The sequence below is a fragment of the Flavobacterium anhuiense genome (assembly GCF_900101855.1).
GTDB classification, from domain to species: domain Bacteria; phylum Bacteroidota; class Bacteroidia; order Flavobacteriales; family Flavobacteriaceae; genus Flavobacterium; species Flavobacterium anhuiense.
This window is the reverse complement of sequence record NZ_FMVC01000001.1, coordinates 701,308-816,650: the sequence shown is the minus strand read 5'-3', so window position 1 is coordinate 816,650 and position 115,343 is coordinate 701,308. Positions and strand designations below refer to the sequence as shown.

At 34.4% G+C, this 115,343-nt stretch carries 88 protein-coding genes and 1 tRNA gene (2 of these 89 only partly in view); 39 read left to right on the top strand and 50 right to left on the bottom strand.

From position 1 onward, the window contains the following. The 3 genes in view from BLP44_RS03495 to BLP44_RS03485 are tightly spaced (at most 18 nt apart) and all read left to right on the top strand, a layout consistent with a single transcriptional unit that may run on beyond the window. Positions 1-521: the end of an efflux RND transporter periplasmic adaptor subunit gene (locus BLP44_RS03495; protein WP_091129370.1), read on the top strand. 625 nt of this gene lie to the left of the window's left edge; only the last 521 of its 1,146 coding nucleotides appear in the window; the start codon falls outside the window, past its left edge; its stop codon occupies positions 519-521. Positions 522-539: 18 nt separating this feature from the next. Then, complete coding sequence (locus tag BLP44_RS03490; protein ID WP_091129366.1) at positions 540-3,713, top strand: efflux RND transporter permease subunit; 3,174 nt, start codon at positions 540-542, stop codon at positions 3,711-3,713. Continuing rightward, a complete protein-coding gene (locus BLP44_RS03485) occupies positions 3,706-5,073 on the top strand; it encodes an efflux transporter outer membrane subunit (RefSeq protein WP_091129363.1) in 1,368 nt (455 codons plus the stop codon). Before BLP44_RS03490 ends, BLP44_RS03485 begins: the two co-directional genes overlap by 8 nt. Before the next feature lie 159 nt (positions 5,074-5,232). Here the strand turns inward: BLP44_RS03485 and BLP44_RS03480 are convergent, their stop codons facing one another. From BLP44_RS03480 to BLP44_RS03450, 7 genes are all read right to left on the bottom strand, one after another. Continuing rightward, positions 5,233-5,643 carry a BrxA/BrxB family bacilliredoxin gene (locus tag BLP44_RS03480; RefSeq protein ID WP_008465639.1) on the bottom strand — a complete coding sequence of 137 codons (411 nt, stop codon included), beginning with the start codon at positions 5,641-5,643 and terminating at the stop codon, positions 5,233-5,235. 102 nt (positions 5,644-5,745) lie between these two features. Further along, positions 5,746-6,540: a tetratricopeptide repeat protein gene (locus tag BLP44_RS03475; protein WP_091129360.1), complete on the bottom strand. Its 795-nt coding sequence runs from the start codon at positions 6,538-6,540 to the stop codon at positions 5,746-5,748. A gap of 11 nt (positions 6,541-6,551) precedes the next feature. After that, a complete protein-coding gene (locus tag BLP44_RS03470) occupies positions 6,552-7,727 on the bottom strand; it encodes a lycopene cyclase family protein (protein WP_091129357.1) in 1,176 nt (391 codons plus the stop codon). A gap of 18 nt (positions 7,728-7,745) precedes the next feature. Next, complete coding sequence (locus BLP44_RS03465) at positions 7,746-8,210, bottom strand: thioredoxin family protein (protein ID WP_091129794.1); 465 nt, start codon at positions 8,208-8,210, stop codon at positions 7,746-7,748. A 171-nt stretch (positions 8,211-8,381) separates the two neighbouring features. Then, positions 8,382-10,634, bottom strand: coding sequence for a TonB-dependent receptor (locus tag BLP44_RS03460; RefSeq protein ID WP_091129353.1), 2,253 nt, complete (start codon positions 10,632-10,634; stop codon positions 8,382-8,384). Between the two features lie 178 nt (positions 10,635-10,812). After that, positions 10,813-11,718, bottom strand: coding sequence for an NAD(P)/FAD-dependent oxidoreductase (locus BLP44_RS03455; RefSeq protein ID WP_091129349.1), 906 nt, complete (start codon positions 11,716-11,718; stop codon positions 10,813-10,815). Positions 11,719-11,728: 10 nt separating this feature from the next. Further along, positions 11,729-12,082 carry a MerC domain-containing protein gene (locus BLP44_RS03450; RefSeq protein WP_008465648.1) on the bottom strand — a complete coding sequence of 118 codons (354 nt, stop codon included), beginning with the start codon at positions 12,080-12,082 and terminating at the stop codon, positions 11,729-11,731. A 93-nt stretch (positions 12,083-12,175) separates the two neighbouring features. On the opposite strand from BLP44_RS03450, the gene BLP44_RS03445 reads away from it, so the two are divergent. From BLP44_RS03445 to BLP44_RS03430, 4 genes are all read left to right on the top strand, one after another. Then, positions 12,176-12,568, top strand: coding sequence for a Fur family transcriptional regulator (locus tag BLP44_RS03445; RefSeq protein WP_091129346.1), 393 nt, complete (start codon positions 12,176-12,178; stop codon positions 12,566-12,568). Positions 12,569-12,642: 74 nt separating this feature from the next. Further along, positions 12,643-14,511, top strand: coding sequence for an Nramp family divalent metal transporter (locus BLP44_RS03440; protein WP_066033244.1), 1,869 nt, complete (start codon positions 12,643-12,645; stop codon positions 14,509-14,511). 89 nt (positions 14,512-14,600) lie between these two features. Then, positions 14,601-15,254: a metal-dependent transcriptional regulator gene (locus tag BLP44_RS03435; RefSeq protein WP_091129343.1), complete on the top strand. Its 654-nt coding sequence runs from the start codon at positions 14,601-14,603 to the stop codon at positions 15,252-15,254. 29 nt (positions 15,255-15,283) lie between these two features. After that, on the top strand, positions 15,284-15,613 hold the full coding sequence (locus BLP44_RS03430; protein WP_091129339.1) for a hypothetical protein: 330 nt from the start codon (positions 15,284-15,286) through the stop codon (positions 15,611-15,613). A gap of 95 nt (positions 15,614-15,708) precedes the next feature. Here BLP44_RS03430 and BLP44_RS03425 read toward each other — a convergent pair whose 3' ends face one another. The 7 genes from BLP44_RS03425 to BLP44_RS03395 form a co-directional block, all read right to left on the bottom strand. Further along, entirely contained in the window at positions 15,709-16,107 is a 399-nt protein-coding gene (locus BLP44_RS03425) for a hypothetical protein (protein ID WP_091129336.1), read from the bottom strand. Positions 16,108-16,299: 192 nt separating this feature from the next. Then, complete coding sequence (locus tag BLP44_RS03420) at positions 16,300-17,082, bottom strand: enoyl-CoA hydratase/isomerase family protein (RefSeq protein ID WP_091129332.1); 783 nt, start codon at positions 17,080-17,082, stop codon at positions 16,300-16,302. Positions 17,083-17,093: 11 nt separating this feature from the next. Continuing rightward, positions 17,094-18,509, bottom strand: a complete 1,416-nt coding sequence (locus BLP44_RS03415; RefSeq protein ID WP_091129329.1) for a sensor histidine kinase — start codon at positions 18,507-18,509, stop codon at positions 17,094-17,096. Between the two features lie 124 nt (positions 18,510-18,633). Continuing rightward, on the bottom strand, positions 18,634-19,182 hold the full coding sequence (locus tag BLP44_RS03410; RefSeq protein ID WP_008465657.1) for a CopD family protein: 549 nt from the start codon (positions 19,180-19,182) through the stop codon (positions 18,634-18,636). Next, positions 19,183-19,749 (bottom strand): hypothetical protein, encoded by a 567-nt coding sequence (locus BLP44_RS03405; RefSeq protein WP_066033240.1) that lies wholly within the window; start codon positions 19,747-19,749, stop codon positions 19,183-19,185. 7 nt (positions 19,750-19,756) lie between these two features. Further along, positions 19,757-20,770, bottom strand: a complete 1,014-nt coding sequence (gene hemH / locus BLP44_RS03400; protein ID WP_091129326.1) for a ferrochelatase — start codon at positions 20,768-20,770, stop codon at positions 19,757-19,759. Between the two features lie 183 nt (positions 20,771-20,953). Next, positions 20,954-21,820, bottom strand: coding sequence for an AraC family transcriptional regulator (locus tag BLP44_RS03395; protein WP_008465659.1), 867 nt, complete (start codon positions 21,818-21,820; stop codon positions 20,954-20,956). 358 nt (positions 21,821-22,178) lie between these two features. Here BLP44_RS03395 and BLP44_RS03390 point away from each other — a divergent pair, with 358 nt between their 5' ends. The 11 genes from BLP44_RS03390 (at position 22,179) to BLP44_RS03340 (ending at position 31,577) form a co-directional block, all read left to right on the top strand. Then, positions 22,179-22,613 carry a hypothetical protein gene (locus tag BLP44_RS03390; RefSeq protein WP_091129323.1) on the top strand — a complete coding sequence of 145 codons (435 nt, stop codon included), beginning with the start codon at positions 22,179-22,181 and terminating at the stop codon, positions 22,611-22,613. Between the two features lie 16 nt (positions 22,614-22,629). Beyond that, the gene (locus tag BLP44_RS03385) at positions 22,630-23,217 is read left to right on the top strand and encodes a globin family protein (RefSeq protein WP_066033237.1); all 588 of its coding nucleotides are present in this window, start codon (positions 22,630-22,632) and stop codon (positions 23,215-23,217) included. Between the two features lie 357 nt (positions 23,218-23,574). Next, positions 23,575-24,825: a glutamyl-tRNA reductase gene (hemA, locus tag BLP44_RS03380; RefSeq protein WP_091129320.1), complete on the top strand. Its 1,251-nt coding sequence runs from the start codon at positions 23,575-23,577 to the stop codon at positions 24,823-24,825. 121 nt (positions 24,826-24,946) lie between these two features. Next, entirely contained in the window at positions 24,947-25,870 is a 924-nt protein-coding gene (gene hemC, locus BLP44_RS03375; RefSeq protein WP_091129316.1) for a hydroxymethylbilane synthase, read from the top strand. Beyond that, the gene (locus BLP44_RS03370; protein ID WP_091129312.1) at positions 25,870-26,535 is read left to right on the top strand and encodes a uroporphyrinogen-III synthase; all 666 of its coding nucleotides are present in this window, start codon (positions 25,870-25,872) and stop codon (positions 26,533-26,535) included. Before hemC ends, BLP44_RS03370 begins: the two co-directional genes overlap by 1 nt. Positions 26,536-26,584: 49 nt before the next feature. Further along, positions 26,585-27,610: a uroporphyrinogen decarboxylase gene (gene hemE / locus BLP44_RS03365; protein ID WP_091129308.1), complete on the top strand. Its 1,026-nt coding sequence runs from the start codon at positions 26,585-26,587 to the stop codon at positions 27,608-27,610. Between the two features lie 81 nt (positions 27,611-27,691). Next, positions 27,692-28,069: a hypothetical protein gene (locus BLP44_RS03360; RefSeq protein WP_066033233.1), complete on the top strand. Its 378-nt coding sequence runs from the start codon at positions 27,692-27,694 to the stop codon at positions 28,067-28,069. A gap of 2 nt (positions 28,070-28,071) precedes the next feature. Beyond that, positions 28,072-28,617 carry a GNAT family N-acetyltransferase gene (locus BLP44_RS03355; protein WP_066033232.1) on the top strand — a complete coding sequence of 182 codons (546 nt, stop codon included), beginning with the start codon at positions 28,072-28,074 and terminating at the stop codon, positions 28,615-28,617. Further along, positions 28,614-29,519 carry an oxygen-dependent coproporphyrinogen oxidase gene (hemF, locus tag BLP44_RS03350; RefSeq protein WP_091129307.1) on the top strand — a complete coding sequence of 302 codons (906 nt, stop codon included), beginning with the start codon at positions 28,614-28,616 and terminating at the stop codon, positions 29,517-29,519. Before BLP44_RS03355 ends, hemF begins: the two co-directional genes overlap by 4 nt. Before the next feature lie 143 nt (positions 29,520-29,662). Beyond that, positions 29,663-30,592, top strand: coding sequence for a DUF4421 family protein (locus BLP44_RS03345; RefSeq protein WP_091129303.1), 930 nt, complete (start codon positions 29,663-29,665; stop codon positions 30,590-30,592). A 97-nt stretch (positions 30,593-30,689) separates the two neighbouring features. Further along, positions 30,690-31,577, top strand: a complete 888-nt coding sequence (locus BLP44_RS03340) for a fructose bisphosphate aldolase (protein ID WP_091129790.1) — start codon at positions 30,690-30,692, stop codon at positions 31,575-31,577. Positions 31,578-31,722: 145 nt separating this feature from the next. Here BLP44_RS03340 and BLP44_RS03335 read toward each other — a convergent pair whose 3' ends face one another. Beyond that, positions 31,723-33,597 (bottom strand): hypothetical protein, encoded by a 1,875-nt coding sequence (locus BLP44_RS03335; protein ID WP_091129300.1) that lies wholly within the window; start codon positions 33,595-33,597, stop codon positions 31,723-31,725. Between the two features lie 5 nt (positions 33,598-33,602). Continuing rightward, positions 33,603-34,235 carry a hypothetical protein gene (locus BLP44_RS03330; protein WP_091129297.1) on the bottom strand — a complete coding sequence of 211 codons (633 nt, stop codon included), beginning with the start codon at positions 34,233-34,235 and terminating at the stop codon, positions 33,603-33,605. 263 nt (positions 34,236-34,498) lie between these two features. Between BLP44_RS03330 and hemB the strand changes: the two genes are divergently transcribed. Both hemB and BLP44_RS03320 read left to right on the top strand, forming a co-directional pair. Beyond that, positions 34,499-35,494: a porphobilinogen synthase gene (hemB, locus tag BLP44_RS03325; protein WP_066033227.1), complete on the top strand. Its 996-nt coding sequence runs from the start codon at positions 34,499-34,501 to the stop codon at positions 35,492-35,494. A gap of 1 nt (position 35,495) precedes the next feature. After that, positions 35,496-35,894: a c-type cytochrome gene (locus BLP44_RS03320; RefSeq protein WP_091129294.1), complete on the top strand. Its 399-nt coding sequence runs from the start codon at positions 35,496-35,498 to the stop codon at positions 35,892-35,894. A gap of 282 nt (positions 35,895-36,176) precedes the next feature. On the opposite strand, the gene BLP44_RS03315 is transcribed toward BLP44_RS03320, so the two are convergent. Continuing rightward, positions 36,177-38,231, bottom strand: coding sequence for a M13 family metallopeptidase (locus BLP44_RS03315; protein ID WP_091129291.1), 2,055 nt, complete (start codon positions 38,229-38,231; stop codon positions 36,177-36,179). Positions 38,232-38,460: 229 nt separating this feature from the next. On the opposite strand from BLP44_RS03315, the gene BLP44_RS03310 reads away from it, so the two are divergent. From BLP44_RS03310 to BLP44_RS03290, 5 genes are all read left to right on the top strand, one after another. Beyond that, complete coding sequence (locus BLP44_RS03310; RefSeq protein WP_091129286.1) at positions 38,461-39,126, top strand: SCO family protein; 666 nt, start codon at positions 38,461-38,463, stop codon at positions 39,124-39,126. A 103-nt stretch (positions 39,127-39,229) separates the two neighbouring features. Next, a complete protein-coding gene (locus BLP44_RS03305) occupies positions 39,230-39,469 on the top strand; it encodes a FeoA family protein (protein ID WP_008465698.1) in 240 nt (79 codons plus the stop codon). Continuing rightward, complete coding sequence (gene feoB / locus BLP44_RS03300; RefSeq protein WP_091129282.1) at positions 39,469-41,568, top strand: ferrous iron transport protein B; 2,100 nt, start codon at positions 39,469-39,471, stop codon at positions 41,566-41,568. The genes BLP44_RS03305 and feoB overlap by 1 nt, the downstream gene beginning before the upstream one ends. 6 nt (positions 41,569-41,574) lie before the next feature. Further along, on the top strand, positions 41,575-41,700 hold the full coding sequence (locus tag BLP44_RS03295) for a FeoB-associated Cys-rich membrane protein (RefSeq protein ID WP_085949274.1): 126 nt from the start codon (positions 41,575-41,577) through the stop codon (positions 41,698-41,700). 350 nt (positions 41,701-42,050) lie between these two features. Then, positions 42,051-42,977 (top strand): alpha/beta fold hydrolase, encoded by a 927-nt coding sequence (locus tag BLP44_RS03290; RefSeq protein WP_091129279.1) that lies wholly within the window; start codon positions 42,051-42,053, stop codon positions 42,975-42,977. Positions 42,978-43,343: 366 nt separating this feature from the next. Here BLP44_RS03290 and BLP44_RS03285 read toward each other — a convergent pair whose 3' ends face one another. The 3 genes from BLP44_RS03285 to BLP44_RS03275 form a co-directional block, all read right to left on the bottom strand. After that, positions 43,344-43,997 carry an HD domain-containing protein gene (locus tag BLP44_RS03285; RefSeq protein ID WP_091129276.1) on the bottom strand — a complete coding sequence of 218 codons (654 nt, stop codon included), beginning with the start codon at positions 43,995-43,997 and terminating at the stop codon, positions 43,344-43,346. A gap of 163 nt (positions 43,998-44,160) precedes the next feature. Continuing rightward, the gene (locus BLP44_RS03280) at positions 44,161-45,156 is read right to left on the bottom strand and encodes an acyl-ACP desaturase (protein WP_066033221.1); all 996 of its coding nucleotides are present in this window, start codon (positions 45,154-45,156) and stop codon (positions 44,161-44,163) included. Between the two features lie 45 nt (positions 45,157-45,201). After that, the gene (locus BLP44_RS03275) at positions 45,202-45,948 is read right to left on the bottom strand and encodes a lysophospholipid acyltransferase family protein (protein WP_091129274.1); all 747 of its coding nucleotides are present in this window, start codon (positions 45,946-45,948) and stop codon (positions 45,202-45,204) included. A 125-nt stretch (positions 45,949-46,073) separates the two neighbouring features. Between BLP44_RS03275 and rnpA the strand changes: the two genes are divergently transcribed. The 4 genes from rnpA (at position 46,074) to BLP44_RS03255 (ending at position 49,832) form a co-directional block, all read left to right on the top strand. Further along, on the top strand, positions 46,074-46,478 hold the full coding sequence (rnpA, locus tag BLP44_RS03270; protein ID WP_091129270.1) for a ribonuclease P protein component: 405 nt from the start codon (positions 46,074-46,076) through the stop codon (positions 46,476-46,478). 70 nt (positions 46,479-46,548) lie between these two features. Then, positions 46,549-47,385, top strand: a complete 837-nt coding sequence (locus tag BLP44_RS03265) for a DUF4349 domain-containing protein (protein ID WP_091129266.1) — start codon at positions 46,549-46,551, stop codon at positions 47,383-47,385. Between the two features lie 2 nt (positions 47,386-47,387). Then, positions 47,388-49,025: a S41 family peptidase gene (locus BLP44_RS03260; RefSeq protein WP_091129264.1), complete on the top strand. Its 1,638-nt coding sequence runs from the start codon at positions 47,388-47,390 to the stop codon at positions 49,023-49,025. A gap of 3 nt (positions 49,026-49,028) precedes the next feature. After that, entirely contained in the window at positions 49,029-49,832 is an 804-nt protein-coding gene (locus BLP44_RS03255; RefSeq protein WP_066033216.1) for an OmpA family protein, read from the top strand. A gap of 98 nt (positions 49,833-49,930) precedes the next feature. Here BLP44_RS03255 and BLP44_RS03250 read toward each other — a convergent pair whose 3' ends face one another. From BLP44_RS03250 to BLP44_RS03195, 12 genes are all read right to left on the bottom strand, one after another. Then, complete coding sequence (locus tag BLP44_RS03250) at positions 49,931-50,377, bottom strand: GNAT family N-acetyltransferase (RefSeq protein WP_066033215.1); 447 nt, start codon at positions 50,375-50,377, stop codon at positions 49,931-49,933. 163 nt (positions 50,378-50,540) lie between these two features. After that, the gene (locus tag BLP44_RS03245; RefSeq protein ID WP_091129261.1) at positions 50,541-51,182 is read right to left on the bottom strand and encodes a DUF1579 domain-containing protein; all 642 of its coding nucleotides are present in this window, start codon (positions 51,180-51,182) and stop codon (positions 50,541-50,543) included. A 242-nt stretch (positions 51,183-51,424) separates the two neighbouring features. Then, positions 51,425-52,393, bottom strand: a complete 969-nt coding sequence (locus BLP44_RS03240) for a DUF4837 family protein (protein ID WP_091129258.1) — start codon at positions 52,391-52,393, stop codon at positions 51,425-51,427. Between the two features lie 46 nt (positions 52,394-52,439). After that, a complete protein-coding gene (locus tag BLP44_RS03235) occupies positions 52,440-54,251 on the bottom strand; it encodes a LysM peptidoglycan-binding domain-containing protein (protein ID WP_091129255.1) in 1,812 nt (603 codons plus the stop codon). 110 nt (positions 54,252-54,361) lie between these two features. Then, positions 54,362-55,549, bottom strand: a complete 1,188-nt coding sequence (locus tag BLP44_RS03230) for a phosphoglycerate kinase (protein ID WP_091129252.1) — start codon at positions 55,547-55,549, stop codon at positions 54,362-54,364. 158 nt (positions 55,550-55,707) lie between these two features. Continuing rightward, entirely contained in the window at positions 55,708-56,688 is a 981-nt protein-coding gene (locus BLP44_RS03225) for a PorP/SprF family type IX secretion system membrane protein (protein WP_035691536.1), read from the bottom strand. Between the two features lie 43 nt (positions 56,689-56,731). Further along, the gene (locus tag BLP44_RS03220; RefSeq protein WP_091129249.1) at positions 56,732-74,206 is read right to left on the bottom strand and encodes a T9SS type B sorting domain-containing protein; all 17,475 of its coding nucleotides are present in this window, start codon (positions 74,204-74,206) and stop codon (positions 56,732-56,734) included. A gap of 127 nt (positions 74,207-74,333) precedes the next feature. Continuing rightward, complete coding sequence (locus tag BLP44_RS23215) at positions 74,334-79,073, bottom strand: PorP/SprF family type IX secretion system membrane protein (RefSeq protein WP_091129246.1); 4,740 nt, start codon at positions 79,071-79,073, stop codon at positions 74,334-74,336. 1 nt (position 79,074) lies between these two features. Then, the gene (gene sprC, locus BLP44_RS03210; protein ID WP_091129243.1) at positions 79,075-80,508 is read right to left on the bottom strand and encodes a gliding motility protein SprC; all 1,434 of its coding nucleotides are present in this window, start codon (positions 80,506-80,508) and stop codon (positions 79,075-79,077) included. Continuing rightward, the gene (locus tag BLP44_RS03205; RefSeq protein WP_244511657.1) at positions 80,505-80,915 is read right to left on the bottom strand and encodes a hypothetical protein; all 411 of its coding nucleotides are present in this window, start codon (positions 80,913-80,915) and stop codon (positions 80,505-80,507) included. Before BLP44_RS03205 ends, sprC begins: the two co-directional genes overlap by 4 nt. 100 nt (positions 80,916-81,015) lie before the next feature. Further along, the gene (locus tag BLP44_RS03200; protein ID WP_008465730.1) at positions 81,016-82,308 is read right to left on the bottom strand and encodes a hypothetical protein; all 1,293 of its coding nucleotides are present in this window, start codon (positions 82,306-82,308) and stop codon (positions 81,016-81,018) included. A gap of 174 nt (positions 82,309-82,482) precedes the next feature. Further along, entirely contained in the window at positions 82,483-82,935 is a 453-nt protein-coding gene (locus BLP44_RS03195) for a hypothetical protein (protein ID WP_008465732.1), read from the bottom strand. Positions 82,936-83,382: 447 nt separating this feature from the next. On the opposite strand from BLP44_RS03195, the gene BLP44_RS03190 reads away from it, so the two are divergent. The 4 genes from BLP44_RS03190 to recA all read left to right on the top strand — a co-directional run bounded on the left by BLP44_RS03190 (position 83,383) and on the right by recA (position 86,690). Next, the gene (locus BLP44_RS03190) at positions 83,383-84,531 is read left to right on the top strand and encodes a DNA polymerase III subunit (protein ID WP_066033206.1); all 1,149 of its coding nucleotides are present in this window, start codon (positions 83,383-83,385) and stop codon (positions 84,529-84,531) included. Positions 84,532-84,537: 6 nt separating this feature from the next. Further along, entirely contained in the window at positions 84,538-84,921 is a 384-nt protein-coding gene (locus BLP44_RS03185; protein ID WP_091129235.1) for a DoxX family protein, read from the top strand. A gap of 109 nt (positions 84,922-85,030) precedes the next feature. Continuing rightward, positions 85,031-85,540: an acyl-CoA thioesterase gene (locus BLP44_RS03180; protein ID WP_008465736.1), complete on the top strand. Its 510-nt coding sequence runs from the start codon at positions 85,031-85,033 to the stop codon at positions 85,538-85,540. A 142-nt stretch (positions 85,541-85,682) separates the two neighbouring features. Further along, positions 85,683-86,690 (top strand): recombinase RecA, encoded by a 1,008-nt coding sequence (gene recA / locus BLP44_RS03170; protein ID WP_008465737.1) that lies wholly within the window; start codon positions 85,683-85,685, stop codon positions 86,688-86,690. A gap of 563 nt (positions 86,691-87,253) precedes the next feature. Here recA and BLP44_RS03165 read toward each other — a convergent pair. Then, positions 87,254-87,994 (bottom strand): lysophospholipid acyltransferase family protein, encoded by a 741-nt coding sequence (locus BLP44_RS03165; protein WP_091129232.1) that lies wholly within the window; start codon positions 87,992-87,994, stop codon positions 87,254-87,256. A gap of 154 nt (positions 87,995-88,148) precedes the next feature. Next, complete coding sequence (locus BLP44_RS03160; RefSeq protein ID WP_091129228.1) at positions 88,149-88,526, bottom strand: GxxExxY protein; 378 nt, start codon at positions 88,524-88,526, stop codon at positions 88,149-88,151. Positions 88,527-88,794: 268 nt separating this feature from the next. On the opposite strand from BLP44_RS03160, the gene trpS reads away from it, so the two are divergent. Then, positions 88,795-89,769, top strand: a complete 975-nt coding sequence (gene trpS / locus BLP44_RS03155) for a tryptophan--tRNA ligase (protein WP_035691448.1) — start codon at positions 88,795-88,797, stop codon at positions 89,767-89,769. 260 nt (positions 89,770-90,029) lie between these two features. Here the strand turns inward: trpS and dprA are convergent, their stop codons facing one another. Then, positions 90,030-91,130 (bottom strand): DNA-processing protein DprA, encoded by a 1,101-nt coding sequence (gene dprA, locus BLP44_RS03150; RefSeq protein WP_091129224.1) that lies wholly within the window; start codon positions 91,128-91,130, stop codon positions 90,030-90,032. Between the two features lie 236 nt (positions 91,131-91,366). Here dprA and BLP44_RS03145 point away from each other — a divergent pair, with 236 nt between their 5' ends. Then, positions 91,367-92,338, top strand: a complete 972-nt coding sequence (locus BLP44_RS03145) for an HU domain-containing protein (RefSeq protein ID WP_066033202.1) — start codon at positions 91,367-91,369, stop codon at positions 92,336-92,338. A 61-nt stretch (positions 92,339-92,399) separates the two neighbouring features. Here BLP44_RS03145 and BLP44_RS03140 read toward each other — a convergent pair whose 3' ends face one another. From BLP44_RS03140 to BLP44_RS03110, 7 genes are all read right to left on the bottom strand, one after another. Then, positions 92,400-93,161 carry a hypothetical protein gene (locus BLP44_RS03140; protein WP_091129220.1) on the bottom strand — a complete coding sequence of 254 codons (762 nt, stop codon included), beginning with the start codon at positions 93,159-93,161 and terminating at the stop codon, positions 92,400-92,402. A gap of 79 nt (positions 93,162-93,240) precedes the next feature. Then, entirely contained in the window at positions 93,241-95,520 is a 2,280-nt protein-coding gene (locus BLP44_RS03135; protein ID WP_091129217.1) for a helix-turn-helix domain-containing protein, read from the bottom strand. Positions 95,521-95,622: 102 nt separating this feature from the next. Next, positions 95,623-96,207: an OmpH/Skp family outer membrane protein gene (locus tag BLP44_RS03130; protein ID WP_066033199.1), complete on the bottom strand. Its 585-nt coding sequence runs from the start codon at positions 96,205-96,207 to the stop codon at positions 95,623-95,625. Between the two features lie 235 nt (positions 96,208-96,442). Then, a complete protein-coding gene (locus BLP44_RS03125; RefSeq protein ID WP_091129213.1) occupies positions 96,443-97,291 on the bottom strand; it encodes a class I SAM-dependent methyltransferase in 849 nt (282 codons plus the stop codon). A 423-nt stretch (positions 97,292-97,714) separates the two neighbouring features. Then, positions 97,715-99,586 (bottom strand): tRNA uridine-5-carboxymethylaminomethyl(34) synthesis enzyme MnmG, encoded by a 1,872-nt coding sequence (mnmG, locus tag BLP44_RS03120; protein ID WP_091129209.1) that lies wholly within the window; start codon positions 99,584-99,586, stop codon positions 97,715-97,717. Between the two features lie 626 nt (positions 99,587-100,212). After that, complete coding sequence (gene ybeY / locus BLP44_RS03115; protein ID WP_091129207.1) at positions 100,213-100,632, bottom strand: rRNA maturation RNase YbeY; 420 nt, start codon at positions 100,630-100,632, stop codon at positions 100,213-100,215. Further along, positions 100,629-104,030 (bottom strand): collagen-like domain-containing protein, encoded by a 3,402-nt coding sequence (locus tag BLP44_RS03110; protein WP_091129204.1) that lies wholly within the window; start codon positions 104,028-104,030, stop codon positions 100,629-100,631. Before BLP44_RS03110 ends, ybeY begins: the two co-directional genes overlap by 4 nt. A 164-nt stretch (positions 104,031-104,194) precedes the next feature. Here BLP44_RS03110 and gltX point away from each other — a divergent pair, with 164 nt between their 5' ends. Both gltX and BLP44_RS03100 read left to right on the top strand, forming a co-directional pair. Continuing rightward, positions 104,195-105,700, top strand: coding sequence for a glutamate--tRNA ligase (gene gltX / locus BLP44_RS03105; RefSeq protein ID WP_091129200.1), 1,506 nt, complete (start codon positions 104,195-104,197; stop codon positions 105,698-105,700). Between the two features lie 254 nt (positions 105,701-105,954). Further along, a complete protein-coding gene (locus BLP44_RS03100; protein WP_008465767.1) occupies positions 105,955-106,938 on the top strand; it encodes an SPFH domain-containing protein in 984 nt (327 codons plus the stop codon). A gap of 19 nt (positions 106,939-106,957) precedes the next feature. On the opposite strand, the gene BLP44_RS03095 is transcribed toward BLP44_RS03100, so the two are convergent. From BLP44_RS03095 to BLP44_RS03075, 5 genes are all read right to left on the bottom strand, one after another. After that, the gene (locus tag BLP44_RS03095) at positions 106,958-107,212 is read right to left on the bottom strand and encodes a DUF6327 family protein (protein WP_008465770.1); all 255 of its coding nucleotides are present in this window, start codon (positions 107,210-107,212) and stop codon (positions 106,958-106,960) included. 2 nt (positions 107,213-107,214) lie between these two features. Continuing rightward, complete coding sequence (locus BLP44_RS03090; protein WP_091129197.1) at positions 107,215-107,565, bottom strand: competence protein; 351 nt, start codon at positions 107,563-107,565, stop codon at positions 107,215-107,217. Between the two features lie 76 nt (positions 107,566-107,641). Next, complete coding sequence (locus BLP44_RS03085) at positions 107,642-107,968, bottom strand: YtxH domain-containing protein (protein ID WP_008465774.1); 327 nt, start codon at positions 107,966-107,968, stop codon at positions 107,642-107,644. A gap of 93 nt (positions 107,969-108,061) precedes the next feature. Beyond that, positions 108,062-108,541, bottom strand: coding sequence for a hypothetical protein (locus tag BLP44_RS03080; RefSeq protein ID WP_091129193.1), 480 nt, complete (start codon positions 108,539-108,541; stop codon positions 108,062-108,064). 1,203 nt (positions 108,542-109,744) lie between these two features. Next, positions 109,745-111,862: a glutamine--tRNA ligase/YqeY domain fusion protein gene (locus BLP44_RS03075; protein WP_091129191.1), complete on the bottom strand. Its 2,118-nt coding sequence runs from the start codon at positions 111,860-111,862 to the stop codon at positions 109,745-109,747. A gap of 107 nt (positions 111,863-111,969) precedes the next feature. On the opposite strand from BLP44_RS03075, the gene folB reads away from it, so the two are divergent. Together folB and BLP44_RS22900 are read left to right on the top strand one after the other, a co-directional pair. Further along, a complete protein-coding gene (gene folB, locus BLP44_RS03070; RefSeq protein WP_057115457.1) occupies positions 111,970-112,329 on the top strand; it encodes a dihydroneopterin aldolase in 360 nt (119 codons plus the stop codon). A gap of 94 nt (positions 112,330-112,423) precedes the next feature. Further along, a tRNA-Cys gene (locus BLP44_RS22900) sits at positions 112,424-112,494 on the top strand. A 367-nt stretch (positions 112,495-112,861) separates the two neighbouring features. Here BLP44_RS22900 and BLP44_RS03065 read toward each other — a convergent pair. The 3 genes in view from BLP44_RS03065 to rnr are tightly spaced (at most 22 nt apart) and all read right to left on the bottom strand, a layout consistent with a single transcriptional unit that may run on beyond the window. Further along, positions 112,862-113,542 carry a LysE family translocator gene (locus BLP44_RS03065; protein ID WP_008465780.1) on the bottom strand — a complete coding sequence of 227 codons (681 nt, stop codon included), beginning with the start codon at positions 113,540-113,542 and terminating at the stop codon, positions 112,862-112,864. 13 nt (positions 113,543-113,555) lie between these two features. Beyond that, a complete protein-coding gene (locus BLP44_RS03060) occupies positions 113,556-114,224 on the bottom strand; it encodes a head GIN domain-containing protein (RefSeq protein WP_066033187.1) in 669 nt (222 codons plus the stop codon). Between the two features lie 22 nt (positions 114,225-114,246). After that, a protein-coding gene (gene rnr / locus BLP44_RS03055; protein WP_091129188.1) for a ribonuclease R crosses the window boundary here: on the bottom strand, positions 114,247-115,343 show its 3' portion. 1,087 nt of this gene lie beyond the right edge of the window; 1,097 of the gene's 2,184 nt are visible here — the last part of the coding sequence; the start codon falls outside the window, past its right edge — the gene reads right to left on this strand; it ends in the stop codon at positions 114,247-114,249.

The window sequence follows — 115,343 nt, the reverse complement described above, 5'->3', positions numbered from 1 at the left end:
TTAGCGAACAAGAATTTCTGCGTCTTTTTAGAGAGTTCAACAAACCTAATTCGGCCTTAAAAGGCTCGGGAGCAACTGTAACTATAAAATTATCTGACGGTTCTACTTATCCAGAAACAGGAAAAGTAAGTTTTGCCGACAGACAGATTGATCCTTCTACTGGAGCAATCACATTTGAAGCAACGTTTCCTAATCCAGATAAATTGCTTCGTCCTGGACAATATGTAAAAGTCGCGCTTCTTACAGACATTCGTAAGGAAGCAATCGTAATTCCGCAGCGTGCTGTTATCGAAGTCCAAGGAATCTACCAAGTTTATGTAGTCGGTAATGATAATAAAGTTCAGATGCAGATTGTTAAACCTGGTCCAGCCGTTAAAAATGGATACATTATTGAAGAAGGGTTAAAACCAGGCGATAAGATAGCCATGGGAGGTACTTCTTTATTAAAGAATGGAAGTGTTATTACTCCAAAAAACGTTCAATGGCAATTGGGCGATCCAGAAACCGTAGCTGCAAAGTAATCTAAATCACATATTATTATGGGAGAATTTTTCGTTCGAAGACCGATTGTTGCCATTGTAATTAGTATTATTATTGTGATACTTGGATTACTGGCATTACAAAAAACACCTATTTCGCAATATCCGGATATTAACCCGCCTGTTGTAAAAATTACCACCTCTTTTACTGGAGCAAATGCGCTGAATGTGGAACAGGCAGTGGCAACTCCTATTGAGCAAAAAGTAAATGGTGTTGAAAATATGCTGTATATGAAATCGATCAACACTTCTGATGGTGCTTGTACTATTGAAGTTACTTTCGATGTGGGAACTAATCTGGATAATGCCAATATGCTTACGCAAAACAGACAAAACCAGTCCGCTCCATTTATGCCTTCTAGTGTTAAACAACAGGGAGTCGTAGTAAAAAAGTCCCTATCATTCCCGATGATGTTGTTTACCATTACGTCTAACAATCCAAAATATGACGCCAAGTTTTTAAATAACTACGCCAGTATAAATGTCGTTGACCAGCTGGCTCGTATAAAAGGAGTTGGAGAAGTTGCTCTCTTTGGAGGAAGCGATTACTCCATGCGTATTTGGTTAAAGGCAGATATGATGAGTAAGCTCGGCGTGACTGTTGAAGATGTCAAAAATGCACTGAATGCACAAAACATGATTAGTCCAGGAGGAAAATTTGGGGCTGAACCAGCACCTCCTAATACTGAATTTACATACGGTGTAACACTTCAAGACCGATTGGTTACTGAAAAAGAATTTGGAAATATCGTAGTTCGAAGCAAAGAAGATGGAGCACAAGTTTTATTGGGCGATATTGCCCGCATCGAATTAGGAACTGAAAATTACAGTTCAACAGCCAGAAGAAACAGCTCTCCAAGTGCCGTTGTAGCTTTATACCAAATGCCTGGAAGTAATGCGCTTGATGTGGCAGAAACTGCAAAATCCACTATGAAGCAATTGTCTGAAAGATTTCCGCAAGACGTTGTATACCAAGAATCCTTAGATACTACACTGGCCATTACCGCTGGGGTTGATGATATTGTTCATACTCTTTTTGAAGCTATTATATTGGTTATTCTAGTGGTATTTATATTCCTGCAAAACTGGCGCGCTACTTTAATTCCATTAATTACAGTTCCTGTTTCGCTGATTGGTACCATTGCGGTTTTCCCAATGTTAGGATTTTCGATTAATACCCTTTCGCTTTTAGGATTAGTATTGGCGATTGGTATCGTAGTCGATGATGCGATTGTGGTTGTAGAAGCCGTAATACATCATATCGAACATGGAAAAAACCCTAGAGAGGCTACTATTCAAGCTATGAAAGAAGTTTCTGGACCAGTAATTGCGATTGCATTGATTTTGTGTGCCGTTTTTATCCCAGTAGCGATGACACCTGGAATTACGGGGCGCTTTTATCAGCAATTTGCCATAACCATTGCCGTCTCGGTTGCCTTTTCAGCATTTAGTGCTTTATCTTTAAGTCCCGCACTCTGTGCCATGCTTTTAAAACCGACAAAACCTCTTGACCAGCAAAAAGGATGGCTTGCTAAATTCTTTTCTTGGTTTAATAGAGTTTTCGAAAATGTTACAGGAAAATATATTGGCGGAGCAACCTTTTTTGCTAAAAAAGCAATGCGAATTATTGTTTTACTAGCCGTGATACTTGCTTCGATTGTTCTTTTAGGCAAAAAAATTCCGCTAGGATTTATTCCCGAGGAAGATCAAGGTTATGTTTTAGTAAATATTGCTTTGCCTCCTGCGTCATCTTTACAGCGTACCGATGAAATATCGAAAAAAGTAGACAGCTTCCTTAAAGAAGAAAAATCAATTTTATCATATACAACGATAAACGGATTTAGTATGCTTACTAATTCTTATCAGCCAAATAACGCTTTCATCTTCATTTCGTTAAAACCTTGGGAAGAAAGAGCTGAAACGGCTAAACAGTTTGTAGATCGATTCAATAAAAAACTGGCCACTCAAATTACAACGGCAACCTGTTTTTCATTTGGTCCGCCCGCAATTCAAGGTTTAGGTGCTTCTGCTGGATTTAGCTTAATGCTGCAAGACCGCGGAGGTAATACACCGCAATATTTAGCAGAACAAACACAAAAATTTATTGCCGCAGCACAGCAGCGTCCTGAAATAAAACGAATTTACACCACTTTTAATGCTGGTACACCGCAAATTAAGTTGGATATCGATAACGACAAGGCAATGAAATTGGGAATACCCGTTTCTAAAGTCACCGAGGCGCTTGGAGCATTTTTGGGAGGAAGTTATGTCAATGACTTTAACCGTTTCGGGCGTCAATATAAAGTTTACGTACAGGGAGAAGCTATCAATCGTGTTAAACCCGAAGATCTAAACATGATTTATGTAAAGAACAATAAAGGCGATATGCTTCCAGTTTCGACATTGGTTACAGCAACTAAAGTTTCGGGGCCCGATTTTACGAATCGTTTAAATTTATTCCGATCTGCTGAAATTGGAGGAAGTCCAAACGACGGTTATAGTAGTGCGCAAGCTTTAACTGCATTGGAAGAAGTGGCCAAAGAGACTCTGCCTGCAGATATGAGTTACGATTATATTAACTTATCGTATCAAGAAAAACATTCTCCTGGAGGATCATCAGTGTTTATTATGGCATTGGTTTTCGTGTTCTTAATCTTAGCTGCGCAATACGAAAGCTGGAAGTTGCCATTTAGTGTACTTCTTGGAGCTCCTTTTGCAGTATTTGGAGCATTTTTAGGGCTTCTTTTAGCAAGATTTGGAAGTGACGCTTATGTCAATAACGTTTTTGCGCAAATCGGACTTGTTTTACTTATCGGATTGGTAGCGAAAAATGCCATTCTTATAGTTGAGTTTGCCAAAGAAGAATATGAAAAAGGAAAACCCCTTTACGAATCGGCAATGTACGCGGCAAGACTTCGTTTTCGCCCGATTCTGATGACCGCTTTTGCATTCATTCTTGGAGTTGTTCCGTTATTGACTGCTACAGGTGCAGGTTCTCAAGCCCGTATTGTAATGGGAATGGCTGTATTTAGCGGCATGTTGATCGCCACCGTTTTAGGTGTATTAATTGTACCGGGTCTATTTGTTATGATTGAAAAAATTGGACACAAGAAAGAAGAAACAATCGCAACAGGAGAAAACAATGTAGAATCAAATACTACAGACCATGAGTAAGAAATATAAAATAATCGTTATTGTATTGGTTCTTTCCTTATTTCCGGTGGGATGTATGGTTGGTCCAAAATATAAAAAACCTGAGCAGTTAAAATCAGATTCTTATAGAAACGAAAGAAATTTAGACAGTCTCGCTTCCGTAACCAATTTAAAATGGTTCGATCTGTTTAATGATGATGTCTTAAAAGGTCTTATTCAAAAAGGTCTTGAGAATAACTATGATCTAAAAATTGCGGTTTCAAGAATTGAGCAGTTTCGTGCCCAATTAGGTTATACCAAAGCCGATTTATTTCCGTCTTTTCAGTATGGAGCTACTATAAACAGCAACGAGAAATACATTACTCCATCAACTGCTGGCGCAACTATGTCTTGGGAACTTGACTTCTGGGGAAAATTTCGCCATGAAAATAATGCTGTCAAAAATGAACTTCTAGCCACAGAAGAAGCTCGTAAAGTAGTATTGTCCGATATCGTTGCCAATATTGCAATAGCCTATTTTCAGATGCGAAACTTTGATGATCAGCTGGAAATAACAAAGCATACGCTTGAAACAAGACAAAAATATTATGAAATTATAAGCGAAAGATTTGCGAAAGGCTATATCTCTGAAGTTGACAAAGTGCAGATTGAACAGCAGGTTGCCATTGCCGAAGCAGCAATTCCTAACATTGAAAGACAGATAACGTATCAGGAAAATGCCATTGCACTGCTTACAGGGCAGCTTCCTACTGAAATTCCGAGAGGGAAAAGCAATACTGAGTTGCAGATTGTCAGTAAAATCCCGTTGTCAATTCCGTCTGCATTATTAGAAAATAGACCCGACGTAAAAGCTGCCGAATTAAGATATGCGGCTGCCAATGAAAGAATTGGCGTAGCTCAGGCAATGCGATTTCCGTCTATCAATCTAGCTGCAATTGCCGGATTCGCCAGCGCCGATTTGAGCAATCTGTTTCTAGGAAGCTCGTATTTGCAAAATGCTTCTGGAGGAATTGCTGGACCAATATTCGCTTTCGGAAAAAACAAAAGAAGAGTTGAGATAAACAGACAACAGGCAGAACAATACAAATTCCTTTATCAGAAAACGTATATCGATGCTGTTTCAGAAGTAGAACAATCCATACAAAATGTCAGAACTTATCAAGAAGAATGGAAAGCACGCAACAGACAGGTTCAGGCCGCTTTAATAAACTACAAACTATCTCACGAAAGATATGACAGCGGTTACGTTTCTTACTTAGAAGTTTTAGATGTAGAAACCAATCTTTTTAACGCACAATTAAGCTTAGCACAATTATCTGAAAGACAATTAAGTTCCATGATTGAGTTATACAAAGCGCTTGGCGGGGGATGGAATTTATAAGGTACTGAGATTCTAAGTTGCTAAGGTTCTAAGTTTTTTGAACTAAACATATATAAAAACAAAAAGCACTATTTTCATAGTGCTTTTTGTTTTTAAATCTTTATCGCTTCAATCCTAAACTTAGTATCTCAGAACCTTAGCAACTTAGTATCTTTAAAATTAACAAAACTCGTTAAACGCATCTTGCAAATTCTCAGCAATTAATTCAGCTGGGCGTCCTTCGATGTGGTGACGCTCTAACATGTGAACCAATTCTCCGTTTTTAAACAAAGCCATAGATGGCGAAGATGGAGGAAATGGGAACATATGTTGTCTTGCAGCATCAACAGCTTCTTTGTCAACACCTGCAAAAACAGTAATTAAATGATCTGGTTTTTTAGCTCCTTCCAAACTCATTTTTGCTCCTGGACGTGCATTTCTTGCAGCGCACCCGCAAACAGAGTTTACAACAACTAAAGTGGTACCTTCAGCTTTGATAGCATTCTCAACAGCTTCAGCACTATGTAAATCTTGAAAACCAGCAGCTGTCAATTCAGCTTCCATTGGTTTTACCATTTCTAGTGGATACATATTCTTGTTTTTTTAAATTGTACTTTTTGAACTGCAAAGTTACAAAGTTTACTCGCAACTAGTTACTAAGAAGTATAAAGTTTTGTTATAGTTTGATTGTTATTATCTTAATTTCTTTTGATACGGATAAGTTTCATAAACTGTATTGTCTTCATTAACTGAAAATCCTTTTTTAGCATCTTGTTTTCCCTCTTCAATCAAAGCCATTATTTCCTCTTTTGGTTTACCTTTTTTATACCAACAGATTGCTTTATAATATTTTACATCTGAAAATTGAGGATATATTTTTAATGCTTTGTCAAAAATTACAATAGCCTCATCTAACTTTTGAAGTTCATACTTTGCAATTCCTTGATAAAAATATGCCGTAGGATGTTCTAATTGATTTCTATTTTTGTAAATGTCATTCACATAATCATCAAAAAGCTTTTCTGCTTTTTCGTATTCATTTAATTGCAAGTAGCATAGTCCAATGTAAAAACGATATGTATGATCCATAACATAGCTGTTTCCATACAATTTAATGCATTCTTCAAAATCTGTTATGGCACTTTTATATGTTTTGGCAAAAATACATTTTATAAACCCTCGATACGGGAGCCATTCCTGTTTATTGTACAGAACTGCTTTATCCAAATAAAGCATTCCAACTTCGTATTTTTTACATTTAAAATACGGCATGGCTTTTAACTGCCAGAGTTGAGCAATTGTGCTGTCTTTTTTTAAACCTTCGTCAAGGCATGCCTGCCATTTGGCCATTTCAATATTGTAGTCATGTTTTTCCGCACAATCGGTTACAGATTCTTTCAAAATTGCGTCCTGAGCTTTATCAAAAGAAACTTGCGAAAAAGATAAAAGAGTAAAAAAGAAACTAAATAATAGAGTAATGTTTTTCAATTGTTACGTTTTTAGTTAGATTTATTTGAAAGAAAAATCACTCTAAATAACGCTTTAATAAATGGAATTTTGGGACACTTTAAAATAACTTTAACATCTTCAGAAAAAGTCGTTTCTTCATCTAAAAATTTGAAAATCAATTCAGGATTTCCTTTTTTAAACAAAGAAGAAAAGATAGAACTTCCCAATTCATTTTTTCTATAGAGAATATCTAAAAGCAGTAAATCATAAAACCAAAACTTAGATTTTTTATGAAAGTCTTTCATTTGGAAATCTTTTTGCTGAATAAACTCAACTAAGGCTGATGATTTTTTGTCAGAACTCTTAAACGTATAACCCGTACTCGCTTTTGTCCAGCCTCCTGCCGTGCCAATATTCAAAACACGTTTGGTATTTCTTTCCCAAAAAGGATAACAGGTCATTGGAATGCTTCCCTCCTCTTTTTCGAGAATTTGATATTGGCTTGCGCCGAGTTTCTTCAGATAAATTTGAATTTCATTTTCGTACTCTTCTTTAGGAAGCAATTTTTCCGAAAACAAAGTATATTCAACCAAAGCCTCTGTTTTTGAAGTTGGCAGAACATACATAAATCTTGTATTTCCTTTTTGCTCAACCGAAAAATCCATGAAAGTTACTTCTTCGGGATTAAAAACTTCTTCTTTCGTTTTCACAAACCAACCCACAAAATGCTGCTGTAGAACAGGATATTTATTTTGCCTTTCGGCGAAAGCCTTAGTATAAATACTATTGAAAAGATACTGACAAGTGTATCGGTTTTGTTCTGTTCCAACAAAAACGTGGGTTTCAAGTTCGTTGATATCAGTTACTTTTTCGTTTAAAAAAGTAATGTTAGACTGATTTAAAATAGCTCCGAAAACGAAATTATAAAAATCTAAACCGTTGATTTTATTATACGAATATGGTTTTAGATCCAAATCGCGTCTGAAATTTTCATTGGCAAAAAATGCTAAATCCCATTTTTTTGAAACCACCGAATTCCAAATACTTTCCTCCTTTTCCCAAAAACACCAAGTTCTATCATTGATTTTCTTCACATCTTGATCTAATAATAAAATGGATTTATCAGAGAACTTCCCAGACAAAATCATTTTATAAATCGTCATCAAGGATGCGAGTCCAGTTCCTGTAAAAATGTAATCGAAATGTGGAATTTGTGAAGAGTTCATTTTCAAAAATAAGAAAATTTATTTTTCCAATTTTTCCAAAAGAATTTTAAACTCTTTTGTGCTCAAATAAATATTATACTGAAAAATAATTTCGTTTTTCTCATTCAAAACGCACAAAGTCGGATAGGCAATTTGATTATTAATTGTTCCCAGCTGCAATGCCAGTTCATGAACTCCAACATTATTCCCTGAAGGCAGGTATTTGAAAGTGTGATTATTGAATTTAATATCTCTTTTTTCCTCTGCATTAAAATCAATAAAATAAAAATCGGAGTTTAGTTTTTCTATAATTTCTTGATTTTTAAAAGTTGTGGCTTTCATTCGTTGGCAAAACTGACACCAATCGGTATGGATGAAAACAATGGTTTTCCGTTTTTGGATTTGCTGTAAGCTGTCTACTTCTTCAAAAGTGCTACTTTTTAATTGGCAGAATCCTGTTGAAGTTATTCCGAAGAAGAAAATAAGTAGAACTAGCTTTTTCATTTTTTTTTGTTTTTTAGCCACGAATTCACGAATTATTTCAAAAATTATCTGTAATGCAAAACAACAGAAAGAAAAATTACACAAATTAATTTTGATAAATTCGTGTAATTTTATTTGGTTGAATCTCAATAAAATAATTCGTGAATTCGTGGCTAATAATCGCTATTAAAATTACCTAAAAGTATATCGTAATCCCAAAAATCCTCGAATAGTTTGGTTTTGTCCATAAACATAAGTCGTGTCAAATGTCAAACCGTACGGATTATCAGGCGTAACTAGAACTTTTCCATTAGAATCATATTGCACATTTTTATCAAAAGGATCATTAGTTCTCGAAATCAAAAACGGATTATTTTGCTTCGGAGTAAAGTTCAGCAGATTTTTGATTCCGCCATAAACTTCAAAATCTTTCCATCCCGAATACGTAAACTGAATATTCTGAATGCTATACCAAGGAGAATTAGGACTTCTCGGATCGGTCTCGCTAAGCAGAGGCAATTTCATCGGACTATAAACATTTCCTGTGTAATCCATTGATAAATTCCAAGGCTGAATTTTATACGAAATGCTCCATGTTCCCGTAAAATTCTCAGTTAGATAAGGTCTTTCAGAAATTCCATTTTCGACGTTTTTATTATCCAAAACCGTTGCTCCGACAATAAATTTTAATCCCGACGGAAAATTAAGATCGATATTTGTACTGATTCCTTGACTTAAAGCGTAACCATCAATATTGTCGTAGATAATTTCGTTTGGGTTGGTCTCATAATCTGAAATGATCTTATTGCTGAATCTTGTATAGAAAGCTGTGGTTTCGATTCCCATAAAGGTCCCGTTTCCGAAATTAATTTTCTGAATATAATTCAAATTCACATTTAGAGATTGTTCTGGTTTCAAATCGTTTTTAATAATAACATCTCTTGAACCTGTTAACGCCGCGTGATCTTCGGTAAACAAATTCACAACTCTAAATCCAGTTCCGGCATTTAATCTAATAATCGTGTTTTCGTTTGCCTTAAACCTGTACGCAAATCGCGGTGTGAAAATAGATCCATGAATAGAATTGTAATCATAGCGCATTCCTAGCAAAACTTGGCTTTTTGGAGAAAATGTAATTTCGTCCTGAACAAAAATACCAGGAAGCCAAGTGTTTTCAGCCTCTTTTGTTGCAGGCGTATTATCGTCATAGTATGTGTATCGGTTTGCAATTCCCGCCAGCAAATCGTTACGTCCAATTTTTTTATCCCAAGTCAGCTGTAAAAATCCAATTTTCTGATTGGCAATATAAGATGTCGTACCATAACGGCTGTCTTGATAATGCACATTTCCAGAAAAAGAAAACATTAGTTTTTCTTCAAAAGGCAATTGATAACTTCCAATCAACTCAGCTCTTTTGGTATAAATGCTTTCACCATAAATTTCATCTCCGCCACGATATTTTTTCTCCCAACGAATATCTCCACCCCAACGATCTTCATACATTCCGCGTGCAGCGATCGTAAAAAGGCGATTATGGTTTCGTCGAAAACTCCATTTATTAAAAAGCGAAATTCGTTCAGAAAGCGTAACATCTGTAAAATTGTCGTGATCCTTATCAATAACTTGATCGTAATTGAAATAATTAATTCCGATAAGAGAAATTGCTTTTTTCCCAACATTGAACTTCATTCCCAAATCAAGATTACTTTCAAAATAAGAAGTCGTAAAATAATCGGCAGAAAAAACGGGTGCATTAGTCGGGTTTTTAGTAATGATATTGATTAAACCTCCAACCGCTTCACTTCCGTAAAGAGACGAAGCCGGACCTTTTACAATTTCGATTCGTTCTACCAGAGAATTCGGAATTCCAGACAAGCCATAAACAGTAGAAAGACTGCTCACAATCGGCATTCCGTCAATCATTACTAAAGTATACGGCCCTTCGAGACCATTTATGTGAATATCTCCCGTATTACAAACACCACAATTGAGCTGCGGACGAACTCCATTTATATTCTGAAGTGCATCATAAATACTTGGCGTTGGATTTTTCTTGAAGAAAACTGGCGAATAAACCTCAACCGGAACGGCGCTTTCTAATCGTTTTACAGGTTTTAAGGTTCCAGAAACTACCACTTCGTTCAATTCATTCTGATCTTCTTCTAATTCAAAATCAAGATTCAAATTTTCATTTTCTAAAACAGAAATTCTTTGAGTTACTGGTTTGAATCCCGTCGAGGTTACATTTATTTTATAGTTCCCTTTCGGAATATTTTCTAGTTTATAAAATCCTAGAGAATCGGTTTGGGTTTTAAAGTTTGTATTTAATAAACTAACATTAATTTCCTGACCTACAGGAATTGATGATTCCACTTTTCCTGAGATATTTTGGGAGTGTAGGCTTATAGCTGAAAGTATTAATATTGTCAAAAATAAATATTTCATTCTTTTAAAATTAAATTTAGACAAAACTAAAAATTAAATTTGACAAACAATTATTCTAAATCAAAATTTTTCAAACTGATTGAATTCTAGATGTTATATTTTTTTAAAACCATTTAAGTTTAAGTTTGTGCTAAATGAACTTATATAACTTAAATGGTTTAACCGCTCTTTCTATTAACTAAAAATCTTCGTCAATAAGTTCTTTATTAATTACCGCTCCAGCGAAAGAACCAGTAGAAACAGCAATCGCCACAGATCGCATTGGAGTTGTACAATCGCCACTTGCGAAAACGCCTGGAATATTTGTTTTCTGCATCGCATCTACTTTCAGCAATCCTTGTTCGTTACTATCACATCCCAAAGTTTCAGGAATTGAACAATGTTGTTCAAAGGGCGGTCTTGCGTAAATTGCTTTTACCTCAACTTTTTCTCCGTTCTTAAAAATGATATTTTTAATATATCCATCCTTATGATCAAAAGAATCTATTTCATCTTCTAGAATCAAAACACCATGATTTTTAAGCGTTTGTGTTTGTTCTAAAGTTAATTCCGATTTTCCGTTGGTGCATAATCTCAAGTCCTTTGTCCAATTGGAAATCAGTTTTGCATATTCATAGCCCATTTCACCATTGGCTATAATGGCCGTTTTTTCATTTTTAACTTCATAGCCATGACAATATGGACAATGCAAAACCGAAATCCCCCAGCAGGCAGCAAAACCTTCAATTTCTGGTAGCAAGTCTTTAACTCCGGTGGCAAACAAAACTTTCCTTGAAGTAAAAACAACTCCTGATTCCGTTTCAATTTCGAAACCACTTTCTGTTTTAAGTGCTTTTACCGCAAGTCCGTTATAAAATTGAACTGTTTTATAAATGTCTACTTGCAATTTGGCTTTCGCCGAAATAACCGCTGGCTTTTCGCCATCTTGTGTAATAAAATTATGCGAGTGCGGTGTTTGCCTGTTACAAGGCAGACCGCTGTCAATGACTAAAACCTGACGTAAAGAACGTCCTAAGCTCATTGCTGCAGACAATCCGCTGTAGCTGCCTCCAATGATAATCACTTCAAAATGCTTCTGTTCCATATTTCTATTTTTAATGATTTTGATTTCTATGTAATTTGTAGTTGATCAAATGCCCGATAATCATTCCGATTCCTCCGAAATAAATCAAATCGAGATGGATGTCTAATAAAAGTTCTGTCAAAACACTAATCCATATAAGCGCCATTGAAACAACTAAAATAGACGATACCAAAAGAGACGATTTTTTTATAATTTTGAGAATTGCAAATAAACCAATCGAGGCAAATAGTAAATCTATAAAAGGGTTGTGACTCAGTCCTAAAGGCAGAATCGTTAAAAGAGGAAAAATCAAACAATGAACCAGACAGATGGTTGCGCTAGAAATTCCTAAAATATCGTAAAAGGATGTGCTTATTTTCTTCATTTCGTGTACATTTGCTTAATGCAATTTTGTTGCAAATATATACAATTTTATCAATTGCAACATTGTTGCGTTTAATTTTTAACTTCATAAAAAATGAAAACCACACGTAATACCGCAGCAAAAATGGCTGTTTTAGAGGTGTTTGAGAAATCTAAAACGGCTCTTTCGCACACCGAAATTCACAAACAATTAAATGATTTGTGCGATCGCGTTACCATTTATAGAATTTTGGATCGTTTGATTAATGAAGATGTTATTCATAAAATTTCAAATCTAGATGGAACAGTAAAGTATGCCAAATGCAATCATTCGCATCAGCGCGTACACATTCATAATCATGCGCATTTTAGCTGTGAGAATTGTCATGAGATCACTTGTCTTGAAAATGTAAAACCGAGTTACATTATGCCGCACAATTACAAAGTCAACGAAATCAACTTTACATTGTCAGGATTATGCCCGAATTGTTTAAATTCTAACATTTAAGTTTTAGACTCGTCTAAAAATATTGTTTCGCGAATATAATTTTTCTCTATATTTGTGAAAACAATACTTTTACAATGACCAAATCTTTAGAAGAAGTCCACGAATCAGTTTCTACACAAAATAAAAAAAAGGGTTTTAGAAAAATTTTAGCCTTTCTAGGCCCAGCTTATTTGGTAAGCGTTGGCTACATGGATCCAGGAAACTGGGCAACCGATATTGCCGGCGGAAGTCAATTCGGATACACTTTAGTCTGGGTTTTATTGATGAGCAACTTAATGGCTTTGCTTTTGCAAAGTTTAAGCGCGCGCCTCGGAATCGTAACACAGCGCGATCTTGCGCAGGCCTCTCGAGAAACCTATTCCAAATACATCAACTACATTTTATATTTCTTAGCCGAAATTGCCATTGCAGCCTGCGATTTGGCAGAAGTTCTCGGAATGGCAATCGGAATTAATCTGCTTTTCGGAATTCCGTTACTCGAAGCTGTTCTAATTACCGTTTTAGATACCTTTTTACTGCTTTTCCTGATCAATAAAGGAATTCGTAAGATGGAAGCCTTCATTATTGCTTTAGTGGCGATAATTGGGTTCTCTTTTATTTTCGAAATGATTTTTGCAGAACCTGAAGTGCACAAAGTTTTAGCTGGGCTTATTCCTTCGATTCCAAACTCTGCAGCTTTATATATCGCAATCGGAATTATCGGAGCAACTGTAATGCCTCACAATTTGTATTTGCATTCGTCTTTAGTACAGACCAGAAAATTTGATAGAACGCCTGCTGGAATCAAACAAGCTTTAAAATACAATTTAATCGATTCGACGATTGCTTTAAATCTAGCTTTCTTCGTAAATGCCGCCATTTTAATTCTTGCCGCCGCTACTTTCCATAAAAATGGGATGTTTGAAGTTGCTGAAATTCAAGATGCGCACCAATTTCTAGAACCGCTTTTAGGAACGAAATGGGCACCGATCTTATTTGCTGTCGCCTTAATCGCTGCGGGCCAAAGTTCAACGGTAACAGGAACACTTGCCGGGCAGATTGTAATGGAAGGTTACCTTCATTTCAGAATTCAGCCTTGGGTTCGTAGAATTATAACCCGTTTGATTGCCATTATTCCCGCTGTAATCGTAATTTTAATTTATGGCGAAAGCGTAACGGGGAAATTGCTAATTCTAAGTCAGGTTATTTTGAGTTTACAATTAGGATTTGCCATTATTCCGCTGATTCACTTTGTGAGTGACAAATCTAAAATGAAAGGTTTTCATATTTCGAGAACCACTCAGGTCGTTTCTTGGATTATTGCCTCCATAATTGTTTCTCTAAATGCCAAATTGGTTTATGACGAAATCACTTCTTGGCTAGCCAGCTCAAATCATCCAATGGTGCTTTGGTTTACGGTTGTGCCGCTAGCTTTCGGATTCTTAGCTTTATTGTTATACATCGTTTTCAAACCATTTATTGCCAAATTCAAATCAAAAGCTATAAATCATTCGCCTCATAACCTAAAACTGAAGTTTTCGCCAAGAGAAAGCAAGAGCATAAAAAACATTGCTGTCTCTGTAGATTTTTCAAGTGCCGACGAAGCGGCGCTGAATAAAGCCTTCGAATTGGGTGGCATTGACACGGAATATACCCTCATTCACATCGTAGAAACGGTCGGTGCGTTAATGTATGGAGTGCATATACATGATTACGAAACTACGATCGATGAGAAATTATTGCTGAAATACAAAGACATGCTTTCAGAAAAAGGATTCAAGATCAAAACAGAACTTGGTTTTGGAAAACCAGACAAAATAATTCCGAAAATCATAAACGATGGACAATTCGACATTCTCGTTATGGGAACCCACGGCCACACTGGACTAAAAGATATACTTTTCGGTACAACAGTAGATAAATTGAGACATAAAATTTCGATACCTTTGTTGATTGTTAAATGAAGATGCAAAGTTTCAGAGTGACAAAGTAACAAAGTTTTTAGCTTTGTCCCTTTGCAACTTTGTCTCTTTGTTACTCAAAAAGAAAAAAAATGACTTTTTCAGAAGAAAACTACCTTAAATCAATCTATCATCTGACTGCTGCATTAGAAACAGAAGTCAGCACGAATGCAATTGCAGAAATTATGGAAACGAAAGCTTCCTCTGTAACCGATATGCTTAAAAAACTGGCAGAGAAAGATTTGGTGAATTATAAAAAATATCAAGGAGTTTCTTTGACTGAAAATGGAAAACTGGCTGCCAAAATGATTGTGAGAAAACATCGTTTATGGGAAGTATTCTTGGTTGAAAAATTGAATTTCAGCTGGGATGAAGTGCACGATATTGCAGAACAATTAGAACATATTAAATCGGAACAACTGATTAATCGTTTGGATGATTTTCTTGGAAATCCTACGGAAGATCCTCATGGCGACCCGATTCCCGATGCAAACGGACGAATTATTAAAATCGAAAAACAGCTTTTATCTGAACTAGAAGAAAATCAAATTGGGATTTGTGTTGGTGTAAAAGACACTTCATCGGAGTTTTTGAAATATCTCGATAAACAAGGAATTGCTTTGGGTTCTAAAATTGAATTCCTTTCTAAAGAATCTTTCGATTTGTCAGTTAAAATTAAAGTGAATGATAGAGAATTGTCTATTTCAAACAAAATTGCTTCTAATTTGTTTGTAAAGTTGGTTTAAGTCATTCTAAAAAGTAAAACTGAACAAATATGGATGATTTTGAAATCAATTCAGAAAAGGAAATAAAAAATCTTGAAGCACAATTAAAAAAACTCCCAAAAGAAAAGTGGAAAATTTGGAGATTAATTGTCGTTGGAATTATTACACCTTTTGTTGGCCCATATATTCCTCTAAGAAAGGGAATGCTAGCTGATAGAATGGGCTATCACAATTCTGTTTTACTGTTTGCTTTAATTTTTCTGTTTGCAGTCCCAGCAGGTTGTTATATGCATTTCCAAAAAATCAATAATGAAATATTTGATATTGAATGCCAAATTGAAAATTTAAAACGACAAAACAAACAAAAAATTGAGGGTTAAATTTTAGAATAAATTCTTAGAAACCAAAAACCATTTTTTTTTCTAAAAACGCATCAATGATTTTCTTTACTTCAAAGATTAACTAAAAAAATTATTTAAACAATCCCCTTTTCAATCATTTCCAACATAACTGGCGAAGCATTTTTAAAAGTCGGCGCTTGCTCGATAATACTTCCTGCGTTCTTTTTATTTACTTTGAAAGTAACATCATCATTTGTTGTAAACAAAAGTGCTGTGAGAAAAGGATTTTTGATGTGTGAACCTAAAATTAACAAAGCTTCATCTAAAGAATGAATACTCTCGATTTCTTCTGTTTTGTATCGAAAAGTCAACGAAATTGAGAATGTATTATCTTCGTTGAGAACCAATCTGAAATAGACGTTTTTAAGTTCTGTATCGCCCATGGTTTTGGCTAAAGTCAATTTAGCGAAAGTTCCAGATCGGATGCTTTCCTTAACTCGTTCACAAAAAAGGGCAAATATTGGTTCGTACATTTTTTTTTTAAGTTTCTAAGGTTCTGAGATGCTATCCCGATAGCTATCGGGACTAAGTTTTTACAATCTTTGTCTTTTAACCGCAAAGGTCGCGAAGATTTACGCAATCCCGATAGCTATCGGGAGCTAAGTTTTTTTATTTTCTTTGTGTGCTTTGCGTAATCCCTTGCGAACTTTGCGGTTAAGAAAAAACTATTTTCCTGTAAATTCAGCTTTACGTTTTTCTAAGAATGCTGTTGTTCCTTCTTTGAAATCTTGAGTTCCGAAACATTCTCCAAATGATTTTATTTCAGTATCAAAACCATTTTTGCCATCTTTAAAATTAGCATTGATCGCTTTTATCGCTTTTCCAATAGCAAATGGAGCATTTTTAATGATCTTCTGAGCAATTACATTCGTAAATGACAAAAGCTCTTCTTGAGGCACAACGTGATTTACTAAACCATAATCTTTTGCTTGTTCAGCAGTAATCATTGCGGCAGTCATAATCAATTCCATTGCACGGCCTTTTCCAATTAATTGTGGTAAACGTTGCGTTCCTCCGTAACCTGGAATCAATCCTAAAGTAACTTCTGGAAGTCCCATTTTTGCATTATCAGAAGCAATTCTAAAATGACAAGCCATTGCCAATTCTAGTCCGCCGCCAAGAGCAAAACCATTCACGGCAGCAATTACCGGTTTTTTTAGATTTTCAATAAAGTCAAATAAAGATTCCTGACCTTCAGCTGCTAATTGTGCGCCTTCGACGACAGTATAATTGGCGAATTCCGAAATATCTGCACCAGCTACAAAAGCTTTTTCTCCGCTTCCGGTTAAAACAACAACACGAACATCATCATTTTTAGCTAATGCTTGAATGGCATTACTCAGATCACTAATTGTTGCTTTATTTAAGGCATTCAATTTTGTAGGTCTGTTAATTGTAATTGTAGCAACTTTTTCTTGGATTGAAATTAAGATATTTTCGTAATTCATGACGCTATATTTTATGAGTTGGTGATAGGTAGAGAAACTGTAAACGTAGTTCCTTTTCCGTAAGTTGATTCAAAGGTAATTGTTCCTTTGTAATTTTCGATAATGTTTTTGATAATTCCGAGTCCCAGTCCCATACCACTGGTTTTGGTTGTGAATTTGGGTTCGAAAATTCTTCCTATATCTTGTTTCTGGATTCCAATTCCGTTGTCTTTTACTGCGATTTCAACATTGTTCTCTCTTCTCTTTACAGATACGACAATTGATTTCTGAAACTGACTTTCTGGAAAGGCCTGTGTTGCATTTTTAACCAAATTGGTAATGACACGAATCAACTGTGTACGATCCATTTTAGAAATGATTTCTTCTTCTTCTTTTTCAAAAGAAATATAATCTTCGTTAAAAATATCTAAAGCCAATTCGACAACCTCAACCACATTCAAAGTTTCATTTTGCTGAGCAGGCATCGAAGCAAAGTTAGAAAATGCCGAAGCCACAGCTGTCATAGTATCTATCTGCTGAATTAAAGTTTCGGAGTAATCATTCATTTTTTGTTTTACGTCAGGCGCGGAAGGATCAAATTTTCGCTGGAAACTCTGAACGGTCAAACGCATCGGCGTAAGCGGATTTTTGATTTCGTGTGCCACTTGTTTTGCCATTTCGCGCCAAGCTTCTTCACGTTCGCTTTGCGCCAGTTTGATGGCACTTTTCTCTAGTTTATCCACCATTCCGTTATAAGCTTTGATCAAGAAATTAACTTCTTTACTGTTGGCTTCCAGAACAATTTTTTCGTTTTTCTGATCTAGATTGGTTTCTTCCAAACGATCGGAAATCGTTTTTAATGATTTTGTGATATACGTTGAAAGAAAATAAGCCAAAGCAAAAGCCACAATCAGCATAAAAGAATACACCTGACTCAAACGAATCAAGAAAGTATTCAATTCGTTATCATAATAACCGTCGTCTTCCAAATACGGAAGATTTAAAATTCCGAGCGGTTTGAATTTTTCGTCTTTAATTAAACTGTACGAAGACCTGTTTTTAACTCCGTCAATCGTTTTGATATCTACAAATCGCTTTTCAATCGAAGAGCGAACTAATTTCAAAATATATTCCGGAATTGGTGGTGGCGCTTTATCAACAGCGAAAGATTCCTTCGAAGATTTTAGTAATTTTCCGTCAAGACTATAAATATTGATTTCAATTTTGTGAATCTGAGCCAGTTCATGGATTTTATCTTTAAAGATTAAATCTAAATTCTGGGTTTTGAGCGGATAAGTAGTAGTTGCAAGCACATAATTGATGTGCTCTTTTACCGCATTTTCTTTTCGTTCTAAACGTTCCTGATGGTATTCTTTGGCTTCAGTCTTAAATTGAATAATCGAAATCGAAGCCAATAAAAAAGATGCTACAACAATCAATACAATCATCGACAGGAATATCCTGGTACGAAGCGAAAGCATTGACATTTTGAAGTTTAGCATTTTTTTAGTATTCAGTCTTAGTCTCAGTCTCAGTCTCAGCAAAACTGAAAACTGTCACTGAGACTGAAAACTATTTCTTTTCTCTAATTCTTTTATAAAACCTGAACCCCAGCATAATTAAAACCGAGAATAAAATAATTCCGATTACGCCGAAAATCCAGTTGATGGCACTTTTTAAAACTACTAAAAACACAACTGCAAATAGAATAATCGTAGCGCCTTCATTCCACAAACGCATAAAATTATTGGAATATTTTACCTCATCTCTTTGTAATTGTTTAAAAATCTGATGACATTTTCCGTGATATAAATATAAAAGGAAAACGAAACATAATTTTACGTGCATCCAAGATTGTATAAGCCAAACGTGTCCTGCATTTGTAAAAAACAGCATCCAAAAAGCAAAGATACTCGCCAAAACTGCCGACGGCCATGTAATAATGTACCACAAACGATAGGCCATAATTTTGTATTGCGCCTGCAGAATCTCTTTTTCAGGAGATGGTTTTTCACTAGCTTCAATTTGGTACACAAACAAACGCACAATATAAAACAAACCCGCAAACCAGGTTATTACAAAAATAAGATGCAGTGATTTTAAGTAATTGTAGTATTCCATTTATTTTTTAAATGTAGATTTTTTAAAAAGATCAATCATTTCTTTACCATCATCTTCATCTTCATAAACAATCGAATTGACAAAGATCTTATCATTAAAACCTCGAGAAAAAATCACTAGCGTTACTATTTTTTTTCCTTCCTCAGTGATCTCTATTTTAGCTTTTCTAAATGGTAAGCCTGAAATATTTTCAGTACTTACTGAGTAATCTCCCATTTTGCCTTTTGGATAAATTTTACCAATATCCTTTAAAAGAAGAAAATCTTTTAATTTCATATTCAGATCAAGTGATCGAACATCATTTCCAAAAAAATCATTATAATTTACAGAAAAATAATTGGCTTCATCTTTCTTAAAAACCACAATTGAATGTTTCTTTTTCGCTAAGGCCGTATCTCCTTTAATATTTGCTTTCTCCTTTAAATTTACTTTTTCATAATCATTGGGAACAGAAATCTGCCAATTGAATGTTTTATCGTAAAAATCTACGACAGAGTTGCTTTTTTTACAACTTGCAAACGTTATCAAAACAAAAAATATAACGAAAATACTTTTTAATTTATTCATTTAATATTTATTTAGCCCAATCATTAATCCAGTTAGCAACCGTCTGGCACCATTCCTCGTCATCATTTAAACATGGAATTGCTAAGAATTCTTCTCCTCCATTTGCTTCAAAATCTTCTTTGGCACGCATGGCGATTTCCTCTAAAGTTTCTAAACAATCTGAAACGAAAGCTGGTGTTACAACTGCTAATTTCTTGATTCCTTTTGCTGGCATGTTATCGATTTCAACATCTGTGTAAGGTTCTAACCATTTATCGCCAGCTAAACGAGATTGGAAAGTTAAACTGTATTTATCTTCTGGAAGACCTAATAACTTAACGACTTGTCTTGTAGTTTCATAACATTGGTGACGATAACAGAATTCATGTGCCGGCGATGGAGTGTTACAGCATGAACCGTCAATTTTACAATGAGATTTTGTCACATCGGTTTTACGAATGTGGCGCTCTGGGATTCCGTGATATGAAAACAATAAATGATCGTATTCAAATCCAACTAAATGTTTCTGAATAGAATCTGCTAAGTTTTTGATGTAGTCTGGTTTGTTGTAAAATGCCGGAACATCAGTGAATTTCATATGAGAGAATTTCTTCTTGCGAATTTCTTCTGCTTTAACCAAAATAGTCAAAGTTGAAGCCATTGCATATTGCGGATATAATGGAAAAAGCAGTACATCTGTCACTCCTTTATCACTCAATTCTTGAAGTCCTTTTTCGATTGTCATACTTCCGTAACGCATTGCAAGCGACACCGGGACATTTACTAAAGGCTGTACTTTTTGCTGCATTCTTTCTGAAAGAACCACCAATGGAGATCCTTCTTCCCACCAGATTTTTGAATAAGCATGCGCCGATTCTTCTGGCCTTTTTCTTAAAATAATCCCGCGAACTAATAATGCTCTTAATAAATACGGAACATCAATCACATATTTATCCATTAAAAATTCATCTAAGTACGGTTTTACATCTTTTGGAGTTGGACTGTCTGGAGATCCTAAGTTTACTAATAATACGCCTTTCATTATGTTTTTTTGCTTTTAAGCTTTTATTTGTTTTTAAAATTTCAGCAAAAGTAAACGCTGTACTTTATTCGAAATATGATATTTATTACTTTTTAATTATTGTAGAATATCTAAAATCAATTTCTCTCGCAGATTCGGGAGATATATCAGATTTTAATTTGTGCTAATTCGTGAAATTCGTGTTTAAACATTCGCATTAATCGACATCAAATATTTTTTTGGTGTTGTTCCGAATTTCTTTTTAAATGCGGCAATAAAGTGGCTTCCAGTGCTGTAACCAATTTTCAATCCAACTTCATTTACGTTATAAGAACCGCTATCTAAAAGTTTTCTAGCGAAATCCATTTTGTAATCAAAAAGAAAACCATAAACCGTATCGCCGTAAATTTGTTTGAAACCCATTTTTAGTTTTTTCAAATTCAGACCAATTTCGTCAGCCAATTCTTGTAACCCTGGTGGCTCTGCCATATTAGCAATTACGATTTCTTTGGCTTTTCGGATTTTCAGAACGTTTTCTTCATCAATCAAAAACGGACATTGTTCTGCATTTGGATCTTCAGTTCTGTTGAAATACAAACTCAGCAACTCGTATCCTTTTCCTTTATAATAAAGGTTTTTTATGGACGGATGAAGATTGTAATGAAACAGCTGACTCAAAACTATCGCCATCGACGGACTGATATTTCCTTCGTTATAATATTTTTTATCCTTATTATCTGGACTTAAAAACGTAATATAATCGGCTTCGGCAGAAAATAAGGCATGAAATTTCTTGATGGAAACAATTACCGAAATCACCCAAGAATTTGGAGCCAATTCTAAATTCAGCGGTAATTCTTTCTGAGGATTGTACAAAAGAAGTGATTTTTCTTCTTTTAGTTCCAAAGCATAATTGCCTTGATTGAATAAGAATTTAGCATTTCCTTTTATTCCGAAGTGAAACTGAATGAGTCCCGTACCTATTTCATGTTGCGCATAAAAAGGCTCTGAACTATCGTTCTGAAACCTAATTAGCGTAAAGTCATCTTCAATTTTTATTTCTTCCTCCATTTTGATTACTTATTCATGATTTTACTGAAACGATAATTTGCGTTTCCAAAATTAAATCTTTTTGATGGGTTTATCGTTTACTTGCTTCCAAATTTATAATTTCTTTATTCTTTCAAAGTCTTTTCCTTCATTTTGTGTTCAATTTTCTTCACAGGCTCCCAACATCGAAATTTGGTTTTTAAAATGGTAATTTACTGATTTTCAACTTACTTCTTATTAAAACTAAACATAAATTATTTCTTACAGTATTTATAACTGTTCTAAATTGAAGATTTGTTACTGTTTGATAAAACCAATTATAAAAACCTCCCGTAAATGATTCTTAAAAAACTAAATCAACAAATAAATAAGAGCTTTTATGAAAATTAATAAAATAGTAAAAAAGGGACTTTGGGCAGTTGCAATAACAGGCGTGTTGTTTTTTGCCATTTTAATCTTCCACATTATTACAGCAAAACCAGCCGTTTACGAAAGTCCAAATCTTCAGGTAAGCAGAATTGATTTTAAAGAAAACATAGATCCTGCCTACGCGAAAAAGATTTGCGCAGATTTAAGATCCATAAAAGGATTAACCTCTGACTCGATTATCGTAAAAAGAAATGTAGTGGTATACTTTCACAACAATAAAATTACTAATTCAAAAAAAGTATATGACGAATTAATGAGCAAAGGAAATTACGATGCCCAACGTTACATTTTGCCTGCTGGCTTAGCAAACAAGGAAATTTGTCCCGTAGATCAAAATAGCTACAGCTACAAATTGTCAAAAAAAATTAATCAATTTTTTAATTAACCTTTAAATATTTATTATGAGAAATTTTTCTAAAATTACACTTGGCGCATTAATTATTGCATTGGCCTCATTAACTTCCTGCAGCAACGACGATGATAAAACTCCCGCAGAAAAACCAACTATCTATGAGAGATTAGGAGGTTCTGTTATGGTTTCTGATCCAGATAATTCAGGGCAGATGATCGAAAAGGGGCGTTTAAGCTTTCGTAAAGTTGTAAATTCTACCATAGGATTAATTGTAGCAGATATCCAGTCTAATGCTTCAGGTAATTTACAGGCTCATTTTGCTCCTCTTCTGGCAGAAACAGGAAGCACACAAGCTACCAATATTGCTAAGTTATCGGATAATCTTACTGATTTCTTCTCTTTTAATACAGGAGGAAAAAATACTGTAAATACTTATTCAGGTTTAAGCATGTCGGCTGCACACGATCCTGCAAGAAACCCTAGAATGGGAACTAAATCTAGCAATGCAGATTATACAAAGTTTGTAGGCTATGTTGGTGCTGCGGCAAATGCAAACGGAGTTGCTTCTAATACAGAACTTTATACAGACATCGTAGCTGTTTTGGAGTCATTAAGAACTCCAATTGTTCAAAAATAATTTCCTTCCCAAAAAGCGCTATGTTAAATTTAATATAGCGCTTTTTATTCAATCCTATTTTACTACGAAAATAACGCCATTCAGATCGTCAAGAATTTGAAAAAATTCGTGCATCAGTTTTTGAACCCTTAGCGATATTTTTTTTCAAGCAAATTTTATCCATTTGCCTACATTTATTTAGAATGACTCTAAACAAAACATTTCAAACGACTTGATTTTGCTATAAAAGTGCTGATTTCTAAATAAAAAGACAAGTTTAGAATCAAAAAAACATACAGCGACATAAAAAGTACTTTTAGCGTTATTTTTATCGATGGTATAGTAATAATTTTGTTGCACTTTTATGAAAGTGAATTTATGGAAAACAATAACGTACCGAAACACCTTTATTTTTACTCAGTTGGTCTGAGTTATAAAAAAGCTGATGCTGAGGTTAGAGGTCAATTTAGTTTGGATTCCGTTGCAAAGACGCGATTGCTGGAACAAGCTAAAAACGAAGGAATAGAAAGTTTAATAGTTACTTCAACTTGCAACAGAACCGAAATCTACGGTTTTGCTGAACATCCATTTCAATTAATAAAACTTATCTGCGACAACAGCAATGGTTCTGTTGATGCTTTTCAAAAAGTAGGTTTCGTTTATAAAAATCAAGAAGCGATTAATCATATCTTTCGTGTTGGAACTGGTTTAGACAGCCAGATTTTAGGCGATTTTGAAATTATATCACAAATAAAAACCAGTTTTACGCATTCAAAATCAATGGGATTGGCTAATGCTTTTATGGAAAGGCTGGTTAATGCAGTTATTCAGGCGAGTAAAAGAATTAAAACCGAAACAGAAATTAGCTCTGGCGCTACTTCCGTATCTTTTGCTTCTGTACAATATATTTTAAAGAATGTTGAAGATATCAGCAATAAAAACATTTTACTTTTCGGAACTGGAAAAATTGGAAGAAATACTTGCGAGAATTTAGTAAAACATACTAAAAATGAGCACATCACTTTAATTAACAGAACGAAAGATAAAGCAGAGAAATTAGCAGGAAAATTAAATTTGATTGTTAAAGATTACTCTGAGTTACATTTAGAACTTCAAAAAGCCGATGTTGTCGTTGTTGCAACAGGCGCTCAAAATCCAACGGTTGACAAAGCCATTCTGAATCTTAAAAAACCTTTATTGATTTTGGATTTGTCTATTCCAAAAAACGTGAATGAAAACGTAGAAGAATTAGAAGGCGTTACTTTGATCCATATGGATTATTTGTCTCAATTGACAGATGAAACTCTAGAAAACAGAAAATTACACATTCCGGCGGCTGAAGCGATCATCGAAGAAATCAAAGAAGAATTTGTTACTTGGATGAAAGGAAGAAAATTTGCTCCAACAATTAATGCATTAAAAGAAAAATTAAATGCGATTAAAGTTTCTGAATTGGATTTTCAAAGCAAAAAAATCGCAGATTTTAATGAGGCGCAAGCCGAAATCATCAGTAATAGAATCATTCAGAAAATCACTACTCATTTTGCAAATCATTTAAAAGACGACGACACCATGGTCGATGAAAGCATCGAATGGATCGAAAAAGTCTTCAAAATAAAAGCATCTTAAAACAAAATTTTAAACCTTATAAGCTAATATAAGCTCATTTAATTGCAACTCTTAATTGTTGTCTTTAAGTTCAAACTGCTTAAATTGTCTTATATAACTTATATGGTTCAAAAAACAAAACATGGCAGAAAAAACAATCAGAATAGGAACGCGTGACAGCGAATTAGCACTTTGGCAAGCGCACACTGTAGAAAAAAAACTAAACGATTTAGGTTATAAAACCTCAATTGTTGCGGTAAAATCTCAGGGAGATATTATTCTTGATAAGCCACTTTACGAATTAGGAATCACTGGAATTTTCACTAAAACCTTAGACATTGCCATGATCAATGGCGATATTGACATTGCAGTGCATTCTATGAAAGATGTCCCGACGGCTTTGCCTAAAGGAATTGTTCAGGGAGCAGTTTTGCCAAGAGCCAATGTCTTAGATATTTTAGTTCATAAAGGAAATCCTGATTTTGCAAATCCAAGTACTATTGCGACTGGAAGTTTACGTCGTCAGGCACAATGGTTCAATAAGTATCCAAATCATACAGTAGTTGATTTACGCGGGAACGTGAATACGCGCATGCAAAAACTACAAGATAATAATTGGGATGGAGCTGTCTTTGCCGCTGCAGGTTTGGAGCGCATCAACTTAAAACCTGAAAATTACATCAATCTAGATTGGATGATTCCGGCGCCAGCTCAAGGCGCAATGCTAGTTGTGGCAATGGAAAATGACAATTATACATTGGATGCGCTATCGCAATTAAATGACATAGAAACTGAAATCTGTACTCATATCGAACGTCAGTTTTTAAGAACACTTGAAGGCGGGTGTACTGCGCCAATTGGGGCGTTAGTAAAATATAATGAAGATGAAGATACACTACATTTTCAAGGTGTTTTACTTTCTATTGATGGAAAACAGAAAATTGAAATCGACAAAACGGTAGATATTTCAGAATGGAAAAAACTAGGTTTCAATTCAGCTCAGGAGATTTTGAATAATGGAGGAACGGAATTAATGCAACAAATCAAAGAATCTCTAAAGAAATAATGGCAAATACAATTCAGATACTATCTACTAAAATATTATCTCCTCTTTATAAACAAGAGCTCATGAAATATGGCGTCGAGTTAGTCGAAGCCGATTTCATCAAAACCGAAAACAAACCTTTCGAATTAAAAGACCTCAACGAGAGCCTTATTTTTACAAGCCAAAACGCCGTTCACAGCGTTTTATCAAATCCAAAATCTGAAGAATTAAAAAAGAAAAATGTTTACTGCGTTGGACTAAAAACCAAAAGTCTTTTAGAAGAAAACGGCTTTAATGTTATTGCCTACACAGGTTATGCTTCCGATTTAGCAGAAATTATCACTTTGATTTACGGAAATGAGAGTTATACCTTTTTCAGTGGCAATTTAAGAAGAGACACTTTGCCAGAAGCTTTAAAAGAAAACGGAATTAAATTCAATGAAATTCAGGTTTACGAAACAACGCTTCAACCTCAGAAAATAAAAGCAAATCCTGAAGCGATTTTGTTTTTTAGTCCGTCTGGAGTTAAAAGTTATCTGAAACACAATACAATAAATAAGCAAATCTGTTTCTGCATCGGTGATACGACTGCAGAAGCTTTATCAAAAATCACTAAAAATATTATCATCGCAGATCAGCCAACAATCGAGGACGTGATCGAAGATGTAATTCACGAATACAAATAAAAACTTTGCAACTTTGTCACTTTGCGACTTTGCACCTAAAATAAAAAACATGTTAAAAAACGACCTATTTTTAAGAGCATTAAAAGGAGAAACAGTTCAACGCCCACCAGTATGGATGATGCGTCAAGCAGGAAGATATCTGCCAGAATTTAGAGAACTTCGTGATAAATATGACTTTTTTACACGTTGCGAAACTCCTGAATTAGCTGCTGAAATTACAGTGCAGCCAATTCGTCGAATTGCTCCAGATGCTGCTATTTTATTTTCGGATATTTTGGTAGTGCCACGCGCAATGGGAATTCATGTTGAATTGAAAGATAATTTGGGTCCGATTATTCCAAATCCAATTCGTACAATGGAACAAGTAAATCAGGTTTTTGTTCCAGATGTAAATGAAACTTTAGGATATGTTTTTGACGCTGTAAAATTGACTAAAGAAATGCTGAACGACGAAGTGCCATTAATTGGTTTCGCAGGTTCGCCTTGGACTATTTTCTGCTATGCTGTTGAAGGAAAAGGTTCTAAAAGTTTTGATGCTGCAAAAGGATTCTGTTTTTCAAACCCAGTTGCTGCGCATACTTTATTACAAAAAATTACCGATACAACTATTTTATACTTAAAAGAAAAAGTAAAATCGGGTGTAAATGCCGTTCAGATTTTTGATTCTTGGGGAGGAATGCTTTCTCCTGTTGATTATCAGGAATTTTCATGGAAATATATCAACCAGATTGTTGATGCTTTAGCAGATATTACTCCGGTAATCGTTTTCGGAAAAGGTTGTTGGTTCGCTCTTGCCGAAATGGGTAAAAGTAAAGCTTCTGCATTAGGAGTTGACTGGACTTGTACGGCAAGAAATGCTCGTTATTTGTCTGGCGGAAACATTACTTTGCAAGGAAACTTCGATCCATCAAGATTACTTTCTCCAATTCCGACTATCAAAAAAATGGTTCATGAAATGATCGACGAGTTCGGAAAAGATAAATACATTGTAAATTTAGGTCACGGAATTTTACCAAATATCCCTGTAGATCACGCAAAAGCGTTTATTGACGCGGTTAAGGAATACGGAAATTAATTTAGTTGATGGTTTTTGGTTGATGGTTGATGGAACGTTCCAAACTATCAACCAAAAACCAACAACCAACAACTTAAAACCATGCTCAACAAAGGTTTAAGAGATGAAGAGAAAATCAGAATTGATAACGTTCTTAAAACGTTACGAACTCTTGTTTATGTTCCTTATCCTTTAAACAATTTGGAAAAAGCTAACATTGAAGATCAGTTAAAAGAAATTGGGCTAAACCTCGAAACTTTATCCAGTCAAACAAATGAAGATCTGATTACATTATTAATACGTCTTCATTTTGATTGGGAACATTTAGAGCAATTCGGGGATATTTTAATAGAATTCTCTAAAAAAGAAAATTATAATTTCACTGACAAAGCTTTAGCTATTTATCAATATATTCAGGCAGAAAGCAAAGTTTTTTCGTTTGGAATTAATGCTAAAATCGCTTCTTTAAAAAACAAATAGCAATGAGTTTTACAGATTGGAAAACAGACCGAATTGAAGATATTCTTCCTGAAGAATTTTATAAACTGATTGATAAGAATAAAAATCACATTGCAAAAACTTTCCCTGTAACCCTGGCTAATTCTGATTCGCTAGAAAAAACACAAAATTTTATATCAGTTAATAAAGACAAAGAAAGAAATGGTGAAGGATATTATTTCTTCGCTCGCGATATAAAAACAACTAATCTAATTGGTTATTTATGTGTAAAAACAATTGATTACCACATTTCAAAATGCGAATTAGGTTATTTTATTGACGAAGATTACCAAGGAAAAGGAATTACATCCAAAATGGTTTCTGATGCACTCGACTTCTGTTTCAATGAATTAAAAATGAATAAAGTTTTCATCTGTACATCAGAAATTAATCTTGCAAGTCAGAGAATTGCATTAAAACACAATTTTAAACAAGAAGGAATTTTAAGGGATGAATTTAGAAACGGCGACGGCACTTTGCAAAACTCCGTTTACTTCGGACTACTTAAATCAGAATATATTAAATCATGAAAGATAAATTTTACGCCTACATACAAAATTTACAAGACCAAATCTGCGCTGGATTAGAAGCTGTTGACGGAACGACAAAATTCCGTGAAGATCTATGGAAACGTCCAGAAGGTGGTGGCGGAAGAACACGTGTTATTGAAAACGGTGCGGTTTTCGAAAAAGGCGGTGTAAACATTTCGGCAGTTCATGGAAAACTTCCGGAAACAATGCAAAAAATGTTCAACGTTGGCGAAGCCGATTTTTTTGCGTGCGGATTAAGTTTGGTTTTACATCCAAAAAACCCAATGACACCAACGGTTCACGCAAACTGGCGTTATTTTGAAATGTATGACGAATCTGGAAAAATAATCGAACAATGGTTTGGTGGCGGACAGGATTTAACACCCTACTATTTGTTTGAAGAAGATGCAAAACACTTTCACCAAACTTGTAAAACGGCTTGCGATAAACACAATCCAGAATTTTATCCGAAATATAAAAAACAATGCGATGCCTATTTCTGGAATGCGCATAGAAATGAAGCACGTGGACTTGGCGGTTTGTTTTTTGATTATTGCAAAGCAAATGAGCAAATGTCAATGGAAAACTGGTACGATTTCGTAACCGAAGTGGGAAATAGTTTCCTTGAAGCTTATGTGCCAATTGTAGAAAGAAGAAAAAAACTTTCTTATACTCCTGAACAAAGAACCTGGCAAGAAATTCGTCGTGGCCGTTATGTTGAATTCAATTTGGTTCATGATAAAGGCACTTTATTCGGATTAAAAACCAATGGAAGAATCGAGAGTATTTTAATGAGTTTGCCTCCGCATGTACAATGGGTTTACGATCATCATCCAGAAACAGGAAGCGAAGAAGAGAAATTGATCAATGTGTTGGCAAATCCGCGCGAGTGGATTTCGTAACCTAAAATTTAATTAACACATAGAAACATAGATTTAAAGACCTATCTTAGAGGTGATTTTAGAAAATTGTATTTTTTCACATAGCTAGATGTGTGGATTATTTAAATTAAACGTCTTTTCAAATTATCTAAAACTATGTTTCTATGCGTTTAGCACTAATTTACGCCACATTCTTTATCAGCATTTTTGAATGTTTCGCCCAAAATGACTCATTGCGAAATCCCTATTTCAAATCATACCATGATAAAATTACTGCCAGCGTTTATTATTTAGACACTTCCAATAGTTTTCAGATTGCTTCAGACAATACAGATCCAAAAATATACGTTAATCTAATTCCGAATCGTAGAGAACAGATTGGCTTCAACCTAAACTATAAAATTATAGACATTGGTTTTGGTTTTGCACCCAAATTCCTAAGTCAGAATAAAGGCGATTCCCATTCTAAGCACTTTAATTTCAATACCCGTTTTTACTTAAAAAAATGGATGCAGTCGTTTACTTTTATCAACCAAAAAGGATTTTACATTAGCGATGATAACATTACGGCTCAGTTGCCTAATATGCGCACTACAAAAATTGGCGGATCGACCTCTTATGTTTTCAATGATAAATTCTCTTTTAAAACGTTAGTAAGCCAAAACGAATGGCAGACGAAAAGTTCTGGCAGTTTCATCCCGTCTTTTTCTTTCTATTATACCAATCTTGATTTAAATACTCCAGACTCATCTCATAGCGATATCTATGTATTTACATTGGCTCCTTCCTATTTTTACAATTTTGTAATCAGCAATCGGGTTCTAATTGGAGCTGGACTTGCTTTGGGTGCTGGAATAAATGATATTGATGGCGATACCTCAGCTTTGTACCAAGCCGATTTCAATTTAAAACTGGCCTATAATAATGATCGTTTCTTTGGTTTTGCGAGTCTCAACACAATTAGTTTTGCGCAAGACGATAAAGTCGATCCAAGGTTAAATGATAATATCGCTACTGTAAAGCTCTCTGTTGGTTACCGATTTGATCCTCCAAAAAAAATAAAAGAAGTTTACGATAAGGTTAATGAAAGATAGGCCTTTGAGAATTCTCTAATCTCATAATCAATAAGTTCCAAAAATTGCTTAAATTACATGGATTTATAAAAAACTAAAATTCATTATTATGGCAAATGTGAACCAGGAACAATTAAATCTCATGCATTCTGGCAAAGGATTTATCGCCGCCTTAGACCAAAGCGGCGGAAGCACACCAAAAGCATTGGCACAATATGGTGTACAAGAAAATCAATATTCAAATGACGAAGAAATGTACACTCTTGTACATGAAATGAGAACTAGAATTATTAAAAGTCCAGCTTTTGACAGCCAATATATTCTCGGTGCTATTTTGTTTGAAAATACAATGGACCGTAAAATCGACGGACAATGGACAGCTGATTATTTATGGGAGAAAAAACATATTATTCCTTTTCTGAAAGTAGATAAAGGGCTTGCAGATCTTGCAAATGGCGTACAATTAATGAAACCCATTTCTGGTTTAGACGAATTGCTAGATCGTGCTGTAGAACGAAACATTTTTGGAACTAAAATGCGTTCTGTAATTAAAGAAGCCAATTCTCAAGGAATACGTGATGTTGTTGCCCAGCAATTCGAACTAGGAAAACAAATTTTCAATAAAGGATTAATTCCAATTATAGAACCTGAAGTTGACATTTACAGTCCTGATAAAGAAAAATCGGAGCAGATTCTGAAAGAAGAAATTCAAAAACAGCTGAATCTATTGGATAAAGATATAAAAGTAATGCTGAAACTTTCGATTCCGACTGTCAACGATTTTTACCGTGAACTTATTTCAGATCCGCATGTGGTTCGTGTCGTAGCCCTTTCTGGCGGTTATTCTCGCGAAGAAGCAAATCAAAAACTTTCTCAAAACCATGGACTGATTGCTAGTTTTTCAAGAGCATTGTCTGAGGGACTTACCGCTGGTCAATCTGATGAAGATTTTAATGCTGAATTACAAGAAACTATCAAAGGCATTTATCAGGCTTCAATTACTTAGCAAACTGAAATAACCAAACGTTCCTACGAAACGTAAATAAATGGTACCGTCAATTTTTTCTACCGACGAAACATTCCTACGGAATGAATTATTTTTAAATAAAAAAATCCCTGAGACGTTCTTGTTCAGGGATTTTTCTTTTCAATTATTTCGAAGTCATTTCTTCGGCTAAATCTAAAGTCTGCAAAATGATGTTTTTATCAGACTTAAAAGAGTTTAGTTTAAAAACGAATTTCAGTTTATTGTCAATTAACTTTTTAGGTGATTCTATCGATACATCCGAAAATTGGGATGAAATTTTAGTCATTCGATCCAATTCTGAATCTTTTGCTTTCTTACCAAATGTTTTCACAGTTTGTGCAATATCCAGCTTTCCAGAAATATAGTTTTTACTCAAATCTTTCTTTGCCTCTTTAGCAAAAGAACCTTTTCCTGTACCAAAATAATCTCTTGTATTGGCAACAATTACTACGTCTTTCTCTTTCACTATAAAAATATCACCATACTCTTGTGTGCCTGCAATTATGTAAGAATTTCCATTTGGAACTAGCACTTTTTTGCGAACGCCCAATTGCAATAATTTATCCCCGAAAGTCGGATGAGTTGACGTAAAAATCACAGAAAACAGCGGAATATCTTTTTTGACTTTTTCTTCGGTTATTTTTTCTTCATAATTTTCATCATAATCATACTTTTTGGTCATAACCTCAACTTCTTTCGTATCGTATAAAAAAGCGCTCAAATCGCCATCAAAAAGCTTTGCTGTGGCTTCTTCATCAACGATTGTCGAAATCAGATCTGTGATGAGTGTAATATCTTCTTTAGCAAATTTTGGATTTTGAAATAATTCAGTCATTAACGATGGGAAATTTTCAAGTGCCGCTTTTGTATTGGCGTGATACGAAACGTAACCTAAAGGTTTTTCCGAAGGGAAATAATTAAAGATATTTTTGTTGATTTTTCTATCGCTTATTTTACTTACAACACTGGCAATCTCCGCAGCATATTCAACTACTTCTTCAATTCGGGTATTATCATTATCAAAATAAAAATCCAAATTGATGCCTTTTATAAAATTTCCAAAGTTCTTCTGCATTGGCAAGTATTTATCATAACCTCCAAATAGTGCCAAAGGATAATTATACAACGAATAAAAACTCGACATGAATCCGCCATAATTTACCCAAGACGAAATATCTGCCGAAGCATTAATTTTCGAAAAACTTGGCGCAGTAAAACCATTTTCAAATAAACCTTTTATAATTTCTCTTTGCTGTTCTGCTAGTTTTTTATCAAATTCTGCCTGCTCTGCGGTATATTCTTCATACGGATTTCCATCGTATAAATAATCTTGTTCAGCTGTTTCTGCTGATCCAGCTGGAACATCAGCTACCATAGGTTCATCACGCATTACAGAAGGTTCTGCTATTTTTGGCGGATTTGGCGCTTGTGGAACGTCATACACTTGCGGTGCCTCTACTGCAGTTTCTTCATAAGTTTCTGTTGCCACAATCGGATCGTTTAAAATTGGAGGTCCTCCAGGAGAATCATAAAACTTAGTAGGAAGTCTTTTTGTTAATTCGAACACGACCAAATAATTGTCATTCCATACAAATGATCTTTTAACGCCACTTGGTGTAAAAACAGCATATTTTCCAAATTCTTCAATTGTACTATTTTTTCCATTTGCACCTTGCTTTTCAATCAGATATTGTGTTACTGCTTCTTTGTTTTTTATCGGAATCGTAACCTGATAAAACGGAACGCTATCTAAAAAATTCCCATGAATGGTAATTTTTTGATCTAATTGAATGATCGAAGTATATTGGCGAAGATCAAAATCAGGTTTTTTGCTAATGTATTTCGTCAATATCGGATGATTCAGTACTTCGTTTATACTGACTTTTTTAGAAAGCTGATTTCCGTTAAACTGTACAAAATAGTCGTATTTGTCTGGACTGGCTTGTCCAAAAGTAAAATACGCGACAAATAGAAAAATTAGAGTATAAAATTGCTTCATAAAAATTAAGGCGTTAATTGGATAGTATTGTTCATTAAGGTCGATTTCTTAAATACGCTGTACATACTTTGTTTTAAAAAAACCGTTTTTTTATTTTTTGAAATTTTGCTGTTTGCATTATCTACAGCCACAATATCTTTATCAAAAGTGTAAATAGAAATAATGCTTGCTTCTTCTAGATCTTTCTTTTTCTTCGGGTCGTTAACCACTTTTTCGGGAACTGGATATGATGCAATTCTTTCGAAAGTTTTGCCGCTTCCGCTAAAGTGAATCTGGTCGCGCTGATTGTTTATCGTATTTACAACAGCATTTAATGCTTTCAGATTCGCATAATTGAGTTTGATAATGAAGACGTAATTCTGAAAATCCGTTTTGGTAGTTACATTCGAAATTCCGTCAATTTTTACAGCTTTCGACTTAAAATCTTCAAGTTTCTGTGTAATTTCTTGTTCGTTTGGAATTTTTACGCCATCAACTTCTTCTAGCCAAATGGCAGATTTGGTTTTGAACCAAGATTTTGAAAAGTCGATCATCAGCGTATATTCACCACTTTGATCATCGTGATGTTTGATTCTTTCTGTAATCTCAAAACAGCTTGTTAAGAGCAAACAGCAAAATAAAGCGAGAATTTTCTTCATTTTACAAATTTAGATGGAATATTCTGAATAACCATGCTTTAGTTCAAACAATAAAATCAAAATTTTTAGATAATATTAACGGATTCTAAAGCAAGCTAAACTCCTTATTCTGTTCCTTTTTCTTTAACTTTGCGCCACTTATCAAAAGTGAGGTAAACTTCAAAAAAATAAAAAACAACTTCAATTTTAGAATAAGGATTTATCAATCTGTTTTCAAATTCAGGTTAAAATCTGAAATCTAAAATCTAAAAATCTAAATTTATATGTTCCCATTACAAAGAGGCAGAAGATTAAGAGTAAATGAATCGATTCGTTCTTTAGTACGCGAAACCAGTTTAAGTCCATCGGATTTTATGTTTCCAATGTTTATTGCTGAAGGAGAAAATGTAAAAGTCGAAATTCCTTCAATGCCGGGAATTTTCAGAAGATCTATAGATTTAACAGTTGAAGAAGTAAAAGAACTTTATGATTTAGGGATTCGCGCCGTTAACATTTATGTAAAAGTTAGCGAGAATCTAAAAGATAATACTGGTAAAGAAGCTTGGAATCCTGACGGATTAATGCAGCAGGCTATTCGTGCCATAAAAGCGGCTTGTCCAGAAATGATCGTTATGCCAGATGTGGCTTTAGACCCATATTCTATCTACGGTCATGACGGAATTATAACAAATGGTGATGTAGAAAACGACAGCACAGTCGATGCTTTAGTAAAAATGGCTGTTTCACACGCACAAGCTGGTGCCGATTTTGTTGCGCCAAGCGACATGATGGACGGACGCGTTTTACGCCTTCGCGAAGGTTTAGATGCTGCAGGATTTCAGAATGTTGGAATCATGAGTTATTCAGCAAAATATGCTTCGGCTTTTTACGGTCCGTTTAGAGATGCTTTAGATTCTGCTCCAAAAGAAGCTGATGTTGTGGTTCCAAAAGACAAAAAAACATACCAAATGGATTATGCCAACCGCATCGAAGCCATTAAAGAAGCTTTATCAGACGTAGAAGAAGGTGCAGATATGGTTATGGTAAAACCAGGAATTGCTTATTTGGATATTGTTCGCGAAATAAAAAATACAGTTCATGTTCCCGTAACCGTTTATCAGGTTTCTGGAGAATATGCTATGATTAAAGCTGCATCTGAAAGAGGATGGCTTGATCACGATAAAATTATGATGGAACAATTAATGTGTATCAAACGTTCAGGCGCTAATCTTATTTCGACTTACTTCGCAAAAGAAGCTGCAATACTATTAAAGAAATAAGATGAAAAAGGTTTTATTTTTAGCTGCCGTTTTAGCATTTGCTTCTTGCAAAAAAGAAACTTCTGAGCCAACAAACGCAACAACCGAATCTGTTTCTGAAGGAGAATCGGCGAAAGCTAAAAGTCCAGAAGAGCTAGGAAAACAACTTTTTGAAGGAGCTGGAAATTGTTTTGCTTGTCATCAGCCAGATCAAAAAGTAGTTGGACCGAGCATTAAGGAAATTGCCAAAATTTATAAAGATCAAAAAGGCGATATTGTTACTTTCCTTAAAGGAAATGCAGAACCAATTGTTGACCCGAGTCAGTTTGAGGTTATGAAAACCAATTTTGCCATAACAAAAGAAATGTCCGACGAGGAATTAAAAGCAATTGAAACTTACATCTATAGTCAATTGAAATAAAACAAAAGAAATTCACTTTTTGAAAACTCATTTTGTTGCAAGCTTCGGAGAAGCGAAATATTTATAGCAAAAAAATATTTATGATATAAAGCTCCAGCGGAGCGACATGTTTTTTTTAATCTAATACATGTCGCTCCGCTGGAGCTTTTTTCGTTTTTTTCTTATTGAAATTCTATAAATATTTTACCCCGCTGGGATATTTACCGTAACTTTTATAAAAATCCCTTAAAATAAAAAAAGCTGTCCTTTTGAGACAGCTTTTTTTGATATAATATCATTCGATTACCAGATTTTAACTCGTTTTTCTGGTTCAACGTACATTTTATCACCTTTCTTAATATCAAACGCTTTGTAAAAAGCATCAACATTCTGAATCGGCACATACGCTCTGTACATTCCAGGAGAGTGCGGATCTGTTTTAACTTGGTTTTTGATCGCTTCGTCTCTTGATTTAGTTCTCCAAACGGTAGCCCAAGAAATAAAGAAACGCTGTTCTGGTGTAAATCCGTCAATTAAACCTGGATTTCCATGTTGTTTTAAATACAATTGCAGACCGTCAAATGCCGCGTTGATTCCGCCTAAATCTCCAATATTTTCACCTAACGTAAAATGACCATCAACATGAACTCCTGGCAATGGCTCAAGAGCACTGTATTGATTTGCTAAATCATTTCCTAAAGCTGTAAATTGTTTTAAATCATCTTCTGTCCACCAATCTACTAAATTTCCTTCGGCATTGTAACGCGCTCCAGAATCATCAAATCCGTGAGAAATCTCGTGTCCGATTACAGCGCCAATTCCACCATAGTTAACTGCTTCGTCGGCTTGGTAATTGTAAAACGGGGGCTGTAAGATAGCTGCTGGGAATACAATTTCGTTATAAGATGGATTATAATACGCATTTACTGTTTGCGGAGACATATGCCATTCTGTTTTATCAACCGGTTTAGACAATTTATCTATGCTTTTCTTAAATCTCCATTGCGCTAAGTTTTTAGTATTTTCAAAATAGCTTCCTCCTTCTGCAATGCTTTTAATTTCTAAAGCCGAATAATCTTTCCATTTATCAGGATATCCCACTTTAATCGTGATTTTGTTCAGCTTTTCAATAGCTTTTGCTTTAGTGTCTTTAGACATCCAGCTCAAATTATTAATACGATTTTGGTAAGCTGTAATAACATTATGAATCATATCAATCGCTTTGGTTTTAGCTTCAGCTGGAAAAACTTTTTCTACATAAAGTTTTCCAAGAGCTTCACCAACATTTCCGTTAACCACATTAAGCGCTCTTTCCTCAGCCGGAAGCTGTTTTATTGCGCCTCTTAATGTTTTGCTGTAAAAATCGAAATTGGCATTGTCAATTTCTGTTGTAAGCTTGCCTGCAGCGCCGTTGATCAAGTCCCATTTTAGGTATTCTTTCCATTGTGCCACTTTATTTTCTTTGAAAACAGTTTCTAAAGCTGTCATGTATTTAGGCTCAGAAACAATTACAGTTTCTAGTTTAGTAATTCCTAAACCTGCAAAATATTCGTTCCATTTGATAGCTGGAGTTAATTTTTGAAGTTCAGCAATTGTCATTGGGTTGTATTGCAAACGGCTGTCTCTTCTTTCAACTCTGTTTAACCTTGGTTTTGACAATTCTGTTTCAAGAGCTAGAACCTCAGCAGCACTTTGTTTTGCTTTTTCTGGAGATTCTCCAATAAACTGAAGCATTCTGGCAACATGCAATTCATATTTTGCACGCTTTTCTTTCGAATCTTTATCCTCAGAAGTATAATAATCTTTATCTGGAAGTCCTAATTGGCTTGGTCCTAAATTTACAGAGTTTTTAGAACTGTCTTTATCATCAGCACCAATGTAAATTCCGAAAAAGCCCGCATTTCCTTCTTTTTCCATTTCAACCAAATATTTCTGAACGTCAGCAATGTTTTTAATGGCATCAATTTTTTTCAGATATGGTTTTAAAGGTTCGATTCCCTTCTTATTTCTTCCGATAGAATCTAAATAGGTGTTAAATAAATTAACTGCTTTGCCCTGATCTGTATTAGACTTATACTTCGGGTTTTTTGAAGCTTCTTTTAAAACCTCCATCACATCCTTGTCTGTTCTTTTAATCAGTTCATTAAAACTTCCCCAAGTAGCGCGATCGCTTGGAATTTCTGTTTTTTCGAGCCAAGCTCCATTTACGTATTTAAAAAAATCTTGACTTGGGCTGATTTTCGTATCCATATATGATACATTAATACCTGGTTCTTTTGGCGCTTGTGCTTGAGCTGCAGTTATGGCAAACATTGCAGATATAACACCAAACACAGGTTTGGCTAATTGTTTTTTCATAAAAGTTTATAGTTTAATGGAAAATACAAACATATTGTTATTATTTCTAAAATTGTGTTAAAATTCAAACAGGAAATCCATTTATAAAAATAAATTTCACAAATCAGAACTATTATACAAATTTTATTAGTCTGCAATTTGATGTCAAAAGTTACAAAAGCCTGTTAAAAAAATAATTCAGTAAAGTTTTTAGAATCTGCTTTTTGTATTTTTGCGCCAAATTATTTTTATGAAATCGCTTTTATACAAATACCGCAAATTCTTTATTGTTTTAATAGTATTTTCGGTGGTTACGATATCTTTGTTTTATTCTGCATTAAAACCAAAAAAGACACTTCCGATTTATAATCCAGCTGATATAAATCCTGAATTGGTTGACAGTACGATTCAGTATAAAAGCAAATACCACACAATTGCCGATTTTTCTTTCATCAATCAGAATGGCGATACTATTACCCAGAAAAATTATGAAGGAAAAATTTACGTTGCCGATTTCTTCTTTACAACCTGCGGATCAATCTGCCCGAAAATGTCAACCAATTTAGTTGATGTTCAAAAAGCAGTTTTAAACAATCCAAAAGTGATGCTGCTATCGCATACCGTTTTTCCTGAAGTAGATAGCGTTTCTGTTTTAAAAGCTTACGCTATTAAATATGGTGTTGTAGACAGCAAATGGAATCTGGTTACAGGCGATAAAAAAGAAATCTACAAGATGGCCAGAAAATCGTATTTGGCTGTAAAAATGGGAAGACCAGATCAGCTTTATGATATGGTGCATACGGAGAATTTTGTTTTGGTCGATCAAAAGCGCCGCGTTAGAGGTTTTTATGACGGAACCAATAAAGAAGACATAAAACGTCTTTTAGAAGATATCGAATTCCTCTCTCAAGAGTAAAAACCCTTATTTTTAGAAACATTTAGCATTTGTGGAAGTGTTAAATACCTTGAAATAAAGAATAATTGCCTACTTTTGCAATCTAAATTCAATCTAAATAAGCTTGCAAAATACAATACACACTCTGAAAAAAGGCGAAAAAGCCATTATCAAAGATTTTGATATCGATCTTATTCCACTTAAATTATTAGAAATGGGTTGTCTTCCTGGCAGTTTAGTTGAATTGTTGCAGGTGGCTCCTTTTGGTGATCCGTTATATTTAGATATTAACGGCTCTCATGTTGCAATCCGAATTGAAACCGCTCGTGAAATTGAAGTTGAACTTATCAAAACCAATTTGTAATGAGTGTTCAGAATATCAATGTTGCCCTTATCGGAAATCCAAATACCGGAAAAACCTCTGTTTTTAATCAATTAACTGGTCTTAACCAACAAGTTGGAAATTATCCTGGAATTACGGTTGAGAAAAAAATGGGCTTTTGCAAGCTGCCTAATAACATAAAAGCCAATATTCTAGATTTACCGGGAACGTACAGCTTGAACGCCAGTTCGATGGACGAAAGCGTTGTTATTGAACTTTTGCTAAATAAAAATGACAAGCTATATCCAGACGTTGCTGTTGTTGTAACTGACGTTGAAAATTTAAAAAGAAATTTACTGATTTACACTCAGATAAAAGATCTTGAAATTCCGACGATTTTGGTCATCAATATGTCGGATCGTATGGAGCGCAAAGGTATTTCTTTGGATATTCCATATTTAGAAGAAAAATTAAAAACAAAAATTGCTTTAGTTAGTTCGCGCAAAGGTTTAGGAATTGAAGAATTAAAAGAACTGATTGTTTCTTATAAAACTATCCCGCACGAACCTTGTTTGAATGCTTCTGTAATTGATGAAGAATATTTCAAAAAGTTGCAACATGCTTTTCCAAATCAATTATTGTACAAATTATGGCTTGTAATTACTCAGGATGTCAATTTTTTGAATTTAGAACGAAATGAAATTCGAAGCACTTTTACAAAATCGCATTCAGAATTAAAGCGCTTGCAACAGAAAGAAACCATAAAAAGATATCAGTTTATCAATGATGTTTTAAAAGAAGGTTTAAAGATTGACGCTTCGATGGCTAAAGATGTTCGTGCCAAATTGGATCGTGTCTTAACTCATAAAGTTTTTGGTTACGTTATTTTCTTTGCCATTTTATTTTTGATTTTCCAATCCATATTCAGCTGGTCCACTATTCCGATGGATTTCATTGACAGCACTTTTGCCTCTTTGAGCAGCTGGGTTGCGGCAGAACTTCCAAGCGGCATTTTGACCGATTTGCTTTCTCAGGGAATTATTCCGGGTATTGGAGGAGTTATCATTTTCATTCCGCAGATTGCTTTCTTGTTTTTGTTTATTTCCATTTTGGAGGAAAGCGGTTATATGAGCCGTGTGGTTTTCTTGATGGATAAAATCATGCGCCGATTCGGACTTTCTGGAAAAAGTGTTGTGCCCTTAATTTCGGGAACTGCTTGCGCGATTCCAGCAATTATGGCTACAAGAAATATCGAAAACTGGAAAGAACGATTAATCACTATTTTGGTAACGCCATTCACGACTTGTTCGGCAAGATTGCCTGTTTATGCGATTATTATATCATTGGTCATTCCGAGCAAAAGAGTTTTTGGAGTGCTAAATCTTCAAGGATTAACTCTGATGTCCCTTTATGTATTAGGATTCTTTATGGCCATTTTATCAGCTTACATTTTAAATAAGGTTTTAAAACTGGAATCAAAAACCTATTTTGTTGTTGAAATGCCAAGTTATAAAATGCCGCTTTTCAAAAATGTCGGAATTAATGTGGTAGAAAAAACAAAAGCATTTGTTCTTGGTGCAGGTAAAATCATCTTAGCAATATCAGTCATTTTATGGTTCTTGGCTTCTTATGGGCCAGGAAAAGAATTTAATGAAGCTGAAAATATAGTTAAAGAAAGGTTTGCCAACACAACTTTGGATGAAACGCAATTTGAAAATGAAGTTAATTCTCAAAAATTAGAGAACTCTTATATCGGTTTAATGGGAAGAGCAATTGAACCGGTAATTCAGCCTTTGGGTTACGACTGGAAAATAGGAATTGCGTTAATCAGTTCGTTTGCAGCACGTGAAGTTTTCGTTGGAACATTAGCAACCATTTATAGTGTTGGAGATACAGATAACGAATCTACTATAAAAAGCAAAATGCAGGCAGAAGTTCGTCCAGATACGGGAGAAAAAGTATTTGACTTTGCAACTGGAATCTCTTTACTGCTGTTTTATGCTTTTGCCATGCAATGTGCGAGTACATTGGCAATTACCAAAAAAGAAACCAATTCATGGAAATGGCCAGCAATGCAGCTAGTCTTCATGAGCGGTCTCGCTTATTTTACCGCATTAATTGCGTATCAACTTCTAAAATAAAAAGTTATGTTTCAAGAAATAATAGCCTTTGCCATATTAGGATTTGCAGTTGCTTTTTTGATCAAAAAGTTCTTCTTTAAATCGAAAAAGAAAAAAGACTGCGGAGGTGGAACCGATTGTGGTTGTTCTTAATTTTAGGTTCTAAGATACTAAAACTAAAAGCTTCAAATAGATTTAATTTCTATTTGAAGCTTTTTTTTATGATAAAAAAATGTCTTATTCTGTTATTTTAAAAACCAAAATCACCTTTTTTAGTATATTTTCTAAAACTATTTTTGCTTCCTAAATTTTATTTAAGATGACACCAGAAGATAGAATGGAAATAGTACGAGATAATAGAGTGGCTCGATTACTGTGGTTCGCGATAGGTTTTTTCTGCGCGACAATCATTACTTATTTCATAATGAAAACCAATCATTAGTTTTTTCTCTGCTGTTTTAATTATACTTTTATCCTATTAAAACAGCAAAAAAAGACTTCCAATGAACCCAAAAATCCATTTACTTTTCATTCTGTTTCTTTGTTTCTCACAGAGTGTAATTGGTCAAACAAAAACAGAGATAACGCAAAATCCCAACATTACGTTTACCACTTCAGATGGAGTTCCTTTGTTTTTGAAAGTCAATGGAAAAGGCGAAGTCTGTATTTTTGTACACGGAGGCCCTGGTGCATGGAGCAAATCTTTTGAAGAATTTGGCGGAAATGTTCTTGAAGACAAACTAACCATGTGTTATTATGACCAAAGAGGATGCGGTAGATCTGGATCTCCTGCAGACAATAATTACAGCATGGACAGAATGATTGATGACATCGAAGAAATTCGAACTCACCTTAAAACGGATAAGATATTTGTAATTGGACATTCTTTCGGAGGAATTTTAGCCACTAAATATGCTGAAAAATATCCTCAACATGTAAAAGGTTTAATTCTGCTGAATGCTACACTTGATATCAACGATTCGCTTCTCAATCAAATTGCTTTCATGGGCAAAACTTTAGGAAAAGATTTCCCTGTACAAGGCAAAGATTCCATATTAAACACTTTTTTTGAAGCTAAACAGGAAACTAAAAAAGCAGATCTAGAGTATAAAATGCTGTCTGACAATAGAGCAAATGTTGAAAAACTGGACAGTATTGATAATAGCGAAAAAAGGAACTCTTCATTTGCACAAAATGCATTAAGTGGCCCTCTGTATTTTAATGATTTTACAAAAGGAACTGCTTCTATCAAAGTTCCAACGCTTATAATCTCAGGAACAAAAGACAACAATATTGGCCCTGAGCATTATCGTTTGTTTAAATTTCCAAATCAAGAAGTTAAGATTATTAACGGTGGGCATATTTTGTATTACGAACAGAATAAAGAGTTTAAGAATACCATTCAAAAATTTGTTCAGAAAGTTAAATAAGAAAAGATGAAAGAAGCTATAAGAAAGACTTATGACTAGAACGGAAGACGACTGATACTAAAGAAAAATTGTCTTATTATAACGGTTTAAAGACTTTTCTTGGTATAATCATTACCCTCTAGAAAATTACTTTTGAAATGTATAAAATTCATTCAAAATGACAAGGTTTGAAAAAAGGGAAATGGTTAGAAATAATAGCATCACGAAGTTATTGTGGTTTTCAATTGGATTTTTATGCGCTTTTATAATTATGTGTCTCTTAAAATCGAGATTATAAATCCGTATAAACATCTGTAAAGAAATCATCACCAAATAAAAAACGGCTCTAGATTAGAGCCGTTTTTCTTTTTTATATCTAAATGAAATTTATTTCACTCCTTCCCATTCTGCATAAAATTGAGCAAGAAAAGTTTCCATGAAACGATGTCTTTCAGCAGCGATTTCTTTTCCTTTTGCTGTGTTCATTTTATCCTTTAAAAGTAAGAGCTTTTCGTAGAAATGATTAATAGTTGGAGCGTTGTTCTTTTTATACTCCTCTTTTGTCATATTGGTTACAGGAGCAATTTCTGGATTGTATAAAGCTCGGTTCTTAAATCCGCCATAATTAAAAGCTCTTGCAACACCAATTGCACCAATCGCATCGAGACGATCGGCATCTTGAACAACATCTAATTCGACAGAAGAGAATTTCTTTTCAAAATTTCCGCCTTTATAAGAGATATTTTCAATGATCTTGACAACATGGACAATTATATCCTCAGAAACATTTTCGGCTTCTAAAAACGCTCTTGCTGTTTTTGGCCCAATAGTTTCATCTCCGTTATGAAATTTACTATCGGCTATATCGTGCAATAAAGCGCCCAATTCTACAATCGTAAGATCACATTCTGTCTCTTTTGCAATCAGCAACGCGTTTTTGTAAACACGCTCGATATGAAACCAATCATGACCGCCTTCGGCATTGTTTAGTTTTTCTTTTACAAAAGCAATAGTTTTAATAATTAATGCTGAGTCACTCATAAAGAGGTTTTTACGTTTTATAAAAAATGTTGATTGCCGAAGATTTTAAATCTCCAACAATCAACAAATATGTTTTAAAGCAACAATGTTGCTTTTTAAATTTCAATCTAAAAATTCCAAATTCCAATCTGAAATCTGAAATCTACATTCTAAAATCTAAAATTTAAAGTCTCGCTGGTTCAACCCATTTAAAGATATGCGATTCTTTTGGGATTACGATTCTCTCTGAGATTTTTGCCATACGCGCTGGCAATTTCATTAAGAAGTCTCGTGCTTTTTCTGCTTCATCAGACAAATTGGTAATTTTATCGATTTCCCATTTGTTGATCAATTTCTGCATGATTTCAACATAATCATTTGCAGTATAAACACCAATACGCTGAGCTGAATCAGAAAACTGTTCGAAAGCACTACTGATTTTTTGACCAGATTCTCTTAAAAAATGAGCCGGCATAACGATTTTCTGCTTCATCATGTATTGAAAAGCCAGCATCATTTCGCTCGGATCTACTTGGAAAATTCTAGTTACAAATTCGCTATAGGCGTGGTGGTGACGCATTTCGTCTCCTGCAATCATTTTGCACATTTTAGACAACTTGTTATCGCCAAATTTCTTAGCCATTTGCGCTACTCTATTATGCGAAACATAAGTTGCTAATTCCTGAAAACTAGTATACACAAAGTTTTTGTACGGGTCAGTTCCAGTTCCAATATCAAAACCGTCGTTGATCAAATGCTGTGTAGTCATTTCGATTTCACGCATGTTTACACGACCAGACAAATACAAGTATTTATTTAAAAGATCTCCATGACGGTTTTCTTCTCCAGTCCACTGTCGTACCCATTTGGCCCAACCGTTTCCTTGACCTTCTTGTTGTTGATCAATTCCTTCTACATCCATTAACCATGACTCATATGTAGGCAATGCTTCCTCAGTGATGGTATCACCAACAAGCGTAACCCAGAAATCGTACGGAAGTTCTTTAGCAATCTCGCGTAATTCTTTTACCTCTTCAAAGAAATTTTCTCCTTGAGAATCTGGTAAGAAATCCGACGGCTGCCAAATTTTTTCCACTGGAATTAAATACTGTTCGACGAAGCTATCCACGTTTTTTTCCAAAAACTGCATTACTTCTAATCTAATGTTTTTTATAGACATTACTTATTATAGATTTGGGTTTTTCATTTTAGCTCGGACTAAAACTTAAACCTGTTTATATTCATTTATTCCTTCTTTAACTGCTTTTTCAGTAATCTCCATCAGCTCTTCAAATTTGTAATCTTTAACAGCTAAAGGTTTGTGAGCTGTAAACTTCAGATGATTTCCTAAACCAACAGGAAAAAAACCAAACTTTACCATTTTCCAAGAATTATTGATGCTTACTGGTACAACATATGCAGATGGTGCATATTTGCATAAGATTTTTAAACCGCTTTGCGCAAATTCTTTTGGTATTCCTGTCTTACTTCTTGTTCCTTCCGGAAAGATTACGGCAGATCTTGTGTTTTTTTCGATATATTCAGACAAGCCTTTGATAACTGGTATCGCTTGTTTAGGGTCTTTTCGGTCAATCAAGACAGATCCTCCGTATTTCAAATTAAAAGAAACACTCGGAATTCCGCTTCCTAACTCCTTCTTACTTACAAATTTACAATGAAAACGTCTAAAATACCAAATCATTGCCACGATATCGTACATACTTTGGTGATTTGCCACAAAAATGATTGGCGCACCCTTCGGAACCGTGTCTACACCTTCAACTGTATATCTTGTTCCAACAAGATTTGTACATTTTAAAAGGCAGAAATTTAAATAATCAACACTTTTTTTGTGAGCCTGGTAGCCAAAAACATTTAAACAAATCCACTGAATTGGATGAAAAACAGCCAAACATAAACCAAATAATAAATAGTAAATTACCGATATTGGATAAGAAATAATTTTTTCCATGCTTCAAAAATTAATGCGCAAAAGTAGTAAATATATTTTTAGACTTATTAAAATTGAAAACAATAACTGTTTTTATGGTTTAATTGTACCTTTGCACTAGAATTTGCAAATCTTTTCTGAATTAAATGAACTTTACTTACCCTAAAAACGAGCGTTTAAAAAGCAAAACGACAATTGGTTTACTATTTTCTGAAGGAAAATCGGTGTCCAAATATCCGCTTCGTTTGGTTTACCGTCAAGTGGAGGCAAATTCAGAAGAACAAACTAAGATTGGCGTTTCGGTTTCTAAGAAATATTTCAAGAAGGCCGTTGATCGTAATTACTTCAAAAGGGTTTTGAGAGAAACTTATCGTTTGAACAAACATTTACTTTTGGATAACTTGGATCAGCCTTACTCGATAATGCTTTTTTATCAGACCAAAGACCGTTTATCTTACCAAGAAATCAATACCAAAATGATTCAATTGTTTGAGAAATTTGTAGCTCAGATAAACAAAACCCAAGATTCTGATACGAAAACAGAAGCTTAAATTTCAAAAGATAAGATTATTATTCAAGTTAGACAAAAAAATCGTAGTTTTAGCTCTAAATTGAAATTTTATGCGACATATTTTCTTTTTATCTGTTTTATTTTTAGCGCTTTTTGGTTGTAGTAAATCTGAAGCTGAGAGTAATGATGTTGCAGTAAGCGCCGTTATGGTTCCGCCACCGCCACCTGCTGGAGCGAGTGAGTCTAATAGAAAAGATCAAGATTTAATTGAATCATCAAAAACTAAGATTCCGCAGAAAATAATCAAGCAGGGATCGCTTCGATTTGAAACAGATAATTTAGAAAACACTTATAATCAAATTCAAAAAGCGGTTTCAGACAACAAGGCAAGAATCATAAACGATTCTGAAGGGAAGGATTACAACAGTGTTTACAGAAGCCTTACTGTAAAAGTACCTAGTCAGAATTTTGATCGTTTTATCAATAATGTTTCAAAAGGTGTTTCTTATTTTGAAGTTAAAAATATATCCGCAGAAGACGTAACTGAACAATTTATTGATTTAACTTCAAGATTACATACGAAGAAAAAACTAGAAGAACGCTATTTGCAAATCTTACAGAAAGCGACTAAAGTAAGCGAGATATTAGAAATTGAAAAACAAATTTCAGCTATCCGAGAAGAAATAGAATCCAAAGAAGGTCAGCTTAAATATTTAGAAAGCCGTGTTTCTGAGAGCACAGTCACAATTGACTTTTACAAAACAATAGCTGAAAAAGAAGGCATTAAAATATCCTATGGATCAAAAATCTGGAACGCACTTAAATCAGGATTCTACAGTTTATCCGATTTTTTAATTTCGTTAATCAGCGTTTGGCCGTTTGTTATCCTGTTTTGTGTATTTGCCTATTTTATTAGAAGAAGATTAAAAAGAAGAAAAAAAGAATAATCATGTATCCGTATTTCAAAAAGAAATTTATTATACCAGTCGCTGCGGCGGGAATGTTGTTTGTTGGAACCAGTTTTAGAGAAGATTTTTTTGAAATTGCCAAACAGATCGAAATTTTTACAACTTTGTTTAAAGCTGTAAACACCAATTATGTCGACGAAACCAATCCAGGCGATTTGATGGATAAAGCCATCAAAAGCATGTTAGGAAGTTTAGACCCATATACGGTTTATTTTAACGAGCAAGATGTTGTAAACTTTAAAATCAACAATACTGGAGAATATACGGGGATTGGCGCTTTGATTTCTAGAAAAAATGACCGTTTAATTGTTCGTGAACCTTATAAAAATTATCCAGCCGATAAAGCTGGACTAAAAGCTGGCGATGAAATTATCCAAATTGGTGATGTTTTGATTGCTGATTTCAAGGATGATGCTTCTCAATTATTGAAAGGAACAAAAAACACTAAAATCAATATCAAATATCTTCGTCAGGGAAAACCAAATACTACGGTTTTGGTTTTGGATGAAGTGGATATTAAATCTGTTCCATTTTACGGAAAAATTGATGATAAAACAGGTTATATCGTTTTGGCACATTTTAGCAGAAAAGCTTCTGCCGAAGTGAAAGATGCATTAGAAAAATTAAAAACTGACGGAACTAAGCAGATTGTTTTGGATTTAAGAGGAAATCCTGGAGGTTTACTAAATGAGGCTATTGATATCTGTAATTTATTTGTTCCGAAGAATGAAGTAATTGTAACGACTAAATCACGAATTGAAAAACACAACAATACTTATAAAACACAGAAAGAACCAGTTGACACTGAAATTCCGTTAGCCATTTTAGTAAACGGAAGAAGTGCTTCGGCTTCTGAAATTGTTTCTGGTGCTTTGCAGGATTTAGACCGTGCCGTTATTTTAGGAAGCAGAAGTTTTGGAAAAGGTTTGGTACAGCGCTCGGTTGATTTAACCTACGGAACTCAGCTGAAAGTAACTATTTCTAGATATTATACGCCTTCTGGAAGATGTATTCAGGCTTTGGATTATGCTCATAAAGATAAAAATGGCGTGGCTCAGAAAACTGATGCTAAAAATTATAATGCTTTTAAAACCAGAAAAGGAAGAACAGTTTATGATGGCGGAGGAGTTTTGCCTGATATCGAATTGGAAGAGGCAAAAACCAGTGCCATTGCAACAGCTTTAATTAAAAACGACGGTGTATTTGATTATGCTACAACATATTATTACAAAAATCCAAATTTGGGAGATAAGATTCCAACTTTGACAGATGCAGATTACACCGCTTTCAAACAATATCTAAAAACGAATAAAATCACTTTTGACACAGACACTGAAGTCGCGTTGAAAAATACTTTAGCTGCAGCTAAAAAAGAAAAAATAGACGAGACCATTACTGCCGAATATCAGCAATTGTTAACTGCTTTAGAAAAAAGCGAAACTACTTTACTGGATAAAAACCAAAAAGAAATCAAAAACATGATTTTGGAAGAGTTGATCAAGAGATATCAATACCAAGAAGGTTTATATCAGTATTATCTAAAAAACAATTCAGAAATTAAAAGAGCAGTTAGCGTATTAAATAATCCTACAGAATATAAAACGATATTAAAAATGTAGTGAATGAAGATAACTCTAGCCCTGACTCTTTTTTCATTTTATACAGTAACGGCACAGCAAAAACCTGTTGAAACTATTTATTTTGAATTTGACAGGTATGATCTGACAGATAGACAAATTACTGTTGTTTCAAACTTTATAAAAAACATAGACACGGCAAATGTTGAGTCTATACAGATTTATGGCTATTGTGACGATCGCGGCAATGATGAGTATAACTTTAGATTATCAAATAATCGCGCCAATACGATTCAGAATCTATTGATTAAGAAAGGATTCAATCAGAGTAAGATTATAATTCTTGAAGGAAAAGGACGTGTTGTCGTAAAACCGGATACGGTAGAAAATCTGTACGAGACACGTTTGCGAAATCGGCGGGTTGACTTAATTGTTGTTAAGAAAAATAGTTTTGGGAAAGGAGTTCACACTTCATTCAAAGACAATTTAAAAGTGGGCGATAAAGTATATTTAGAGTCTATTTTATTTGATATTGGAAGTGCTAAACTTACTAGCAATTCTAAAAAAGAACTGGATAAAATTGCAGCCATACTTCAAAATCATAGAAATCTTAATTTTGAAATAAGAGGTCATGTTTGCTGCACTCCAGAAATTTACAGCGATGGAATTGACAGAGATACCAAAGAAAGAAGACTTTCATGGAACCGCGCCAAAACTGTTTTCCACTATTTAATGTCCAAAAAAATATCAAAAAGCCGCATGACATATGTTGGGTGCGGCAATCGATATCCGTTGGGAAGAGGCGATAATTACGATCGGCGGGTTGAATTTGTGATTACTAAAATTTAGTTTTTACTAAGCTACTAAGATGCTGAGCTACTAAAATTCTAAGGTTTTTTGCTTATTGGAATATTCTAAAACTCATTGCAGATTTACTTCCTTTTTAATTATTCTCTCACCATTTCTATGTGCGGAATATCATCTTCTAAATACATTTCGCTAGTTTGAACAAAACCGTGGCTTTCGTAGAATTTCTTCAAATACAATTGTGCGCCAATCGTGATTTTATCTTGTCCAAAATTGGATTTAATTCCAGCTATTGCTTCGCGCATTAATTCGTGTCCCCATTTTCTATCTCTATAATTGGCGTCTACAACTACTCTTCCGATAGAAGCATTATCAAAACTAATTCCGGCATCAAATAAACGTGAATACGCGACGATTTTACCTTCAAACTCTCCAATTAGATGCAAAGCCTTCTTGTCTTTCCCGTCAAGATCCAAATAAACGCAATTTTGCTCTACTACAAAGATTTCACTTCTCAGTTTGAGCAAATCATATAACTCGTGAACAGTTAATGCCTCAAAAGGCTTTATTTTCCATTTTAATTCCATTTCTGCTTTTGTTTTTGCTGCGAAGGCACGAAGACGCTAAATTATATTATTTTTTTAGCTTCGCTAAAGTTTTTTTAGAAATTGCAAAGGCACAAAATTGTATCTCATTGAAATAAAACTTTGTGCCTTTTTGCCTATGTTTCTGTGAACCTAGAAAATAAAACTACTTTTTCGTCATCACGATTTCCATGCTTTTATATTCGGTTCCGTTTTTTGTATCGTACATTTCCATTTTTCGGGTTTTAGCATCTACGATCGTGTACACTTCTCTATACTTGGTGTTTTTTGCGGTTACTGGATCGGCCATTTCTCCGAAATATTCTATACTCTTGGTGCTTTCGTTATACTTTCCTCTACTGGTCATCATACCAGTTCCCATATTATCTATAAATGTGGAAATGTATTCTTTACTAGCATTATTATAACCAACCGTTCCTTTACCTTCAAACGGCTGTCCCATCATAGTTCCTTTATAAGTTGCTTCTTGAAAGCGTCCGCCTAAGATCATTTTGATCTCTGCTACAGAAGTTTCTTTTTCGGGTTTTGCATTGGCATCCGACCAGAATGTCATATCACAATTCCATGTTCCTACTTCATCGGCCAACATTTTATGCAGATCTCCTGGCGTTGCATATTCCTGCCAAGCTTTCATCTGCGCCGCAGAATCTAATGGTGCTTCGGCAACAGGTTCTTCGGTTTTAACAGAATCTGTCGCTGCTGGAGTTGTCGATTCTACCTTCACTTCTTTTTTACAAGAAATAAAACACAGGGTTATTATTGCTAAGGTTGCGGTTAATTTTTTCATAACTATTTGTTTTTATGTTTGTTATGAATAAAAGTACGAAAAATTTTGTTTGTTTTATTTTTGTTCCAGGTTTCATGTTTCAAGTTGATATACTTTGGCTTTTTAACCGCGAAGTTCGCAAAGGATTTGCGCAGAGGACGCTAAGCTGATAAGAAGTTGAAGTTCTCTGAGAAATGCGCACAATTAATCGTCAAGACGTTGAAACTTGAAACCCCAAACTTGAAACTTGAAACAAAAAACTCCTATCGTTTGTCGATTCTCACTGTTTTTATTATCGCTTCGAGTTCTAGCATTAAATCGCGTTCTTGATGTGAAGGTGAATATGAGAATCCTTCGATAACCAAAACACGGTTAAAGGTTTCATCAATAATAGCATAGTTGATAAAAGGTCCGGTCATGAAATCATTTTTCAATTCCCACGTTCCTTTTGTCTCGAATGCGTTTTTATTGTCTAAAGTTACTTTTGAAAAATAGGGTGCGTATGCTTCACTGGTAATCATTTGGGTGTTAGGTTCGCGACCTTGTATATATTTCCCAATCGAATCCCGCATTTTGACAATTGCATTGACAACATCTTTTTTCTTCTTGAAATTATAAAGCGGAATCTGGTAAATTAATAAACTAGTATTGCCACTTATAATTTCTTTCTTAAGCCAGATGAATTTCTTTTTGTGCAACATATATTCATATCCTGTCGGAATCTGAATATTAATATGAAATTTATTTTTTATGATCGCTTTATTTAACAGTGAGGTACTGTTGTCATCCTGAATTTTCTCAATTTCAGCGTCATGAATAATTTTAATTATTTGCGGGGCGTTTAACTCAATACTACAAATAATATCATCTACAGATTTCCCGTATATACGGAATGTATTGTGAGGTAATGTTTTACTTCGAATGATTTCGAATTTATCTACAGGTGCTTTTTTGACCACAATAATGCTTCGGCTATCGGTCACAAAACCTTCAAGCAATCTGGCTGGATATTGATTTATGGTAAAAAGCGGTTCTTCTTGAGTAAGTCCAAGAACCGGAGAGGCAAATTTATTTCTGATGCTATCGCCCACTTCTCCATACCACAATTGGTCATCGATAATGACCGAAATGGTATTCGTTTTTCCAGAAACTGTTTCATTTTGCTTTTCACTTTTGAAACAAGAAGTCAGGAAAAATGGAATTAATAGCAATAAAAAATGGGTTTTATTCATTTTTTTAATTTATGAAATAAAACCCAAATTTAATAAGATTATTCTATTATCCGTTTATTTTAAGTTTCATTCCCGGTTTAATATCTTCATCTTTAATGCCATTCCATTTTTTAATATCTGAAATTGTTACTCCAGGATATTTTTTAGAAATGCTATATAAAGAATCTCCTTTTTTAACGTAATAATCTTCACTAACGTTTTTAGAAGGTGCTTTTTTCTTGAATGAATCAACCGAGTTTGATGCAATTGCTGTTGAAGCCGGCTCTTCTATAACGACCGCTGCTTTAGAAATAATCAATGTTTTTCCTAAACCAATGTTATTTGAAGTTAAATTATTAAGTTCTTTTAACTCCGCAATAGTCGTACCGAATTTTTTTGCAATGCTTCCTAAATTATCTCCAGCCACCACAACATAGTCCATATCTACGGCTGTTTTCTCTTTATTTTCTGCAGATGCAATTGCTTGTTCTTTATCTACAACAGCAGGAAGAGTTTTAACAGGAGCCTCTTCTTCTGCTTTAATTTTTAGGCTTCGTCCAATTGCTACAGCATTTGTTTTTAAGTTATTCCATTTTTTAATATCTGAAATACTTACATCATACTTTGCGGCAATTGCACCTAAATTATCTCCTTTTCTGACTTTATAAAATTCAAAATCTCCATTATCAACCGGAGCTGGTTTTACAGCTGCTGGTTTCGCTTTTGGCGCATATTTAACTGCCAATCGAGATGAAGTGGTTCTAAACTCTGCATCATGTTTTACGTAAGCATAAATCTGTTCTTCGTTGGAAACAAATGTTGCGATTTTATCTTTTGGAAGTCTGATAAAATGCTGTTCTCCCTGATAAAACGGAATAACTCCCATTTTGTATGACGGATTTAAAAGCTGAATTTGAGATTGTGGCATGTCTAACAAATCGGCAAGCTGTTTGAAAGACATTTGATTTTTGACCGCTACTGTATCCGTTTCAAAATTTTTAACCACAGCTCTTTCTGGATTAATGCCATGTTCTTTGTGGTATTCAAAAAGGTACATTGTAGCTAAGAAAGCAGGAACATAACCTTGAGTTTCTTTTGGAAGATAATTACGAATGTCCCAGTATTTTGTTTTTCCGCCAGAGCGACGAATTGCTTTTGTCACATTTCCTGGACCTGAGTTGTAAGAAGCTAAAACCAGTTCCCAATCACCAAAGATATTGAACATTTTGGTCATGTATTCTGATGCTGCGGCTGTAGCTTTAAGAGGGTCGCTTCTTTCATCAATATAAGAATCGATTTTCAAAGCGTATTGTTTTCCGGTTCCGTACATAAACTGCCAAAGCCCCGTAGCGCCCATTTTAGAAACTGCTTTAGGATTTAAAGCAGATTCTACAACGGCTAAATATTTTATTTCCAAAGGAACATTTTGTTTGGCAAAAGCATCCTCGAAAATTGGAAAATAATATTCTGATAAAGCCATTAATCGAGAAAACGATTTTTTACGGTTCTTAAGAAATGACTTTATTATATTTTCTAAACCTTGATTGTATTCAATTTCAAAAGGTGATTTCTGATTCATAGCCGCCAAACGCTGTTTTAGCAGTTCGGTTGGGAGTTCTTCATCAACAGTAACATCTTTGTTAATGGTTTGAATGTCTTTGGTCAGATCATCATAAATATCCAGACTTACTAATTCGTTCATCCATAAACTATCTACTTTTGCTGCAAGATCGTTTTTTTTGAATGTGCTCTTAATAGAATCTAAATATGAAAGCTTAACCTCTGGCTTCAGTTCCAAATCTGTTTTTGCCATTTCCTGTGCACACACAGCTAACGAGAAGAAAGCCGAAACCACAATCGAAAATTTCCTTACAATCATATAACATTATTTTAAAATTCTGTAATTCAAACAATTACAAGAGTTGTATTTTTGCAAATCTAAGCTCTTTATTGAAGAAAACTGTTTAAAAAAATGTTAATTGTGATTTTTTAGTCTAAAATCGCTGCGATTCCAGGTAAAATTCTTCCTTCTAACATTTCAAGCATAGCCCCGCCACCAGTGGAAACGTAGCTCATTTTATCTTCAAATCCGAACTGTTTTACTGCTGCAACAGAATCTCCACCACCAACTAATGAAAATGCTCCATTTGCTGTAGCTTCTGCGATATAATCTCCTAATGCGATTGTTCCTTTAGAGAAAGTTTCCATTTCGAAAACTCCTAATGGACCATTCCAAAGAATTGTTTTAGAATCTAAAATTACTTTTTTGAAGTTTTCTAAAGATTTTGGACCTGCATCTAAACCTTGCCATCCGTCAGGAATTGCCGTTACATCTACAACCTGAGTATTTGCATTGTTTGAGAAATCGTCTGCTGCAATAACATCAACAGGAATATGTACCTGAACTCCTTTCTCTTTAGCTAATCTTAAAATATCAAGAGCTAAATCTAATTTGTCATCTTCGCAGATAGACTCGCCAATTTTTCCGCCTTGAGCTTTAATAAAAGTAAAAGTCATACCTCCTCCAATAATCATGTGATCTACTTTATCTAAGATATTTTCGATAACGGTGATTTTAGAAGAAACTTTTGAACCACCAAGAACAGCAGTTACAGGTTTTTCACTGTTTTTAAGAACTTTATTTAAACTGTCAATTTCTTTTGCCAATAATGTTCCGAAACATTTATCGTTTGGAAAAAATTGTGCGATAATTGTAGTAGATGCATGTGCTCTGTGAGCTGTACCAAATGCATCGTTTACATAAATATCCCCAAGAGAAGCCAATTCTTTAGCGAAAGCTACATCTCCAGCTTCTTCTTCAGCGTGGAAACGTAAATTTTCTAATAAAAGAACTTCACCTGGCTTTAAATCTTTTGCTGCAGTTTGAGCTGGTTCTCCAACGCAGTTTTCAGCAAATTTAACTTGAACTCCTAAAATCTCAGAAGCTGTTTTTAAGATATGTTTTAGAGAATATTTCTCTTCTGCTCCTTTTGGTCTTCCTAAGTGCGACATTAAAATCACACTTCCGCCTTGTTTTAAAATTGTATCGATTGTTGGCTTTGCAGCTTCAATACGTGTTGTATCGGTTACATTAAAATTTTCATCCAATGGCACATTGAAGTCAACACGGATAACTGCTTTTTTATTTTTAAAATCGAAATCGTTTAAAGTTTTCATCTGCTAATTTTTTTAATTTTTTGAAAGAATAACAAATATAGAACTTTTAGCGAAGTCTAAATTTCAAAAAAGCAAAAATAATCCAGTAATAAAAACGAAAACGTTGTAAATTATGAAAACAAACAAAATAATTCTTAAAGATGATAAAAATTATTTGTCTAATCGTGAACCGGACTTTGTGTACAAGGACAGTTACTGATTGATTGCAAGAAGTCAAATCCGATTGTGATGGAATGTGTTCCTGTGTTATACGCTCCAAGACCATTAAACATCAACTGGTAAGAGTATGCAAAATAGAATTTAGATTTCATAAAACCAGCCATTGGTCCCATTGCCAAAGGTTTTGGGAACTGGTCATTTAAGAAACGGTAAGAAACTCCGATCCAATAGTAATCTTCGTAGCGATTGTAACGTCTGTATTTGAAGTTTAAATCGGTTGTAGAACGCTGGTCACTTGCAAAGTACTGCAAGAATACCGATGGTTCGTATTCGATACGTCTATTTTCTCCGTCTCTAAAAGTGAATCCTGAGTAAACCTGAAAGTTAGAGAGTAGATCTGGTTCTACTCCTCTATACTTATCAGTGTTTTTCTTTAAAACGTTGTTGGCGTTAAAACTAAAGTAAAATCCTTTGTTACGGTACAATGCACTAATATCAAAGTTGTTGTTTGAGTTATAACGATTGTCTGTAATTGAAGGGTCTAATGCTACTGGAACACCATTTACGTCTCCAGTAAAATTACCCGTTTCGATTCTAAAACTATTAAAGTTGTACGATATACCAAAAGATAGATATTGCTCTGAACGATAATCTAAAATCAAGTGGTGCGCAAAAGAAACTTTGGCACCCGTTTGTCTTGTATTACCATTGCTATCATTATACAATGAAATACCTACTCCAGAACGATCTAGAACACGAAAATCGGCGTACAATGATTGGTTGTCTGGTGCATCTTTAATTCCGACCCACTGTGTTAAACCATTGGCTCTAATACGGAGATTATCTCCAATACCAGCATACGCAGGAGAAAGAATAAAAGGGTTATCAGCTAAATACTGGGTAAACACTGGTAGGTTTAACTCTTGGCTGTAACTTGTTGTTACAGCCATGAGTACTAAAGATAAAATAAACTTTTTCATTGTAATAATTTTTTTAGATAACATCATTGGGGCTATAATTTTGTTATCTGTATAATGTGAAATGTCCAACAAATTCTCTCGGATCTTTTGGATCATTCAGTTTAAGAACATACCAGTAATCTCCTGTTGGTAATTCGTCTCCATGATATCTTCCATCCCATTTTCCATTAACACGGTATTTCGCTACTACTCTACCATATCTGTCATAAATATCGAATGTTAACTCTTTGTATGCTAATGCACCACAATCTGGACCAATTGTATCATTTTGTCCGTCACCATTTGGTGTAAAGTAGTTTGGCATACAGAAGTCATAGAATGTACCATGAACTGTTATTGTTTTCTCACAACCGTTTTTATCTCTTACGATAACTACATAATCTCCCGTTTTGTAGATTCTATAGCTATTAGATGATGAGAATGGTTCACCATTGAAGCTGTACTCATAAGGAGCAACACCTCCAGAAGCTTGTACAACAATTGTGTTGATGTCTTTGCTTTGGTTTGTGATGTCGATTAAACCAAGTTCCGCAACTGCATTAACAGTAAAGATTGGAGTTGGTACCTCACAACCATTAGTATGTCTTGCAACGATGAAGTGATCACCAGCAGGAACATTTGTAAAGATGTTGCTTGGCTGGAATACTCCATTGTTATCTAATGAATAATCAACATCTGCTGGGTTCGTAATTGAAGCATCAATTGTTACAACTACCATGTTGGCTTGTGTATTGTTAACGCAATCATATGTTACCTCAGCAGTTGGATTAAGAATTACTGCGTTTGGCATGTTTTCTACAAACTCAATTACACAACCTTCTGCATCTTTCACATATACTGTATGTGTTCCTCCAGCTAGATTAGTGAAATCAAATATTGTTTGAGTAGCTGTACCCTGAGTAAATGGTCCTTTTTCATTATCTAAACTTACGCTATAAGGTAATGTACCACCTTTAACTTCAATACTGAATGCACCATCTTTATCTCCATCACACACTTCAGGAATCATAGAGTTTGGAACTTCTGTTACAATAACCGGATTAGGTTGTGTAATTTCAACATCTTGTCTCACATAACAACCGTTTTCATCTTGGGCAATTACTGTGTAAGTTCCTGGAGAAAGTCTATCAAATGTTGTAATGAAATCAAACTGATTTAAATCTGGTGAGATTGCATATTTAATAACTCCTGTTCCTCCGCTTGCTGCAATTACGATTTTACCATTATTTTCACCAAAACATGAAACATTCGTCGGTGTAAATGTTGCTATCAATGCAGCTGCAGGTTCAGTTATTACAGCATTAACAGAAGTACTACTACAATCTCCGCTGTCTACTTTTACTTTATAAGTTCCTATTAAAAGATTTTCAAATCTTCCGTTGCTTTGAGGCCCTTGAATTGGGTTTCCAGCTGCATCCTGTAAAGTATAACTATAGTTTCCTAAACCTCCTTTTGCTTCTGCAACGATTACTCCTGTAGCTTCACCAGTACATTTTACAATTGCATTTGTAATATCTAAATCTACTGTCAAAGGAACCAAAGGATCTATTTTGATTTCATTAGAAACAAAACTTACACAGTTATTAGTATCTCTCACATAGTATTGGTAAGTTCCTACTGGTACAGAGAATGTAACAGATGAATTAAATGTACCCAAATTTGTTGCAAAATTAGGATCTGTACTATAGCTATATGGACCTACACCTCCTGTTGCGCTTAATGTAAGCGTCGATTGTACGTTACAAGTTTGTGAAGAAGCCAAAATTAAGTTAGGAATAACTTCTGTTGGTTCTGTAATAACAATACTTGCAGATGTTGCCTCACAATTAAATCCGTCTGTTACTTTTATTGAATAAGTACCAGCACCTAGTCCATCAAAAATATTCGATGATTGAGGACCTGAAGATATCGTTTGTGTTCCAACTACAGTGTTTAATGTGTACATGTAATTGCTTCCCTGTCCTCCTGTTGGAACTGAAACTGTTATTGTCGCAGTTTTATCACCAAAACATGATAATAATGTCGCGCTCGGAGTTGCAGTAAACGTTATTGGAGATGGAACTACCAATGTTGCAGTTGTTGTAGCAATACAACCTTTGCCATCTTTTACATTTATCGCATATGTACCTGCAGATAATCCTGTAAAAGTATATTGAGTAGAATAATCTACCACAATTGCACCATTTAGAACTAACTGATATTGGTAATTATTATCCCATCCGCCATTTGCAGAAGCATATATTTCACCGTCATTATTACCTGGGTTACAAGTAATTTCAGATTGTGTAGTCGTCACTGCCAATTGCGTTGCAGGCTGTTCTATTGTAAATAATGTTGTTACTGTACAGTAAGGATTTCCTATTAAGGTCGCACTAACTGTATACTGACCAGCAGTTAAATTAGAAATTGTAGTTACAGCTCCTGTTGTAGTTCCTGTACTAGAAACTGGCCCTGTGATTACATAACTAAAAGCACCTGCCTCGTCTGATGGAGTTGGCTGTCTGTCAACAAAAGTTAATGTTACCTGACCGTCAGCTGCTCCATAGCAAATTTGTGCACTTGCTGGTACAGCTTTAATTTCAAAAGTATTTGGATCATTAACGTAGTGAACCTCTTTAATTGTACAATTTGTATCAAGATTTGTTACACTTATGATATAATTTCCAATTGATAAATTAGTAAAGATACCCGTTGCATTATTTGGATTACCTGCTACTGCATTTCCAGATGCATCCGTAATAGCATATTGCAGATTTGCTGGTGTTCCTCCAGTTGTGGCAACTGTAACAGCAATATCTTCATTATTTGTACAAGTTATTGCATTTGTAACACTAATTGTAATATCATCTAAACTAATAAATGGATTAATTACATACGTTCCAGCATTAGAACCAATACATCCGTTATTATCATAAACATTAACTGTATATGATCCACCTAAATAATCGGTTTCTGTGTAAACATTTCTATCACCTTTATAAACTACTGCACCATTTCTAATGAATTCGTAGATATAAGTTCCTGAACCGCCTGTAACACCACTAATTGTAATTGTTGCAAAATTGCTAGTATTATCAGAAGTACATCCGTACTGAGCAATTGCTGGGTTAGGAACTACAATTAATGCCGGTTCGATAACCTGAACAAGTTTAAAATCAGAACATCCTCTTCCAGAAGTAACTGTAACAGTATAGCTTCCTGCTTCAAGATTTTCGAATACGTTCTCTGGTTGTGCTGGTCTATTTACAGCAACTCCTAAAACAGTCGTTCCTGTTAATGTATAAGTGTAGATTGGATTATCATTAACCCCTGCACTTGGAGCATCTAAAGTAGCTGTAATAGTACCGTTGTTTCCTCCGTTACAAGTTACAGGTGTAGATGTTGCATCAAATCCTGTTACTAGAGTTGCAGGCTCTAATCTAAATGTTACATCTTTTGTACAAGTTGTTGTCAAATCAGTCACCACAATTGTATGTGAACCCACTGATAAACCAGCGAATATAGCCGGAGTAGTTGTTACAGTAGTTGTTCCGTCAATTGTATAACTATAATTACCTGTACCACCAGTAGCTGTTGCACTAACGCTTCCGTCTCCATCAGCACAAGTTGGTAGGGCTACAATAGTATTTGTAATATCCAACGGTGCTAAAATAGTTACCGCCGCGTTGAATACAAATTCACATCCGAATTTATCTCTTACCGTTAGATCATATGTTTTAGGAACACTTACCGTAAATGTAAGTCCTGATTGGAATCCTGAACCAATGCTATATTGGAATGGTCCCATACCTGTTCCTGGTGTAATTACGATATCGTAAGTTCCTGTAGCACTTGGACATTGAGATACAGCTACTGCTGTAAATCCTGATGGAAGTGGGTCAATAATGACATTCACTCTATATGGAGAAGAAATACATCCATTAGCATCTTGTGCATAAACATCCCATGCAGGTACAGTTGCATCTAACTCTCTTGTAGCTAATGCGTCAAATGCTCCAGCAGGGTCACCAGCATGAACGAATGAATAGACATAACCTGGAGTTCCTCCACTAGCTTGAACTGTTACTATTGCTCCTGTCTTACAGTTTGCATTTACATTATCTACTAAATTAACTGTAACTACCGTTGGTTGTTTCACTTCTACCATTGAAGTTGCTGTACAACCTGTTGCATTGTCTGTAATGTTAATCGTGTACTGACCAAAAGCAAGACCTGTTAAAGGAATGGTTGTCGCTGTTGTTGATGTTGATGGAACAAAATTAGTACCATCTTTATCTATTGTATACGTATAACTTCCAGCAAAATCTGAAACTGTGAAAGTTACTTGACCGTCATTTGTTGTATTACAAGTCATATCAGCAATAGTCTGACCATTTACAACAATATTTGTAACTGGTGCAATTGGTAATAATTCTTCGTAAGTACATCCGTTAGAATCTGTTACTCTGAACATATAATCTCCAGGAACTAAACCTGTAAAGGTAGCTGCTACTGTATTATCTGCAGTATTCACTGGAGCATAAGCTGCTGGAGCTCCGTTAAATGAAATAATCTCGAATGTTAAAGCCCCTACACCATTTGTCGCAGTTACATCAACTGTACTAGTTGTAGCAAGGCAAGTTACAACAGATGCATTAAATGTTAAATCCGTCGGTTTGTTTAGTGGTACAATTGGTACTGTTACTGGAGCAGTTTCACAACCATTAGCATCTCTCACAGTGTAAGTTATAGAAGGAATTGATCCATCATTAACTACTGAGAAAGTATTAGCTGTGTCATAACCTTGACCATTGAAATTATATCTATAGTCAGTAGTACCGCCTGTTGCAGTTACAACTATGGAAGTAGTTGTACTACATGTTGTATTTGGAGTAATTGCATGGATAGCTGTTAATTCAGTTGGCTCACTAATTACAAATGTTGCTGGCGCCGAAGCACAGTTTTTAGAATCAGTTGCTACTACAGTGTATGTTCCTGCAATCAATCCTGTGTAAGTTCCTGTTGCATCTCCAGTCGTATTAACGATTGGTCCTGTCAATACAAATGTATAAGGAAGACGACCACCTGTTGGAACAACAGTTAAACTTCCGTCATTAAACCCGAAACAGCTTACATCGATTTGCGACTCAGTAAGTGTTGGAATTACTGTTGGGTTAACTGTTACAGTAGTAGTTGTTACAGAACATGCTGGCGCGTTACTATCTGTAATTACAAAATAGTAATCACCGTCTGTTGACACAGAAGCTGTAAAGTTTCCGGCAACACCTGTTACTGGTCCCGTAGCAGCTCCATTATGATACATTTGATATGTATAAGGTCCTACACCTCCACTGATTTCAACATCAATAGTTGCATCAATTGGAGCAGCACAATATAGATCTTTAGTTACTGAAGCACTTGCGATCAATTGTGGTTGAACGATATAGTCTACTTCATCTGTACATCCGTTATCGTCAGTTAAAATAATTTTATAAGTTCCCACAGCTGTAAACGTAGCTGTAGTTCCTGTAATTGCTAAACCATCAACTGTAAATGATTTTACACCATTGTAAGTTGTAGATAAAGCATTTAAATCTACTGTTAAGTTTGCACCAACAAAACATTGTTGAGCTGGTAAATTAAGATTTGGAGCTGCATTGTATGTAACAGGAACTGTTATTGGTCCTGCAATACAAAGATTTGCATCTTGTACATAAACATCCCAAGAAAGATCTGTTAAGTTAGTATCCACAGTTAAAACTGAACTTGTTCCAAATACTGTTGGCGTAGGATCTCCTGTTTTAACCACAGCATAAGTATAAGCTGATGTTCCACCCGTAACATTTGTAACTGTTATTTCAGACTCGTCATCAGAACAGAATACTTTGCTTGCTGTCGCAGTAAATGCGATTGGAGCCGGCATTGTAATAGTGACATCTGCAGATTTTGAACAAGTCGTTGTAATATCACTAACAGTAACTGTATAAGTTCCTGCTTCAAGACCTGTTAATGTAATAACATCTGCCGCAACAGTTGGAGCATTGTAAGATAAACCAACCGGATTAGTAGTTACTACAATATTATAGTTTCCGCTTGCGCTAAAATCTGAAACTATGAAAGTAGCTGTACCGTTATTATCCGTTCCGTTTGCAGTGTTACAACTCACATTAGTTGACGATGTAGCAACAATATCAATTGGAATAACTGGCTCAACTTTGTAAGGTCTTTCAATTGAACAACCATTATTGTCAGTTACTTTAAATAAATAAGTATTAGGAGCTAATCCAGTGAAAACTGCATTGTTTCCATTATCTAATGTTATTGGCGAAATAATTTCATATTTCGCATAAGGAGTATATCCTCCTGTTACAGTCAAAGTAACATCAGCCACATTTGTCGGGCATATTGGGGCTGTCGTTAATGCAAATGTAATATCAGTTAATGGTTGATATGCTGGAACAACAACGCTACCATTAAATTGACATCCATTAGCATCTATAACATAATAATTTACTGTTTGAGCAGATGTACTAACTGGTACCTGAGTTGTGTTATCAGTATAGTATGTTGCACCTCCATCAAAATTAAATCTGTATGGGGATGTTCCTCCAGTTGCTGTAATTGTTACAACCGCAGGCTGGGCAGCATTGCTTGCATTACATCCATAAGCTGTAATTGCAGGAGTAGCATCTAAAATTGCTGGCTGACCAACAGTATACGGTTTTGTTAAAGTACAATCTCTGCCAGATGTAACTGTAATATCGTATACTCCTGCTGGAAGATTAGAGAATACATTGCCTGTTTGTACATATCCTACTGGAATTGGCGAAATTGCATATGTATAAGTTGGATTATCATTTGAAGGCAATAAATTAACTTCAATTTTTCCATTAGTTCCGTTAAAACAAGAAACATCAGTTACAACAGCATCAAATGTTACAGGCGTACCTGCTGGTAAAGTTACTTCTGCTGTTGTAGTACAAAGATTTCCGTTATCGGTCATTGTAATAGTATAAGTATCTGCTCTAAGTCCAGAAATTGTATTTCCTGAAATTACAATACTTGGATGCATTGGCGTAATACTATAGCTATAAGAGTTCGTTCCTCCAGATGGAGTTAACGTAACCACACCATTGTTAACCACACAACTTGGCAATGCTGTAATTGCTGGAGTTAATTTTAATGGCGCATTAATATTGATGGTCTCAGTATCTGTACAATCATTTCCATCTTTAATGGTAATTGTATGAGATCCTGAACTTAAATTAGTAACTGTATATGGCAACCCTGGAATGCTTACAAATACTCCAGTATCCACTTTAATTGAATAAGATCCTACTCCCGCAGCAGTTTCAGTAACAACAACTCCAAAAGCACCTTCAGCCGCACAGTTATTAGCTACACTTAAGCTAATTTCTGGGCTTGGATCTTTAGCAATTGTTACGTTTAAAGGGAATTCACAATCTTGAGCATCTTTAACAATAATATTCCAGTTTACATTTGCACCTGTTGGCCCTGGATCTAAACTTAATACATTTCCAGCAGCAAAAACTGATGGAGTAGCTGGAGCAACTGCTGAAGCAAATGTATAAGGTCCTGTACCACCAGTAACTTTAACAGTTACTTGAGCTGGATCATCACAGTTTGCATTAACATTACCTGCTATACTTGCGTCAAGCGGTTGAGCTGGCTGTGTAATTTGGAAAACTTCAGTAGTAGAACATAATGTTCCATCAAACTCTTTAACATAAAGAGAATAATTTCCTGGTTTTAATCCTGTAAGAGTTCCGTTATACGCTGCACCTGTTAAACCAGTAGCTGATCCGTTAACTGGTGGTACAATTGCTAAATTTGTTAAGTTATCTCTAACTTCAAAATCTAATCTTGTCGCATTATAGTTAGATACAGTGAAATTAATAATTCCATTAGCAGCACCATTACATGTTACATTAGTAGTAGTTAAAGGATTAATCTCAAGATTAGAGATTTTTGGAGTTTTCATCTCATAGTAAGATGGACATCCATTAGCATCCACAACTTCAAAAACGTAATTTGTATTCTGATCTAAGTGTGTAAATGTATAAGAAGTTGCAGGAGTTACACCAGAAGTTGTTCCTACACCATAAATTGTATATGTAAATGGAGCAACACCTGTTCCACCAAATACACCAACTTCTACAGAAATACCGTCAGCACAAGTAGCACCAACTACCGTTCCGTTTAATGTTAGATATGGAGGTGGTTGAATTCTTAATTTACCGCTTTTAAATTCACACCCATTTGCATCAACAACATTTAAATAGTAATCACCAAAATTTAATCCTGGGAAATTATGAGCGATTGCAGCATTTGCAGCATTTGCAGTGAAAGAAGCAATCTCTGTCATTGCATTATTATACAAATGATAAACATAAGGAGCTGTTCCGCCAGATGCAACATTTACATCAAGGCTACCTGGAGTAGTAGAGTTACAAGTAATTCCGTGAATAACAATATTCATTGCTATTGGAGGAGGGTTATTTAATGTAATACTATTACGGTACTCACATCCTTTAGCATCTCTTACAACATAGTTATAAGTTCCTGAAGCTAAACCACCATAAATAGCTAAATTACCAAAAGTAACTCCATTATCTATACTATATTGAAATGGCGATTGTCCCGCTGGACTTGTAAAACGTATTGTACCATCAGTAGAACCGTTACATGTTGGGTCAACTTTTACGATAGTAACACCGACTGGCACATAATCGCTTACTATTGCTGTTTTTGTTTGTACTGGACAACCATTAGCATCGGTAATTTCAAATTGGTATACACCAGCAGTTGATGTAGTGTAAACAAATGAAGTACCGGCAAAAGCAATCGGCGCACCAGTATAAGCACCTGCACCAACTTTAACTCTATAACCAAATGGCGCAGCGCCACCAGTTACAGAAACTGCAATTGTAGCATTTGTTGGAGAAGAACAAGTTAAGTCTTTTGTTAAAATAGCCTCAGCTATCATAGCAGTATTAACTGTAACAGTTGTTGTATTAGTACAGTTATTTGCGTCTTTTACAGTGATAGTATAAGTACCTGCTGATACTGTAAAAGTATTTGCTGGACTTGGTGCTACACCTGTATTAATCGAATAAGTATACGGAGCAACTCCGTTTGAACCTACAGCTACAATTTGGAAGTTATTTCCTGAAGCTGTACATTGATTTGCAACAGAAGCAGTCACATTTGGAGCAGTGTCTGTTACTAAAGTTAATGGTAAAGTTACCGTACACTCATTTGAATCTTTAATCCAAGCAAACCAAGTAAGCGCTGGATTTAGATTAGCTGAATTTGCTGTATCGTAAGTTCCTGGAACTGTACTGCTATTACTGAATGAGTATTGGTATCCAGGTGTTCCTCCAGCAGCTGTAATAGTTACTTTAGCTGTTGGAATATTACAATTTGCATTAACATAAGCTACTGTTCCAGAAAGTGGCGCAGCTGGCTGAGAAATTGTAATAGTAGCTGTTGTAACATCACAACGTGTAGTCTCATCTGTAAATACAACTGTATATGTTCCTGGAGCTAAATTAGAAATTGTAAATACAGGAGCTGTTTGACCCGTAACTGGCGTTCCACTATTTAATGAATAGCTATAAGTACCTGTAAATCCGCTTACATTATAACGGATTGATCCTGTTGAATCACCGTTACAGTACACATCATTTAATTTAGTTGCTGAAGCAATCATAAGTTTTGCTGGAGCAATATTTAATGGGAAAGTATCGTAACATCCGCTAGCATCTGTTACTTTGAATACATAATTTCCAGGTGTTAAATTACTAAATGAACCTGTTCCGTTTGATGGCGCCGAAGTTGGGCCAGAAACAATTTCGTATACAAATGGTGCAATACCTGTTCCAGCTGTAACTGTAATTGTTGCTGTACTTGTAGTACTAGCAACAGGAGCACAATAAATTAGGCTCGCATTAACAGAAGCAATTACTGGAGGGTTAAGCTTGTTTACAACAATAGATTTTGTTGGCATTATACATCCATTTGCATCTTTAACAGCATAGTAGATAGTTTGATTATTACCATTATCTACAACTGTAAATGTATTAGACGATGTAAATGATCCATTGTTAAAGCTATACGTATATGGAGCTGTTCCTGTTGTTGGAACAGTAATAGTTACTACTGCAGATTGTTTTGCATTATTAGTATCACACTTGAAAGTTGTTGCAGTACCATTTGTATCTAATACTGTTGGCTGAGAAATTGTAACCGAAGTTGTAGCATTAGTACAGCCTAAAGCATCTGTAACTAAGATATCATAAGTTCCTGCAGTTAAACCAGTAGTTGTAGCTGTAGTTGAAACTGGAGTTCCACCTCTTGTTACACTATAAGTATAAGGAGCTTTTCCTGATGTTGGTGTAATAGTAATTGATCCTGTATTATTTCCATTACATAAAACGTCGACTTTAGCAGTTGTAATTGTTAATGTAGTTGGTTTTAATGTAACTGTAATGTCTGCTGTTTCTGCATAACAAACTGGATTTGCAGAATCACTTACTCTAAATTTATAAGTACCAGCAGCTGTTGCTACATAAGGACTTGTAGTTGCAGCGTACCCACCTCCATTAAATGAAACCTGATAACTACGAGTTCCAGTACCACCAGAAGATGCTAAGCTTATTGTTGTATTTGGCGTACAAGTAACATCTGGTACGATTGTCGGAGTAATAGTTAACTGAGGAGCTACAACATAAGTAGTTTGAGCATCACAACCAAAACCATCTCTTAAATGTAAAGTGTAAGTTCCAGGAGTTAAGCTAAAATTAGGAGACTGCTGGTAGAAAATTCCATCTTTACTGAAAGTTGGAGTTCCGACATATGTACCTGTTATTGTAATATTAATTGGTGAACCTGTATAACATTGTGATGCAGGCGTATCAATTGTTGGTACATTTTCAGGCAGAACTGAAATAGTTCTTTTTGCAGTACAACCATTATTATCTTTAACATAAACATCCCATACTAAATCAGCTCCAGAATTTGTATCTACTGTTAAAATAGCACTATTCCCATAAGCTGATGATGGTACCGTTGATGGGCTTTTCGCGAAAGCGTAAGTATAGTTTGGAGTACCGCCTGTCGCAGTAACTGTTATTTGCGAATTATCATTGTTACAGTTTATATTAGATGCGGTTGCAGTAAAACTAACCAACGAACTTGGCTGAGCTAGTGTAACCGAGAATGTAGACTGGCATTTTGTTAATCTATCTATTGCTGTAATTGTATATGTACCTGCTGGCTGAGGAGCAGTAACGTTTATTACTGTCGTTGTTTCAGAAACATTCTTTTGTTCTTGAATAATTGTTCCTCCACCATTTGTTATAACATAATCATAACCTCTATTTTTAACGCCGTTTACTATAAACTGAAGCGTTCCTGTTCCTCCATAACATTGAATATTAGTTAAAGCTGAACCAGTAGCTACGATATCTGGAGCCCCTTTTACAGTGTAAGGCACTGTGAAAGAACAGCCAGATTTAATATCTGTTGCTTGAAAAACATAATTACCAGGTGCTAACGATTTAAATTCACCATCAGAATTTGAAGCACTATTATATCCAGCAGGTCCTGAAATTATCTGAAAACGAATTGGAGCAGAAATATCTGTTTTTACTGCGGCAATGTTTACGTGACCTCCAGGAGGAGTTGTAGAACAATCGTATCCACTATCTGTTATGGTAATGCCTGTAATTCTGTCTAAGTTATTAATTGTTACTGATAATGGTCCGAATTGACAATTATTGGCATCTCTAATATATGCTGTAACCACACCTCCTGTAGAAATAGAAAATGTATTTGTACTGGTAAAATTGGTTGTACCATTGAAACTATAAGTATAAGCACCTGTTCCTCCAGCACCATTAACAGTAACAACTGCAGGTGTAGTACCTGTACCATTACACTGAAGTTCTGTAGCGCTTATTGTTCCTGATAAAGCAGTTGGCTGAGTTAATCTTATTGTACCAATAGCAGAAGTACAACCTTTACTATCTCTAACCAAATAGGTATAATCAATATTTGGGCTTAAACTAGTATATAAAGATGTTGATGACCAACCTGCATTATTAAAGTTGTATTGATATCCACCTGAACCGCCAACACCTACTAATTGTACACTACCATTTGTCAAACCATTACATGTAATTTGGGTTGAGTAAACGGTAACTGTAGGATTTGCAATAGGATCTACTACAACTGCATCAGTAAATACAATACATCCTTTTGAGTCTGTTACTCTAAATACATAACTTCCTGCAGAAGATGCTGTATAAACATTTGATGGAATAGTTGTATAAGTAGCACTTCCGTTTACTGCTACAGCATAAGTGTATGGACTTGTACCGCCAGTAACTGTAATTGTTATTTCTGCATTATTTGTAATACAATCTAATGGTTTAGTAATATTTCCTTCTGCTTTTAATTGGTTAGCAATAACAATATTAGAAATTGCAGGAGCTGTACAACCATTAGCATCTGTTACAACAATTGAGTGTGTTCCAGGGCCAACATTTGTGAACGTATTCGAAAGCTGACCTGGCGCTCCATCTAAACTATATGAATAAGGTGTTTTGCCACCAGAAGCCGTTACTACTAGAGTTGCACGATTAGTTGTATCATAACACAAATCTGAACTACTTGCTAATGTTGCTGTAGGAATTTGCGGAGCGACAACAGACACAACACTTGAAGCTGGAGAAGAACAAGAACTTGCATCTTGTACTACAACCACGTAATTACCTGTAGCTACATTTGTAAATACATTATTATTTTGGAAACCAACTACAACAGTTCCATCAGTACGACGAAGCTCATATTTATAATTTGGAGTTCCACCACTTGCTGTAGCAGTAATCGAAGCCCCCATAGTACAAGTTGGCTGAACTGTTACGTTTGCAGTAGTTGTAAGAGCAACTGGAGCTGTAATTGTTTTAGTGAAAGAGCTTGAACATGTTCCAGCATCATCACTTTTCACAATAATTCTATAGGTGCCAGCAGTTAATCCTGTAATTACAAGAGGAGAAACTGTAGCTGTATTCCAAGTTGTACCATTATTTAAAGAGTACTTGTATCCTGTAGTTGTATTGAAATTTGCAACGTCAATAGAGATACGTCCATCTGAACTATTACTACATGATAAATTATCAATAACAGGCTCAGATACTGTAAAAGCTTTATTACTATCAATTACAATTGGGAAATCTTTTTGAGTAATACATGACTTTGGAATTTGGCGAACCCAAATATCATCAATTACAATGTCATTTCCACCGTATTCAATACTTCCAGAACGAATTCTGAATGTTAGATTAGTATGAGGACCTGGATTTAATGAAATATTAATCGGTACCCATTTTGTTCTATTAGGATCGTTTGCTGCCTCAGCGATTTTACCTGTGTCTTCAGTAGCCACAACCTGTCCTGCTGCATTAACTAACTCAAATCTAACAATTGGAGCAGCACCATTTACGCCTGTATTCAATAAGTTTCCTACATAAAGAGAAACCATTACAGGTTGGTTTGGAATAACATCAATAATTGGTTTACTATAAAGAACACCGTAATTTCCTGCAGCACCACCAATATTTACTAATAAATATCTTCCATTTGCATCTGCACCATTAGTAGTATGATCTTTAAAGTGGTACCAAGCATTATCGTTTCTCCAGAAGAAACTTGTCACAGAATATTGGTTATCTTCTACAGATCTTGTTGGTGTTCCATTTAATGAACAAGTATAGGGAGGATTAACTCTCTGGTCATTGAAACAGTATGCTGAAGCAATACCAGGAGTAGTAGTTGTACCACCAGAACCAAAATCTTCTAATAATAAATTACTATAAGTTGGTACTGAAGTTAAATTATATCTTACTGAAATTGTATGAGGGCCAGATGGAACGTTAACAAATACATTAGATGGTGTATTTGTATTCTTTACATTATCTAAATAGTACTCATAAGCATAGTTATTACCTCCACCACTTGTTACAGTAACTGTACTAGTTGCTGTTCCGTTACAGTTGAAAACTGGTGGGGCAACAGAAATTGTTGGGTCAGTAGGTCTTGGATCTAAAACCACGCCAGGCATGCTGAAGATACAACCTTTTGCATCTTTAATATAAAGAGTATAGGTTCCTGGAGCAACATAGGCTTCATTTGAAGATCCATAATTTGCACCACCGTCAAAGCTATAAGTATATGGAGGTGTTCCTCCTTGTGGGTTAGTAATTCTTACTTTACCAAATCCGTTTCCAGAAGGGTCACATCCTGCTAATTCAGAAACACCCGCTGATGCAGATAAAGCATTTGCTGGTTGAGTAATTGTAATTGGAGTTGCTGGGTCAGTACAAGTTACGCCTGACATTGTATAACGTACAACAACATTGTAAGTACCTGCAGTAACATTTGGAAATACTGGATTATTACTAAATGTTGCACCATTATCTATACTATATTGTAAAGTATATCCATTAGCATTAGTAACATTTACATTTATTTGCGAAGTGCCACCGCTACAGTTAATTTCAGTTGCTGTAACAGTATAAGTAGGTTTTGGATTTGCATTTACTGTAATAGATGTTGTTCCGCTACAGTTGTTTGCATCAACTACTCTAATATCATATGTACCTGGACCAGTTACGGCAATTTCATTTGATAATTGGAATGTAGAAGAACCATTTATAAAATGGTAATATGGCGCAGTTCCACCTGTTGTAGTAACAACAATTTTACCATTTGAGCACGCTGTTAATGGAACCGTTAAGGCCGCTGTTGGATTTAAACCTGCTGGAACTGGATTTATTGTTACATCAACAGTTTTATCACAAGATGGAGCTGGAGTAGATCCAACTGCTCCATTAGTAACTCTGACTCTATAATCTCCAGATGATAAATTTGCAAATGTATAATCTGAATTTGAAGTTGGACCGAAACTATTAACTAAAGTTCCACCGCTAGTATAAATATAATAGTAATATTGAGGATCGATATTTTGTGCCCCAACTTTGATGCTTCCTTTATCATTTTTACATGTTGGTTGCGTTACAGTCGTTGAAATACTAAGATCTCTACTTCTAATTAAAATACCTGGAACAGTAAAAATACAAGGGTTAGTTGTCACACCAATTTGTCTAATGTGAACGGTATAAGAATTTGGACTTGTAATCGGAAATATATTACTAGTCTGATAAGCACCTGGAGTTCCATTTGGATCTGTGCTAATAGCATATTCGTATCCTGCAGGAACACCTCCGATTGTAATGCTTCCTGGAGCTCCACAGATAATATCTTTATGAGTTTCTGTTGGAGTTAAAGAGTTGCTATATACATTAAAGTAGAAACGGTTGAAACATCCTCCCGCATAATTTAACGTTACGCGAAATTGTCCCGCTTGGTTTGCAGTATAACTTGATCCTGTTTTAAGACGAGTCCAAGTACAAGAAGTGCTTTCATTAGCACAATTTTGATTTGTAACTGCCGTACAACTTGATTCATTTAATTTTTCCCAAACAATACTATTTGCATCTGAAATATTTAATGTAATTGCTCTAGAAGCATTTCCTCCACATAAAAAGATATTAGGAAGTTTTTTTCCATCGTTAGAACATATTACTACCTGATCTGCAAAAGGTATTACAGGATTTTCTACCGTAGTACCAAATCTAGTAACAACAAATGATTGATAAATTGATCTACAAGGAGCTGCTGCCAAATTGTACACGTAATAGGTACCAGGATTTTTTACATTTAGTGTTTGTCCTTTTCCTATCAGTTGTGTGCGGGCTTCATCACTGTACCATGTATAATCAGTATAACCGTTTGCTGCAGTCAAGTTAATGCTTTCACCGCAAAGTGTTACATTGTCGGTATATTTACATCCATCAACTCCTACTAAAAAGTTAGTTGCTTTTGGAATTAAGATACATCCTGTATTCGTATTAACGCTCGGATCATCAGAAATTGTAAAAGCTGTATTTTGTGTTCCTTTGTAAGTTGCATATGCAGAGTTGTCAATACTATTAGAACAAGCCTCGCTCAACATATGACAATCTGGAACAACCTGAACTTTAAAGCTAATCACTTTCTCAGGATCTCCAACTTTAACCACATTATTATCAACCTTAAAAACAATATTTCTTGTAGCTGCATTGTAGCTTTGAACAGTTACTCCTGATGGTAATGAAACAATATCTGCAGGATAATTAAAAATAATATTTATAGGCAATTGGTCTCTAATGGTAAACGAAGTAGCATTATCATTTCCTGTATTCTTAAAACCAATTTCATAATTCAATTGCTGGCCTAATGTTACGTTTTGCCCACCAATATTAACTCCTTGCGCATTCTTTACAATTTTGGTTAAGACAATCTTTGGTTCGATAATCTCAACGTTAAAAGCATTAAAAAACAATCCGTAACCATCCCCACTTGTGGTAAGTTTTAATGTCGCAGAGGTATCATTATTTTTAATGACACTTCCTCCTGGATTTTGTCTATTCGCTGGGTTCGGAACATTCAAAATACCTGCCTCAAAACCTAAAGTATTTCCACTGGCCGGATTTCTATTTGTAAACGGTCCATTAGTATCGTTAATAGTACTGTTAAAAAAGTTATCTACCGGACGTTCTGCTGTAGAAATATCGGTATTATTTATAGAATACCTATCACCTGGTAAGTTAACGTCTCCTTCTAAAGCTGCGAATGCTAATTTTGCTTTTACAGTTCCTGTCGGAATCGTTTTAAACCCAGAAATAGTATAGGTAACAGCATTGCTATTTGCCTGAATCCATCTGAAACCATCAAAAGTAGTAATATATTTAGCTGAAGATTTTGGATCCTCATATACCACAAATAAATTCCATCCTGCAGAAAAACCTCCATTAATGTTCCCTTGTGCTGAAATAATATTTGCTACAGTATACTCTCCCTCAGGATTTGCCAAACCTTGTACTAATGAAGTTAAATCATAATAGTAAGCATAAGGTATTTGAGAACCATTTGAATTAGAAGGATAATAATCATAAATTAACTGCCCACTGATATCAGTATAAGCTGCCTGATTAGGAAGCTTAATTTTAATAGAACCTAAATTACTTCTATTAACCGTTTTATTATCTATAGATCCTTGGCTGTAAATACCTGCCCAATAAAGTCCTGCGTAGACAATTTTATAACATTCCCTGCTTCCGCTAGGAATACTTAACGTAGCAGAACTAGAACTAAATGTACTGTTGTCATTATCAACATCAACATAATACATCTGAAGGTCATTATTATTCCGATTATAGACATTGTACGCGTCATTTGCTCTTTCGCCATCCCTATTGTTATCTCTATTCAAAATATTATTACCGATCAAAAGCATATCACCTTTTAAACTCGTATCGAAACGAGGGGTAAAGTTCTTTTGAGCGTGAATAACAAAACTTTGAATACAAAGCAATACAGCTAAAACTAATTTTAAAGTAGTAGGTTTCTTCATGTTTCTATGGTTTCAGTTTAACGACTATTTTTAAAGGGGCATTTAAAAACAGCATATACTCTTTATTTAAAATTTACTTTATGTTGATTTTCTTTTTTCAAAGAAGCCACATCAATCTAATATTTTTCTAATTTTCCACTTTTACAATAGCCATTTTGCCATTGTATGGTTTATTTCCTTTAGCTTCCAATGCTTTGGTAGCTTCTTGCAAACCGTCGAATTTTTCATAATAAATATAATATTTACTCGTAGCTAGGTTGTAAAAGAAATTAATATCTGAACGTCCTGCAGCAACAGCTTTAGTTAAGAACTCATCGCGTTTCTCTACACTACTATGAACTGCAATAATCATATAATATCCACTATCAGAATTTTTAATATTCTTAATAATCTGCATGTTTGACTGCTCTTCACCAAAGTCAAAATCACTTGCTTTTAAAGGTGTGCTGCTCAGCTTGGTTGTTTCTTTTATTCTCTTAAGAGCCGCAACGTCCTGTGCATATCTTCCTTCATCATTCTCATAAGCTGCACGCTTAATTCTACGTTTACGCTCAATTTCAGTCTCTGTTTTAATGCGCTCTAAATCGGCAATTAAAGCTGCTCCTTCTCTTTCCATTTTCAACTGAGCCGCTTTCAACTCATTAATCTTTTCAAGATATGCTCTATTCAAAGGATCATCTTTAGGGAACTTTTTAAGCCTTTCGTTATAAAGATTTGTCAGTTTTGCAATCTCATTCTTCATACTGTTATTTGCATCAGCAATCTGAACTTTTAATGACTCTATCTGACTGTTTTCTGCCGCTACACTCTTAAATGGTTTTGGCTCTTTATAAATACCTTTTTCACTTAAATCGTTTTCCTCTTTTAAATCATTCAAATCTTTTTGCTTATTCGCAACTGTAGCTTTAAATTGATCTAATAAATCTGTTTGTACTTTACTTGTACCTTCAACCGATTGAGTCAAATTTTCAATAGCTTTTCCAGTATCATCTTTCGCTTTGGCTGCTAACGCTGCTGCCTCTGCATCAGCTTTTGCTTTCTCAGCTGCTAATCTTGCTTGACGCTCTTCTTCCTCTTTCAAGCGTCTTGTTTCTTCTTCAGCTTTCAACTTCTCTGTAGCTTCAGCGTCAGCTTTGGCTTTTGCTTCTGCCAGAAGTCTTGCTTGTTCAGCTTCCATATCGGCTTTCGCTTTTGCATCAGCCGCCAATTTCGCTTGAAGTGCTTCTGCATCAGCTTTTGCTTTGGCATCTGCAGCTAATTTTGCCTGACGAGCTTCTTCTTCCAATCTTGCTTTCTCTTCAGCAGCTTGTTTGGCTTTCAATGCCTCTGCATCCGCTTTCGCTTTAGCATCAGCTGCAAGTTTTGCTTGAAGTGCTTCCGCATCCGCTTTCGCTTTGGCTTCTGCTGCTAATTTAGCCTGACGAGCTTCTTCTTCCAATCTTGCTTTTTCTTCAGCAGCTTGTTTGGCTTTCAATGCTTCTGCATCGGCTTTCGCTTTGGCATCTGCTGCTAACTTAGCTTGACGTGCCTCTTCCTCTTCTTGTAACTTTTTCGCTTCGGCTTCTGCTTTCGCTTTTGCAGTAGCTTCTGCATCAGCTTTTACTTTTGCATCAGCTAATAATTTTGCTTGTAAAGCTTCCATATCAGCTTTCGCTTTGGCATCAGCTGCAAGTTTCGCTTGAAGAGCTTCGGCATCGGCTTTAGCCTTAGCTTCAGCCGCTAATTTAGCTTGACGTGCTTCTTCTTCTACTCTTGCTTTTTCTTCTGCAGCCTGTTTAGCCTGTAATGCTTCTGCATCCGCTTTCGCTTTTGCATCAGCCGCCAATTTCGCTTGAAGTGCTTCTGCATCAGCTTTTGCTTTGGCATCTGCAGCTAATTTTGCCTGACGAGCTTCTTCTTCCAATCTTGCTTTTTCTTCAGCAGCTTGTTTGGCTTTTAATGCCTCTGCATCCGCTTTCGCTTTTGCATCAGCCGCCAATTTCACTTGAAGTGCTTCTGCATCAGCTTTTGCTTTGGCATCTGCAGCTAATTTTGCCTGACGAGCTTCTTCTTCCAATCTTGCTTTTTCTTCAGCAGCTTGTTTGGCTTTTAATGCCTCTGCGTCCGCTTTCGCTTTAGCATCAGCAGCAAGTTTTGCTTGAAGTGCTTCTGCATCAGCTTTGGCTTTGGCTTCTGCCGCTTGTTTCGCTTTCAGTGCTTCTGCATCTGCTTTGGCTTTTGCCTCTGCAGCTAATTTTGCCTGACGTGCATTTTCTTCCTCTTGTAATTTTTTCGCTTCTGCTTCGGCTTTTGCTTTTGCTGTAGCTTCTGCATCGGCTTTTACTCTGGCATCTGCAATTAATTTAGCTTGTAAAGCTTCCATATCAGCTTTTGCTTTTGCGTCAGCTGCTAGTCTTGCTTGTTCTGCTTCTGCATCCGCTTTCGCTTTTGCTTCCGCTGCTAATCTTACTTTTTCTGCTTCTGCATCGGCTTTGGCTTTTGCTTCGGCTTCTAATTTTGCTTTTGCCGCTGCTTCTGCGTCAGCTTTGGCTTTCGCATCTGCTACTAGTTTAGCTTGAAGTGCTTCTGCATCGGCTTTTGCTTTTGCTTCAGCTGCTAATTGTGCTTGTCTAGCTTCTTCTGCTTGTTTTATTTTTAATGCTTCTGCATCAGCTTTTGCTTTTAATTCTGCCGCTATAATTGCTTGTCTTGCTTCTTCATCAGCTTTTACTTTTGCTTCTGCCGCTAACTTTTCTTTAAGCGCAGCCTCTTCTGCTGCTTTTGCTTTTGCGTCTGCCGCCAATTTAGCTTTATTAGCTGCATCAATTGATGCTTTTGTTTTAGCTTCGGCTGCAGTTTTAGCTTTTGCTTCGGCTGCTAACCTTGCTTGCAATGCATCTGAATCAGCTTTTGCTTTTGCATCAGCCGCTAATATTGACTGCATATCGGCAGCCTCTGCTTTTGCTTTTGCATCTGCTTTACGTTTTGCTTCGGCAGCGTCAGCTTTTGCTTTATTGTCTGCAATTAATTTTAATCTCGCAGCTTCTGCATCAGCTTTTGCTTTTTCTGCAGCGGCTAATCTGGCTTGTCTAGCTGCTTCAGCATCGGCTTTTGCCTTTTCAGCAGCTGCTAATCTCATTTTTGCTGCAGCTTCTGAATTTGCTCTTGCTCTTTCTATAGCAAGCTGTGCAGCTGTTTTTTGTTGTGTCGGCGCTGCTGCATTCGCCGCTGCAGCTTTTGCTTTTGCAGCTTCTGCGTCGGCTTTTGCTTTATCTGCTGCTGCAACTTTTGCTTGTAAAGCCTCTGCGTCCGCCTTAGCTTTAGCATCAGCAGCTAATTTTATTTTTAATGCTTCTGCATCAGCTTGTGCTTTATCTGCAGCTAGCTGTTCTGGAGTTTTTTGTGCAATTGCTCCAGATTTATTTGCTGCGGCTTGTGCTCTTGCGGCTGCTGCGGCATCTACTCTTGCTTTATTATCAGCCGCTAGTTTTATTCTGCGTTCTTCTGCATCTGCTCTAGCTTTATCAGCTGCTAATTGTGCCTGTGTTTTTTGTGTTTCTGCTAAAGCTTTGTTTGCGGCTGCAGTTTGTGCTCTTGCTGCAGCTGCAGCATCTGCTTTGGCTTTTGCCTCTGCTGCTAATCTTATTTTAACTGCCTCAGCATCAGCCTTAGCTTTATTGTCTGCTTCTAGTTTTGCTTTTGCAGCGGCTTCAGCATCTGCTTTTGCTTTATTGTCGGCTTCTAATTTGGCTTTCGCTTTTGCCTCCGCATCTGCCTTAACTTTTTCTGCAGCAGCAAGTCTTGCTTGTTTTGCTTCTGCATCAGCTTTTGCTTTTGCTTCGGCCGCTAATCTATTCTTTTCAGCAATTTCTGCTCTATTTACCTGAGTTGCCTCCGATTGTGGTTTAGCTGGAACTGGTTTTGATTTTGACGGATCCACAAGAGATCCTTCATCGTCATCTCCATAATAGTAATTTCTGTTTTTGAATTTATAGGCAATTGCAAATTCATGTGAACCGCCTAGATTAGAGAAATTTCCCATTCCTCTTTCGTAATTATATTCGATAGCAATACTCGGAGTAATGTTAACTCCCAGACCTGCAGAAACTCCATATAATGTATTATATCCAGCCTGTGCCCAAACTCCTTGTTGAAGTGCCAGCATAGCAAGTCCAGAAATGACTGTTTTATCTTTTTTGATTTCTGTTCTAACAATTCCCGAGAATTTACTTCTATCAAAAAAACCATAACTGTCAATATAGCCAGTATACATGGCGTGTAGCTGAATAGCTCTTTCTGGATCTTCTTTTACCATTCCAGATCCGAAATTATAAAGCACTAAATTGTTAACTGCTAATCCGAAATCTAAAAATTCTGTACCATAATTAATCCCAGGATTTACTGTGAGCAATGTGCTTTTTGGAAAATCTCCTGTTAAAATTGTAGAATCATCTGATATGATTTTTCCAGTATTGATACCACTTTGATAAATTCCAACATTTAAACCAAAAGTCAAATTGCTTGCTTCTTCTAGAACAATGTTATGAGCGAAGTTGGCAACTCCACCAAAAACAGTCATTAATCCGTAATTCTGTTGAAATAGACCAACAGCAAATGCTTCGTTTTCTCTAAATCGCCCAGAATAATTGGCTAGATACGTCTGTGGAGCATTTTCAAACTGCACCCATTGTCTCTTATTATAAAAACTTGCGTACGGGTTTGATTCTCTAACAAAACTGAATGTTGGGTTAATTAAATATCTATTAAACTTTAACGAATTTCTAATGGGTAATGAAAACGAAACAACTCCATCCTCAGAAGCGTCTTGAGAATAGAGTACATTTGATAAACCGTAAAATAACGTGATGAATAGTAAAAGTTTCTTCATATTATTTTATAACAGTTATTGATCCTTTTTTTTCACCTGCATCGCCTTGAATGACATAGTAATAAACGGGATTAACATTTTTAAAATCTATATTGTTTTGAGGCCAATCGCCTTGGTAATTCACTACATCCAAAACCATTTCTCCGTTTGAACTAATGATCATTACCTTTGTGTTTGCATTTTTATATTCATCTGGAATATTCCAATACGGATTCATTCCGCTTAATTTTATAATATTAGGAATAACACTTGCTGGACCAGATTCGCCATTTATTCTAAATGAAAACTCTCTGCTCGCTACACAGCCAGACACTTGAGAAATCTTTACTTTATAATTCCCTTTAACTGAAATAACAAAAGAACTTCCTGTCTCTCCCGAAATTAAATTGTCGTTTAAGTACCATTCAAAAGTAGGAGCAGAAGCGTCTGTTGTAACGTTAACCGTTATAGTTTCGCCTTCGCTTAATTTGTATCCATCCTGGGCATCAATGCTTGCTTGAAAACCATTGCTTTGAAGATTGATAGATCCTGTGGCTTTACATCCGCCAAAATCGACTTCTACAGTATAAACTCCAGATTCATTTGTAGAATACGTACGGCTTGTAGCTCCCGCGATAGTAACACCATCTTTCTTCCATAAATAACTATTTCCTGAAGTGGCCGTTAAAACTGTTCCCGTACCATTAGCGCAAAAAGGGTTTCCTAGACTAGAATTGATTGTTACTCCAGATCCACTACTAGATGACGTTACATTAACACGGTTAGAGCTAAAGTTAACGTCAGAACATTGGCCATAATCGATCTCTGCATAATATTTTCCTGTACTATTAACAACTATCTCCTTAGACGATTGTCCTGTAATAAGGACATCATCTTTATACCATTTATATTTGATATTAGGAATGTCAATTGGAGATGGGGCGTCTGCACTAACAGAAAGCGTTAAACTTCCTCCAGAACATAACATTGCTGTATCACTCTTATTATTGATAAAGAAGGATGACTCGTATGTTTTGAAGTATGCAGGAAAAGAAGTATTCCCTAAAGAGTTTTTAAATCTTGTACTAGTAACGCCTGTTGAGCTTTTTACTCGTAGGCTATAAGTATCAGAACCAATTAAATTTGTCGGAACTGCATACTTAATTGTTTTTTGGGTTGCAGAAACATCAATAGTTTGAAGGAGAGTGGTTGCAACTGGAGAAGTAAAATTTCCCGCAGCGTCTGAAAGCTCAACTACGAAGGTAGTACCTGCGGGAAAATCTATATAACTAAAAGTAGCATAAAATTCGTTAAACGAATTACCAGCACAAAGCTTCTCTAATCCATCAAATGTTTGAGGAACTATGGTTTGGGCATACGAATTCGATCTAGCAAATAGTAGAATGCTAAATAATATTAAAACTTTAAAAAAAGATAAAGTAATTTTTTGAATCATATAGTGCGTGTTCTTGCTAGATCTATACGCTCAAAAAACAAGATATCTATAACTGTTTCAGAGAAATCATACTTGTAATTTTCAATTACCTCTTTTGCAATAATTGAAGTTGCTGCAAGTGTTGGGTTCTCATCACAATCATTAGATACAGTATTTGACTCAGCCGCTATAGTAAGGCCATCCTTGGGGGTGGACATCCCTACTATAGACTGATTTAAATTACTTGATTTGCCGTTTTCTACAACAGCATTATTAGTGTTGTTTTGGTTATTATTAGCCAAAGTTAAACCACACTCAGAAACAGCAGCCTTAGTAGGGTTTTCTGCTGTATTCTGTGCATATAGAGTTAACGATATAGGCGAAACCAAAAATATTATATATAAAAAATATTTTTTCGTAGATACCATTATGTCTTGATCTTTATTTGAGCCCTTAAGACGATACATAAATTGTGTCTGGGGACTTAATTAATAAAATTTACGCGTGGGAAATAAAAATCGAAACTATTTATCTATTACCGCTAGAAGCTGTGATTTTTCCTAATTGTAGTCTGAAATCTGGTTTTTTAGGATTGAAGATATCAATGAATGTTTCTTTATTGTCACTTTGAGAGTAAACGTTAAAGAATACACTGTTTCCATACCAGCTTTCTAAATCTTCGTTATTAGAATTGTATTCAGTAAAGATGTTTCCTTTACATAAGTTAAAATACATTTCCTCAAATTTGATTTTTTTAAGGTTGGCATCATTGATTTCAGTTTTGCTATCTAATAATACTGCAGGGTTGAATCCAGAGATTACACTTCTTTTCATTTCAAGAGAAGCATTTTCAGCTACATATACAGCCTCTTTTACTAAACCTGCTTGAATGTCAGCATTAATGTTTTCACTGTCATTAACCATTGTAATATTGCTCGCAACAACTAAAGTTTGTTTTTTAGTGAAGTCTGTTTCACTTTTCTTCTCAAAAGATCTTACCTCCATACAACGAGATCCGTCTTTAGTGCTTGAGAAGTAAGAAGATCTAACTGCTAAAGAGTTGAAGAAACGACATTGAACTCCTTGAGAGAATTTAAAGTCATCATTAACTGATTTATAAGAAACAAATTTTGTAACATTTAAATCACCACCTAAGATTCCGAAAGAATCTCCTCCAGCGTAACTAACCATTACATTCTCAAGTACGGTCTTGTTTCCAACACCAGCAAGAGTTAAAGCGTTGAAAGTATCAGCTCCTTTTACTTTTTTACCAGCGAACTCGATTCTAACAAATCTTAAAATTCCTGAGTTAGAAGCTACATTGTCTCCACCATAAGTAGTCATTGTAGGATCAAGATCTAAGTTATAAGAACCTACATTTCCAAATTTATTGATTGGCGCATCTCCAAGGATTACGATTCCACCCCAGTCTCCCGCTTTTTTCATGCTGCGGTTTGAAGTAAATACAATTGGATCTGTTTCTAAACCATCAGCCACTAATTGTGCTCCTTTTGTGATTACCAATGTTCCTTTTGTTTCGAAATCACCAATAATTACAGTTCCAGGTTCGATAGTTAAAACAGCATTGTTTGTAACATAAACGTTTCCTTGAAGAACGTAGATATTTTTTTTCAGCAATTTAGTATTAACAGAAATGTTTCCTGCCAAAATTTGGTTTGCTTCTCCATAGTCAACTTTATTAGGCTTAAACTCGGTCCAGTTATTTAACCAATTAGTGTAGCCCATAATTCCTTTCTCTTGTTGAGCATTCATACTCGCAACCGTCAAAAGAACGCAGATTAATTGAGTAATTTTTTTCATGATAAGGGGGTATTACGGTTAATAATAAATTTGGGTATGCGCAAATGTAAAAACTCCTCTCGGGTTTTCTGAGATTTCAGAACCCTCGAGAGTGAGTTTCTTTTATTTTGTTTCTTGAAACGCCTAGCTGGTATTCACTTAGACTTTTCAAAAAAGATTTTAAAAAATGCTTTATTACATTTCGTTCAAATCGTTGAACTCGTGTAATGATTTCAATGTACTTTCGTAGAACAAAATTGCAGCAATTAGATTTCCTTTATCAGAGTAAGGCATCATTTTTCTTTGGAATTCTACAGTTGTATCCAAAAATGTTGATGTACCTACCGCCTGAGCATCTAATACTTTTTTGTGTTCGTTATCGTCTGGAATACCAAGGTCAGCCATAGTAACTCCAGGTTTTGTAACCAAAGCAATGTAAGGGAGAGTTTTAACTAATACTTTAATACGCTCGATGTATAATTCCAAAAGTTCACCCTTTTGCATACCACTTAATTCTTTTTGATCATGGTATTTTCGGATAAGAGCAGTTGTACTGATAATACTTCTCGGTGCGTTTTTAGCTTGTGCAGAAACAGCCGCAGTAGTTAAGATAAAAAAAGCACTAAATAGAATAATTTTCCCTTTCATAGATTCTTATTTTATAATTGGTTGTTGATAAAAACAAAAATATATAAATTAACTTAAATTACAACCGTAATGATTTTTTTTTTCAAAAAATTTCCTTAAAAAAAACTTAAAAACTAACGTTATGTCGAGAAAATGTGCGTTTTAACGGGCATTTTGTTAAAAATGTTAATCAAAAATACGTAAGATATTAACTATAAAAAATATAAAATTAACTCTATAAATAATCAAAAAAACACCTTCGATTACCGAAATTAGAAAAAAAATATTAACAAAAACATCTTGATATTTACTCACTTGAAGATATTTATTAACAAAATTCTGTCGAAAGTGATCCAAAAAAAATCAAAAAATCATTCGAAAACTTCGAACCTAAATTTGAAAATTGGAACGAATAAATAATCTTACTTCTGAAATTTTTGCCTACACATTTTCTTCTATCTTTGCGTCATGCAATTTTCTCAAATTTTAGGTCAAGATTACATCAAAAGCCACTTGATAAAAAGTGCTGCTTCTGGTAGAATTCCTCATGCTCAATTATTCGTTGGCCCAGAAGGAAGCGGCACATTAATAACTGCCATTGCTTATGCCCAATATATTTTATGCGGCAATACCGGTAATGAAAATTCAAACGGAAATGATTCTTGCAATCTAAAGTTTGATAACATCTCTCATCCCGATCTGCATTTTATTTACCCAACCGTTACAACCGAAGACGTAAAAACAAAACCAAAAAGTTTAGATTTTATTCAGGATTGGCGAAGCTTTATTCAAGAAATGCCTTACGGCGGTTTGTTCGATTGGTACAAAATTCTCGGTGTTCAAAACAAACAAGGGGAAATTCGTGTAGAAGATGCACAAGAAGTTTTAAAATCGCTTTCGCTAAAATCTTACGAGGGCGGCTATAAGATTATGATTATCTGGATGGCTGATAAAATGAATATCGCAGCCTCCAACAAACTTTTGAAACTTCTCGAAGAACCATCAGACAAAACGATGTTTATTCTGATTTCTGAAAATGAAGAAGATATTATACAAACCATCCGTTCAAGATGCCAAGTGATCCACTTTAGCGGGCTTCCAGAAAAAGTTATTGCCGACGCTTTAGTTAGCCAAGAAAACATAGATGCGGGATTAGCCAAAAAAATTGCGCATCAAGCTCAAGGGAACTTTAATAAAGCATTGCACTTGTTAAAAGAAGATGATGACGATCTTCCGTTCGAACAATGGTTTGTCAACTGGGTTCGTGCTGCTTTTAGGGCAAAAGGAAATGCCGCAGCCATTCAGGATTTAATTTCTTGGAGCGAACAGATTGCTGCGCTGGGACGCGAAAGCCAGAAAAAATTTATTCAATATTGTATTGAAATGTTTCGACAAGCTCTTATGCTAAATTATCAGGCACAAGATTTAGTTTATATCGAACCAAAAGTGGATAAATTTAAATTAGAGAATTTTGCTCCTTTCGTAAACGGAAATAATATTCACGAAATATTCAAAGAACTTTCAGATGCTATGTATCATATTGAAAGAAATGGAAATGCAAAAATTATCCTTACCGATTTATCGATCAAATTGACTCGTTTAATTCATAAAAAATAATTCATAATGAACAATGTTGCCTCAATTTTGCTTTTGGCTTTTCTAGCTTTAACTTTTCTACAATCCGGTTACGAAAAGATTTTTTACTGGAAAGATAATGTCACCTGGCTAAAAGAACATTTTGCCAAAACGCCTTTAAAAAATCAAGTTCCGCTTGCCCTTTTACATTTATTGATTTTAGAATTGATTTCTGGAATTTTATGTGTTGTGGGCGCAATTCAATTGTTTACAAATAATGGCAGAGAATTTGGTTTTTATGGAGCTATCTTTTCTTGTATCTGTTTACTAATGATGCTTTTCGGACAAAGACTTGCAAAAGATTACGATGGTGCAAGAACCATTGTTATATATTTTATGCCAGCTGTAATGGCTGTTTATTGGTTGAATTAATTCAACTAAAGTTTAAAAAAAAGCCTCAGATTTTATAGATTGAAAATCTATGTGAATTGTAATCCCGATGGGTTTTCGGGAGTGGCATTAAAAAAAATTATTATAAAAAATGAATCCAAAACATCCTTCAGAATCCCTAACTATTTTAACTGATTTAGTTTTACCGAGCGAAACAAATCCTTTAAACAATCTTTTTGGCGGTGAGTTATTAGCCAGAATGGATCGTGCGGCAAGTATTGCGGCCCGCAGGCATTCTCGCCGAATCGTAGTAACGGCATCTGTAAATCACGTTGCTTTTAACAGAGCCATTTCGCTTGGAAGCGTTGTAACCGTAGAAGCAAAGGTTTCTAGATCATTCAAAAGTTCAATGGAAGTTTTTATTGACGTGTGGGTAGAAGACCGCGAATCTGGAAACAGAACTAAAGCCAACGAAGCAATTTATACTTTCGTTGCCGTAGACGACACCGGAAGACCAGTTGAAGTTCCAGCAATTGTACCTGAAACCGAATTAGAAATTCAGCGATTTGATGCTGCGCTTCGTCGTAAACAATTGAGTTTACTGCTGGCCGGAAAAATAAAACCAACCGACGCGACTGAATTAAAGGCTTTATTTGTATAGAACAATTTTGTGACAATTTGGAACAATCAAACTTCAAAAAAAGAAGTAATTTTACAAATTATAAAACTGATTAATAAAAATATAGAAGATTTTTCTTATATTTATCCAAAAAGACAAAATAATAATTTAGATATTAAAAAAAATGAGTTCAGAGAAAGAAGCCAAATTAAAAGCACTACAATTAACGCTTGATAAACTTGATAAAACCTACGGAAAAGGAACCGTAATGAAAATGGGCGACAGAGCCATTGTAGAGGTAGAAACGATTTCTTCTGGCTCACTAGGTGTAGACTTAGCTCTTGGCGTAAACGGATATCCAAAAGGAAGAATTATCGAAATATATGGTCCAGAATCTTCTGGAAAAACAACTTTGACGCTTCACGCCATTGCAGAAGCTCAAAAAGCAGGTGGTATTGCTGCTTTTATCGATGCCGAACATGCTTTTGATAGAAATTACGCAGAGAAATTAAATGTTGATATTGAGAACTTAATCATCTCTCAGCCAGACAATGGAGAACAAGCTTTAGAAATTGCTGAAAACCTTATTCGTTCTGGAGCTATAGATATCGTTGTAATTGACTCTGTTGCGGCTTTAACTCCAAAAAGTGAGATTGAAGGCGAAATGGGAGATTCAAAAATGGGTCTTCATGCACGTTTGATGTCTCAGGCTTTAAGAAAACTTACTGGAACTATCAGCAAAACAAATTGTACAGTTTTCTTCATCAACCAGCTTCGTGAAAAAATCGGTGTTATGTTCGGAAATCCAGAAACTACAACCGGGGGTAACGCACTTAAATTTTACGCTTCTGTACGTTTAGATATTCGTCGTTCTGCTCAAATTAAGGATGGTGAAAACGTAATTGGTAACAGAACTAAAGTTAAAATTGTTAAAAACAAAGTAGCACCGCCATTTAAAACTGCCGAGTTTGACATTATGTACGGAGAAGGAGTTTCTAAAACTGGTGAAATCTTAGACCTAGCTGTTGAATTTGACATTGTTAAAAAAGCAGGATCTTGGTTTAGCTACGGCGACACAAAACTAGGACAAGGACGTGATGCTGTTAAAACTTTGATTAAGGATAATCCAGAACTTGCTGAAGAGCTGGAAGTTAAGATTAAAGAACACATGAAAGAATTGGCCAATGCCTAAAAAATAGTCAAAAAAAGACACTTTAAAAGCCGAGTGATTACACAAAAATCACTCGGCTTTTTTTATTATGAAAAAAAATTAAATTTCCACGCAACCTTTTTACTAAACCATCATCTATTAAAAAAAGCAGTTTGTAATTGGTACTGCCATATATCAATTGGAGTTTTTTTTAGAATTTACGTTGATTGGTTATTTGAGTAAAAAAATCCGTTAGTTGTTTAAACTAGCGGGTTTTTATCAAAAAATTCTGTTTTAATTAAAATTCTAACGCAACCTTTTTAAATTTTCTGTATCTATAATAATGTGAAATTAACTTGAGTTAATAACCAAACTCTTTATTATCAACCATTAATATTTTTAATGATGAAAGAAAAAATAGAATTGTTGTACAATAAAAACCGAAGAAAAACCAAATTAAAATTTAAGAAAGTATTGCGTTTTATTTCAGAAAAGATAATTCACAGATAATAACTTTTGAATAAAAATAGGGGTTTTTAATTCAAAGAAAATCCGGCAGATAAAGTAATCTGCCGGATTTTGTATTTTACATAATGTTTTTATGTTTATTTCTGAAAATCGATCAAACCCTTGTAAATCATATTTCTAACTTGGTCTCGTAACTCTTTTCGGTTATCGCTTGTCAAACCTTTTGTTTCTACAAACGGCAAAATTCGAGCTCGCATTTTACCAGGACTTCCGCTCATAAACGTATATGAAAAACGCTCCTTATTGTCCGGAAAAACAATTGGCACAATCGGAATCTGATGATCTATTGCCAATCTGAATGCACCATCTTTAAACTCATCCAGCAAAATGCTTTCGTCATCTGGAACTCCCCCTTCCGGAAAAATACAAATACTCAAACCTTGGTTAAGACGATTTTGAGCTCTTTTAAATACTTCATTTTTACTTTTAGAAGAACTTCTGTCAACCAAAATACAAGTGCGTTTGTAAAAAAATCCAAAAAGCGGAATCTTCACCAATTCTTTCTTTCCAACAAAAACGAACGGATTTTTTATAAGTGCCAGCATCAGCATAATATCAGTCATTGAGGTATGATTAGCCACAATCATATAACTTTTCCCTTTAATGAGCTTCTGTTCGCGTTTTACGGTGTAATAGAAACCCATTCCGAAAAGGATAAATTTAGCCCAAATGCGGGCCATTTTAAAGAAATACGGATATCCTTTCTCAGAAAGGATAGAGATAAGCAAAAAAGGCAACATAATGAGTATTGGAATCGCCATCAAGACATAAAACCAAACTCTCCAAAGAATCCAAAAAGCAATTTTAAATATTTTCATAGCTTCAAATGTAAGAAAACAGAAATGAATTCTAAACAAGATTTTTTTTCTAGTGTAAGGCTTCTTTTAACGCAAAGCTCACAAAGTATTTTCGCAAAGTTTTTAAAGCAATAAATGTGAAAATTTGCTTTGCTATAAGTTCGCAAAGCTTTATCTATAAATTATTAGCAACTCTTCTAATACCATTTTTTAATAAACTTTCACTGAAATTTATGAGCAAGCCAAGTTTAAAATTTCCTAATCTTAAATAGGTTAATGTTTGTGTTAAATGGTTGACAGTTAGTGATTCAACACTTTTGATTTCAATTAGGAATTTGTTCTCTACAAGCAAATCAATCCGATATCCGCAATCGAGTTGAACTTCTTCAAAAACTAATGGCAAAGCTTTCTCTTTTTCTACAAGAAGTCCTCTTTGTTTAATTTTATAAAACAAACATTCCTTATAAACATTTTCCAATAAACCTGGTCCGAGTTTTTTATGGACATCTATAGCAAGGCCAATTATAATATTTGATATTTCGTTTTCTGTCATATTCAAAAATCAAATTTATAAATATTTTCCTATTTTTCAATTCTAACAATAATACTTACGCATAAAAGATTATTTTGCTTAAGATGAAGCTTTGTGAACTTACAGCAAAGCGGTTCTTTCAGAAATAAGCTTATTTCCTTTGCGAAAAACCTTTGCGCACTTTGCGTTAAAAAACATACAGTAAATTGGTAAAACTTTAACCAAAATCCTTATGAACTTTGCGGTTATAAAAAACTTCACGAACTTTGCAATTAAGAAAAAAACGAGAATGGCAAAAATACTTACTGGTGTTCAAAGTACAGGAACACCGCATTTAGGAAATTTATTAGGAGCAATTATTCCGGCAATTGAGTTATCAAATGATCCAGCAAATGAATCTTATTTGTTTATTGCCGATTTGCATTCAATCACTCAGATTAAAGATGGAAAGACTTTAAGAGAAAACACTTATAGCACAGCTGCGGCTTGGCTTGCTTGTGGTTTAAATCCTGAAAAAGTTACATTTTACAGACAATCTGATGTGGTTCAGACTACTGAATTGACTTGGTATTTAAGCTGTTTTTTTCCGTTTCAAAGATTGACTTTAGCTCATTCTTTCAAAGATAAAGCTGATCGTTTGGACGATGTTAACGCGGGACTTTTCACTTATCCGATGTTGATGGCGGCCGATATTTTATTGTATGATGCAGAATTTGTTCCTGTTGGAAAAGATCAGTTGCAGCATTTAGAAATTACTCGTGATGTAGCATCACGTTTTAACCACCAAATGGGGGAAACATTTGTTCTTCCTGAAGCAAAAATTCAGGAAAACATTATGCTGATTCCTGGAACAAATGGCGGGAAAATGAGTAAATCTGCCAATAATATCATAAACATTTTCTTGGACGATAAAGCTTTACGCAAACAAGTAATGAGCATAGAAACTGACAGTACCCCGCTTGAAGCACCAAAAAATCCAGATACTTGTAATGCATTTGCAATTTATTCTCTTTTAGCAAACGAAGAGCAGACTGCACAAATGAGAGCAAATTATTTAGGTGGGAACTACGGTTATGGTCATGCCAAACAAGCTTTGTTTGAATTGATTACAGAAAAATTCAAAACTGAAAGAGAAAAATACAATTACTATATCAACAACCTCGAAGAAGTAGACGCTTTATTGAAAAAGGGCGCTGCAAAAGCTTCTGTAATTGCTGATGGTGTCTTAGCAAAAGTTAGAGAAGTTTTAGGATTTGAGAAATAATTCGAAAACTATCTTTTAAACAAACGCTGATCATTTTATTTGGTCAGCGTTTTTCTTTTAACATTGATTCTAATTATTTTTTTGTAACTTCAAGTATATTAATCATTTAAAAACAAAAAATGGATAAGTATATTGAAGATTATAATGTTCCGCCATATCTATTTCAAGTCTTGAATATACTATTCGGCTTATTGGCGATTTATATTCTATATCGATTGTATAAACATTTTACAAGAAAATAATATATAGGATTTTCTGCGTTAAATTGACTCAAAAAGTTTTCCCGGAAGTGGTCTAATAACGCCTTTTAATTCCATGCCAATCAAAATCCCAGACAGCTTGAAAATTGGGATTTCGCATTCAATTGAAATGATATCTAATAATTCTTTCCCATTTTTTTGAAGAAAATCATAAACCTTTTGTTCTTCAGGTTCTAAATCAATAAAAAGCTGTTTCTGAATATTTTTCGGCTTTTCTTTAATATCCCAATTCAGCATATAGATTAAATCTGCAGCACTTGTTAATAGATTAGCTTTCTGCGTTTTAATCAAATTATTACAACCTTGACTGTACTTATCTGTCACCCTTCCAGGCACAGCAAAGACATCACGATTATACTCGTTGGCCATATTTGCGGTAATTAACGAACCGCCTTTATCGGCAGATTCAATCACGATAGTAGCTTCAGTCATTCCAGCTACAATGCGATTTCGACGAACAAACTTCTCTTTATCAGGATTAGAATCGCTCCAAAACTCAGTAATAAATCCACCATTCTCTTCCATTTTTGCCATGTATTTTTTATGCGTTCGCGGATAAATCTGATTCAGTCCATGAGCCAGCACGGCAACAGTTTGCAAGTCATGGTCCATCGCTGCTTGATGTGCCACAATATCAACTCCATAAGCAAAACCACTAACTATAACAGGATCTAACGGAGCTAAATCTTCTATGAGTTTTTTACAGAAATCTGTTCCGTAAGAGGTAATCTGTCTAGTGCCAATAATACTAATTAATCTTTTTTTCTTGAAATCAAGATTACCCGCAGTAAAAATTAGAATTGGAGCATCAAAACAGTGCTTAAGTCTTTCTGGATAGTTTTCATCCTGAAAAAAAGAAACCTGAATATTATTGTTTCTTATAAATGATAGTTCCTTGTCGGCTTTTTCGAAAATAGTTTTATCCTTAAGATTCTTAATCAAAACTGATCCGATTCCGTCAACAGCTGCTAGATCAGAATTCTTAGCTTTAAAAATGGCAGAAGCATTGCCAAACGAATTAAGCAATTTCTTGCCCATTATATCTCCCACTCCATCAACCTTTAATAAGGCAAGTAAACTAAATAATTCCTGATCGCTCATTGTTTTAACATTATGTAAAATAGAAAAAATAAATCTACTTCTTTTGAAGGGCAAATATCCATAAAACAAAGTAATTTCTTAATAAAATTTAAAAATAAATTATAGAAACATTTTTTAAAGTGCGTAATTGTTAGTCTAATTAATTGAAAACGAATTGTCTAAAAATAATTCTGAATTGTTAATAAAAATTGTGAATAAAATTTTGATAACTATACGCGTTGGCTAACTTTGTTAACATGAAAATCGAAGTATATATCTCACAGTTATTGTATCGTTATCAGTGTGTAACGGTTCCAGGATTTGGTGCATTTTTAACCGAAACACATTCGGCGCAGCTAAATGAAAGCACTAATTCGTTTTTTCCTCCAAAAAAAACCATTTCTTTCAACAGCCGTATAAAAAACAATGACGGATTATTGGCAAATCATATTGCACAAGCAGAAAAAACATCTTATGGTTTTGCTGTAAGCGCAATTGCATTTGAGGTTTTGAACTGGAAAAAAACATTGGAAGAAGAAGGCGTAATTCTTTTAAAAAACATTGGAGAACTACGTTTAAATTCTGAAAGCAATATTGTTTTTAAACCAAACGACCAAACCAATTATCTGGCAACTTCTTTTGGATTAAGCCCTTTCGTTTCTCCGATGGTGAAAAAAGAGGCTTTTGAGAAAAAAATCGAAAAGATTGCGGCAAAAGAAAAAGATGCTGTTTTATTATACGAAAACGAAGAAGAAACTAAATCTTCAAACCCGTTCTTGCGTTATGCAGCAATTCTAGTTCTGGGACTTGGAATTACAGGAAGCATTGGTTACCCATTATATCAAAATCAAATCGATAACCAAACACTTGTTGTAGAACAAGCGGTTCAGAAAAAAGTGCAGAACAAAATCCAAGAAGCAACTTTCTTCATTAAAAGTCCGCTTCCAGCTGTGACACTATCTGTTGATTCTGCTAAAGTTGAAACTGTTGAAACAACAATGCCTTATCATATTATGGCTGGTGCTTTCAGAAGTGAAGCTAATGCTAGAAAAGCTTACAATCAACTCATTAAAGACGGTTTCAAAGCTAGAATGCTGAAAGAAAACAAACATGGTTTATTTCCTGTTTTGTACGGAAGTTATGCTACAATGAAAGAAGCTGAACAAGCTCAAAAAGAAATACAAAAAGGCGAAAATCCACAAGCTTGGATTCTAGTCGAAAATCTATAAATCAAAAAAAATCCCGTTCTTTTGAAACGGGATTTTTTTGTATCTCTCTATCATCCACTGTTTATCGTGAAACAATTTTCGCATCTTGAGATAAAATTTCTTTTTCTGACTGATAAACAATCAGCATCGCAGGAGCTGAACCTTTTTCACCCAAAACAATGAAATGACATTCATATCTGAAATTACCTTTTTTAAATTCGTAATGATGATTCCCACCAGTTCCATCAGCATGAAAAGTTCCTTTTTCAATTACTAGATCTGGTTTGTCAGTCATCTTCTGGTTCAGAGACCATGATGCATATCGATAGTTATCATTTCCCAAATCATCAATTCGAATTCTGAATTTAGAGGTTTCGAGAATTGCGACAGGTACTTTAAAATTTGATATTGACGGATTTACATTTTTTTTCTGTTCTGAAATCTTTGAATTTTTCAACTTCAATTCTTCCTCAGACTGATGATTTATACTGATGATTCTTCCATCAGTATCGATCCATAAATCACCTTGATTGAGCATAATTCCTCTCCAGCCCACTTCTGACCAATCTTTTGCTGGATTTGATTTTACAATTTTTTCAATCAAAACTTTATCAAAAATCTGATTATATCTTTTTATAAAATCGGCTTTGTCTTTCACTGGCGGAATTGGATATTCACGTTTGAACGGAAATTTTACTCGATTTGCAATTGCTTCTTTATCGTTGCTTTTTACCTCAAGAATAAATTTCGAAATGAATTTTTGGTATTCTGGCTTCAAATCTTGAGCATTCAGAAACGAAGAACTAAAAATCAAAATTGTTAGCAATAATTTAGATATTTTCATATCAGAAATAATTTAATACGTTAGTAATTAGAATTTTGAAAAACTGAAAACACTGTTTCACGTAGGACGCTCCAAAAAATCAATTTATGCTCGCTTTGAACATTTTCAATTCGTCCCATGTAAATTCATCTCCATATTTTTCTTTCAAAGGACTCAAAGATTCTTCCTGATAAAACTGAAACGCCTCACGCAAAGCCAAAATTTTATCATAAGGCAAAACATCAGTGATTTCAATTTTCTTCGCTTGAATAAGTCTTATCAAATGCCCTTCGATTGTTTGAACATTCAATTTACGCATTCTCGCAATATCTTCAACCGAATTTTTCTCCATCCACAAATCATATGTTTCTTCGACTGTCGTTTTTTTAGCCGTTTTAAGCTCATTTTTTTCCGCTTTAGCTGATTTGTATCGAACAACAGGCTCTTCTGTTCTAAAAATGTCTGTATTTGTCGTTTTCAGCTCTTCTCGGATTCTTTCCGCTTTGTTCGTTTTGTAATTTTTAATATTTGGCGACGAAAGCTTTTCTTTACTGATAGCTTCGCCTGCAACTACTACTTCAATTAGTAATTTGGCTTTCATCAATCTCAAAACGGCTTTTGTCTGGAGATCTTCTAAAAAATTAAGCTCTTCGTAGAACTCTTTTACTTTTTTAAATTTTTGAATTTCAGCCATTTTATAAATTAGATCATCAACCAATTTGTCCATTGGTTTGAAAAAATAATCGTAGGCCGCTTCTACCCTTTCTTTCACAAAAAACAGATCGACCGTTTCTTTGATGAAAATTTTATTGAGTTGAGAAATGAATTTCTGCGAAGGATCTAAAAGCTGCTCCATAGTTTCCATCCGTTTATGTGCCCAAACCGCATGTTTCGTTTTTTCGGAACCTGCCGCATTTTCGTTATAACTGAAACGATGATTTCGCCATTCTTGCGCCAATTCACCCCAATTAAAACTGTTAACCAAATAGTTGTGGATAAAATTTTTGGTTTCGAAATGAAGAGAATTTTGTAAATCCTGTTCTGTTGCCCGATTCAAAGCATAATCCATCACATCTTGGTCATTCGAAATACCATTCATTTGCATCGGAGAAAGCAAAATAAGCCCATTTAAGGAACGCAAACGCGAAAGTGCTACATAGGCTTGCCCGGGCAGAAAAACTTGCGATACATCGAGCGCTGCTTTGTCAAAAGTTAAGCCTTGGCTTTTGTGTACCGTAATCGCCCACGCCAGCTTGATCGGGTAATGCGCAAAAGTTCCTAAAACCTCCTCTTCAATATCTTTGGTTTGTTCGTTGACTTTGTAGCGGATATTTTTCCATTCGTACTTTTCAACTTCCAATGTCATGTTCTCTTCTGGAAAGTGAACAAAGATTTCTTCCTCTGAAAGCGATTTGATAACACCCATCTTTCCATTGAAATATCTCTTCTCAAAAGACAGATCATTTTTGACGAACATGATCTGTGCGCCAACTTTCAATTTCAGTTCTTCCTCAACTGGAAATATCTTTTCAGGAAAATCTCCCACCACAAATGGCGTATAAATATATTCTTTTCCATCTAAATCATTGATTGACTGCGAGTTGATAGAATCAGCTTTGGCATTATGGGTTGTTAGAGTGATATAACCTTTGTTCTCTTTAAAGTCAAAATCTGGCTTAACGTACTGATTTAGAATAGCTATGTCCTCTGGAGTGATCTGGTTATTTCTTAAATTGTTCAAAACCGAAATAAAAGCATCGTCTGTCTGTCGGTAAATTTTTGACAATTCGATATAAATTGGCGGATATGTTTGGAGAACATGTGAATGAAAAAAGAACTTTCCGCGATAATAGTTTTTCAGCGTTCGCCATTCTTCATCGCGAATAACCGGCGGCAACTGAAGCAAGTCTCCAATAAACAAAACCTGGACTCCACCAAACGGATGAGTATTTCTACGAACGGTCTGCATCATGAAATCGACTGCATCAAGCAAATCGGCGCGAAGCATACTGACTTCATCAATCACCAGAAGCTCCATGTTTTTGATTACATTTCGCTTGACGTTATTCATTTTGAAATGACGACGCAACGATTCTTTGTTTTCAAACTTTACCGTTTCCGTAAACTGCGCGCTCACATCATATGACGGAATAAACGCAGAAAACGGAAGTTGAAACATGGAATGAATGGTTACGCCACCAGCATTCAGAGCTGCAATTCCCGTAGGTGCAACGACCACCGTATTTTTATGCGTGGTCGCGATAATTTCGCGTAAAAGCGTAGTTTTTCCAGTACCTGCTTTTCCCGTTAGGAAAATAGATTTTTGAGTCTGATTGATGAATTGTAAAGTGTAAGCTGCCGCTTCTGAAACGTTCTGCATTGGGCTTGTATTAAAGAAATAAAATTACCGCATTTTATAAAAAGAAAAAACCTAAATCTTAGTGGATTTAGGTTTTCAGTAATTTAGTTAGTTTGGTAGTTTTTATTTTTTTGCTTCGCCTTCTTTTGTTTCAGCTGCTGGTTTTGCATCAGCTTTTGGCTCTGCTTTGTATTTATCATTTAAAGCTTTGATAATTTCTTTTGTGATATCGTATTTCTCTTCAGCATACAAAATTGTTGCAGCATCTCCTGTTCCGTAGATGTAAGAGTAACCATTTTTCTTTCCGTAATCTTTAATGAATTTTTTAACTCCACTAACAAGAGAATCCATTTCAACACCACTTTCTTGTTGTAACTGTTGAGCTAATGCTTGTTGTGCATAACCTAACTGCTGCTCTCTTTTTTGCAATTCAGCACCTCTTTGCTGTGCCCAAGCTTGACCGTTTGCTTGTGCCTGGCTTTGAAAATTAGCAGCGTCTTGTTTAAAACGTGAAATCTCAGCTTGTAATTGTCTCCCTTTTTCTTCCGCTTGAGCTTTGTACTTTGCCTCTAAATCTTTTGCCTCAGTGTATTCTTTCATCAAAACCGAAGTATCCACGTAAGCTGTTTTTACTTCCTTTACCTCTGCTGTTTTGTTACAAGAAACTGCGAAAACTGAAAGTGCGATAATAACTAATGCTTTTTTCATTTTTAATAATTCTATTTTTTTAAGTATTGAAGACAAAAATATAAAAAAATCAATAGCATCAACATAAAGTTTAAAAAATGCGTAAAATTTATGATATTGTTTTTATTTATAGTAAAAAATATAGTCATAAACCAATGTTATCGCTATATTTTGGATGTTTTTTGTCTTGTTTTGGATCAGCTAAAAAAGCCATCTTGTCTTTTGGAGGCAAAACGGCTTTCAATGATTTTAATTTTTAATTGTTTTTCAAAACGTAAATATGTGATGAATATTCCTTTGAGCTTTTTGCCTTCCAGTTTGATTTTAAACCTATGAAAAAAGCTTTGATGTAATTCATCTTTCCTGTTTTGTATTTTTCAGATAAAAGGCTCACATAAAACGAATCGAACTTCATTGGAAGTATTTTTTCTAATTTCATGTCTACTCTTTCAAAAAGCAATTGGATTGATTTTTTCGAAAAATGCCAAAAATGAATTGGCACATCATAAGCTGCCCAAAAAGTTTCATAATGACCCGCATCGAATGATTTGTAGTTTGGAACCGCAACAATTAATGTTCCAGTTGGTTTTAATAAACGCTTTAATTCTTGGATCTGATGTTCTAAATTTGGAACGTGTTCCAAAACATGCCACATGGTAATTACATCCAAAGAATTACTTTCTAAAGCGCTAATTTCTTCTACAAATGAAATTCCTTTTTCTTTAGCAATATTTTTAGCACGATCGCTCGGTTCTACTCCAATTGTTTCCCAACCATCATTTTTTGCTGTTAAAAGGAAATCACCTGTTCCAGCTCCAATATCCAAAAGTTTTCCTTTTTTCGGTTGCTGGCTATTGATTAAATTCAACTTATTCTTAAGTGCAATATTTTTTACGAAATGATAGGCTTTTTCAAATAACGAACGTTTATTGTCTGTATGCGAAATATAATCTTCGCTTTCGTAGTATTTACCTAAATTTTGAAGTTCAGGCTGCGGAGAAGTAATTAGCATATCTAATTCTTCATCGTAATACAAATCAAAAATTTCTTTTGAAACAGAATGGTCTTTTACCGTAAGAAAGTGTTTTTTATTTAAAACGTTCATTTTTTAATTTTATAGATATTGGGTTTAATTTATAGCAAATCCTAAAAACGAAATTTATCGCTTTTAGGATTTTTGTTTTTTCTTTTATTCTTCTAAACTCTTTGTGATTTCTTCAAAATTGATAATTCAATACAATTACAAATTTACTTTATTCATCCTCTTTGCAAAATAATATCCTTTTCAATTCTGATTTTCTTTCCATCTGAAACGGCTAATAATTCAAATTATTTCAAAAAAATCATTCTTGTTTCAGCAAAAGGTTTCACGTGGAACAGAAACAATTTTAGATTTCAGACTTTAGATTCTAGATTTATTCTCTATTCTGAAATAAAAACCTAAAAGCAATATAGTTTCACGTGGAACATTTAAAAGTTTTTAGTCACAGTAAAAACTGGAAGCTTAAAACTGAGACTGCAAACTTTTTTATCTTCCCATATAAATCAAAAGCACGGAAATATCACTTGGTGATACTCCGCTAATTCTTGAAGCTTGAGAAATGGTTACAGGACGAATCTTGCTTAATTTTTGTTTTGCTTCAATAGACATTGATTTGATTTTGTTATAATCGAAATTGTCTGGAATTTTTACTTCTTCCAAACGATTTAATTTATCTGCATTATTTCTCTCTTTTTCGATATAACCAGAATATTTTACTTGAATTACGGCTTGCTCTACAATTTCTTCATCCAAATCATTCTCTTCGATGTAAGCCGAAACTTTTTCAAATTTCAACATATCTTCTAATTCAATCTGCGGACGAGAGAAAATCTTAAACATTTTGTCTCCTTGTGAAATTGGAGCAGATTCTTTCGCTTCCAAAATCGGGTTAGTTTCTGCAATCGTAACACTTGTTTCTTTGAAGAATTGAACCATCTTTTCAGATTCATTCAATTTCTTTTCCATTCTTCGTAAACGATCTTCAGAAGCTAAACCAATTTCATATGACATTGGAGTCAATCTAAAATCGGCATTATCTTGACGCAACAATGTTCTATATTCTGCTCTTGATGTAAACATACGATATGGTTCTTCCGTTCCTTTCGTAATCAAGTCATCAATTAGAACTCCGATATACGCTTCGTCACGTTTTAAAATCAATGGATCTTTTTCATGCACTTTCAAGTGTGCATTTATTCCAGCCATCAAACCTTGAGATGCTGCTTCTTCATATCCTGTTGTTCCGTTGATCTGTCCAGCGAAATACAAACCTTCCACTAACTTCGTTTCCAAAGTATGTTTCAATTGTGTCGGCGGAAAGAAATCATATTCGATTGCATAACCAGGTCTAAAGAATTTTACATTTTCAAAACCTACTACAGAACGAAGCGCTTTAAATTGGATATCTTCTGGAAGAGAAGTTGAAAATCCATTTACGTAAACTTCACATGTATTCCATCCTTCTGGTTCAACAAATAATTGGTGACGCTCTTTATCTGCAAAACGATTTATTTTATCTTCAATCGATGGACAGTATCTTGGTCCTAAACTTTTGATTCTTCCGTTGAACATTGGAGAACGATCAAAACCTTCTCTCAAAATATCGTGAACATTCAAAGACGTATACGTCATGTAACAAGAACGCTGATGCGTTAACGGAGAAGTCACATCTGAATAAGAAAACTTATCTGGCTTTGCATCTCCTTTTTCTTCATTCATTTTAGAATAATCTAAAGAACGTCCATCTACTCGAGGTGGCGTTCCCGTTTTCATTCTTCCAGCTTCAAAACCTGCTTTAATCAAATCTTCGGTAATTCCGGTTGCAGCACTTTCTCCTGCTCTACCACCTCCGAATTGTTTTTCTCCGATATGAATCAAACCATTTAAAAAAGTACCGTTTGTCAAAACCACAGATTTGGAACGAATCTCCACACCAAGCGAAGTTCTAATTCCTTTTATCTTTCCGTCTTCGATAATCAACCCTTTTACCATCTCTTGATAAAAATCAAGATTTGGAGTAGCCTCCAACATCATTCGCCATTCTTCTGCAAAACGCATTCTGTCACTTTGAACTCTCGGCGACCACATTGCAGGTCCTTTCGATTTATTCAACATCTTAAATTGAATTGCCGTACGATCTGAAACAATTCCTGAATATCCACCAAGTGCATCAATTTCACGAACGATCTGTCCTTTCGCAATTCCACCCATCGCAGGATTACATGACATCTGTGCAATGTTTTGCAAACTCATTGTAACCAATAAAGTTTTCGACCCCAAATTTGCAGCCGCAGCCGCAGCTTCAGAACCAGCATGGCCAGCACCAACCACAATAACATCGTATTCTTCTAAAAACATTTTGTTTTATTATTCTCCAAAAACCGCTAACGCGGTTTCTAGAATTACTTTTATATTTTTCTTGTTCCACGTGGAACGTATATTTTTTTTTGTTTCAAGTTTGAGGTTTCAAGTTCCAAGTTCAAACTAGGATCTTCAAACTAGGATCTTCAAACTGGAATCTTCAAAACTTCAAACTTCAAACTTCAAACTTCAAACTTCAAACTGAAAACTTCAAACTTCAAACTGAAATCTTCAAACTGAAATCTTTAAACTGAAATCTTTAAACTGAAATCTTTAAACTAAAATCTTTAAACTGAAATCTTCAAAAATATTTCGCTTGAAACATTTTAAAAAACTTCCATTCTAAACTTCCATTCTAAACTTCCATTCTAAACTTCAAAGACCATTTTAAAATCATGTTCCACGTGAAACATCTTATTCTTTTTCTTTTAAACTCAAACTTAAAAAATCGTTCCACGTGGAACGATTTAATCTTTTATTCAAATTCTTTACTTTAACGTTCCACGTGGAACGTTATAAAATTCTTTTACTTTCTTCTAATATGTTTCACGTGGAACGTTATAAAATTTAAAATCTAAAACGTTTCACGTGGAACATAGATTATTTTTTTTTAAGATGTTTAACTACTGTTCCACGTGAAACATCTTCATCTTCTCCTCTTCCTTAGCCCTCATTAATTGAGCATCTTCATCTGTCTTATCTTTGTATCCACAGTAATGTAGTATACCATGAGACAGCACTCTTTTAAGTTCTTCGGCAAATGAAACTTTGAAGTCTTTTGCATTGTCTGCAACACGTTCTACAGAAACAAAAATATCTCCATTTAACTCGTTACCAACTGTATAATCAAAACTGATAATATCAGTAAGAGTGTCATGATCTAGATATTCAACGTTGATTTTATGAAGATATTCATCGTCACAAAATATATAATTGATCTCTCCTTCATTCTTGTTCTCAGAAACAATTACAGCACTTAACCAGTCACTAAAAGCCTTCTCGTCTCCTAAAGCAAAATCTGTTTCGTAATTAAAATTTATCATTTTGTATTAAAGTATTCTTGAACTTTTTGATTAAAATTCGAGCGCAAAGGTAGTGATTGTCTGTTTAATATCTCAACGCTGTTTAAATATTCCAATAATGAGCTTGGTAAAGCATTTGAACGATTTGTAAATTCTGCCTTATTTGTTTCAGATTGTCTTTGTGTATCCTGACCTTGTTGCTGAACTGCATTGTTCAATTTCCATAATTCTTGCTGGATATTAAGAATACGTTGCAGGTTCTCATTCTTAAATCCTTGATTCAAAATCTGCTTTTCAGATTGTTTCATTTGATCAATAATAGATCTGCCTTGAGCATCTAAACCTTTCTTTGCTAATTCTTTTTGAAGCGCTTCACGAAGCTTAACTTGCTCTTTGTATATTTCCATTATAGCTTCTGCATCGCCTTCTCCATCTTCTCCTTCATTATCGTTCTTCTCTCCTTTTCCGTTCTTACCATCTTTACCAGAAGAACCTTTATCACCACTTTTGTTTCCTTGTCCTTCCTTCCCTTGACCATCTTTACCTTGTCCATTTTGTCCTTGTCCAGATTTTCCATCTTTACCATCACCAGGTTTATCTCCGGGTTGCTGTCCAGGTTTCATTCCTTCTTTCATTTTATCAGCAAGACCTTTTTGTTTCTGGATAATGTCTGGTAACTGCATTCCTTGCCCGTCTCCTGGTTTAGGTTTTCCTGCTCCCGGTTTAGGCATAGACATTTGCATATTATTCAATAAATCACTTAAAAAATCGGCTAGCTTATTGGCAGATGAAACTGCATATTGCTGGTGTGAAACTCCTCTTGGAATTTGAACATCGGTTAAGGTTTCTATAGCCTTGTCCATGTTGTATTGCACATTTCCAATTTCCTTGGTAACGTCTTCAGCTACCTTTGGGTTACGTAATGAAAGTGCAAACAAACTATCATCAACGTGTCTGAATTGCTGTTTCAAATTCTGCTGAATCTTGATGTTTTTTGTGAATGTAGAAGAACCTAATTTCATTGCTTTAAACTGTTTCATCACATCTTCTTGTGATAAAGAATAAGCCAAAAGATTATCAAGAATCTGACGAAGCATCGCTACATCTTCTTCTAATTGTTCCTGTTCTCCACCTTCCATTTCACTCTGCATTTCCTGAGCCATGGACTTCATTTTCTTTGCAGCACTTTTCTGTTTTGGTTTAGCTCCAGAAGTATTCTTTTTACTTAATTCCTCAGAAGCTTTATTCAAATCATTGTCTACATCTTTCTCTTTAGAAGCATCAGATGGGATATCTAAAGGTTTCTTTAAAGTCTTATTCTCCTCTTTCAAATCTTTTAAATCTTCCTGAATCTTATCAAAAGATTTATTGATTTCATCCTGCTTCTCTTTAGTATTTTCTTTCTCTTTATTAGATAACTGTTCCTGTTGTTCTGACAGTTTATTTAGTTTCTCTGCAACCTGTTCTGCTTTCTTTGAAACGTAAAAACGCTTGGTTAATTCCACCAATTGCTCTAAATTACGAGATTGGTTTTTACTGATTTGTTTGAACTTTTCCATCTTATCAAACAGTTCTTCACTGTTTAATTTATCGTTTAAGTTCTTTAATTCGTCTAATAATTTCTGATTCTTTTCTAAATCTTTCTGTGCATTATCTAAACGCTTTTGTAAATCTTCGGCAGTTTTATCCTTCTTATCCTCTTTGAATTTATTTAAATTCTGATTCATTTTCTCAGAAAATTGTTTCATCATTTCGTCTTGTTGTTTCTGACGTTTGATAAAATCGTTAATCTTCTGCTGATCTTTAAACTCTAAATTATCTTTTTCCTTTCCTGTATTCTGAAGCTTATCCATTTCTGAAATCTGCTTCGTTTGATTCTTCAAAGATTTAGATAAACTATTGATGTTTTGATTTTGCTGTTGTAATTCCTGATCCTGAATTTCATCTGTTGTTGCTACACGATCTGAAAACGTAGAAGACTTTGTAGACTTAAATCCGTGTGGTGCATCGTTATCAAAAACTTCAAAATAGTATTCGTATGAAACTCCTTCTTCTACTGGAAGGTTACTCGGAAAATTAAAAACAAACTGATCAAATACTCCAGACTTCACAGGAATATTTCCACGCTTTGCAGATTGAGGTTTGTTACGTTCGTAATACACAATTTGCAATTTCGAAAGTCCATAATCGTCACCCAATCTTCCTAAAATATAGTTCTTATCTAGCTTCAAACTGTCTGGTGCAGGGCCTACATTGATGGTTGGAAACTGATCTTTGATTACAGATAGCTGATAATCTAGTTTTTCGTAGTTTTTAACCTTATCATTAGACGTAAGTATTTGATATTCGGTATTTTGACTTATATTTTTAGCCAATTTAAACTCATTTTCTGCCTTATTGAACTTAAATACTTCATTATCTCTTTTCCATACTACTTCTTGGGTAGATTTGGTATTCATTTTCCAAGTTACAGTGGTTCCTTCAGGTACAATTGCATTTCCAGTTCCCTGAATTGTCTCTGATTTTTTCTTTAGATAAGAAGGAAAATTTAAAACCATTTCGAAGTTTGCAATAGATGGAACTGTGATCACTTTCAATTCATATTCTTCTGAAACAACCGAATTTCCTTCGAAAGAAAACTGAACATCTTCAGAAGGTTTTTCAATTTTAAATTCAAACTTTCCAGGTTGAGAAGATTCCATAAAATAACTTTCATCACCAATATGAATCATCACATTTTCTGGAACTATGTTTCCAACAGATTCCATTTTGATCACAAAATCTTTGTTTTGTTCTGCTTGTAAATTAGAATTCAAAACCACAAATTTGAATGGAGCTGGTGGTAAAAATGCAGAATTGAAATGCACTACTCTATTCAAACTTTGAGAAATTATATTGCTATTTCCAGAAATATAAAACACAGCAAAAAGCAAAATTGGCACTAAAGCCAATGGTAAATATTTTTTATTCGCTTTAAAATTGATGGCATTTCCAAAAGGAATTGGTTGCAAAGAATTGGCTTTTTGTTCTATCGAAGCCAAAACCAATTCCGAACTTTCAGCATTATTTTCAGATGACAATTGTAAAAAGTTAGTCAGCTTATCGCTTACTTCTGTGAAATGATTTCCAATGATTTTTGAAGCTTGAGTATAATCAATTCCTTTTTGAAGTTTAAATAATTTAAACAATGGAAACAGGATTAAACGTACCAAAAGGAAAACTTCAACTGCAACAAATATCCAAAATAGAAACGTTCTTCCTATAGGTTTTAGCCAAAGAAAATACTCTACAAAAAGCGTAAATAGAAAATACAATAACCCAAAACCAGTAAAAAGTAATATCCCTTTTATCAATTCATTGGTATAATATTTCTTAATGAAAGCTTCTAACTTTTGATATATAGCAGATGATGTTTTCAAAATAAATCTGTTTTAATTATAACCTATAAAAGTAGTAATTATAATAATACCTTTTTTAGATTCTAAGTTACTAAGACGCTAAGGTTCTAAGATTTTAAAATCTAAAATCAACATTCTGAAATCTAAAATCATAAAACGTATCTTTGCAACAAAATTTTAAACAAATGTCAAAGCAAGTTCGTGTGCGTTTTGCACCAAGTCCGACTGGACCGTTACATATTGGCGGAGTTCGTACTGCCTTATTTAATTATTTATTTGCAAAAAAACATAACGGTGTTTTTTATCTGAGAATTGAAGATACAGATCAAACTCGTTTTGTTCCTGGTGCAGAGGCTTACATTATGGAAGCTCTTGAATGGTTAGGAATTGCTCCTGAGGAAACGGTTGGAAAAAATGAAAAATTTGGTCCATACAGACAAAGCGAACGTAAAGATTTATACCAACAATATGCAGATCAGTTAATCAATTCTGGTTGGGCATATTATGCTTTTGATACTCCGGAAGCTTTGGATGCACATAGAAAACAACACGAAGCTGAAGGAAAAACATTTATTTACAATCATCACAATCGTGAAAAGCTAGATACATCTTTAGTAATTTCTGCTGATGAAGTTGCAAAAAGAATTGCAAATGGAGAACATTATGTAATTCGTTTTAAAACTCCGGTTGATGAAACTTTACATTTGAAAGATATTATTCGTGGTGATGTTAAGTTTGAAACGAATCTTTTGGATGATAAAGTTTTGTTCAAAAGTGACGGAATGCCAACTTACCATTTAGCGAATATTGTCGATGATCATTTGATGGAAACTTCACATGTAATTCGTGGTGAAGAATGGTTACCATCGATGCCACTTCACGTTTTATTATACAAAGCATTTGGTTGGGAAGCTCCAGAATTTGCTCATTTACCTTTGATTTTGAAACCAGTTGGGAATGGCAAATTATCAAAAAGAGACGGAGACAAAATGGGATTCCCTGTATTTCCATTAGAATGGAAAACTGAAGAAGGTGTTTCATCCGGTTATAGAGAAAAAGGATTTTTCCCAGAAGCAGTTGTAAACTTCCTTGCTCTCTTAGGATGGAATGACGGAACTGATAAAGAATTATTTTCTTTAGAGGAGTTAGCTCAATCTTTTGACTTGAATAGAGTTCACAAAGCTGGAGCTAAATTTGATCCAGAAAAAAACAAATGGTTTAACCACCAATATTTAGTAAAACAAAATGATGCAGATTTAGCGAAAACCTTCTCTCCTATTTTAGAAGAAAAAGGCTTCTCGACTCCGCTCGAAGTGACAACTCGCATTGTTTCACTTGTAAAAGAAAGAGCAAACTTTGTATCAGAATTTTGGGATTTAACTGATTTCTTTTTCCAAGCTCCAACATCATACGATGAAAAAGCAAGCAAAAACTGGAAAGAAGAAACTCCAACTTTAATGCAGGAATTGATTTCTGTTTTAGAAAATATTGAAGATTTTACTTCTGCAAATATTGAAGCAGTTGTCAAAGATTGGTTAACCAAAAACGAAATCGGAATGGGGAAAGTAATGCAACCTTTCCGTCTAAGTTTGGTTGGTGCTCTTAAAGGTCCTCACCTTTTTGACATTGTTGAAATCATTGGAAAAGAAGAAACTATTTCTAGAATTCAGAAAGCGATAGTTACTCTATAAAAAATTTTACCATTAAGATATTAAGAAAATTAAGCTCAACTTAATGGTAAAAAAAAGGAAAGTTTTTTAAGTTCATAAAGCTTAATTGTCTTGACAAAGTTTTGACTTAATTATCTTAATACCTTAATGGTTTAAAAAAAGCAAACGCTAAGTAACATTTCAAAAATGTTCTTAGCGTTTTTTTAATGCTTAAAAAATTTAATTTAGAAGAATTTTCGTAATTTACCAAAATTCATAAATTAAACTAAATAACCATGAGTACAGCATTTATTATCTTTTTAGTATTGGCATTCTTCATTTTCATGTCGTCTTTCTTTACTGTAAAACAGCAATCGTCTGTTATTATCGAGCGATTTGGAAAATTTCAGAGTGTTAGAAATTCAGGATTACAACTTAAAATTCCGTTGGTTGATAGATTGGCCGGGCGTGTAAATCTTAAAATTCAGCAATTGGATGTTATCATTGAAACTAAAACTAGAGACAACGTTTTTATTAAAATGAAAGTTTCTGTTCAGTTCAAAGTAATTCAAGAAAAAGTATACGAAGCATTTTATAAACTAGAATATCCACACGATCAGATTACTTCTTATGTATTTGATGTGGTTCGTGCTGAAGTTCCAAAACTAAAATTGGATGATGTTTTTGAAAGAAAAGATGATATTGCAGTTGCAGTAAAACGCGAATTGAACGAAGCAATGTCTGCATACGGATATGATATCATCAATACTTTGGTTACTGATATTGATCCGGACATTCAAGTAAAAAATGCAATGAACAGAATCAACGCTGCCGATAGAGAAAAAACGGCTGCAGAATTTGAAGCAGAAAGTTCAAGAATTAGAATCGTTGCAAAAGCAAAAGCTGAAGCAGAAAGTAAACGTTTACAAGGTCAAGGTATTGCAGATCAACGTCGTGAAATTGCAAGAGGTCTTGTAGAAAGTGTTGAAGTTTTAAACCAAGTTGGAATTAATTCTCAAGAAGCTTCTGCCCTAATTGTAGTTACTCAGCATTATGACACATTACAGTCTATTGGTTCTGATACAAACTCTAATTTAATTCTTCTTCCAAATTCTCCACAAGCCGGAAGTGATATGTTAAACAATATGGTTGCTTCCTTTACAGCTTCTAACCAAGTTGGCGAAATGATGAAAAAAGGAAATAAGAAAATTGAAAAACCAAAACAAACGCCAAGACAATCTGGTTACGAAGATGACGTTCAACCAGATGTTCAACAATAATTGAAAAACAAAAAGAGGCTTAATCGCCTCTTTTTCTATTTATAAACCAACTGATGATAAATGGTAAAACGGATTGCAAAATTTCTGGAAATGATTTTTTGACATAACCTGTGTAAGATGAAATAAAACCATTTACAATATTTTGCGGAGTAATGCTTTCTTTGGTTTTCTGAAAACTTAAAACCAATTTCTGATAATTGATTTCTTTTTCCAATTTCAAAATTTCCAGATCTCTTTCAATCTCAGCATACGAAGAGTATTTTTTTCTTTCCATAATTAATCATTAAAAAAGATTTCTGAAAATTTCTCCAAGATTGGCCCTTCTACTACTTTATCTTTTACAAAGAAAAGTAAAATAGTCAGCACCAAATAGATCCCTCCTACTGTCAAAAATCCGAGAGCATTACTTTCAAACAAAGAACCAAAAGCATACGCTGCGGCAAAAGATCCAAAAATCATAACCATACTGAAACACAATAAAATCAAAGTAAACTTAAAGATTAAAGTTGTTGATTTCATTGCAACCTTAAACCCCCAAAGTTTATAATAAGCTAAATGACTTTCAATATATTCTTTAGCCTGATCTTGAACTTTTTCAGTGTTTTCTTTTAATTCTTCAAAAGCCATAAATTCTATTTTTTTTTAATAAAAAAGCACAAAACTGTCTTATAAAAATAAGCTAGTAATGTGCTTTATAAAAATATTATTTCTGAAGTTTAGCGTTATGTGCTTTTAGTTCAGCAAGTTTACTTTCTAAAAAAGTGATCACTTCTTCTGTTTTGTAACTCATATTCGAAAGTAAATCTTCATACGTTCCGTCTAAGTTTTTCTTTGCGTGAGCAAACTTTTCACGTAAAACTTCTGAACTTGCATCAAAAGAATCTTTCAAATTATGTCTTGCATCATCTAAACCTTCTTTAATTTTTGCTCGAGTTTTAGATCCTTTATCAGGTGCAAATAAAATTCCGATCGCCGCTCCTGCAGCTGCTGCAGCTAAAATTGCTGCTGCTGTATTTAAATTCTTAGACATGGTAGTTACAATTTAAAATTATTAATAAAGATACTCTTTTTTAAAATGATAAAACTTTGATTATTTGTAATTTACAAAAAATTAACAATCTTATTAATACACATAAGCCACAGCTTCGTACTTACCATCTGCTTTTTCGACGATGCTAACAAAAGGATAACCATTTGAAGCCGATTTAGATTTGATTCTCATAGCAGTCTGTTTCTGATTTGCAATTGGCGGTTCACCTTTTGTCCTTGTTGAGACTCCTGTAAAACTAGCTGCCTGTTTAAGCCCTATTGTTTTTTCTTGTGGAAGAACAGTTACCATTTTGTAATCGTCTTTAGAATCAACTACTATTTTATCAGAAATTTTCTGAGTTTGTTTTGTTTGCTTATTTGTAATTGATGAAACAGCATGTTTGCTAATTTTGATTTCTTCAGAACTTCCATTTAAAGAATAATAAACAAAACCATTTTCATTTTTAATAAAATTTACATCAAGCTGTTCTCCATTGTGTTTTGTAATTTGATGTGTTTGTGAAATTGCTACGTTTGCAAATAATAGTGCTACTGCGAAATATAAAATTTTCATGATAAATTAGATTTAAATTAAAAATTGTCAGAATTGAAATTTAAAAACTAAACTTTCACTCAAATTCAACATTATGGAATTTTGTTATTACAATATAATTTGAAAAATATCTTTTACGGGAAATATTATCAAAATTGCATCATAATAAAAATGAGAACATAAAATTGTCTTTTTGGGAAATCAGTTTTGAAAATCCATTGTCATAAAAATTACGAGTTTCTAAAAACAATACATTTTCAACTTAGATTCTTTACGGCAAATTTTAATTTTTTACAAAAATCATCTCTGACTTTTGGTATTGAGTTAAAAATAGCAACTTTATAAACAATTGTGTGTTAACAAGCCGTTAAACTGACTAAAATAACAGTAAAAATTAAAATAAAGGCTTTAGATAAACAATAATTCAAAAAATGAGATATCTATCAAATCACTTTAAAAAACGTCTTAAAATCAATTTATAAAGGTTAAAATCAATTTATAAAAACTATTATTTTTATATTTAACATCACTTTTATAAATAATAATTAAAAACTAAAAATTTTAAAAAAAAATAATAAAAATTTATAATTATCAAAGACTTAAAAAATAACAAAAAACTATAGTTTTAACTTCTATAGTCAGTTTTACAAATAATAATTATAATCTAAATTTTTAGTTATAATAATAATCAAAACTTATAATTACAAAAATTGAATTTAAAAACTTAAAAAATAGGAAAAAACTTTAATTTCAGTTTTTTGAGAAAAAAACTAGAACTGAAAAACAAAAAAATTAAAATAAAGAATTTTAAGGGATGAAAAACAAAAAAAGGTCTTCTCTATTCAACTATTTTTTATGCTAGCTTAAAGACAATTTATGAAAGTCATTTTTAATCTAAAAAATAAATTAAAATTATAAAAATAATAGATTTTATAAATAATAAATACATATAATTAAATACATAAATAATATCAATTAAAACTATATTATTAAGTTTGATGCGAAAAATTAGGAGCTAAAAAGACAAGAATCAAAATAAAGCTTCTAGCAATACGAAAATTAAAAAAATGAATTCCTTATCCGACATTTTTTTATTTTCTTTTAAAATCAATTTATAAAAGTCATTTTTAATTTATAAAAATTATAAAATTACTATTTTCAATAGCTATTCTCTATAATAAAAAAAAGCGCTTATAAAAGCGCTTTTCATAAATTTACTTGATATTATTTCTTCACCATTTCAGAAAGAATTTCAATTTCTCTTTCAGAAGCATTTTTTGGTGGATTTGAATATAATTTTAAAATTTCGTCAGAAAATTGATTTCTCAAATCTTCATTTTCAATATCTCTTAAATTTAAAAGTGCTTTTGATCTTACATAAGTCGATTCACTTTTTAAAGACATTGAATATAATTTCTTAATATCTTCTTCTTCAAAATCTGTTGATTTCCAGTTTGAATATTTCAAAATAAACTGAGAAAACAACAGCGAAGCCTTATTATTGTTGATATTTTTCTTCAAAGAATTTTGTAAAAGAGAAAAACTAGAGATGTTTTTGATATTATCGCCTATCGCACTTTCAATTGCAATTCTTTCAGCTTTAGTTTCAACTTTAAAATATTTGTTGATTTCTTTTAAAGAGTTATTTATGCTGTTTTCTTCCTTTTTACCCTTTTCTTCCCAAGCATCTTTCAATCCAACAGTCTTGTTAAATACTAATTTTGAAGGAGTTGAATCTTTATCAACAGTAAAATATCCTAAACGTTGAAACTGGAATTTATCTTCATTTTGAGCTGTTGATAAACTTGGTTCAACATATCCAGTTACAATTTCTAACGAATTTGGATTCACAAAATCTAAGAAATTTTTCTCTTTATAACTGTCTGGAGCTTCATCTGTAAACAAACGATCGTACAAACGAACTTCTGCTTCCAATGCATGTTTGATTGAAACCCAATGTAATGTTCCAGATACTTTTCTTTGGCTTGCTTCTGTTCCGCTTCCGCTTAAAGAATCAGTATCATAAGTAACATGAATTTCTGTTATATTTCCGTTTTCATCTTTTATAACAGATTCACCTTTAATGATATATGCATTTTTAAGACGAACTTCTTTTCCTAAAGTCAAACGAAAAAATTTAGCAGGAGCTTCTTCTAAAAAGTCTTCTCTTTCAATGTATAGATTACGAGAAAAAGGCACTTTTCTGAAACCTGCATTTTCATCTTCCTGGTTATTTTCAGCTTCCAACCACTCCTCTTTTCCTTCTGGATAATTGGTAATTACCAATTTTACAGGATCTAAAACAGCCATTACACGAGGTGCAATTTTATTCAAATCTTCACGAATACAGAATTCTAAAACCGATACATTTATTAAATTATCACGTTTTGCAATACCAATTGTATTAGCAAAATTACGTAAAGAAGCAGCTGTATAACCACGTCTTCTTAATCCAGAAATAGTTGACATTCTTGGATCATCCCAGCCGTTAACATGCTTTTCTTTAACTAGTTGCTGTAATTTTCTTTTACTAACAACAGTGTGTGATAAGTTACGTCTTGCAAACTCTCTTTGTTTTGGACGCAGTTTATTTTCATCAAAAATTTGATCTAAAAACCAATCGTATAATTCACGGTGAGGCAAAAATTCAAGTGTACAAAATGAGTGAGAAATTTGCTCTAAATAATCACTTTGTCCGTGTGCCCAATCGTACATTGGATAGATTTTCCAAGCATCTCCAGTTCTGTGGTGATGTTTGTGTAAAATTCTGTACATAATTGGATCACGCATTAACATGTTGGTTGATTTCATGTCAATTTTTGCACGAAGAATATGTGTACCAGCCTCAAATTCACCATTTTTCATTCTCTCGAATAAATCTAGGTTTTCTTCAACAGAACGATTTCTGTATGGGCTGTCAGTTCCTGGAGTTGTTGGAGTTCCTTTTTGGATCGCCATTTCTTCTGAAGATTGACTGTCAACATACGCTTTATCTTTTTTAATTAATAAAACTGCCCAATCGTATAATTGTTGGAAATAATCAGATGCATAACATTCTTCAGCCCATTTGTAACCTAGCCATTCTACATCTTTTTTAATAGCATCAACAAATTCCTGTTCTTCTTTTTCAGGGTTTGTATCATCAAAACGTAAATTCACAGGAGATTGATAATCAATTCCTAAACCAAAATTTAACGCAATAGAACTCGCGTGCCCAATGTGTAAATAACCATTAGGTTCTGGTGGAAAACGAAAGCGAAGTTTAGTATTTGAAAGACCTGATTTTACGTCTTCCTCTATGATTTGTTCAATAAAATTGAGTGATTTCTCTTCTGATGCCATTATTTTATAGTAATTTTAGCAAAGATAAAAAAAAGGTTTCAGGTTTCAGGTTTAAAGTTATTTAACTAGCGCAAAACCTGTAACTTTAAACGTGAAACAACATAAAAATGGGAGTTATAAAACTGAAAAATATCCGTACTTTTTCTTATCACGGATGTTTAATTGAAGAAGGAAAAATTGGATCTGATTACACAGTAGATTTAAAAATTAAAACCAATTTACAGAAATCAGCAGAAACAGATCATCTTTTAGACACTGTTGACTATGTACATTTGAACAAAATTGTGACGGAAGAAATGGCAATTCGTTCGCATTTATTAGAACATGTAGCCAAAAGAATCAATATTCGTGTGCTGGCAGAGATAGAAACTGTAGAAAAAACAACAGTTTGGGTTTCTAAAATTAATCCGCCTATTGGTGGTGATGTTGAGTCAGTTACTATAAAAATGACGGAAATTAGAAAGTAATGTTTAAAATTAAAATCCTAAAATTTTAAAATAGTTACTATGAAACTTTTGAAATTTAAAGATTTTAGTTACTTTTGCCAACCGTTCAAGTAATGGCGTCGTGGCCGAGCGGCTAGGCTGGGCTCTGCAAAAGCTCCTACTCCGGTTCGAATCCGGACGATGCCTCAAAACCTTCAAAGCAATTTGAAGGTTTTTTTTATGTCTAATTTTTAGAAAAAATTAATTAAATATATTGGTTCGAATCCGAACGATTTCTCAAAAAGAGATACAGAAATGTGCCTCTTTTTTTTATGCGTAATTTTACCACAATCTTGTCATTTCGACGTAAGGAGAAATCTTCACAAGTAACTCCGCAACAATTTGTCCAATCTTTGTAGAGCTTCTCGTGAAGATTTCTCCTTACGTCGAAATGACAAACTTTGTCAACCTTGTCAAAGTTTGAAACCTTGACAAAGTTCAAAACTAACAGTTATAAACACAAAAAAACCTCTGAAATTCAGAGGTTTAATTTATAGTTTTGAGTTATTAACAACTACTTCTTTTCTATTCTTTCGAAAGCATTTTTAACCATTTCTTTTTCTTTTGGAAACCATCCTTGAATTACTAAGGCAAATCCGAAAATCATTAAAACAACGCTAATTCCTTTTTTAATTTTAAGAATATTATTCGGAGTCATTTTTGATTTTAACTGTTTGGCTAATAAAATCTTAGCACAATCAATTAATAAGTAAGTGATGATTACAGCAGTAAAAAATGTCATCATTCTTGAAGTCTGCATATCTAATTTTGGCCCAACAGAAATAATTACAGCAAGCCAAAAACCAAGAACACCAATGTTGATAACGTTCAATAAAAAACCTTTTACAAACAAACTGCCATAATTTCTTTTCAGAATATCACGGTCGATCTCTTCATCGTTTATTTTTTCTTCTTTCTTTAGCTTTACAAACGAAATAATACCGTAAGTAAGCATAATTATTCCTCCAAAAATAAAAAGTGCTGGATCGTCTTTTAAACTAGAAATCAATCTATAACTTCCGAGATAAGCTATAGCAATAAAGAAAATATCGCCCAATACTACCCCTAAATCAAAAACAAGTGCAGCTCTAAATCCTTTTGTAATACTGGTTTCTAATAAAACAAAAAATACAGGACCTACCATAAAACTAAGAACAAGTCCCCAAGGAAGTCCCGCTAGAATATCGTTAATCATCAATTACTACTTGTTATTTTACTTCTTCGATTTTACCGCCAAAAACTGTTTTTTGGTTTATTTGCTTTGGTTTTCCATAAATGTAAATAGAGCCTCCTGCGCTCACTTTTGCATCTACAAGGGTTGAAGCATTCACATCGGCTTTTCCGCCCGCAGAAACGCTTACAGTAGTTTGAGACGTGCTAAGTTTACTTGCTAGTAAATATCCTCCTGCCCCTAAACTTGCATCTTGGTTGGCAGCTTTACCTGTTAATGTAATTTTACCTCCAGAAACTGAGCTTACTTTTAGCTTATCAACATCCAAATCAACGTTAATAATACCGCCTTCCTGAGCACTAACTTTAAAAGAAGTTGCTTTTATAGCTTCACTGCTTTTTACTTCTGCTCCTTCATTAACATCAATCAATTCGATGTGTTTGTAATACAAAGTTACTTCAAGATCATTTCCTGACAGCAATTTTGGAAAAGGCATTCTTAGCTTTAAAATACCGTTTTTGTTCACAGCTTCTAATTCTGCTTCTCTAGTACCTTTTATAACAATTTTATTTTCAGATCCTTGAACTAGTTTTACACTTAATTTATCAAATACTTTCACGGTATCAAAATCACCTAACTCTTTGGTAACTTGACCAAAAGACATTTGTACAAATAAAATTGCTGCTCCTATAATTAGCTTTTTCATACTTTTATTTTTAAATTAATATTTATTCTGCTCGTCTTAAAAAATGAAAATCCAATTGTTTTTTCACTAAGTCGGCATTTTTAACTTTCACATAAATTTCGTCTCCTAACTGCAGTAAACGATTTGAAGTTGCTCCAACCAATGCATATTGCCTTTCGTCAAAAGTATAGTAATCCTCTTTTATCTCTCTGATTCTTACCATTCCTTCACATTTGTTAGAAACGATTTCAACATAAATTCCCCATTCGGTCACACCAGAAATAACACCAAGGAATTCTTCTTCCTGATGATCTTGCATGTATTTAACCTGCATGTATTTGATACTGTCACGCTCAGCATTTGTTGCTAAGTTTTCCATGTTTGAACAATGCAGACATTTGGTTTCGTAAGCTTCTTCATCCACAGAAGCACCTCCATCCAAATAATATTGCAGCAAACGGTGTACCATTACGTCTGGATAACGACGAATTGGCGATGTAAAATGGCTATAATAATCAAAAGCTAAACCGTAATGTCCAATATTATCGGTCGAATATTTGGCTTTACTCATACTTCTAATGGCAAGAGTATCAATAAGATTTTGTTCTTTCTTACCGTTTACTTCTTCCATCAAAGCGTTTATTGATTTTGCTATATCGCCTTTTGTTCTAAAATCAATTTTATAACCAAACTTAGCAATTACAGTTTGCATTGCAATCAGTTTATCTTCATTTGGTTCATCGTGAATACGGTAAACAAAGGTTTTCTTCTGTTTTCCAATGTATTCTGCTACTTTTCTATTAGCCAAAAGCATAAATTCTTCAATCAAATGATTGGCATCTTTTGATATTTTAAAATATACTCCTTCTGGTTCTCCTTCTTCGTTAAGATTAAATTTCACTTCGACTTTATCAAAAGAAATAGCGCCTTGTTGCATTCTTTTCTTTCTCAAAATTTTAGCCAATTCATCTAGTTTTAAAGTTGCTTCAACAATTTCATCTGAAACCACATAGGATTCTCCAGTAATAGAAACATCAATTGGAATTGTATTATTTCCTTTTGTTTCAATAATATGCTGAGCCTCTTCATAAGCAAAACGCTGATCGGAATAAATTACAGTTCTTCCAAACCATTGGCTGA

Bases quoted from the DNA above. Each gene is read 5' to 3' on its own strand.
- BLP44_RS03490 (WP_091129366.1), top strand. From the start codon at position 540: ATGGGAGAATTTTTCGTTCGAAGACCGATTGTTGCCATTGTAATTAGT.
- BLP44_RS03485 (WP_091129363.1), top strand. From the start codon at position 3,706: ATGAGTAAGAAATATAAAATAATCGTTATTGTATTGGTTCTTTCCTTA.
- BLP44_RS03480 (WP_008465639.1), bottom strand. From the start codon at position 5,643: ATGTATCCACTAGAAATGGTAAAACCAATGGAAGCTGAATTGACAGCT.
- BLP44_RS03470 (WP_091129357.1), bottom strand. From the start codon at position 7,727: ATGAACTCTTCACAAATTCCACATTTCGATTACATTTTTACAGGAACT.
- BLP44_RS03465 (WP_091129794.1), bottom strand. From the start codon at position 8,210: ATGAAAAAGCTAGTTCTACTTATTTTCTTCTTCGGAATAACTTCAACA.
- BLP44_RS03460 (WP_091129353.1), bottom strand. From the start codon at position 10,634: ATGAAATATTTATTTTTGACAATATTAATACTTTCAGCTATAAGCCTA.
- BLP44_RS03455 (WP_091129349.1), bottom strand. From the start codon at position 11,718: ATGGAACAGAAGCATTTTGAAGTGATTATCATTGGAGGCAGCTACAGC.
- BLP44_RS03450 (WP_008465648.1), bottom strand. From the start codon at position 12,082: ATGAAGAAAATAAGCACATCCTTTTACGATATTTTAGGAATTTCTAGC.
- BLP44_RS03445 (WP_091129346.1), top strand. From the start codon at position 12,176: ATGAAAACCACACGTAATACCGCAGCAAAAATGGCTGTTTTAGAGGTG.
- BLP44_RS03440 (WP_066033244.1), top strand. From the start codon at position 12,643: ATGACCAAATCTTTAGAAGAAGTCCACGAATCAGTTTCTACACAAAAT.
- BLP44_RS03435 (WP_091129343.1), top strand. From the start codon at position 14,601: ATGACTTTTTCAGAAGAAAACTACCTTAAATCAATCTATCATCTGACT.
- BLP44_RS03430 (WP_091129339.1), top strand. From the start codon at position 15,284: ATGGATGATTTTGAAATCAATTCAGAAAAGGAAATAAAAAATCTTGAA.
- BLP44_RS03425 (WP_091129336.1), bottom strand. From the start codon at position 16,107: ATGTACGAACCAATATTTGCCCTTTTTTGTGAACGAGTTAAGGAAAGC.
- BLP44_RS03420 (WP_091129332.1), bottom strand. From the start codon at position 17,082: ATGAATTACGAAAATATCTTAATTTCAATCCAAGAAAAAGTTGCTACA.
- BLP44_RS03415 (WP_091129329.1), bottom strand. From the start codon at position 18,509: ATGATTGTATTGATTGTTGTAGCATCTTTTTTATTGGCTTCGATTTCG.
- BLP44_RS03410 (WP_008465657.1), bottom strand. From the start codon at position 19,182: ATGGAATACTACAATTACTTAAAATCACTGCATCTTATTTTTGTAATA.
- BLP44_RS03405 (WP_066033240.1), bottom strand. From the start codon at position 19,749: ATGAATAAATTAAAAAGTATTTTCGTTATATTTTTTGTTTTGATAACG.
- hemH (WP_091129326.1), bottom strand. From the start codon at position 20,770: ATGAAAGGCGTATTATTAGTAAACTTAGGATCTCCAGACAGTCCAACT.
- BLP44_RS03395 (WP_008465659.1), bottom strand. From the start codon at position 21,820: ATGGAGGAAGAAATAAAAATTGAAGATGACTTTACGCTAATTAGGTTT.
- BLP44_RS03390 (WP_091129323.1), top strand. From the start codon at position 22,179: ATGAAAATTAATAAAATAGTAAAAAAGGGACTTTGGGCAGTTGCAATA.
- BLP44_RS03385 (WP_066033237.1), top strand. From the start codon at position 22,630: ATGAGAAATTTTTCTAAAATTACACTTGGCGCATTAATTATTGCATTG.
- hemA (WP_091129320.1), top strand. From the start codon at position 23,575: ATGGAAAACAATAACGTACCGAAACACCTTTATTTTTACTCAGTTGGT.
- hemC (WP_091129316.1), top strand. From the start codon at position 24,947: ATGGCAGAAAAAACAATCAGAATAGGAACGCGTGACAGCGAATTAGCA.
- BLP44_RS03370 (WP_091129312.1), top strand. From the start codon at position 25,870: ATGGCAAATACAATTCAGATACTATCTACTAAAATATTATCTCCTCTT.
- hemE (WP_091129308.1), top strand. From the start codon at position 26,585: ATGTTAAAAAACGACCTATTTTTAAGAGCATTAAAAGGAGAAACAGTT.
- BLP44_RS03360 (WP_066033233.1), top strand. From the start codon at position 27,692: ATGCTCAACAAAGGTTTAAGAGATGAAGAGAAAATCAGAATTGATAAC.
- BLP44_RS03355 (WP_066033232.1), top strand. From the start codon at position 28,072: ATGAGTTTTACAGATTGGAAAACAGACCGAATTGAAGATATTCTTCCT.
- hemF (WP_091129307.1), top strand. From the start codon at position 28,614: ATGAAAGATAAATTTTACGCCTACATACAAAATTTACAAGACCAAATC.
- BLP44_RS03345 (WP_091129303.1), top strand. From the start codon at position 29,663: ATGCGTTTAGCACTAATTTACGCCACATTCTTTATCAGCATTTTTGAA.
- BLP44_RS03335 (WP_091129300.1), bottom strand. From the start codon at position 33,597: ATGAAGCAATTTTATACTCTAATTTTTCTATTTGTCGCGTATTTTACT.
- BLP44_RS03330 (WP_091129297.1), bottom strand. From the start codon at position 34,235: ATGAAGAAAATTCTCGCTTTATTTTGCTGTTTGCTCTTAACAAGCTGT.
- hemB (WP_066033227.1), top strand. From the start codon at position 34,499: ATGTTCCCATTACAAAGAGGCAGAAGATTAAGAGTAAATGAATCGATT.
- BLP44_RS03320 (WP_091129294.1), top strand. From the start codon at position 35,496: ATGAAAAAGGTTTTATTTTTAGCTGCCGTTTTAGCATTTGCTTCTTGC.
- BLP44_RS03315 (WP_091129291.1), bottom strand. From the start codon at position 38,231: ATGAAAAAACAATTAGCCAAACCTGTGTTTGGTGTTATATCTGCAATG.
- BLP44_RS03310 (WP_091129286.1), top strand. From the start codon at position 38,461: ATGAAATCGCTTTTATACAAATACCGCAAATTCTTTATTGTTTTAATA.
- feoB (WP_091129282.1), top strand. From the start codon at position 39,469: ATGAGTGTTCAGAATATCAATGTTGCCCTTATCGGAAATCCAAATACC.
- BLP44_RS03295 (WP_085949274.1), top strand. From the start codon at position 41,575: ATGTTTCAAGAAATAATAGCCTTTGCCATATTAGGATTTGCAGTTGCT.
- BLP44_RS03290 (WP_091129279.1), top strand. From the start codon at position 42,051: ATGAACCCAAAAATCCATTTACTTTTCATTCTGTTTCTTTGTTTCTCA.
- BLP44_RS03285 (WP_091129276.1), bottom strand. From the start codon at position 43,997: ATGAGTGACTCAGCATTAATTATTAAAACTATTGCTTTTGTAAAAGAA.
- BLP44_RS03280 (WP_066033221.1), bottom strand. From the start codon at position 45,156: ATGTCTATAAAAAACATTAGATTAGAAGTAATGCAGTTTTTGGAAAAA.
- BLP44_RS03275 (WP_091129274.1), bottom strand. From the start codon at position 45,948: ATGGAAAAAATTATTTCTTATCCAATATCGGTAATTTACTATTTATTA.
- rnpA (WP_091129270.1), top strand. From the start codon at position 46,074: ATGAACTTTACTTACCCTAAAAACGAGCGTTTAAAAAGCAAAACGACA.
- BLP44_RS03265 (WP_091129266.1), top strand. From the start codon at position 46,549: ATGCGACATATTTTCTTTTTATCTGTTTTATTTTTAGCGCTTTTTGGT.
- BLP44_RS03260 (WP_091129264.1), top strand. From the start codon at position 47,388: ATGTATCCGTATTTCAAAAAGAAATTTATTATACCAGTCGCTGCGGCG.
- BLP44_RS03255 (WP_066033216.1), top strand. From the start codon at position 49,029: ATGAAGATAACTCTAGCCCTGACTCTTTTTTCATTTTATACAGTAACG.
- BLP44_RS03250 (WP_066033215.1), bottom strand. From the start codon at position 50,377: ATGGAATTAAAATGGAAAATAAAGCCTTTTGAGGCATTAACTGTTCAC.
- BLP44_RS03245 (WP_091129261.1), bottom strand. From the start codon at position 51,182: ATGAAAAAATTAACCGCAACCTTAGCAATAATAACCCTGTGTTTTATT.
- BLP44_RS03240 (WP_091129258.1), bottom strand. From the start codon at position 52,393: ATGAATAAAACCCATTTTTTATTGCTATTAATTCCATTTTTCCTGACT.
- BLP44_RS03235 (WP_091129255.1), bottom strand. From the start codon at position 54,251: ATGATTGTAAGGAAATTTTCGATTGTGGTTTCGGCTTTCTTCTCGTTA.
- BLP44_RS03230 (WP_091129252.1), bottom strand. From the start codon at position 55,549: ATGAAAACTTTAAACGATTTCGATTTTAAAAATAAAAAAGCAGTTATC.
- BLP44_RS03225 (WP_035691536.1), bottom strand. From the start codon at position 56,688: ATGAAAAAGTTTATTTTATCTTTAGTACTCATGGCTGTAACAACAAGT.
- BLP44_RS03220 (WP_091129249.1), bottom strand. From the start codon at position 74,206: ATGAAGAAACCTACTACTTTAAAATTAGTTTTAGCTGTATTGCTTTGT.
- BLP44_RS23215 (WP_091129246.1), bottom strand. From the start codon at position 79,073: ATGAAGAAACTTTTACTATTCATCACGTTATTTTACGGTTTATCAAAT.
- sprC (WP_091129243.1), bottom strand. From the start codon at position 80,508: ATGATTCAAAAAATTACTTTATCTTTTTTTAAAGTTTTAATATTATTT.
- BLP44_RS03205 (WP_244511657.1), bottom strand. From the start codon at position 80,915: ATGGTATCTACGAAAAAATATTTTTTATATATAATATTTTTGGTTTCG.
- BLP44_RS03200 (WP_008465730.1), bottom strand. From the start codon at position 82,308: ATGAAAAAAATTACTCAATTAATCTGCGTTCTTTTGACGGTTGCGAGT.
- BLP44_RS03195 (WP_008465732.1), bottom strand. From the start codon at position 82,935: ATGAAAGGGAAAATTATTCTATTTAGTGCTTTTTTTATCTTAACTACT.
- BLP44_RS03190 (WP_066033206.1), top strand. From the start codon at position 83,383: ATGCAATTTTCTCAAATTTTAGGTCAAGATTACATCAAAAGCCACTTG.
- BLP44_RS03185 (WP_091129235.1), top strand. From the start codon at position 84,538: ATGAACAATGTTGCCTCAATTTTGCTTTTGGCTTTTCTAGCTTTAACT.
- BLP44_RS03180 (WP_008465736.1), top strand. From the start codon at position 85,031: ATGAATCCAAAACATCCTTCAGAATCCCTAACTATTTTAACTGATTTA.
- recA (WP_008465737.1), top strand. From the start codon at position 85,683: ATGAGTTCAGAGAAAGAAGCCAAATTAAAAGCACTACAATTAACGCTT.
- BLP44_RS03165 (WP_091129232.1), bottom strand. From the start codon at position 87,994: ATGAAAATATTTAAAATTGCTTTTTGGATTCTTTGGAGAGTTTGGTTT.
- BLP44_RS03160 (WP_091129228.1), bottom strand. From the start codon at position 88,526: ATGACAGAAAACGAAATATCAAATATTATAATTGGCCTTGCTATAGAT.
- trpS (WP_035691448.1), top strand. From the start codon at position 88,795: ATGGCAAAAATACTTACTGGTGTTCAAAGTACAGGAACACCGCATTTA.
- dprA (WP_091129224.1), bottom strand. From the start codon at position 91,130: ATGAGCGATCAGGAATTATTTAGTTTACTTGCCTTATTAAAGGTTGAT.
- BLP44_RS03145 (WP_066033202.1), top strand. From the start codon at position 91,367: ATGAAAATCGAAGTATATATCTCACAGTTATTGTATCGTTATCAGTGT.
- BLP44_RS03140 (WP_091129220.1), bottom strand. From the start codon at position 93,161: ATGAAAATATCTAAATTATTGCTAACAATTTTGATTTTTAGTTCTTCG.
- BLP44_RS03135 (WP_091129217.1), bottom strand. From the start codon at position 95,520: ATGCAGAACGTTTCAGAAGCGGCAGCTTACACTTTACAATTCATCAAT.
- BLP44_RS03130 (WP_066033199.1), bottom strand. From the start codon at position 96,207: ATGAAAAAAGCATTAGTTATTATCGCACTTTCAGTTTTCGCAGTTTCT.
- BLP44_RS03125 (WP_091129213.1), bottom strand. From the start codon at position 97,291: ATGAACGTTTTAAATAAAAAACACTTTCTTACGGTAAAAGACCATTCT.
- mnmG (WP_091129209.1), bottom strand. From the start codon at position 99,586: ATGTTTTTAGAAGAATACGATGTTATTGTGGTTGGTGCTGGCCATGCT.
- ybeY (WP_091129207.1), bottom strand. From the start codon at position 100,632: ATGATAAATTTTAATTACGAAACAGATTTTGCTTTAGGAGACGAGAAG.
- gltX (WP_091129200.1), top strand. From the start codon at position 104,195: ATGTCAAAGCAAGTTCGTGTGCGTTTTGCACCAAGTCCGACTGGACCG.
- BLP44_RS03100 (WP_008465767.1), top strand. From the start codon at position 105,955: ATGAGTACAGCATTTATTATCTTTTTAGTATTGGCATTCTTCATTTTC.
- BLP44_RS03095 (WP_008465770.1), bottom strand. From the start codon at position 107,212: ATGGAAAGAAAAAAATACTCTTCGTATGCTGAGATTGAAAGAGATCTG.
- BLP44_RS03090 (WP_091129197.1), bottom strand. From the start codon at position 107,565: ATGGCTTTTGAAGAATTAAAAGAAAACACTGAAAAAGTTCAAGATCAG.
- BLP44_RS03085 (WP_008465774.1), bottom strand. From the start codon at position 107,968: ATGTCTAAGAATTTAAATACAGCAGCAGCAATTTTAGCTGCAGCAGCT.
- BLP44_RS03080 (WP_091129193.1), bottom strand. From the start codon at position 108,541: ATGAAAATTTTATATTTCGCAGTAGCACTATTATTTGCAAACGTAGCA.
- BLP44_RS03075 (WP_091129191.1), bottom strand. From the start codon at position 111,862: ATGGCATCAGAAGAGAAATCACTCAATTTTATTGAACAAATCATAGAG.
- folB (WP_057115457.1), top strand. From the start codon at position 111,970: ATGGGAGTTATAAAACTGAAAAATATCCGTACTTTTTCTTATCACGGA.
- BLP44_RS03065 (WP_008465780.1), bottom strand. From the start codon at position 113,542: ATGATTAACGATATTCTAGCGGGACTTCCTTGGGGACTTGTTCTTAGT.
- BLP44_RS03060 (WP_066033187.1), bottom strand. From the start codon at position 114,224: ATGAAAAAGCTAATTATAGGAGCAGCAATTTTATTTGTACAAATGTCT.